This window comes from Corynebacterium sp. HMSC076G08 (genome assembly GCF_001811515.1).
In the GTDB taxonomy this organism is placed as follows: domain Bacteria; phylum Actinomycetota; class Actinomycetes; order Mycobacteriales; family Mycobacteriaceae; genus Corynebacterium; species Corynebacterium hiratae.
Map to the genome: position 1 here is coordinate 1 of NZ_KV805086.1, position 113,483 is coordinate 113,483.

The 113,483-nt window shown below is 62.1% G+C and carries 101 protein-coding genes, 1 tRNA gene and 1 pseudogene; 54 read left to right on the plus strand and 49 right to left on the minus strand.

Annotated elements, in window-relative coordinates:
• The coding region (locus HMPREF2806_RS13245) for an integrase core domain-containing protein (protein WP_232745460.1) at window positions 1-320 on the plus strand (320 nt) is incomplete at its 5' end.
• Window positions 321-336: 16 nt separating this feature from the next.
• On the opposite strand, the gene HMPREF2806_RS11830 is transcribed toward HMPREF2806_RS13245, so the two are convergent.
• From HMPREF2806_RS11830 to HMPREF2806_RS11845, 4 genes are all read right to left on the minus strand, one after another.
• Complete coding sequence (locus tag HMPREF2806_RS11830) at window positions 337-915, minus strand: transposase (RefSeq protein WP_232745461.1); 579 nt, start codon at window positions 913-915, stop codon at window positions 337-339.
• 387 nt (window positions 916-1,302) lie between these two features.
• Complete coding sequence (locus tag HMPREF2806_RS11835; RefSeq protein ID WP_049155947.1) at window positions 1,303-1,797, minus strand: DUF4411 family protein; 495 nt, start codon at window positions 1,795-1,797, stop codon at window positions 1,303-1,305.
• Window positions 1,794-2,462, minus strand: a complete 669-nt coding sequence (locus HMPREF2806_RS13940) for an ImmA/IrrE family metallo-endopeptidase (protein ID WP_158013225.1) — start codon at window positions 2,460-2,462, stop codon at window positions 1,794-1,796. Before HMPREF2806_RS13940 ends, HMPREF2806_RS11835 begins: the two co-directional genes overlap by 4 nt.
• A gap of 723 nt (window positions 2,463-3,185) precedes the next feature.
• Entirely contained in the window at window positions 3,186-3,740 is a 555-nt protein-coding gene (locus HMPREF2806_RS11845) for a CAP domain-containing protein (protein WP_046647690.1), read from the minus strand.
• A gap of 508 nt (window positions 3,741-4,248) precedes the next feature.
• Between HMPREF2806_RS11845 and mmuM the strand changes: the two genes are divergently transcribed.
• The 3 genes from mmuM (at window position 4,249) to HMPREF2806_RS11860 (ending at window position 6,182) form a co-directional block, all read left to right on the plus strand.
• On the plus strand, window positions 4,249-5,187 hold the full coding sequence (gene mmuM, locus HMPREF2806_RS11850) for a homocysteine S-methyltransferase (protein ID WP_232745463.1): 939 nt from the start codon (window positions 4,249-4,251) through the stop codon (window positions 5,185-5,187).
• A 48-nt stretch (window positions 5,188-5,235) separates the two neighbouring features.
• Window positions 5,236-5,622, plus strand: coding sequence for a hypothetical protein (locus tag HMPREF2806_RS11855; protein ID WP_070517806.1), 387 nt, complete (start codon window positions 5,236-5,238; stop codon window positions 5,620-5,622).
• 68 nt (window positions 5,623-5,690) lie between these two features.
• Window positions 5,691-6,182, plus strand: a complete 492-nt coding sequence (locus HMPREF2806_RS11860) for a gluconokinase (RefSeq protein ID WP_070517807.1) — start codon at window positions 5,691-5,693, stop codon at window positions 6,180-6,182.
• Here HMPREF2806_RS11860 and HMPREF2806_RS11865 read toward each other — a convergent pair.
• The 5 genes from HMPREF2806_RS11865 to HMPREF2806_RS11885 form a co-directional block, all read right to left on the minus strand.
• Window positions 6,179-7,573, minus strand: a complete 1,395-nt coding sequence (locus HMPREF2806_RS11865) for a GntP family permease (protein ID WP_046647750.1) — start codon at window positions 7,571-7,573, stop codon at window positions 6,179-6,181. The genes HMPREF2806_RS11860 and HMPREF2806_RS11865 overlap by 4 nt on opposite strands.
• Before the next feature lie 50 nt (window positions 7,574-7,623).
• Entirely contained in the window at window positions 7,624-8,799 is a 1,176-nt protein-coding gene (locus HMPREF2806_RS11870; protein ID WP_070517808.1) for an alpha/beta hydrolase, read from the minus strand.
• Window positions 8,800-9,007: 208 nt separating this feature from the next.
• Window positions 9,008-10,390, minus strand: a complete 1,383-nt coding sequence (locus HMPREF2806_RS11875) for a hypothetical protein (protein ID WP_070510822.1) — start codon at window positions 10,388-10,390, stop codon at window positions 9,008-9,010.
• Window positions 10,391-10,801: 411 nt separating this feature from the next.
• Window positions 10,802-11,410 carry a cation efflux transmembrane domain-containing protein gene (locus HMPREF2806_RS11880; protein ID WP_070510824.1) on the minus strand — a complete coding sequence of 203 codons (609 nt, stop codon included), beginning with the start codon at window positions 11,408-11,410 and terminating at the stop codon, window positions 10,802-10,804.
• Between the two features lie 44 nt (window positions 11,411-11,454).
• Entirely contained in the window at window positions 11,455-12,591 is a 1,137-nt protein-coding gene (locus HMPREF2806_RS11885; protein ID WP_070517809.1) for a PucR family transcriptional regulator, read from the minus strand.
• Window positions 12,592-12,722: 131 nt separating this feature from the next.
• On the opposite strand from HMPREF2806_RS11885, the gene HMPREF2806_RS11890 reads away from it, so the two are divergent.
• Together HMPREF2806_RS11890 and HMPREF2806_RS11895 are read left to right on the plus strand one after the other, a co-directional pair.
• Window positions 12,723-14,315 carry an amidohydrolase gene (locus tag HMPREF2806_RS11890; RefSeq protein WP_070517810.1) on the plus strand — a complete coding sequence of 531 codons (1,593 nt, stop codon included), beginning with the start codon at window positions 12,723-12,725 and terminating at the stop codon, window positions 14,313-14,315.
• A gap of 9 nt (window positions 14,316-14,324) precedes the next feature.
• Complete coding sequence (locus tag HMPREF2806_RS11895) at window positions 14,325-15,560, plus strand: M20 family metallo-hydrolase (protein WP_070517811.1); 1,236 nt, start codon at window positions 14,325-14,327, stop codon at window positions 15,558-15,560.
• Window positions 15,561-15,606: 46 nt separating this feature from the next.
• On the opposite strand, the gene HMPREF2806_RS11900 is transcribed toward HMPREF2806_RS11895, so the two are convergent.
• Window positions 15,607-16,053, minus strand: a complete 447-nt coding sequence (locus HMPREF2806_RS11900; protein WP_049156188.1) for a MarR family winged helix-turn-helix transcriptional regulator — start codon at window positions 16,051-16,053, stop codon at window positions 15,607-15,609.
• A gap of 325 nt (window positions 16,054-16,378) precedes the next feature.
• On the opposite strand from HMPREF2806_RS11900, the gene HMPREF2806_RS11905 reads away from it, so the two are divergent.
• Window positions 16,379-17,059, plus strand: a complete 681-nt coding sequence (locus HMPREF2806_RS11905) for a hypothetical protein (protein WP_046647699.1) — start codon at window positions 16,379-16,381, stop codon at window positions 17,057-17,059.
• Window positions 17,060-17,401: 342 nt separating this feature from the next.
• On the opposite strand, the gene HMPREF2806_RS11910 is transcribed toward HMPREF2806_RS11905, so the two are convergent.
• The 4 genes and pseudogenes from HMPREF2806_RS11910 to HMPREF2806_RS11925 form a co-directional block, all read right to left on the minus strand.
• Entirely contained in the window at window positions 17,402-17,791 is a 390-nt protein-coding gene (locus HMPREF2806_RS11910; RefSeq protein ID WP_070510834.1) for an MmcQ/YjbR family DNA-binding protein, read from the minus strand.
• Between the two features lie 231 nt (window positions 17,792-18,022).
• Window positions 18,023-18,823, minus strand: a complete 801-nt coding sequence (locus tag HMPREF2806_RS11915) for an enoyl-CoA hydratase-related protein (protein WP_070517812.1) — start codon at window positions 18,821-18,823, stop codon at window positions 18,023-18,025.
• 3 nt (window positions 18,824-18,826) lie between these two features.
• Window positions 18,827-19,843: pseudogene (locus HMPREF2806_RS11920) on the minus strand (NAD(P)H-dependent flavin oxidoreductase); the annotation flags it as partial.
• Between the two features lie 18 nt (window positions 19,844-19,861).
• Window positions 19,862-20,272, minus strand: a complete 411-nt coding sequence (locus HMPREF2806_RS11925; RefSeq protein WP_070517814.1) for an acyl-CoA thioesterase — start codon at window positions 20,270-20,272, stop codon at window positions 19,862-19,864.
• A gap of 87 nt (window positions 20,273-20,359) precedes the next feature.
• Here HMPREF2806_RS11925 and HMPREF2806_RS11930 point away from each other — a divergent pair, with 87 nt between their 5' ends.
• Window positions 20,360-21,541: an acyl-CoA dehydrogenase family protein gene (locus tag HMPREF2806_RS11930; RefSeq protein ID WP_070517815.1), complete on the plus strand. Its 1,182-nt coding sequence runs from the start codon at window positions 20,360-20,362 to the stop codon at window positions 21,539-21,541.
• 279 nt (window positions 21,542-21,820) lie between these two features.
• On the opposite strand, the gene HMPREF2806_RS11935 is transcribed toward HMPREF2806_RS11930, so the two are convergent.
• The 5 genes from HMPREF2806_RS11935 to HMPREF2806_RS11955 all read right to left on the minus strand — a co-directional run bounded on the left by HMPREF2806_RS11935 (window position 21,821) and on the right by HMPREF2806_RS11955 (window position 30,555).
• Window positions 21,821-23,335, minus strand: coding sequence for a permease family protein (locus tag HMPREF2806_RS11935; protein WP_070517816.1), 1,515 nt, complete (start codon window positions 23,333-23,335; stop codon window positions 21,821-21,823).
• Window positions 23,336-23,453: 118 nt separating this feature from the next.
• Complete coding sequence (locus HMPREF2806_RS11940; RefSeq protein WP_070517817.1) at window positions 23,454-24,572, minus strand: alcohol dehydrogenase catalytic domain-containing protein; 1,119 nt, start codon at window positions 24,570-24,572, stop codon at window positions 23,454-23,456.
• 118 nt (window positions 24,573-24,690) lie between these two features.
• On the minus strand, window positions 24,691-26,409 hold the full coding sequence (locus HMPREF2806_RS11945) for a helix-turn-helix domain-containing protein (RefSeq protein ID WP_070517818.1): 1,719 nt from the start codon (window positions 26,407-26,409) through the stop codon (window positions 24,691-24,693).
• Between the two features lie 34 nt (window positions 26,410-26,443).
• Window positions 26,444-28,459: a hydantoinase B/oxoprolinase family protein gene (locus tag HMPREF2806_RS11950; RefSeq protein WP_049156019.1), complete on the minus strand. Its 2,016-nt coding sequence runs from the start codon at window positions 28,457-28,459 to the stop codon at window positions 26,444-26,446.
• A 38-nt stretch (window positions 28,460-28,497) separates the two neighbouring features.
• Complete coding sequence (locus HMPREF2806_RS11955; RefSeq protein WP_070517819.1) at window positions 28,498-30,555, minus strand: hydantoinase/oxoprolinase family protein; 2,058 nt, start codon at window positions 30,553-30,555, stop codon at window positions 28,498-28,500.
• Window positions 30,556-30,746: 191 nt separating this feature from the next.
• On the opposite strand from HMPREF2806_RS11955, the gene HMPREF2806_RS11960 reads away from it, so the two are divergent.
• The gene (locus HMPREF2806_RS11960) at window positions 30,747-32,213 is read left to right on the plus strand and encodes a helix-turn-helix domain-containing protein (protein WP_070517820.1); all 1,467 of its coding nucleotides are present in this window, start codon (window positions 30,747-30,749) and stop codon (window positions 32,211-32,213) included.
• Window positions 32,214-32,277: 64 nt separating this feature from the next.
• Here the strand turns inward: HMPREF2806_RS11960 and HMPREF2806_RS11965 are convergent, their stop codons facing one another.
• The 4 genes from HMPREF2806_RS11965 to gabT (HMPREF2806_RS11980) form a co-directional block, all read right to left on the minus strand.
• Complete coding sequence (locus HMPREF2806_RS11965) at window positions 32,278-33,588, minus strand: YkvI family membrane protein (RefSeq protein WP_070517821.1); 1,311 nt, start codon at window positions 33,586-33,588, stop codon at window positions 32,278-32,280.
• A gap of 99 nt (window positions 33,589-33,687) precedes the next feature.
• Complete coding sequence (locus tag HMPREF2806_RS11970; RefSeq protein WP_046647717.1) at window positions 33,688-34,665, minus strand: alpha/beta hydrolase; 978 nt, start codon at window positions 34,663-34,665, stop codon at window positions 33,688-33,690.
• 14 nt (window positions 34,666-34,679) lie between these two features.
• Window positions 34,680-36,128, minus strand: coding sequence for a flavin-containing monooxygenase (locus HMPREF2806_RS11975; RefSeq protein WP_046647718.1), 1,449 nt, complete (start codon window positions 36,126-36,128; stop codon window positions 34,680-34,682).
• Window positions 36,129-36,164: 36 nt separating this feature from the next.
• Entirely contained in the window at window positions 36,165-37,490 is a 1,326-nt protein-coding gene (gene gabT / locus HMPREF2806_RS11980) for a 4-aminobutyrate--2-oxoglutarate transaminase (protein ID WP_046647719.1), read from the minus strand.
• Between the two features lie 165 nt (window positions 37,491-37,655).
• On the opposite strand from gabT (HMPREF2806_RS11980), the gene HMPREF2806_RS11985 reads away from it, so the two are divergent.
• On the plus strand, window positions 37,656-39,128 hold the full coding sequence (locus tag HMPREF2806_RS11985; protein ID WP_232745465.1) for a helix-turn-helix domain-containing protein: 1,473 nt from the start codon (window positions 37,656-37,658) through the stop codon (window positions 39,126-39,128).
• A gap of 4 nt (window positions 39,129-39,132) precedes the next feature.
• Here the strand turns inward: HMPREF2806_RS11985 and HMPREF2806_RS11990 are convergent, their stop codons facing one another.
• Window positions 39,133-40,578 (minus strand): PucR family transcriptional regulator, encoded by a 1,446-nt coding sequence (locus HMPREF2806_RS11990; RefSeq protein ID WP_070517822.1) that lies wholly within the window; start codon window positions 40,576-40,578, stop codon window positions 39,133-39,135.
• A gap of 117 nt (window positions 40,579-40,695) precedes the next feature.
• On the opposite strand from HMPREF2806_RS11990, the gene gabT (HMPREF2806_RS11995) reads away from it, so the two are divergent.
• Both gabT (HMPREF2806_RS11995) and HMPREF2806_RS12000 read left to right on the plus strand, forming a co-directional pair.
• Complete coding sequence (gene gabT / locus HMPREF2806_RS11995; RefSeq protein WP_046647721.1) at window positions 40,696-42,024, plus strand: 4-aminobutyrate--2-oxoglutarate transaminase; 1,329 nt, start codon at window positions 40,696-40,698, stop codon at window positions 42,022-42,024.
• 78 nt (window positions 42,025-42,102) lie between these two features.
• On the plus strand, window positions 42,103-43,332 hold the full coding sequence (locus HMPREF2806_RS12000) for an aromatic amino acid transport family protein (RefSeq protein ID WP_070517823.1): 1,230 nt from the start codon (window positions 42,103-42,105) through the stop codon (window positions 43,330-43,332).
• Between the two features lie 224 nt (window positions 43,333-43,556).
• Here the strand turns inward: HMPREF2806_RS12000 and HMPREF2806_RS12005 are convergent, their stop codons facing one another.
• The 5 genes from HMPREF2806_RS12005 to HMPREF2806_RS12025 form a co-directional block, all read right to left on the minus strand.
• Entirely contained in the window at window positions 43,557-44,330 is a 774-nt protein-coding gene (locus tag HMPREF2806_RS12005; protein WP_070517824.1) for a nuclear transport factor 2 family protein, read from the minus strand.
• 9 nt (window positions 44,331-44,339) lie between these two features.
• Entirely contained in the window at window positions 44,340-45,716 is a 1,377-nt protein-coding gene (locus HMPREF2806_RS12010; RefSeq protein WP_049156035.1) for an NAD-dependent succinate-semialdehyde dehydrogenase, read from the minus strand.
• 150 nt (window positions 45,717-45,866) lie between these two features.
• A complete protein-coding gene (locus tag HMPREF2806_RS12015) occupies window positions 45,867-46,907 on the minus strand; it encodes a histidinol-phosphate transaminase (RefSeq protein ID WP_070517825.1) in 1,041 nt (346 codons plus the stop codon).
• Window positions 46,908-46,920: 13 nt separating this feature from the next.
• Window positions 46,921-48,258 carry an aromatic amino acid transport family protein gene (locus HMPREF2806_RS12020; protein WP_070517826.1) on the minus strand — a complete coding sequence of 446 codons (1,338 nt, stop codon included), beginning with the start codon at window positions 48,256-48,258 and terminating at the stop codon, window positions 46,921-46,923.
• Window positions 48,259-48,270: 12 nt separating this feature from the next.
• On the minus strand, window positions 48,271-49,956 hold the full coding sequence (locus HMPREF2806_RS12025; RefSeq protein ID WP_070517827.1) for a thiamine pyrophosphate-dependent enzyme: 1,686 nt from the start codon (window positions 49,954-49,956) through the stop codon (window positions 48,271-48,273).
• Between the two features lie 129 nt (window positions 49,957-50,085).
• Here HMPREF2806_RS12025 and HMPREF2806_RS12030 point away from each other — a divergent pair, with 129 nt between their 5' ends.
• Entirely contained in the window at window positions 50,086-50,967 is an 882-nt protein-coding gene (locus HMPREF2806_RS12030) for a LysR family transcriptional regulator (protein WP_232745467.1), read from the plus strand.
• 166 nt (window positions 50,968-51,133) lie between these two features.
• Window positions 51,134-52,084, plus strand: a complete 951-nt coding sequence (locus HMPREF2806_RS12035) for an endonuclease domain-containing protein (RefSeq protein WP_070517858.1) — start codon at window positions 51,134-51,136, stop codon at window positions 52,082-52,084.
• Between the two features lie 101 nt (window positions 52,085-52,185).
• On the opposite strand, the gene HMPREF2806_RS12040 is transcribed toward HMPREF2806_RS12035, so the two are convergent.
• Genes HMPREF2806_RS12040 through HMPREF2806_RS12050 form a run of 3 tightly spaced genes read right to left on the minus strand, consistent with a single transcriptional unit; the run spans window position 52,186 to window position 55,341 of the window.
• A complete protein-coding gene (locus HMPREF2806_RS12040) occupies window positions 52,186-52,908 on the minus strand; it encodes a sulfite exporter TauE/SafE family protein (protein WP_070517828.1) in 723 nt (240 codons plus the stop codon).
• 24 nt (window positions 52,909-52,932) lie between these two features.
• Window positions 52,933-53,643 (minus strand): TIGR03089 family protein, encoded by a 711-nt coding sequence (locus tag HMPREF2806_RS12045; RefSeq protein WP_070517829.1) that lies wholly within the window; start codon window positions 53,641-53,643, stop codon window positions 52,933-52,935.
• A gap of 45 nt (window positions 53,644-53,688) precedes the next feature.
• Window positions 53,689-55,341: an LCP family protein gene (locus HMPREF2806_RS12050; RefSeq protein WP_232745469.1), complete on the minus strand. Its 1,653-nt coding sequence runs from the start codon at window positions 55,339-55,341 to the stop codon at window positions 53,689-53,691.
• 53 nt (window positions 55,342-55,394) lie between these two features.
• Between HMPREF2806_RS12050 and HMPREF2806_RS12055 the strand changes: the two genes are divergently transcribed.
• The 3 genes from HMPREF2806_RS12055 (at window position 55,395) to HMPREF2806_RS12065 (ending at window position 58,206) form a co-directional block, all read left to right on the plus strand.
• Window positions 55,395-56,306 carry a glycosyltransferase family 2 protein gene (locus tag HMPREF2806_RS12055; protein ID WP_198531350.1) on the plus strand — a complete coding sequence of 304 codons (912 nt, stop codon included), beginning with the start codon at window positions 55,395-55,397 and terminating at the stop codon, window positions 56,304-56,306.
• Window positions 56,307-56,361: 55 nt separating this feature from the next.
• A complete protein-coding gene (locus HMPREF2806_RS12060; RefSeq protein ID WP_049156050.1) occupies window positions 56,362-57,456 on the plus strand; it encodes a mannose-1-phosphate guanylyltransferase in 1,095 nt (364 codons plus the stop codon).
• 501 nt (window positions 57,457-57,957) lie between these two features.
• Window positions 57,958-58,206: a WhiB family transcriptional regulator gene (locus HMPREF2806_RS12065; protein ID WP_005528147.1), complete on the plus strand. Its 249-nt coding sequence runs from the start codon at window positions 57,958-57,960 to the stop codon at window positions 58,204-58,206.
• 97 nt (window positions 58,207-58,303) lie between these two features.
• Here HMPREF2806_RS12065 and HMPREF2806_RS12070 read toward each other — a convergent pair whose 3' ends face one another.
• Complete coding sequence (locus HMPREF2806_RS12070; protein ID WP_070512251.1) at window positions 58,304-58,774, minus strand: metallopeptidase family protein; 471 nt, start codon at window positions 58,772-58,774, stop codon at window positions 58,304-58,306.
• A gap of 93 nt (window positions 58,775-58,867) precedes the next feature.
• On the opposite strand from HMPREF2806_RS12070, the gene HMPREF2806_RS12075 reads away from it, so the two are divergent.
• The gene (locus tag HMPREF2806_RS12075; RefSeq protein ID WP_080975101.1) at window positions 58,868-59,311 is read left to right on the plus strand and encodes a DUF3499 domain-containing protein; all 444 of its coding nucleotides are present in this window, start codon (window positions 58,868-58,870) and stop codon (window positions 59,309-59,311) included.
• 86 nt (window positions 59,312-59,397) lie between these two features.
• On the plus strand, window positions 59,398-60,765 hold the full coding sequence (locus tag HMPREF2806_RS12080; protein WP_070517831.1) for a phosphomannomutase/phosphoglucomutase: 1,368 nt from the start codon (window positions 59,398-59,400) through the stop codon (window positions 60,763-60,765).
• Window positions 60,766-60,897: 132 nt separating this feature from the next.
• Here HMPREF2806_RS12080 and HMPREF2806_RS12085 read toward each other — a convergent pair whose 3' ends face one another.
• Window positions 60,898-62,250, minus strand: a complete 1,353-nt coding sequence (locus HMPREF2806_RS12085) for an FAD-dependent oxidoreductase (RefSeq protein ID WP_070517832.1) — start codon at window positions 62,248-62,250, stop codon at window positions 60,898-60,900.
• Between the two features lie 229 nt (window positions 62,251-62,479).
• Here HMPREF2806_RS12085 and HMPREF2806_RS12090 point away from each other — a divergent pair, with 229 nt between their 5' ends.
• The 4 genes from HMPREF2806_RS12090 to HMPREF2806_RS12100 are packed head-to-tail and all read left to right on the plus strand — an operon-like array spanning window position 62,480 to window position 66,093.
• Window positions 62,480-64,150 carry a nitrite/sulfite reductase gene (locus HMPREF2806_RS12090; RefSeq protein ID WP_070517833.1) on the plus strand — a complete coding sequence of 557 codons (1,671 nt, stop codon included), beginning with the start codon at window positions 62,480-62,482 and terminating at the stop codon, window positions 64,148-64,150.
• Entirely contained in the window at window positions 64,147-64,401 is a 255-nt protein-coding gene (locus HMPREF2806_RS13255; RefSeq protein WP_010189207.1) for a hypothetical protein, read from the plus strand. Before HMPREF2806_RS12090 ends, HMPREF2806_RS13255 begins: the two co-directional genes overlap by 4 nt.
• Before the next feature lie 11 nt (window positions 64,402-64,412).
• Window positions 64,413-65,105, plus strand: a complete 693-nt coding sequence (locus HMPREF2806_RS12095) for a sirohydrochlorin chelatase (RefSeq protein WP_070517834.1) — start codon at window positions 64,413-64,415, stop codon at window positions 65,103-65,105.
• A complete protein-coding gene (locus HMPREF2806_RS12100; protein ID WP_070517835.1) occupies window positions 65,098-66,093 on the plus strand; it encodes a sulfite exporter TauE/SafE family protein in 996 nt (331 codons plus the stop codon). Before HMPREF2806_RS12095 ends, HMPREF2806_RS12100 begins: the two co-directional genes overlap by 8 nt.
• A 23-nt stretch (window positions 66,094-66,116) precedes the next feature.
• On the opposite strand, the gene cobA is transcribed toward HMPREF2806_RS12100, so the two are convergent.
• On the minus strand, window positions 66,117-66,845 hold the full coding sequence (cobA, locus tag HMPREF2806_RS12105; protein WP_070517836.1) for a uroporphyrinogen-III C-methyltransferase: 729 nt from the start codon (window positions 66,843-66,845) through the stop codon (window positions 66,117-66,119).
• 29 nt (window positions 66,846-66,874) lie between these two features.
• On the opposite strand from cobA, the gene HMPREF2806_RS12110 reads away from it, so the two are divergent.
• Window positions 66,875-67,828 (plus strand): exopolyphosphatase, encoded by a 954-nt coding sequence (locus HMPREF2806_RS12110; protein WP_232745471.1) that lies wholly within the window; start codon window positions 66,875-66,877, stop codon window positions 67,826-67,828.
• 15 nt (window positions 67,829-67,843) lie between these two features.
• On the plus strand, window positions 67,844-69,091 hold the full coding sequence (gene manA, locus HMPREF2806_RS12115; protein ID WP_070517838.1) for a mannose-6-phosphate isomerase, class I: 1,248 nt from the start codon (window positions 67,844-67,846) through the stop codon (window positions 69,089-69,091).
• 49 nt (window positions 69,092-69,140) lie between these two features.
• Here the strand turns inward: manA and HMPREF2806_RS12120 are convergent, their stop codons facing one another.
• Window positions 69,141-70,109, minus strand: a complete 969-nt coding sequence (locus HMPREF2806_RS12120) for a DNA-directed RNA polymerase II (RefSeq protein ID WP_070517839.1) — start codon at window positions 70,107-70,109, stop codon at window positions 69,141-69,143.
• A gap of 331 nt (window positions 70,110-70,440) precedes the next feature.
• Between HMPREF2806_RS12120 and HMPREF2806_RS12125 the strand changes: the two genes are divergently transcribed.
• The 7 genes from HMPREF2806_RS12125 to hpf all read left to right on the plus strand — a co-directional run bounded on the left by HMPREF2806_RS12125 (window position 70,441) and on the right by hpf (window position 77,087).
• Window positions 70,441-70,794: a DUF4259 domain-containing protein gene (locus tag HMPREF2806_RS12125; protein ID WP_046647442.1), complete on the plus strand. Its 354-nt coding sequence runs from the start codon at window positions 70,441-70,443 to the stop codon at window positions 70,792-70,794.
• A gap of 9 nt (window positions 70,795-70,803) precedes the next feature.
• Window positions 70,804-71,424 (plus strand): dTMP kinase, encoded by a 621-nt coding sequence (locus HMPREF2806_RS12130; protein ID WP_070512220.1) that lies wholly within the window; start codon window positions 70,804-70,806, stop codon window positions 71,422-71,424.
• 1 nt (window position 71,425) lies between these two features.
• A complete protein-coding gene (gene mtrA, locus HMPREF2806_RS12135) occupies window positions 71,426-72,112 on the plus strand; it encodes an MtrAB system response regulator MtrA (RefSeq protein ID WP_046647444.1) in 687 nt (228 codons plus the stop codon).
• A 69-nt stretch (window positions 72,113-72,181) separates the two neighbouring features.
• A complete protein-coding gene (mtrB, locus tag HMPREF2806_RS12140) occupies window positions 72,182-73,855 on the plus strand; it encodes an MtrAB system histidine kinase MtrB (protein WP_304440002.1) in 1,674 nt (557 codons plus the stop codon).
• Window positions 73,852-75,561: an MtrAB system accessory lipoprotein LpqB gene (gene lpqB / locus HMPREF2806_RS12145; protein WP_070517840.1), complete on the plus strand. Its 1,710-nt coding sequence runs from the start codon at window positions 73,852-73,854 to the stop codon at window positions 75,559-75,561. Before mtrB ends, lpqB begins: the two co-directional genes overlap by 4 nt.
• A 34-nt stretch (window positions 75,562-75,595) precedes the next feature.
• Window positions 75,596-76,276, plus strand: a complete 681-nt coding sequence (locus HMPREF2806_RS13945) for a ComF family protein (protein ID WP_046647446.1) — start codon at window positions 75,596-75,598, stop codon at window positions 76,274-76,276.
• 172 nt (window positions 76,277-76,448) lie between these two features.
• Window positions 76,449-77,087: a ribosome hibernation-promoting factor, HPF/YfiA family gene (gene hpf, locus HMPREF2806_RS12155; protein ID WP_046647448.1), complete on the plus strand. Its 639-nt coding sequence runs from the start codon at window positions 76,449-76,451 to the stop codon at window positions 77,085-77,087.
• Window positions 77,088-77,208: 121 nt separating this feature from the next.
• Here hpf and HMPREF2806_RS12160 read toward each other — a convergent pair whose 3' ends face one another.
• Window positions 77,209-77,514, minus strand: a complete 306-nt coding sequence (locus HMPREF2806_RS12160) for a hypothetical protein (RefSeq protein WP_070517841.1) — start codon at window positions 77,512-77,514, stop codon at window positions 77,209-77,211.
• A 327-nt stretch (window positions 77,515-77,841) separates the two neighbouring features.
• Here HMPREF2806_RS12160 and secA point away from each other — a divergent pair, with 327 nt between their 5' ends.
• A complete protein-coding gene (secA, locus tag HMPREF2806_RS12165; RefSeq protein WP_070517842.1) occupies window positions 77,842-80,406 on the plus strand; it encodes a preprotein translocase subunit SecA in 2,565 nt (854 codons plus the stop codon).
• Window positions 80,407-80,567: 161 nt separating this feature from the next.
• Window positions 80,568-80,927, plus strand: coding sequence for a hypothetical protein (locus tag HMPREF2806_RS12170; RefSeq protein ID WP_070512202.1), 360 nt, complete (start codon window positions 80,568-80,570; stop codon window positions 80,925-80,927).
• Between the two features lie 42 nt (window positions 80,928-80,969).
• On the opposite strand, the gene HMPREF2806_RS12175 is transcribed toward HMPREF2806_RS12170, so the two are convergent.
• Window positions 80,970-81,407, minus strand: a complete 438-nt coding sequence (locus HMPREF2806_RS12175; RefSeq protein WP_046647452.1) for a hypothetical protein — start codon at window positions 81,405-81,407, stop codon at window positions 80,970-80,972.
• A 217-nt stretch (window positions 81,408-81,624) separates the two neighbouring features.
• Here HMPREF2806_RS12175 and HMPREF2806_RS12180 point away from each other — a divergent pair, with 217 nt between their 5' ends.
• The 4 genes from HMPREF2806_RS12180 to HMPREF2806_RS12195 all read left to right on the plus strand — a co-directional run bounded on the left by HMPREF2806_RS12180 (window position 81,625) and on the right by HMPREF2806_RS12195 (window position 83,639).
• Window positions 81,625-82,035 (plus strand): HAD-IA family hydrolase, encoded by a 411-nt coding sequence (locus HMPREF2806_RS12180; protein ID WP_010189184.1) that lies wholly within the window; start codon window positions 81,625-81,627, stop codon window positions 82,033-82,035.
• 12 nt (window positions 82,036-82,047) lie between these two features.
• The gene (locus tag HMPREF2806_RS12185; protein ID WP_185963766.1) at window positions 82,048-82,554 is read left to right on the plus strand and encodes a DUF6912 family protein; all 507 of its coding nucleotides are present in this window, start codon (window positions 82,048-82,050) and stop codon (window positions 82,552-82,554) included.
• Between the two features lie 84 nt (window positions 82,555-82,638).
• A complete protein-coding gene (locus HMPREF2806_RS12190) occupies window positions 82,639-82,980 on the plus strand; it encodes a hypothetical protein (RefSeq protein WP_070517843.1) in 342 nt (113 codons plus the stop codon).
• A 53-nt stretch (window positions 82,981-83,033) separates the two neighbouring features.
• Complete coding sequence (locus HMPREF2806_RS12195) at window positions 83,034-83,639, plus strand: hypothetical protein (protein WP_070512186.1); 606 nt, start codon at window positions 83,034-83,036, stop codon at window positions 83,637-83,639.
• 17 nt (window positions 83,640-83,656) lie between these two features.
• On the opposite strand, the gene rsgA is transcribed toward HMPREF2806_RS12195, so the two are convergent.
• Together rsgA and aroA are read right to left on the minus strand one after the other, a co-directional pair.
• The gene (gene rsgA / locus HMPREF2806_RS12200; protein WP_070517844.1) at window positions 83,657-84,679 is read right to left on the minus strand and encodes a ribosome small subunit-dependent GTPase A; all 1,023 of its coding nucleotides are present in this window, start codon (window positions 84,677-84,679) and stop codon (window positions 83,657-83,659) included.
• Window positions 84,672-85,976: a 3-phosphoshikimate 1-carboxyvinyltransferase gene (gene aroA / locus HMPREF2806_RS12205; RefSeq protein ID WP_070517845.1), complete on the minus strand. Its 1,305-nt coding sequence runs from the start codon at window positions 85,974-85,976 to the stop codon at window positions 84,672-84,674. The genes rsgA and aroA overlap by 8 nt, the downstream gene beginning before the upstream one ends.
• Here aroA and HMPREF2806_RS12210 point away from each other — a divergent pair.
• Window positions 85,975-86,637 carry an SOS response-associated peptidase gene (locus HMPREF2806_RS12210; protein ID WP_070517846.1) on the plus strand — a complete coding sequence of 221 codons (663 nt, stop codon included), beginning with the start codon at window positions 85,975-85,977 and terminating at the stop codon, window positions 86,635-86,637. The genes aroA and HMPREF2806_RS12210 overlap by 2 nt on opposite strands.
• A gap of 23 nt (window positions 86,638-86,660) precedes the next feature.
• On the opposite strand, the gene ybaK is transcribed toward HMPREF2806_RS12210, so the two are convergent.
• Window positions 86,661-87,164 (minus strand): Cys-tRNA(Pro) deacylase, encoded by a 504-nt coding sequence (gene ybaK, locus HMPREF2806_RS12215; protein WP_049156088.1) that lies wholly within the window; start codon window positions 87,162-87,164, stop codon window positions 86,661-86,663.
• A gap of 37 nt (window positions 87,165-87,201) precedes the next feature.
• Between ybaK and HMPREF2806_RS12220 the strand changes: the two genes are divergently transcribed.
• Complete coding sequence (locus HMPREF2806_RS12220) at window positions 87,202-87,807, plus strand: sigma-70 family RNA polymerase sigma factor (protein WP_046647460.1); 606 nt, start codon at window positions 87,202-87,204, stop codon at window positions 87,805-87,807.
• Window positions 87,807-88,079 carry a mycothiol system anti-sigma-R factor gene (gene rsrA / locus HMPREF2806_RS13260; protein ID WP_080975102.1) on the plus strand — a complete coding sequence of 91 codons (273 nt, stop codon included), beginning with the start codon at window positions 87,807-87,809 and terminating at the stop codon, window positions 88,077-88,079. Before HMPREF2806_RS12220 ends, rsrA begins: the two co-directional genes overlap by 1 nt.
• 72 nt (window positions 88,080-88,151) lie before the next feature.
• On the opposite strand, the gene HMPREF2806_RS14080 is transcribed toward rsrA, so the two are convergent.
• On the minus strand, window positions 88,152-88,226 hold the full coding sequence (locus tag HMPREF2806_RS14080) for a 50S ribosomal protein bL37 (RefSeq protein ID WP_012714902.1): 75 nt from the start codon (window positions 88,224-88,226) through the stop codon (window positions 88,152-88,154).
• Between the two features lie 95 nt (window positions 88,227-88,321).
• Window positions 88,322-88,579 carry a WhiB family transcriptional regulator gene (locus tag HMPREF2806_RS12225; protein WP_042529827.1) on the minus strand — a complete coding sequence of 86 codons (258 nt, stop codon included), beginning with the start codon at window positions 88,577-88,579 and terminating at the stop codon, window positions 88,322-88,324.
• Window positions 88,580-89,141: 562 nt separating this feature from the next.
• Here HMPREF2806_RS12225 and HMPREF2806_RS12230 point away from each other — a divergent pair.
• On the plus strand, window positions 89,142-89,600 hold the full coding sequence (locus HMPREF2806_RS12230; protein ID WP_070517847.1) for a hypothetical protein: 459 nt from the start codon (window positions 89,142-89,144) through the stop codon (window positions 89,598-89,600).
• On the opposite strand, the gene HMPREF2806_RS12235 is transcribed toward HMPREF2806_RS12230, so the two are convergent.
• Window positions 89,597-90,883 carry an Rv3212 family protein gene (locus HMPREF2806_RS12235; protein WP_070517848.1) on the minus strand — a complete coding sequence of 429 codons (1,287 nt, stop codon included), beginning with the start codon at window positions 90,881-90,883 and terminating at the stop codon, window positions 89,597-89,599. The two genes, HMPREF2806_RS12230 and HMPREF2806_RS12235, sit on opposite strands and share 4 nt — an antisense overlap.
• Window positions 90,880-92,274 carry a DEAD/DEAH box helicase gene (locus HMPREF2806_RS12240; RefSeq protein WP_070517849.1) on the minus strand — a complete coding sequence of 465 codons (1,395 nt, stop codon included), beginning with the start codon at window positions 92,272-92,274 and terminating at the stop codon, window positions 90,880-90,882. The genes HMPREF2806_RS12235 and HMPREF2806_RS12240 overlap by 4 nt, the downstream gene beginning before the upstream one ends.
• A gap of 103 nt (window positions 92,275-92,377) precedes the next feature.
• Here HMPREF2806_RS12240 and HMPREF2806_RS12245 point away from each other — a divergent pair, with 103 nt between their 5' ends.
• Genes HMPREF2806_RS12245 through HMPREF2806_RS12280 form a run of 8 tightly spaced genes read left to right on the plus strand, consistent with a single transcriptional unit; the run spans window position 92,378 to window position 104,673 of the window.
• Window positions 92,378-92,599: a DUF3107 domain-containing protein gene (locus tag HMPREF2806_RS12245; RefSeq protein ID WP_046647465.1), complete on the plus strand. Its 222-nt coding sequence runs from the start codon at window positions 92,378-92,380 to the stop codon at window positions 92,597-92,599.
• A 32-nt stretch (window positions 92,600-92,631) separates the two neighbouring features.
• Window positions 92,632-93,573, plus strand: coding sequence for a DUF3152 domain-containing protein (locus tag HMPREF2806_RS12250; RefSeq protein ID WP_070517850.1), 942 nt, complete (start codon window positions 92,632-92,634; stop codon window positions 93,571-93,573).
• A 29-nt stretch (window positions 93,574-93,602) separates the two neighbouring features.
• Window positions 93,603-94,376, plus strand: coding sequence for a hypothetical protein (locus HMPREF2806_RS12255; RefSeq protein ID WP_070517851.1), 774 nt, complete (start codon window positions 93,603-93,605; stop codon window positions 94,374-94,376).
• Between the two features lie 3 nt (window positions 94,377-94,379).
• Complete coding sequence (locus tag HMPREF2806_RS12260) at window positions 94,380-97,556, plus strand: ATP-dependent DNA helicase (protein WP_232745474.1); 3,177 nt, start codon at window positions 94,380-94,382, stop codon at window positions 97,554-97,556.
• Entirely contained in the window at window positions 97,549-100,761 is a 3,213-nt protein-coding gene (locus HMPREF2806_RS12265) for an ATP-dependent helicase (RefSeq protein ID WP_070517852.1), read from the plus strand. Before HMPREF2806_RS12260 ends, HMPREF2806_RS12265 begins: the two co-directional genes overlap by 8 nt.
• 42 nt (window positions 100,762-100,803) lie before the next feature.
• Window positions 100,804-101,916 (plus strand): potassium channel family protein, encoded by a 1,113-nt coding sequence (locus HMPREF2806_RS12270; protein ID WP_049156104.1) that lies wholly within the window; start codon window positions 100,804-100,806, stop codon window positions 101,914-101,916.
• Complete coding sequence (locus HMPREF2806_RS12275) at window positions 101,916-102,650, plus strand: NAD(+) diphosphatase (protein WP_046647468.1); 735 nt, start codon at window positions 101,916-101,918, stop codon at window positions 102,648-102,650. The genes HMPREF2806_RS12270 and HMPREF2806_RS12275 overlap by 1 nt, the downstream gene beginning before the upstream one ends.
• Window positions 102,622-104,673: an ATP-dependent DNA helicase UvrD2 gene (locus tag HMPREF2806_RS12280; RefSeq protein ID WP_193394651.1), complete on the plus strand. Its 2,052-nt coding sequence runs from the start codon at window positions 102,622-102,624 to the stop codon at window positions 104,671-104,673. The genes HMPREF2806_RS12275 and HMPREF2806_RS12280 overlap by 29 nt, the downstream gene beginning before the upstream one ends.
• On the opposite strand, the gene HMPREF2806_RS12285 is transcribed toward HMPREF2806_RS12280, so the two are convergent.
• Window positions 104,670-105,500 (minus strand): hypothetical protein, encoded by an 831-nt coding sequence (locus HMPREF2806_RS12285; protein ID WP_049156110.1) that lies wholly within the window; start codon window positions 105,498-105,500, stop codon window positions 104,670-104,672. The genes HMPREF2806_RS12280 and HMPREF2806_RS12285 overlap by 4 nt on opposite strands.
• 72 nt (window positions 105,501-105,572) lie before the next feature.
• Here HMPREF2806_RS12285 and HMPREF2806_RS12290 point away from each other — a divergent pair, with 72 nt between their 5' ends.
• Window positions 105,573-106,070, plus strand: a complete 498-nt coding sequence (locus tag HMPREF2806_RS12290) for a M48 metallopeptidase family protein (protein WP_046647471.1) — start codon at window positions 105,573-105,575, stop codon at window positions 106,068-106,070.
• On the opposite strand, the gene HMPREF2806_RS12295 is transcribed toward HMPREF2806_RS12290, so the two are convergent.
• Entirely contained in the window at window positions 106,067-107,494 is a 1,428-nt protein-coding gene (locus HMPREF2806_RS12295; RefSeq protein ID WP_070517853.1) for a zinc-dependent metalloprotease, read from the minus strand. The two genes, HMPREF2806_RS12290 and HMPREF2806_RS12295, sit on opposite strands and share 4 nt — an antisense overlap.
• 93 nt (window positions 107,495-107,587) lie before the next feature.
• Here HMPREF2806_RS12295 and HMPREF2806_RS12300 point away from each other — a divergent pair, with 93 nt between their 5' ends.
• A complete protein-coding gene (locus HMPREF2806_RS12300; RefSeq protein WP_070517854.1) occupies window positions 107,588-108,664 on the plus strand; it encodes a YlbL family protein in 1,077 nt (358 codons plus the stop codon).
• 3 nt (window positions 108,665-108,667) lie between these two features.
• Here HMPREF2806_RS12300 and HMPREF2806_RS12305 read toward each other — a convergent pair whose 3' ends face one another.
• Together HMPREF2806_RS12305 and HMPREF2806_RS12310 are read right to left on the minus strand one after the other, a co-directional pair.
• On the minus strand, window positions 108,668-109,348 hold the full coding sequence (locus HMPREF2806_RS12305) for a beta-N-acetylglucosaminidase (protein ID WP_070517855.1): 681 nt from the start codon (window positions 109,346-109,348) through the stop codon (window positions 108,668-108,670).
• 77 nt (window positions 109,349-109,425) lie between these two features.
• Complete coding sequence (locus tag HMPREF2806_RS12310) at window positions 109,426-110,016, minus strand: PPA1309 family protein (protein ID WP_070517856.1); 591 nt, start codon at window positions 110,014-110,016, stop codon at window positions 109,426-109,428.
• Window positions 110,017-110,139: 123 nt separating this feature from the next.
• On the opposite strand from HMPREF2806_RS12310, the gene HMPREF2806_RS12315 reads away from it, so the two are divergent.
• Window positions 110,140-113,118, plus strand: a complete 2,979-nt coding sequence (locus HMPREF2806_RS12315; RefSeq protein WP_070517861.1) for a UPF0182 family protein — start codon at window positions 110,140-110,142, stop codon at window positions 113,116-113,118.
• 156 nt (window positions 113,119-113,274) lie between these two features.
• Window positions 113,275-113,351 (plus strand) — tRNA-Met (locus tag HMPREF2806_RS12320).
• The last annotated feature ends 132 nt before the right edge of the window (window positions 113,352-113,483 follow it).

The following is a 113,483-nucleotide window of genomic DNA, read 5'->3' on the forward strand; positions in this document are numbered from 1 at the left end:
TCACGACACTGCTACCAAATAGCCGGTCGCAACACACCTCACAGGCTTTTAGGGACCACTGCGCCCGGCTTGGCGTACGCCAATCCATGGGAGCAGTGGGTACAAGTGCCGATAATGCCCTGGCAGAATCATTTAACGCCACCTTAAAGCGTGAAGTCCTGCGTGATCGGAAAGTCTTTGACAATCCCATCGTCTGCCGCCAAGAAGTCTTTCGATGGTGCATGCGCTACAACACGCGCAGACGACACTCCTGGTGCAATCTTCTAGCCCCCGATGACTACGAAGCACTCACATCAGCTACACTGACCCAAGCAGCATAGCTAACCCCCGACGTGTCTACTTTCCGGGGGCCAGGCCCAGCTTCTCATTCGCAGCAGCAGTAACGTACATCAGCCCTGAGTACGGGCTGACCGCGACAAACAATGACGCCTTGAACGCGGTATCACCACTGGCCTGATCTACTACAGGCACTTTGTCACCGGCCCAGTCAACGTAAAGCTCTTGGCCTGGCTCATGGGTGACAACTTCGACGAGATCATTGGCACGCAGAAATTCATTGAGCCCACTGCAAAACTGGGAGTACTGGTACTTTGTCTTGTCCGTCGGACACGGCTGCGACACATAGTCCATCCACAGCTTATGCCTGGTCACGTGCTTCGTACTTTTCAGCTTGCGTGCGAGGGCTTGAAAATCAGGCTGGTCGTAGGACATCGTCCGTTTACTCCGGCCGTCGCTGAATCGATCATCGAACCATCCCGGTGGAAGTTGACGGAAACGCTCTGGAGTTAGTGCCTCATCGTTGATGACTTTCTTTGCGCGGGATACTTCTCGTCGTGAACATCCCAATGCGTGTGTGATCTGCGCGTAGCTAGCACCATCAAGGCACATCGCGATGATCTGTTTGAAGTTGGCCACAAGGACCAGCTCCTTCCAAGTAGATGTTGACGCGACACCACCGGATTGTGGGGTCGCCAGCATCAACTATGAAAGAAAACCCCTTGCAGTACCGGGTACGTGGAACACCGGTACCAACTACGCGGACTCGCGGTACCAACTACCCCAAATCGACAGGAGCCGCGGTAGAGGGTTTAAGAGCCAAATAGAAATAGGCTTATCCGTGGACTTGTGTTGCCCGCGAAGAAGCCAGTGGATTGATTTGATGCTTTCGACCTTTCAAGACCCGAATGCTCCGTGGAGGAGGACGAAGGCGGAAGACTAATTGGAGATTAGTGCGCTTGTTTCGATCTGCGTAGATGTGGAAATGCCGGAATCATGTAAATCCACCGAGAACGATAGTGTCCCTTAATATGTGATTCCCCGCGAGCGGAGGAAGTCTAAGTAGGTGGAGCACTGAACTCCTAATGCAGCAGCGGCGTCGGGGAGCTTGACTCTGTTGATTCTGCGCGGTTGGGATTTCTCATCGGTGATGATTGACATGTTCCGTGCATGAGCTGAGGCGACTAGCCATGAGTCGGCAGCATCATCGAGAAACTCTCGTACCGCCGCTTCATCAAAGCGAGGCACACGATCGAAGGCTACCCATGTGGAAAGGCGACGGTATGACTCAATTTCGTCGTTGTCCACGTGCAGAATTTGGTCTTGAGGTACGAAGCTCCGGAACCACGCTGAGACGGAGTCCTTTCTGCGCTCTAGTTCCTCTTGAACAGAATAATGGAAGAAAAACGTTTTGGCGGTCACGAAGTTCTCCAGAGAGGTCCAATAGCTTGGGAACACGTCACGAGGATAGAGCCGAACCGCATTGATGATGATGTTGGAATCGAGCAGATACCGAGTCATGGTAGTCCCTGATACTGGTCAACCAAAGCTTCAATAGCGCTGATCTTCTTGACACCGAGCTGACGGGATGCCTCGCGCTCGTCAATTCTTCCTTCGACGAGTGCTCCGGTCACGGCCTCTAGGAAAAGCCCACCCAAACGGGAACGCAGTCCAACTGTGAAGTCGCCACCTCGATTGCGCTGTGCCGTCGGAGGGGAGGAAGGGGCCTCTTGGAGGAAGCGCTGACCAGCTTCTCGGGGGAGTACACCGTTATCTACGAGGAGCCATACAGTGACGTCGCGGCTTACGCCGAAAGTTTTGAATGACCATTGGCAAACTGACTCTAGATCTCTAGTTTCGGACCAACGGTTGAGGATGTCCTTGGTGGAAACAAGTAGCGCAGTAGCGAACTGATTGCACCAGCGTTCAACGGCGCGCTGGTTAAGCGGGCCACCGGAAATCCCTTGCTCGCCGATGAGAATGTGTCCGAACTCGTGGGCCAAGCTGAATAGCTTTCCCACTCCAGAATCAGCACTGTTTATGAAGATAAGACCGAAAGAATGCCGAATCAACGTAAAACCTCGGAATTCATCAGGGTCAAGCTTGTTTTGAGTGTTATTGCCCACGACGGAGCTACGCATGACCAGAATTCCTGTGTGCTCAATGGCATCGGCGAGGGTTGCCACGCGGTCTCGGCTACGTTCTCGCTTACCTGGAACCCAGTCCAATAAGGCGCATGCCCAGTCAGTAGCTTTTCCCACGGACGTATCCGTAGAGAACCGGCCGATAAAACTAGGCCCTGCAATACCGCTAGCTAGTGCATCTTCGGCATACCACTCTAAGCGCCGTTCACAGGCATAAATCGTCTGCTCGAGCGCAGGGCTGTAGTCGGATAACGGGGTGCTTCCCGGAGTCCTGAAATCAGGAAGGTGAGGGGTTCGTTGTACGGGCTCTTCGAGGAGCAGGTATCCAAAAGGTATTCCAGCCAGCTTGGCCAGCTTCTGAGCTTGTCGGAACGTTGGCGTGCTTTCGCCGCCTAACCAAGAGCGCAAACAATGGAAGTCAGACTTCTTCTCCAATTCGTCGACAGGCAGCCGGGTCCTCTTAACCGCCCATTCGAGGACAGGAGGGGACATCGGGACACGTACGGTCATAGCCTTTCCTATCGTTGCGCTCCATGTTGGTTATCGAATGCTAAAGGCAATTTTAGAGGACCAGATACGAGTAGGTACAGCATAGTTTTGATCTGCTCAACGATGAGTGGTTCCTAAAGGTTTGGTCGCTCCTTTGATTGGTTCTGGGGCTATGCGGACATGCAAAGAATGCCCTTGGGACTCACAACGGTAGATGCGCTCGTGAGAAGGAGTAGCAACCTCACAGACGCATCTTAATGGCAGAAAGCGCGACGCTTAGCGTCCAAAGTTCTGGACGGCATATAGCTTGCCGTCTGCGCCGATGGCCATGCCAATGCCCACGGACTTGGCGCGCGGGTCAAGCAGGTTCTTGCGGTGGCCGGGGGAGTCCATCCATAGCTGTACGATGCGGGCGTCAGAGTAGTCGCTCCATGCCTGGAGGACGTTCTCGCCACCCGCTGGCAAGCCGGCAGGGTAGTGCGTCCAGTAGTTCGGGCGGTGACGGGTGTTACCGTCGCGGCTCAAAGTGTTGGCCCAGTCCTGCGCCAGGTTGGTCAGGTTCGGGTCAACGCGCAGCGGTGCGAGGCCATTAGCCACGCGCTGGGCATTGGTTTGATTAATGATCCCCTGGACGCTGGCGGAGGTCTGCGGTGCCGGGGTAACCGGACCTGCCGCTGCGGGGACGGTGAAGCCGAACGCGGCTGGGTTGAACGTGCCGAAGGAACTTACAGCCTGAGCAGGGGCGTTAACGGAGCCAGCGAAGAGTGCTGCGGCGGCAGCAACGGGGGCAATAATCTTTGTGGCGGTGTGTCCAAACTGGAGGCGGAACATGGCGGGCACCTCTTTCTGCTTCAGGGTTAAGTGGCGGCTTTCTTGCCGCGTACCGAGCGGTACTTTCACTTAAAATTAAAGCTCTCTTTGGTGCAGAAAAGCCAGCTGACCAGCAGTTTTAAGTTTTAGACTTATGTTTGAAGTTATTTATGGCCCGTCCCTTAAGCTTCTTTAGATTTCCCCTACTTTTGGCCCGGCTTTGCAAAGCTTGGGCCTTTAGTTTCGCGCAGTGGGGGTGATGTTCGGGGGTGGTCGTTCAGAATTGCATTCCTATATCCAGGGATTTTAGGGGAAAGGGGGCTAAATATAGCTGAAACCTTGGCTATTTCTTGGCAAAAGCATGGGTAGCTTCTGTGAATGCATAGCTTGTGCTAATGGGCGCTGTTGTGGCGCGGTGCGTGGAACTGGTGATGACGAGCGTGAATAGATCCCGGGGAGAAGGATCGGACCGCCTAAAGATTAAGAAAACTAATACTTCTATTGGGGTAGCTTATCGTGATGGTGCGGGGTGACTGCGGAAGCCATTGCTAAGCTCATGCGCATGGTCCTTCATGCCGCACCGCTGCTTCTCGATGGCGGCCTGGGAACCTACCTCGAAGCCCAAGGACACGATATCTCCGGCCCGTTGTGGTCGGCGCGAGTGCTGCGTGAGAACCCAGCGCTCATCGAATCTGCCCACGCTGACTTCTTCGCCGCTGGTGCCCAAGTGGCCACCACGGCGTCCTACCAAGTCACCTTCGACGTCCTTGGCGAGGAGGCGGAAACACTTCTGCGCCGCAGCGTTGCGGTGGCACGTGATGCGGCGAGCGGGGCCGTCGACAAGCACGGCGCCCTAGAGGAATACTTGGTTGCCGCGTCCATCGGCCCTTATGGCGCAGGCCCAGGTGAGGGCACCGACTACGACGGAGCCTACGGCCTTAGCCGCGAAGAACTGTACCGCTGGCATGCCCGCAGGGTAGCGGTGCTCGCGGATACGGACGCTGACTTTTTGCTTGCTGAGACCATCCCCAACGTCGATGAGGCTGCGGTACTGCTGGAGCTCCTGTCGGCTCAGCCCAAGCCCTTTGCGCTGAGCATTACCGGGGCCATTGCCGCTGACCCGGTCAAGCTCATGCGTGTTATCGACCTGGTCAACCAGGCACCACGGCTGGGTGCCGTGGGCGTGAACTGCGTGAGCGCGCCCCACGCGCTTGGTGTGGTGAAGACGCTGCGCGCAGCCACCGATAAGCCGTTGCTGGCTTGCCCCAACAGCGGCGAACTCTGGGACTACGGCGCCCATGAGTGGCGGCCAGCCCCCGCTGGCGCGGCGAGCCTGGCTGATGCGGCAACGGATCTCGTGGCTGCCGGCGCTAGCCTGCTGGGCGGGTGCTGCCGCGTGGGGCCCACTGAGATACGCCAGCTGCGCACTTCCATCCTTCGCGCAACAAGCGACTCATCTGGGCACTAACGAAGGAATACCAGGACAACCCCACGGCACGGGGGATACAGTATTGCTATGAAAAAATCTTCTTTCCTCGCAGCATGCGCTGCGCTCCTCGTTGCATCACTGTCCGTCCCCGCCGCCAACGCCGAACTGACCCAAACTGAGCGGGACCAATTCCGTACCGACCCCGTTGGCGCGATTGCCTGGCAGGCCATCAAGGGCTCTTCGGAATATGTTCGCGCCGATGGTAACACCATGATGGCCGCGTCCTTCTTCTCCATGACGATGCCGGGGCAGAGCATCGGCCTGCCTGCACTGGAGAACTGTGCTGAGCGCGTCGGTTCCTCCGCGCCGGAGGGCGGCGTTCGCTACGTAGCGGCCGCCCTGTGCGCCACCTTCGATCCGAATGCCCGCGGCGAGGTGCAGCGCGGGGACTTTGGCTACGGGCCGCTGCGCTAAGCCGCACTGTGTTGAACCGCGCTACGTTACGTAGCGCGTAGGATCGGGTGCTGTCTTAAGGAGGATTGATGCGCAAGCACGTGGTGATCATGGGAGTCTCGAGCTGCGGTAAGTCCACGGTGGGGGAGTTGCTGGCGCAGCGCACCGGCCTGCCTTTTCGGGATGGGGACGATATGCATCCGAAGGCGAACATCGAGAAGATGTCCTCGGGGCAGGCGCTTGACGACGCCGACCGCAAGCCCTGGCTCGAGTTCATCGGCCGCTTTCTCGCGGACCAGGACGCCGGGGCCATCGTGGGCTGCTCCGCGCTCAAGCGCTCCTACCGCGACATCATCCGTGCCGCGGCACCGGATACGGTCTTCGTGCACCTGCACGGCTCCTACGAGCTGCTCAAGGAGCGCATGAGCCAGCGCTCTGGGCACTTCATGCCGGTCTCCCTGCTGGATTCACAGTTCGAGACGCTCGAGGAACTGCAGCCGGGGGAAGCAGGCATCGTGCTGGATGTCAGCGCTGCCCCGGAGGACCTTGCCGCCGCGGCGGCCGAGTACCTGCAGGTCTAGAGCAGCGCGGCGGCGCCGTAGAAGATAAGGACGACGCCGAAGCCGATCGCGGAAATCAGCGCCTGGTTGACGGTCCATGTCCGCAGGGTGGTGGCTACGTCCATGCCCATGAGTCGGCCGACCAACCAGAAGCCGGAGTCATTGACGTGGCTGCCAAAGACGGAGCCCGCCGCGGTGGCGAGCGTGATGAGGACCAGCTGGATTTCCGTGAAGCCGCCTGCCTCCACGGCGGGCACCATGAGCGCTGCGGCCGTGGTGAGGGCAACGGTGGCTGAGCCCTGTGCCAGGCGCAGTGCTACCGCGATGAGGTAGCAGGCCAGGATGACGGGGATGCCGAGTCCGGACATGGAATCCGCCAGCGCGTCACCGATGCCGCTGGTGCGCAGCACCCCACCGAACATGCCGCCGGCGCCGGTGATGAGGATGACGGAACAAATCGGACCGAGCGAAGACTCCACGGTCTTTTCGATGGCGCTCTTGCTTTCCCCACGGCGCAGGCCCAGCACGGCCATCGCCGCAAGAGTGGTGATCAGCAGGGCGATCGGGGTCTGGCCTAAGAAAATGAAGAAGCGCACCCATGAAGCAGCGGGGTCGACGAGGCCAGCGGTGCCCAGCGTGGTCAGCCCGGTATTGCCAAAGATAAGTACCATGGGGATGAACAGGATGCTGAGAACTGCGAACGGGGAGGCCGGGCGCGCCGGCAGTTCCGCTTCGCTCACCAGCGCGCCGGTGACCGCTTCCTCGAGGCGGTAGGGGTACTTCTTTCCTAGGTGGAGCCCGAAGCGGTAGCCGGAGAGATACCACGTGGGCAGCGCGACGAGGAGACCGAAGATAAGGATGAGACCGATGTTCGCGCCGAAGAACTCACCAGCTGCGACAGGTCCCGGGTGCGGTGGGACGAAGACGTGCATGACGGAAAAGGCGCCGGCGGCGGGGATACCGTAGGCCAACACTGGGCCATCGAGGCGCCGGGCGACGGCGAAGATGACCGGCAGCATCACCATGAGGCCCGCGTCGAAGAAGATGGGAAAACCCATGATGAGGGAGGCCACGCCCAGAGCCAGGGGCGCTTTGTCCTCGCCGAAGAGTTTCACGAGGGCGTCGGCAAGCGTCTTGGCACCGCCGGAGGTCTCCGCCAACCGCCCGATCATGGCGCCCAGGCCCACCAGCAAGGCCACGGAACCCAACGTCGATCCGAAGCCGCTCGTCATGGTGGGCACCACGCCATCCAACGGGATGCCGGCGGCCAACGCAGTCAGCGCGGAGACCGTGACGAGGGTGACGAAGGCGTGCACCTTGAAGTAGATGACAAGGACCAAGATGACCGCAATTGCAGCCGCGGCGATGCCGAGAAGGGGTCCTGTCGTAAGTGTGGGTTCCCACGTATCCATGACATTCATGGATGCTGATTTTACTAATGCAACGTGCGGTGATCTAGGGACTACACCCCGAGGGCCGGGCCCACCGTGGCCCAACTGATGGCCAGCTCACGTCGGAACAGCCCCCACGTGTGGCGCCCTTCCGGAAGCTCGTAGTAATCGAGATCCACGCCAGCTGCGGTGGCTTGCTTGGCGTAGTAGGAACTGCACCAATAATCCAAGCGCTCATTGAGGCCTAGTGCCGGCAGCGGTGAGTCCTCAATGTCGACATCAAAGTCCGCCGGGCCACCGCGTGAGACGATGACAAACGTCTTCCTGCCGTGCTGCTTATCGAGGTTGAGAACCGGCGAATGCCGAGCCCACGCCGGATCCCACGGCGCACCAAAGGAGCGCGCCGGGTCAGTGCCGTAGAACGCCGCGCTGACCCACGCGAAGCCTTGCGCGACAACACCCGTGGTCGAGGGGCAACCGGAGATGGAACCGGCCACCTTGAACCGCGGATCATAGGTGGCAAGTTCGAGCGCTGGGCCGCCAGAGTTGCTCACGCCCGCGATGCCGTCGGTACCGTTGCCGTGAAACTCGGCGTCGATAAGCTGCGGGAGCTCCTTGGTCAGGTAGGTGGCCCACTTGTACTTTCCGTGCGTGTCGTGCGGCTGGGCCCAATCGGACATCATTGAGCCATAAGCACCGCGCGGCGAGACAACATTGACCTGCTTGTCCTGGAAGAACTCGGAGGCTCCTCCGCCGTCCCACCACAGTGCGTCCTCGCCTCCTCCGGCACCACCGAGCAAGTAATAGGTCGGGCGGGGCTGAGTATTCTCCAATCCACCCGGCGGGAGAATAATGTCGTTGGTGATGACGCGGTCCATGGATGGTGAGTAGGCCTTGAACTGCCACACGTTGTCCTGGATGTGCTGCAGCTCGCGCAGCTGTGCCGGCGCGGCGGTGGCTGGCGGGCGCGTGGCTTCTGGCGCCACGACGGGAATCTTTAACAGCTGGAGCAGCGGTCCCCATACGGCAAAGATGTTCTCCGCGAAGAGCACCGGCGCCAACGGACCCAGCGCGATGGGATCGAGAGCAGAGGAGTGCTGATCAATGTCTGAGACCTCGCTGCTCAGCCAGTCTGCTGAGTGTGCGGAATCAACTGAAGACTGCGCGTGTGCGAGATGAGTGTGGGGAGGAGAAAGAATCAGCCCCACCGAAAGAAGGCCCGCGAGTGCGGTGCGAGAGGAAAGCATTATCTCAGAATATCCAACGAGCATTGCATCGACTGCATTAGTGCATTAGTACATAACAGCGCTAGTGGGGCTGGGCGCGGAAAACTCCAAACCGGAGAAACGTAAACCCCCGACCGCATGGGGGCGGTCGGGGGTTTATGCACTCTCTCGCAGCCAGACTAAGCGCCGGCGGGCTGCACACTCGTTATGTAGAGGAGGGGGCTGTTATTTAGAACAGGCCCTCAGCCTTCTTGCCGGTGTCCTTCACGGTGATCTCGCGGGAATCAACGTTCTGGTCGTTGTGGGTGGACTTGTCACCGTCGAGGCGGGAAATCTGGGTGACCTCGATGTAGTTCTTCAGGCGGCCTTCCTTGGTGTTGCCGTCGCCGAAGTCCAGGTTGGCAACGCGAGCGCTCTCGCCAGCGTTAATCGGGTTAGCCAGGGTGACCTCGAAGGAGCGGGTGGAGGTCTTCTCATCGAAGCCCAGGTCGCGGATGTGCGCACCGTTGGAGGAACGCGGGGTGATGAGGCGGTCAACGCCCTTCGGGCCCTCGGCGGTCTTAACGTCGACGCGGTACTGAACTGCCGGGTAGTCGCCGTAGTAGCGCTCGGTGCCGACGTTCTCCAAGCGGAGAGCAACGGTGCCTGCGAAACCTGCGTGCTTAGCGCCAGAGGTGGTCAGAACCGGCTTCAGGTCCAGCTTCTGCTTAGCCTCATCGGTCTTGCCGTTCTCGACGTCCTCCTGGACCTTCTTGTCGGCTTCCTCTTCCTTCTTGCCTTCGGCCTCGGAGACAACCTTCTCCTCCGGAGCAACCTCGTTGTCCTTGATGACCTCAGCGTCAGCCTCCGGGGACTTCTCCTCCTCAACAACCTTCGGGTCGTTGACGTCGGTGGTGTTCTGAGCGTCCTTGTTCGGAGCGTAGGAATCCGCGATGTCGTCGTACAGCTTGACGCGAACCTCGTTCTTCATCGGCTGCATTGCGGACCAGAAGGTCGGGGTGGACCAGGTGCCGTTCGGCTTGCAGTACTGCTGGGTACCGGTCATGTTCAGAACGCGGAAGCCGTAGGTGGCCTCACCGGTGTGGTTCGGCGGAACATCGTACGGGCCGATGGACTGGCCGGCTTCCCAAGACAGGGAGTAGGAAGCGGAGGCGCCGAGCTTGGTGGCGATCTGGTGGGAGATGCCGAAGGAACCCTCGGAGTTCTTGCCGGAGCCCTTGCCGCCCGCGTTCATGGAGGTGGTCTCGGTGCGGTCACCGTTGACGGACAGGGTGATGGACTGGGACTTGGACAGGTCCTGCTGCAGCGGGATGTCCTTCTTGGTCTGGTTGGTGGTGGAGATGGTGCCTGCCGGCATGAAGTTATCGGTCACCTTGTAGACCACGGTGCGGTGGTCCTCCCACGGGTTGCACACCGGGCGCGGGTTGAGCACGTTGGCCTTCATGTGGTCGGAGCCGTGGCTGGTGTGGACGATGGGGAGCTTGGCGTTAACGGCCGGGGTCTCCGGGTAGGACTCGGTGTGGGTTGCTGCGGATGCAGCCGGTGCGATGAGGGCGGTGCCTGCAATCGCGAGGCCGGCGATGAGGCCGGCGGTACGACGACGCTTGGTCATGGTTGTTCTCCTGGATGAAAAAGTTTGGGGCAATGTGGTGACGCACTGTGGTGGCGCTGCGTATGCGCTGTAGCGCTCAGTGCGTGACGTGAAGCAACGATAAGGTGACTTTCAGGATCGCGCACCCTAAGGATTGTTTATATTTTTGGATAGCGAAGTATATTTCGATAGGGTGACGCGAAGGTGAACAATTGGCTAAGAAATTTGCGCCGACCTTGGTTTTGTCCAACTAGACCGTATTCTGGGAAAACGTCTCTTTGACCGTTCGGTCACAAACTAAAGAATGACCCCATATGGGGTAGGAAAAAGTTGCGCGCAGCGCTTTTTGCCAGGCCATTTTTAGCCCCAGGGGTGCGCGCGGGATTGCGCGCAGGCCCGCGGGTTACTTAAAAAATTCTTAAGGATGGCGCGTTAATCTTCTTCAATTTCCGGATCTTCGGCGCGCGCTTGCTCGAACACCTCAGCCGCTGCGCGCAGGTTAATGGTGCCGATGATGAGGCCTACCACGATGTCCGGCCACGGGCTTGCCCACACCAGCATGAGTAGGCCGGCGCCGAGAATGAGGATATTGGCGGCGACATCATTGCGTGCCGCCAGCCATGCGCCGCGCGTGAGCGCGCTGCCGTGGCGTAGCTGCACGAGCAACACCGCGCAGAGCAGGTTGATGAGCATCGCTGCCACGGCCGTGCCTGACAACGTAAGTGGCTCAGGTACGGCGCCGGTGATGATCTTCCATATTGCCATGCCATAGGACGCCAACGCCGGAATCAGGATCAGCCCGGCTAGTCCATAGCTTGCTTTGCGACGCCCCTCCGCCGACCAGCGCAGCGCGAGCAGGACGAGCGCATTGATGAGAAAATCCTCGAGGAAGTCGGCGGCGTCAGCAAACAGTGCCGCCGAGCCGATGAAGGCGGCGATGATGAACTCGCCGAAGAATCCGAGGAGGTTCAGTGCGGCAACCCAGGCGACGATGCGCCGGGCGCGCGCGTTCAGGGTAGAGGAGGAGAGTTCTTGAGACACGGCACCTGAGCCTAGTGGGCGGCAGTGTCGAGGCCCAACTTCTTTTACTTTGAAACTATTCCTCCTGTGCGGTGCAGTGCGAGGAGCACTCGGGCCGCGTCCTTCGGGCGAGTGATATCAAGACCGGTGAGCTCCGTGACTTGTCGAAGGCGGTTGAGCACCGTATTGCGGTGGCAGTTCAGCGCTTCAGCGGAGTCCTTGATGGAGCCGCAGTCCAGGTAGGTGGTGATGGTTCGGTACAGCGGCGCGTTCTTAAGGCGCATCTCGGCGATGGTCTGCGTCAGCTCCGTCATGCCGCTGGCGGTGAAGTCTGCGAGGACATCGCCCGCGACGGCCCAGAGCGCATCGGCCGCTTCGGTGAGTTGGCTCAGCGGGCCGGTGGCATCGAAGATGCGCGGTGCCTGGTGCGCTGCCGCGCGTACTCCAGCCAGGCCGGCGACGTCACGGAAGAGCACGCCAGAGATCTGTTCAAAGTCCGCGGTAGTGAAGCTGGCGGGATGGCCGCTCGGCCAGAAGGCCACGAACATCCCGCGCACAGGGTGGCCGAAGGCCTCGCCGGAGGAGATGGGGTCGTCGAGAAGCGCGCGCAACTCTACCGCCGCGGTGGGGTGGGACACCACGACGTCGAAGTGGGTGTCAGCATCGATGTTGAGTGCGCGGGCGATCTCCGCGATGCCGAGCGTGCCCAGGGACTCGGCAGCGAAGAGCCGTTCCAGGTGTCGGGCGTGAGCGCGGTGCACGTTGTGCTGCCCGCGCGCCTCCTCCAAGCGGTAAGCATCGCGGACCACGAGGTTGTACATCGTCACAACCGAATGCACCTGTGCCACATGGTCGATGAGGATCTCTTGGTCCGCGCCGGCGGCACGGCGGAGGTGTTCCCAGAGGACCGTGAAGTCGAGCTGGATGGCGTCGATCAGTGTGGCTAGTTCCACCCCCTGGTGCGCGCGCCGGCGGCCCAGGCTTTGCGCATGGGCGCGAAGCTCCTCCTCATCCATCGCGCCGACCAGCACGTCAGTGATGCGCGCGAAGACCTCGAAGGCGGTCAGGCGCAGCTCATCCTCGCTCACTAGGGAGTCACCGTAGCGGCCGGAACGAGAAAAGGCGGCGAGGAAATCCTCAACCAAGCGGGGGATGGTGCCATGGACCTTCGCGACGATGTCGCGCCAGCGTTTTTCGTGCATATGCACAACGTTACACGCTCAGCGGTGGTGGATTGCCCTGCAGGTAGCGAGGTGGCTCACCGATCTGGCTAGCATGTGGTGACAAACACAGCACGGTCCCCGTGCAGTTCGTCAGAGAAGCAGGAGGACGCATGATCACGCGCATCGACAACGCCCACATCCTGACCCAGGATCCCGCGCGGCCGGTTGCGGACTCGGTGGCTTTTGCCAACGGGCGCATCCTCGCGGTGGGGGAGGCTGCCCGAGCCCTGCCTGCTGATGAGGCATGGGATGCCGGCGGCCGCACGCTCACCCCGGGCTTTAATGACGCGCATTCCCACACCGTGTGGTTTGGCCAAACGCTGCTGGAGGTGGATCTATCCCAGGCCACAACGCCAGAGGAGGTCTACGCCGCCGTGCGAGCCGCCGAGCCGAACCCCGACGGTTGGGTAGTGGCCGCAGGGTTTCGCCCCTCCGGGCTGGATGCGCCGGTGGAGATTGCGCAGCTTGACCACGCCACCGGCGGGGCTCCGCTGCTGATCAAGCACAACTCGGGCCACGCTTACACGGTCAACACTGCGGCCCTGCGCGCGGCGGGCGTCGATCCCGCCAACCCACCCGAGGTCGAAGGCGGCGAGTTCGTTCGCGATGCCGACGGGCACTGCACCGGGCTGCTCGATGAAAACGCCATGCGCGCCATCCAAGAGGTAACCCTGCCGGAATCCGGCGAGGAGATCGCCCGCGCCCTTGAGCTGGCCACACGCCGTTACCTGGAGCGCGGACTGACCTCCGTCACGGATGCCGGGGTGGCCGGCGGCTGGATCGGGCACAGTCCGCGCGAGATTGCTGCCTATCAAAACGCCACCCTGCACACCCGCATGCAGGTGATGGTGACCATGGACGTGCTCCACGAGATTTCCGGACACGCCTCCGACGGCCCCGGCTGGGGCCTGGATGGTGGCCTGCGCACCGGCTTCGGCGATGAGCGGCTGCAGATCGGCCCCGTCAAGATCTTCAGCGATGGCTCCCTGCTAGGTACCACCGCCGCACTGACGGAGAATTACGCCTGCTGCTCCCATCACGGATACTTCCAGGATGACCCGGAACAGATGCGCACCCGTGCGCTGCAGGCGGCGAATTCCGGCTGGTCCTTGGCTATCCACGCCATCGGCGATGCGGCGGTGGATTTTGCGATAGAGACGCTGGAGGAGGCCGTCGACAAGCATGGCGTGCCCGCCATGCCGCACCGCATCGAACACGGCGGCGTGGTGCGCCCCGACCAAATTGAGCGCCTGCGCGGCAAGCCCATCGTGGTGGTTCCGCAGCCGCTGTTCATCCGGGCTTTCGGCGACGCGATGGCGGATGCCCTCGGCCCGGAGCGCACCGCGTGGAGCTACCCAGGCAAGCGGCTTCTCGACGCCTCCCTCATCCTCCCCGGCAGTTCCGATCAGCCCGTGGCACCCGGGGTGCCCCTGGAGGTCATGCAGGCCTTCGTGGAGCGGCGCACCGCCTCGGGCCGGGACTATGGGCCGGAGGACCGTTTGACCCCAGCCGAGGCTCTCTACGCCTACACCGCAGGTTCGGCTGCGGCGACGGGCTGGGCCGGGCGCAAGGGGCAGGTGATGCCGGGGCAGCTGGCGGATTTCGTGCTGCTTTCACAGGACCCGCTGAATACTGACGATCTATCCACCATCGACGTGGCCGCCACCATCGTGGGCGGCGAGCTGCGCTACGGAAGCTTTTAAGGAGTAGAAATGCGAGCAACCACCAACGAACAATTCCTGTCAGATTTCCAGGCCATGTCCGCCAACGGCGCCACACCGGGCGGCGGCGTGGAGCGCCAAGCCGCCAGTGCCGGCGATAACCTCAACCGCGCCTGGTTCCATGAGGTCCTGGAGTCGCTTGGGGCGCGCGTCATCTACGACGAGATTGGCAACCAGTACGGACTTTTTGAACTCGCCCCGGGCGCCGAGTACGTGGGCGTGGGCTCGCACCTGGATTCGCAGCCCTTGGCCGGCCGTTTTGACGGTGCTTATGGCGTGCTGGCTGCAGCTCATGCCGCCGGGCGCGTGGCGCAATCGGGTGCCAAGGCGCGCTATAACCTGGCGGTTATCAACTGGTTCAACGAGGAGGGCTCGCGCTTTGCACCCTCCATGATGGGCAGCTCCGTGTTCGTAGGGACGCTGGCGCTTGACGACGCCCACTCCGCCACCGACCTCAGCGGCGTCACCGTCGCGCAGGCTCAAGAAGAGGCCGGCTGGGCCCCGCGCGGTGAAGCCCCGAAGCTCGCGGCCTATGCGGAGATCCACGTCGAGCAAGGCAAGGAGCTTGAAGCCGCCGGCAACACGATTGGTCTGGTCACTGCCACGTGGGGCGCGAAGAAATTCCAGGCGATTGTTTCCGGTGAACAGGGCCATACCGGCTCTACTCTGATGGCCGATAGGAAGGACGCACTTTTCGGTGCCTCCCTCATCATCTCTTCCGTGGAGCGCCTCACCCACGAATTTGCCGAAGGCCAGCTGCAGGCCTCGGTCTCGCAGCTGACGTTGGAGCCGAATTCGCCGGTAACCATCGCGCGCGAGGTGCGCTTCAACGTGGATGTGCGCTCGCCGTCTACGGAGGTGCTGGACAAGGCCCAAGCACGCCTGCAGGAGATCATCACCGAAGCAGAGGAGGAGTCCCGCACTTCTGTCGAGCTCACCCCGACGCACGAGTGGGCGCTCAACCCCTACCCGGCCGCCGGCGTCGCGCTGGCCCGGGAGGTGGTAGAGGAACTGGGCTACTCGCACCAGGAGATCTATACGGTGGCCGGCCATGACTCGACCAACCTCAAGGAGGTGGTGCCGACGGTCATGCTCTTCATCCCGTCCGTCGACGGCATCTCACACAACGAAAAGGAGTTCACCACGGCGGAGGACTGCGTGGCGGGTCTGGACGTGCTGACGCACGTGGCGCAGCGCCTCGTGGAATCCGGGTGCGGGGAGGGCTAGGTGCCCCTGCGCGCCGCCGCGCAAGACGCGCTAGTTGCTGTAGATCCTAGTCGTTATCGCTCCACGGCTCGTAGCCAAAGGCCTGTAGCGCAACCTCGAATCCGCGCTTCATCGCGGTGAGCTCTTCCTCGCTGAACTCGTAGGTGCGTAAGCGCACTGGGCCGGTAAGCGGGACGTGGAGCAGGAAGCGACGGCCTTCTTCGGTGATGTCGCACAAACGGCGGCGCAGGTCCTCCGGATCGTCGTTGAGCGCAATGAGATCATCACGCACTAAGCGCTTGACGGCCTGCCCGATGGTGGCGGGTTGCCAGCCCAGTTCCTTGCGCAGCTGAAGGATCGGGATGGGGCCCTTCTTATCGATGAGCCGCAGAAGCGAAAGATGGGAACCGGTGATTCCGTACTCGCGGCGCGCTTCTGTGTCGAACCTAGCCCGGGCGCGTTCGAAGCGGCGGTACTCCGCGATGGTCTCAGCGATTGGATCAATATCTGTCACGTAATCAAGCGTAAAAGTTCGGGGAGGGAATCTGCAACCGAGTTCCAAGAACACACTTTTAGCCACCTTATTGGTGTTAGGCGGGGGTAATATAAAGGAAATTTATGCCGCTAGTCGAAAGAGTTTGATCCATCCAGCGGAAGCGGCGGTAAATAGCAGATGAAAAGGACTTTTATCGGGTTCGGAATGCAAGAGGCGGCTGTATTCTTTGCCCGTCCGCGGGGGTGAGTTTAAAAACTGGTGACACGAGACGCAAATGTGACTATTGTTAACGTGCAGTCAATCTTTGGCTCCCTACATTTTGTATGACTCCTAAGGAGAATCCATGAAGATTTCCCGTTCCCTTGCTGCAGTAGCCCTGTCCGGTACCCTCCTCCTCGGCGGCACCACCGTTGCAATCGCCCAGATTCCGGACGCAGCAGACAGCACCGAAGGTATTGGGCTGCCGGCGACCATTGTGGTTGATGGCGTCACCTACTTCAAGGACACGACCGCCGAAGAAGGTAAGGGCGGTTACAAGTCCGCAGACGGCAAGAAGACTCTGACCTACTTGGAAGCAAAGGCCATCGTCGATCGTCAAAAGGATGCGGAAAAGGGTTCTGAGTCCGAGACCTCCACCTCTGAGACGACGAGCGCCGAGGCTTCCGCGTCGGACACGACCACCACTACCAAGGCCACTGACCCGGCGGGAAGCGAGACCTCTAAGACCTCCGAGCCGAAGGAATCTCCCACGAGCTCGAGCGAGACCTCGTCCTCCAAGCCTGCTGACAATTCCGAGAAGTCCTCTACCTCCGCCACCACGACTAAGACTGCAGAGCCGTCTACTTCCAAGACCGCGGAACCAGGCGACAAGAAGAGCTCCGCTGAGGGTGTACTGTCCTCCAAGGACGGCAAGCCGACTCCGCTGGCTATCTTCGGCATCGTTGCCGGCGTTCTCGCTGCCGTTGCTGCTGCCTTCCCGGCTATCGCGAAGGCCCTGAACCTCAACATCAAGCTGCCTTTCTAAGGCTAAGTAGCTTCTAGGTTCTTTTTGCCCCTGCCTCGTTGAGGCAGGGGCTTTTGTCTTGGGTTAAACCGGCGTGGTTTCCTGTAATAAGAACTTCAGCGCCCGGGCCGCTCACACTGAGGGCCACAGGGCGCTGAAGTCTCTCTATCTCTCTCTGTGTGCGTTCTCTCCAACGCACGACATACAGTATGCAACTGATCGGCAGACAATGTGAAGCTTAGACTCGCCTAAAAGGCAGAGGAGAGCTGTGAGTTTGCTGTGCTGGTTGAATTCCGCTGGTTATCGCCACCAAGACGCAATGGAATCTGTGCGGGGAGTTGCCCCCGGGGTTAATAATCGGGGTTATGGAGAGCCAAAATCGGACGGATTAATGGGGCGTTGTGAGCGGGGGAGCTTTTCCACCACAAGGCGGTAGGAGTCCGTCACAAGTTCGTTGAGTAGCTGCGGGGTGAGGCGGGGATCTGGGTGAACAGAAACCCAGTGTCGCTTGTTCATGTGGTAGCCGGGTGTGATGAAGGCGTGCTCGCTGCGCAGTGCTTCGGCGTCCAGGGGCTCAGCTTTGAGGATGGCCTGCGGGCGGCCAGTTGCCGCGGTGAGAAGGAGGAAGACCTTGCCGCGTACCTTGAACACGTCCCAGTCAGAGCCGAAAGGGTGCGTCAACATAGCGCCGGGGAGTTCGGCAGCGCGGGCGCTAGCGCAGGCGTGGAGATCCAGTGGAGAAGAAGAATCCATGTGAACCAGGCTAGGTGAAAAACACCGCTGGGCCCCTCCCACGATTCCTCGGGGAAGGGCCCAGCAGCGTCTCTATCAAGTTCCTCCGATTATCGGCCACTGGCCGCCCTCCGGAGGATGAGGGGTTCTCTCTCTCGCATGCGCTCTCTCAAACGCACAACACAGAGTATGGCGGCCAGTGCTGGCATCGCCATGAACTCCGCCTGGCAGTTTTCTGCTAGTCGATTTTTGCTAATCAAAGCGCGCGGGGCGCTTCTCGAGAAAGGCCGTGACGCCCTCCTTGTGGCCAGCTGAGGCCATCTGCGTGTACTGCGTCGGCTCTTCCCAGGTGAGCTGTTCATCGAGCTGGCCAAGGGCGGTGCGGTTGATGGCCGCTTTGGCTTTGGCCAGGGCATCGCGCGGTGCGATGTGCAGGCGCTGTGCTACCTCCAGTGCAGTGGCCAGTGCGTGGCCCTGGGGCGCGCGTGTGGCTACGAGACCTGCAGCCTCGGCCTCGGCAACGCCGAGCTTGTCTTGTAGCAGTGCCAAGGCGAGCGCGCGGTGGCGCCCCACGGAGGCCAGCGCAGTGAGGCTCACCCCGCCATCAGGGATAAGTCCAATCTTGCCGAAGGGCAGCGTGAAGTAGGACTCTTCGCCGGCCACGATGAGATCGCAGGCAAAAGCCAGCGAAGCACCCGCGCCAGCGGCCGCACCTTCGACTGCGGCGATGACGGGAATTTCGGCGGCCTGAATCTCAGTCACCAGTGCGTTGAGCTGGGGAAGCATGGTGGACTCGGCCGGGTTGGGAGTCTCGCCCGCAGCTTGCGCGGCGGCTGCCTCTTGCGCGGCGGCGACGAGATCCGCTCCGGCACAGAAGGCGGTCTCATCGCCGGTGATGATGAGGGCGCGGATGACGGGGTCGGAGGAGGCGTCGGCAAGCGCGGCAGAGAGAGCCAGGCAATGGTTCTTGGCAATGGCGTTGCGGCGCGCGGAGTTATTGATGCGCGCGACGAGGACGGAGCCTTCGCGGCGGGTGAGGATGGCATCGGTCATGGCTTAGTCCTTAACAAGCTCGGTGAGGGAGGAAATGATGCGCTCGGCCTCAGCGGAGATGCGGGAGACGATTTCGGAACAGGGTGCCACATCGTGGATTAGACCCTGCGACGTTCCGCAGGTCCACACGCCTGCATCCAAATCACCGGTTTCGTAGACTGCACGGCCGCGCTTGCCGGCAACGAGGTGGCGGATATCCCCAAACTCAGCGCCTTGGGCGAGGCGCTCGGCCACCTCATCGCTTACAGCGTTCTTGGCCACGCGAGTGGAATTGCGCAGCTCGCGAAGGATGAGCTGGGTATCCAGCTCGCTGCGCTCCACAATGGCTTGTTTGACGTTCTCGTGCACCGGGGCCTCGGCGGAAGCCACGAAGCGGGTTCCCATGTTGATGCCCTCGGCACCTAGCGCCAGGGCGGCGGCTAGCCCGCGGCCATCCGCGAAGCCGCCTGAGGCCACGATGGGGATGTCCAGCTGGTCCGCGGCGGCGGGAATGAGCACGAGTCCCGGAATGTCATCTTCGCCGGGGTGGCCGGCGCACTCAAAGCCGTCGATGCTCACGATGTCAACGCCAACCTTCTGTGCGCTCAGCGCATGCCGCACGGAGGTGCACTTGTGGATGACAGTGATGCCGGCATCCTTGAAAGCCGGCATGTGGTCCTTGGGATTATTTCCAGCGGTTTCTGCAATCTTCACGCCTTCCTCAATGATGACGTCGCGGTATTCCGCATAGGGCGGTGGGGTAATTGCCGGGAGCATGGTGAGGTTGACGCCGAAGGGCTTATCGGTCAGCTCGCGCGTGCGGCGAATCTCGTGGCGCAAGTCTTCCGGGGTGGGCTGCGTAAGCGCGGTAACGACGCCGAGGCCGCCGGCGTTGGATACCGCGGCGGCGAGTTCGGCGCGGCCGACCCATTGCATGCCGCCTTGGATGATGGGGTGAGTGATGCCGAGCATCTCGGTAACGCGGGTGGAAATCATGAGTGTTGTGCTCCTTGGTGGTGCGAAATTATGGGGGAGGAGGGTGAATGAAAAGGTGAATGGCTATTCGGAAAAATGGGCTTGCAGGCGGCCCCTGAGGTCATCGGGCAGGGCGATGGGGCGGCGCGCGGAGACGTCGATAAGCACCAGCGTCGCCGTCGCGAACACGCATGAGGCGCCGTCCTGGATGAGTTCGTGGGAAACCTGGTAGGAGGTGGTTCCGATGCGCGAGATCCACACCCGCGCCTCGATGGAATCGGTGTAGGTGAGCTCGGCGTCATACTGGACTTCGAGGGATCGCACCACGTGAGCATAGGAATTGGTGGCAATTGGGCCGCTCAGTTTGGCGGCCGCACGGACGCGCGCTTCCTCTAAAAGCGTGACCATCGTGGCGTTATTGACGTGGGCGTTCGCGTCCTGGTCGGACCACCGCAAGGCAAGGGTTATCGGGATGGCGTTGGCGGGCGCGCGCATTGTTCCTCCTGGGGCGAGCGGGTAGAGTGATGCGTATTACTATACATACGAATTGTGGTTCGTTGCTCGAATCGTGAGGAGAATGCCATGACAGATCTTCTGGGGATCGATGCTCTGCTGAGCGAAGAAGAAAAAGCTACCCGTGACCGCGTCGCCGCACTGGTGGATGAGCACATCCGCCTGCACGTGGGGCAGTGGTATGAGGACGCGGTGCTGCCGGAGTCCATCTTCCCGGTGCTGGCGGAGGCTGGCCTGTTCGGGATGCATCTGGAAGGCTATGGCTGCGCCGGGCGTTCCGCGGTGGAATACGGGCTGGCCATGCAGGAGCTGGAAGCAGGAGACTCCGGTATCCGTACGGTGGTGTCAGTACAGGGCTCGCTGGCGATGTCGGCGATTTATAAGCACGGCTCGGAGGAACAGAAACAGGAGTGGCTGCCCAAGATGGCAGCCGGTGAGGTCATTGGCTGCTTCGGCTTGACAGAGCCGACCGCCGGTTCGGACCCGGCAAGCATGGTGACGGTGGCGCGCTACTGCTCCGGTGAATGGGTGCTGGACGGTGCGAAGCGCTGGATTGGCCTGGCGAGTGTGGCCGGGGTGGCCATCATCTGGGCCAAGGTTTCTGAGGAGGACGCGGCGGCTGCCGGGGCGGAGGCGGGTGTGCGCGGGTTCATCGTGCCGACGTCCACGCCGGGGTTTAGGGCGACGCCGATTACCCGCAAGCTGTCCATGCGGGCGTCCATTCAGTGCGATATTGAACTGGAAGGCGTTACTTTGCCCGCTGACGCTCTGCTGCCCAAGCATCCGGGACTCAAGGGGCCGTTTATGTGTTTGAACGAGGCTCGCTTCGGCATTAGCTTCGGCGCTTTGGGCGCGGCCCGTGATTCTTTGGAGGCGGCGCTGGCCTACGCGAAGGAGCGCAAGCAGTTCGACCGCTCGCTGGCGTCCTTCCAGCTCACCCAGCAGAAGCTGGTGGATATGGCGGTGGAGCTGAACAAGGGGCAGCTGCTGGCGCTCAACCTGGGCCGCGCCAAGGATGCGGGCACGCTGGAGCCCCACCAAATCTCGGTGGGCAAGCTAGCCAACTGCCGCACTGCGATCGACATTTGCCGCCAGGCCCGCACCATCCTGGGCGGCAACGGTATCACCGCGGACTACTCACCGCTGCGCCACGCCGCCAATCTGGAATCAGTGCGCACCTACGAGGGCACCGATGAGATCCACACGCTGATTCTGGGGCGGGTGCTGACGGGGGAGCAGGCGTTTAGCTAACCGCGTGGCGTCGTACCGGTGAGGCCATACGGGCTCCACTGCGCAGATGGTCTTATTCGTTTGGTCCCTCTACTTTGGTCCCTCATCTGGGATGAGGGACCATCTGTGTGCTGAAAACCAGAGAAAGATGGTCCCTTCACTCTGCTAAGAGACCAGAGTAAAGGGACCATCTAAAGAGGAGAGGCTAAGCAGTGCGGGCGCCGTGTTCGGGGCCCGCGCACTGTCTTGCACTCAGGCCTGTTCACAGGCACTGAGTCGCGCTGTTTAGTTTCTGGGTGTCTAGCTTCTGGTGTCCTTCGGCTTCGGGGCGTTCGGATCGATCGGGCGGCCGTCAGCATCCAGATCGTTGAGCTCGGCCAGCTCGGTGAAGTCGGCCTGGGCGTCGGCGAAGCCCTCCTCCGGATCGATTTCATCGAAGTTGCGGATGGTGCCGTCGCGCTCGTCCTTGAACATGTCCTTGCCATAGACAACGAGCACCATGATGATGCCGGCGGCGAAGCCCCACGCGGCACCCTGGGTGGCCAGCACGCCGGCGGTGACACCTGCGATGCCAAGATCCTTCTGGTTCTTGGACTCCATGATGCCCACGCGCACCGACACGAAGCCCTGGATGATGAGAGTCAGCGCCAGACCCACCGGCAGGATGGGCTCGACGAAAGAAGTAATCGGCAGCAGCAGGAGACCCACGTTGGTACCCCAACGGAAGGAGCCCGCGCCGCCAAAGATGGTACGCATGGCGCGCTTGCCCTGCTTGTAGCGCTCGACGATGACCACGTGCATCGCCGCCCACAGCGGGCCACACATAGCGACGTCTGGGCCGATGATGGACATCAGCATGTTGCGGCCACCGAAGAGCAGGTGTGCGCGCGACGGGCTGTACACCACGGCCTCGTCCGTGCGGACGTGATCGGCTTCCTTAAGCACTGCGTTGGCCTGCAAGACGTCACCGAAGACGACGATGTAGGCGGCCAGCACCGTGGGGATGGCGGTGAGGAACATGTGTGCCGGCGGAAGACCGATCCCGAAGACGGTGTACTCAGACCACAGGGTCATGAAATCTGGTTTGGAGAAACCCCACTCCACGTCCGGCCAGGGAGCCTCGCCAGCTAGTGGTGCGACGAAGACCGCGACGAAGATAGCAGGCAGGATGCCTAGCGAAGCCAGGAAGCGCCAACCGGCGGCCTTCTGTCGTAGGGCTTGGAAGCCACGGGAGTACATGAGGAAGAAGGCCACAGCCACCGCGATGGTGATCGTAATGGGGAAGGAGTGGAAACGCCCGCCTTCCTGGAACACCGAGATGATGGCGGCGATACCGGCGCCAAGGACGATGCCGGAGCGCAAGCCCGAGGGGATGAGGCGGACGACCTTCGATGCCCATCCCGTTATGCCTAGCGTTAATGAGAATATGCCCAGCAAGAGCTGGAAGCTGATGAGCGCCCACACACGCTGCTCACCCTCCGGGAAGGTCTGGATGTAGACCGTCAGCAACGGAATCGCCGGGGTAATCCAGCCTGGGACAACCGGGTCACCCAAGAGGTGGTGGGTGAGGTAGAGCAGGCCGTTGAGCATAACGACGGCCAGCGCCGCTTCGTAGGGCATGCCGAGGGCCTCGGTCATCAGGGGGATAGCGCCCAAGTCCACCACACACATGAACAAGCCTTGAGCGAAGTCCGGCCACTCCATGCGGTAATGCACGAAGGGGAGGCGAACATCGAAGGGGCCCATCTTCCAGTGGGGTGAAGCTTGACCGATGCCCTGGTCTTCGGGTTCGGTGGCTTCGGTGGTTTCGGCCATGACGGCCTCCTTTCAAAGAAAAGGGACCAAGCCCGGCGGGCGTGAAGCGCGCGGGGCTTGGTGAGGAAAGGTGAGAGGTTCGTTGAGGTTTAGTGCTTGAGGTTTAGTCGAACCTTGGTTAGTCGAACTCGATGATCTGGCGCAGTGCTACACCGTCGGACAGGCGGTCCATGGCGGTGTTGATGTCCTCGAGCTTGATGTGGTCGGAGATGAGGGCCTCAGCGTTGAGCTTGCCCTCGCGCCACAGCTGCTCGTACTTCGGGATGTCCTTCGACGGGACGGAGGAGCCCAGGTAGCAGCCGTGGACGCGGCGTGCCTCGGCAGTCATCACCAGCGGGTCGATGGTGATGGTGGAGCCCGGTGCCGGCAGGCCGACGGTGACGGTCAGGCCGCCCGGTGCGGTGACCTTGTAGGCGGTTTCCAGTGCCTTCGGATGGCCGGCGGCCTCTACGACAGCGGTGAACTTCTTGCCGGACTCCTCAGCTTCCTGAGGGGTCATCGCGGAGGTGGCACCGATTTCGATGGCCTTCTCGCACTTATCCTTCTGCATGTCGATGCCCACGATCTCCTTCACGCCGAGCGCAGCGGCGGTAATGATGGCGGCCATGCCCACGCCACCGAGGCCGACGACGGCGATGCTGTCCTCCGGCTTTGGATCGATCTCGTTGAGCACGGCGCCGCCACCAGTGAGGATGGCGCAGCCGAGGATGGCGGCGATATCGGCCGGGACATCGGAGCCCACCGGTACGACGGAGAGCTCGGAGACCACGGCGTGGGTGGCGAAGCCGGAGACACCGAGGTGGTGCTGGATCGTCTCACCGTTGCGGGTGAGGTGGCGGGTGCCGCGGATGAGGGTGCCCTCGTTGTTGGTCTTGGAGCCGACCTCACAGGGCATCTTGCCGTCGGTCTTGCAGCCGGCGCACTCGCCGCAGCGCGGGAGGAAGGTCATGACCACGTGGTCGCCGACCTTGACGTTGGTAACACCCGGGCCGATCTCTTCGACGATGCCGGCGGACTCGTGGCCCAGCAGCATCGGCAGCGGACGTGGGCGGTTGTTGTTGACCACGGAGAGGTCGGAGTGGCAGAGGCCAGCGGCGGTGATCTTGACCAGGATCTCGCCCTCGCCGGGAGCGCTGAGCTCGAGCTCGCTTACGGTGATGGGCTGAGAATCGGCGTAGGGGCGCTCGTCGCCGGAGCGCTCCAGAACGGCGCCGCGAATGGTAATCGTGTCAGACATAGATACCTCCAGACATGAGATGGGGTTAATGCATCGCAATGTACGCCACCGGGCGTTAAGGAGGGCCGGAACGGTATGGGAAAAACTACACCGGGCCGTTATGTGGATGGGGAATTCTCTACCCGCTGAGGGCGTGGGCGCGCAGCGCTACGAAGACATCGAGCCCGCGCTGGCCCACGGCCCACTCCTCACCCATGAGCTCAGCGATCCGATCGAGGCGTTGGCGCACTGTGTTGGGGTGGATGAACATGGAGCGGGCGGTCTGCGGAATGCTGTGCCCGGAGAGCAAGTAGTGGTGCGCGGTAGCGGTCAGCTCCGTGGAGTGCTCCTCGTCGTAGCGCACCAGCGGGCCGATGGTGCGCGTGGACAGTGCGTTCAGCGCCTGCGGGTCCGCACCCAGGATGAGACCCACCGTGCCTAGGGAGTCCTCGGTGACGAGCTGGCCGCGCAAGCCCAAAGCGAGTGCTGAATCCAGGTAGGCCATGGCGGAATCGTGGGCGCTGCGCGCTTCGCTCAGGCCGCCGAAGCCGATGGCAGAGACCGTCAACTCAGGGAATTCAGACAGCAGTGGGGCCAGCGCCTTATCGATATCCCGATCCGGTTGGTACAGCACGCACACGTGTTGGTCGTGGTGCGTAATGGCGGCGTTACCTGGCAGGAGGTGCTCCAGCTGGGGGCGGGTGGGCAGGTTCTTGGCTGAGTGCAGGCCTACGAAGTACAGCTGTGCCGAAGAGTTCAGGCTAATCCCCGTCAGGTGGCGCAGGCGGGCGATCTCCTCGCGCCCGGCGTTGCCTAGTGCTACGGCGTAGACGAGGTCGTCGACTTTGCGCGCGGTGGCGTCGACAAGCGCTTCGGCAAAGAGCGCAATCGCGGTAAAGGCCGCAGAAGCGTGGCTGATGACGCGCAGTTCGGCGTCGCTGAGCTCCTTGTCCACACCAATCGTGCCCAGCGCCCGCCCGTTAAACTCCACGGGGAACGTGCTGGTTGGGGGAGTGTCCGGGGCATCCTCCGCTGTCCACAGCGTGACCGGCGCATCGAGGCTCTTAGCCAGCACGCGTTCGAGCTCTTCGAAGCTGGGATTGTTCATCAGCACGTGGAGCAACTGCGTGTTGACGTCATTGAGCCACTGCAATTCGTCCACGTGGCGGCTGAGCGCAATTTGGGAGCGGGTCAATTCGGCCACGGATTCGCCCTGACTCTCAATGACTTGGGCATTCTCCAGCGCCACGGAGGTAATAGAGCCGAGCACCTCGAGCGCGGCGATCTCCTCGTGCGTGTAGTGACGCGGGTGGCGATCCCCCACGAGAAGCGCGCCGATGGTGCGCCCAGAAATGCGGATCGGGGCGCCGAGGATCCCGCGGATTCCTTCGGCTTCTACCGCACGGTCCACGTAATCCACGTGCGTGACGTTGGGATCCACAGAATGGTCATAGGTCCACGCCGGGCGGTTAGTGGCGGCCACGATGCCGAGGATTCCGGAGCCCATGGGCATGTTGATGGTGCGGAATTCCTCGGTGACCACGCCGCTGGTGGCCAGCACCTTGGTAAAGCCGGTGTCCTCATCGTTGAGGCTGAGGTAGCCCACCTCCGTGCCGATGGTGGAGCGTGCGTGGCGCACAATCGCCTGGAGGATGTCGGTGGATTCGCGGCCCGAGTTGAGCATCTGGGAGACGTCGAGCAGTTTCGTCGACATCACCCGCCACGTGTGGTTGGCGCGCATGGTTTCCTCAACGGCCCGAAGCGCGCCAAGCTCCTCGGCCGCCAGTTGCTCGCGCAGCTCGTCGGGGACGCGGGTGCCGCTGGCGAGGTGGGAGAGTACGGGGCCGAGGAGAGACATGCCCCCTAGCTTAGGGGGCTAGCCGGGGCGCTACCTACTTCCAGTGGGAAGAGGAACGCTTGGCCATCTGCTCGCGGTACTGCTGGGTGGTGGTGGGCAGGAGCTCACCGGTGGCCCAGTCGAGGATGACGCCGTAGTGGCGGACCAGGTCGAGCTGGTCCAACTCGCCGGCGTTGTAGCGCTCAGCCACGGACTCTGGGGACTCCGCCAGCTTGTCCAGGCGGGTAGAGCGCAGCTCCTCACGCAGCTTCGCGGTTTCCTCCTCGTCGAGCTCGTACTCGTCGATCTCTGGGTCAACGGGGCGGATGACAACGCCGTAGTCCTTGGCGGCACGGCCCACGGAGACGTAGCCATCGATGACGTCCTCCAGCACTGCCTCCGGGTCGCGCTCCAGGGCATCGCCGAAGCCGCCGCCACCGGCAGAGGGGCGCTCGAAGGTATCGCCCGGGCCCACCGGAACGTTGGAGAACAGCGCGCCGAGGTACTGCTCATCCGGGGTGCCGCGGTTGAGCCACACGCCCTGCGGGATGGAGGGCAGACCACCCTCGATGCCCCAGGTCACGGAACGCGAGCGGTCACAGCAGTAGCTCATGACGGTCTTGTTCGCATCCGTGAGCACACCGCCCTTGGTTACACCCACACCGCCGCGGAACTTGCCGGGGCCCGCCGAGTCAGTCACCAGTGCGTGGTGGCTGGTGATGACAGGGGAGAGACGCTCCTGGCCTTCGACCGGCTGGACCGCCAGGCCCGGGCCGAAGACCGGTGCGGTGGCGGAGGAACCGTCGCGGTCGACGCGGCCGCCCCAGCCGCCAGCCATCCAGTCGTACCACATGAAGAACTCGCCCTTGTCCTCTGGTTTCTTCGCGTCACGCGTATCCCAACCACCGATGAGCAGGTACTCCAGGTTGAAAGCGCAGGCCATGGCGCGCTCCTGCATGAGCTGGGACCACAGCTCGAAGACCGCGTTCATGATCTTCTCGAAGGGGCCGGAACAGAAGCCGGTCACCGCGTGCGGCATTCCGGCGTTGACCACGGTTCCCTCCGGGCCGAGGTCGATGTCCATAGCGCGGTAGAGTCCGGAGTTTAGTGGCACGTCGGGGAAGAAGGTTTTGGTACCGGCGACGATTCCGGAGAACGCGGAGCCATAGCCCGCGTTGAGGAAGCTGGCCACCGCCGGCGCGGAACCGTCCAGCGAGTAGGAGAGGCGTCCGCCCTTGATGCGCATCGTTACCTTGATGGGAACGAGGCCCTCTTCCTTGGCCGGGTCGAGGTCGATGTAGTCGATGGTGGACCACTCGCCGTCGTCAAGCGCGGCCACACGGGAGGTGACGATGTCTTCCACGTAGTCCTGGACCTCCCGCAGCGCGGTGCGCACGGTGTCGAAGGAGTACTTGTCCACGAGGCGGTGGATTTCGCGCTCACAGACCGCGGTGGCCTCGGCCTGGGCCTTGAGGTCGCCCATGACGATCTCGGGGCTGCGGGTGTTGCCAGCCAGGAGCTTGGCGACGTCCTTGAGGAACACGCCCTTGGACCACACGCGCACCGGGGTGATGCGCAGGCCCTCGGTGTAGTAGTCGGTCGCGGAGACGTCGAAGGAGCCCGGGACGGAGCCTCCGGCATCGGCCCAGTGGCCCTTGTTCTGCGCGAAGGCCAGCAGGGTGCCCTCGTGGAAGATGGGGCGCAGGAAGGACACGTCATTCATGTGCGTGCCGCCCTGGTAGGGGTCGTTGATGGCGAAGACGTCACCTTCGTGGATGTCATCGCCGAATTCCTTGAGCACGGCTTGGCACTGGAAGTGCAGGGTGCCGACGTGTACGGCGATGTCCTGGTTTCCCTGCATCACGGTGTTGCCCTCGGCGTCACACAGCGCGGAGGAGAAGTCACGCGAGTAAATGACGAAGGAGTAGCAGGTGCGCAGAATCTGCTCGGACATGAGGTTGACCGAGGTGGCAAAAGCGTTCTTGAGAACCTCGAAGGTCACCGGGTCGAGCGTGCGGCGGCCGGAAGAGGACGGCGACGGTTTCTGTGGCTGTGTATGAGTCGTAGTCATGTCGATTCCTTTCAAAGGAGAGTCTGAAGGCGAGGGTCTTAGGCGTTGGTGGCCTTGCCGATGTGGATACGGATGTTGGACCACTCATCAATTTCTGCACGGTCTCCAGGCGGAATGACGGTGGTGGCATCGAACTGGTCGATGATGGCCGGGCCGTTGAGCTTGGCACCGGCCTTCAGGTCGGGGCGGTGATAAATCGGGACATCGGCCCAGCCGCCGTGCGCGGAGAAGTAGACGGGGCGGGTGGTCTCCGGGAGCTCTGCCTCGTGCTCTTCGACCTCGTAGTGCTTGAAGGGCGGGTTCTCAAGCTCGCCGATGGCGATGAGGCCAATCTGGTAGAACTCCACCGCGCCGTCGCGGTCGGCGAAGGAGTACTCGCGCTCGTGCTCATCGTGGAACATGGCGACGGCATCATCGAGCGGGTTATCGGACTCGGGGATTTCCACCGTCAGGGAACGCCACTGGCCGCGGTAGCGCATGGAGGCGGTCAGCTTGAACTTCATGCGCTCCTCCGGAACGTGCTCCTTCTCCAGGCGCTCGCGGGCCTCGGAGATCAGCGCCTGGAATTCCTTGCGCAGTTCGGTGGTGTCCACCTCGTCCACCGGTGCTTGGTACATCTTGGTGATGTCGTGTCGGATGTCCACGAGCAAGCAGCCCTGGGCGGAGGTCACGCCTGGGTGCGGCGGGACCACGACGGTGGGGATGGACAGATCGCGGGCGACCTCAGCGCCGTGCAGGGCGCCGGCGCCGCCGCCGACGACAAGGACGAAGTCACGCGGGTCGTAGCCACGGCGGATGGACAGCAGGCGAACCGCATCGGCCATGTTGGCGTTGGCCACCTGGATGATGTTCTCGGCTGCGGCTTCGAGCTCAAGGTTGAGCGGCTCTGCAACGGTCTTGTTGACGGCCTCGCGCGCAGCATCGGGGTTCAGCTTCAGTGCACCGCCGATGAGCTCGGTGCCGAGGCGGCCGAGGGTGACGTTGGCATCGGTGTTGGTGGCATCGGTGCCGCCGCGCTCGTAGCAGACCGGTCCCGGATCCGCGCCCGCGGACTGCGGGCCGTTGCGCAGGGAACCTGCCTCATCGATCCAGGCCAGCGAGCCGCCGCCAGCGCCGATGGTGCCGACCTCGATGGACGGGAAGCAGATGGGGAAGCCGTATTCGACCTGCCACTGCTTGGTGATGCGGATGTCACCTTCGTAGACCAGCGCGATATCGGTGGAGGTACCGCCCATTTCCAGGCCAATCGCGTTGGAGTAGCCACAGCGGGTGGCGATGTCTTGCACCGCGATGGCGCCGGCCGCAATGCCGGAGGCAGCCAGGCGGACCGGGTAGCGGGTCACCATCTCCGGGGTCATGGAACCGCCGCCGGAGTGGAGAAGGAGCAGGTCTCCGTCGTAGCCGCCTTCCTCCAGCTGGCGGGACAGACGGTTGACGTAGCCGGAGACGAGCGGGGCCAGGACCGCATTGGCGACGGTCGTGGAGAAGCGGTCGTGCTCGAAGATCTCCGGGAGGATTTCGGAGGAGGTGGAGACGGTGGCGTCGGGAAGCTCCTCGCGCAGGATCTCCGCCATGCGCTCCTCGTGGGAGGCATTGGCATGGGAGTTGATGAAGCAGACCGCGACGGTCTCAATCTTCTTGCGGCGCAGGATCCCGGCGATGCGGCGAGCCTCTGTCTCATCCAACGGGGTGATCTCGGCGCCATCGAAGTCGATGCGCTCTTCTACTTCGTAGCGATCACGGCGGCGGATGTAGGGATCCGGAACGTCCTTGTAGGCATCCCACAACTCATCCTTGGTGCCGTCGCGGATTTCCAGAACATCGCGGAAGCCCTTCGTGGTGATGAGCGCTGCCGGTGGGAAGCGGCGCTGGATCAGCGCGTTGGTGGCCACCGTGGTGCCGTGGGAGAACACCTCGACCTGGTTGAGCTGGACGTCGGCCGACTTGAGGCCGTTCATCACCGCTTTCATCGGGTCATCCGGGGTGGAGGGAACCTTGGCCACCGACAACTCGTGGGTCTCGGTGTTAACAATCGCGACATCGGTGAACGTTCCTCCGACGTCGACGGATACGCGAAAAGGTTTATTTCCCGTCATGGTGGGAACCTCTCTTTCAAAGGCTGGTGAATTCGGTTGAGAGGAATCTTGATATGGCACGAGGAGGGGAGCAATGGAGAAACGGTGAATTAAGAGCGAAGAAGGTGGAGGAAACTCCAAACAAGCAGGTTGGGGCATACTAGAATTAGCCGGAGAAAAGTAAGATAGGACACTATTTTCCGGAGGGATAAGTGGCGTCACAAGATAATCCGGTGCTCCGGATCGCCGATCTCGTCGTGATGGAGCCGCGGCTGCGCCGCTTGAGCAGGGCGCTCGAGGATGAGAGTTTTGTGGGGCTGTGCGCCGAGGGCGATGGGGACGTGGCGGACTGGCTAGTCCTTCCCCGGCCGGAGGGAAACCCGCGCGCTATCCAGCGCCGGCTGGTCGACGCCGCCGGGGTCATCTTCCTCGACTCCGAGTTCGATGAGCAGGAAGTCCTGGACTCGGTGGAGGGAACCGGCGCCGTCCTGTACGGCACCGACGGGATCACGCGCCAAGATATCCGGCGCGCGGTGGATGAGCTTTTGCGGCGCCAGCCAAACCTGGCATCCTGGCGCAAGCTCAGCACCATCGGGCAATTAAGCCCCGGGTTGGTCAACCCGGCGCCGGAATCCGAGATCCTTGCGCGGTTTGCCAGGTTTAGTGGAGATTCCTTGCTGCTGTTGACCGTTGATGGCCGGGTTATTGCCGCCGCCGGCGAGTTGCCCGCGCGGAGTATCGCGCGTTCCCTGTCGGTGGTGATAAACCACAGCACCACGACCATGCACGTGGGGCGTTGGAAGGTCTTTGCCCGGTGGCTCGACATTGCTGGCGAAAGCCCCTCCTTCGACCACGGCTATTGGCTGATCCGCGGGCGGCAGACCAGTCAGGATGCAGACTTCGACGACCCCGCTTTCGCGGCGCTGGAGGAGCTGCTCACCGCTTCTCTGATGGCGCAGAGAAACATCCAGCGCAACCACGTCGCCGAATCGAGCGCGCTGATGGTGGCGTTGTGCGATGAGAATTCGAATAGAGAAGAAGTAGCCACCACGTTGCGCAGGCGAGGCTTTTCGGAGCATGCCAAGATGCGGCTCATTGTCTCCGATTCCGTCAAGGATTCCTACCGCAGCGATGTGCGCGACAAGGCCTTCGCCTTGGCCCAGGATGCGGGCGTGCCGCTGGTGCTGGGCTATGTGTCCGGCCGCACCTGCGTGTTGACTACCCACTCGGGAGCGGAGGGGAAGATCGCGGACGTGCTCTTCGGCTCCGTCGGGCTCTCTGCTCCCTTCGACACCGTCGAGGAAGGTCCGGCAGCGTGGCTCCAGGCCCTGCTTGCCGCCGTGGTGGTGGAACGCACGCATTCCTTGCACCTGCAGAGCCTGGAGTTTGCTCACTGCAGTGCCATCGAGAAGGCAGCGGCCTACCTGGGCCAGCGCGGCTTGGAGGACGCAGTGGGGGAGCTCGACCGCGCGATTGAGGGGATTAAGGATGGCGAAGAGATCTTTCGCGCCTATGAAGCTGAAAGCTTCTCCGTGGCCCGGGCCGCGAAGGCCGTGGGCGTGCACGCCAATACGGTCCGGCACCGGCTGGAAGCTCTGGAGGAACGGATCCGGTTCTCCGATGCGGATCTGGTTTTGTGGGCGCTGTGGAAAGCGCTGCGCCCCCGCATGCAGCGCTAGGCGGCTGGATGCGGGGGCACGGAGAAGGTGTGAGAGTAGAGAGTGAGAGGGGGAGTGGAGAGAACTACACCTTCTTCTTGCTGCGCGGGATGGGCTTGCCGGTGATCAGCGCGTGGAGCTTGCCGTCACCGATCTGCAGCTCTTCCGGAATGTCCTCGGAATCAACCTCGGTCATGATCTCCTTGATGAAGTCAGATTCCGGGATGGAGGAGTTGCGAGCGATGGCCACTAGCTCACGAGCCTCCTCATCGGAGAGGTGGTTGTCATTCTCAAAGCGCTTCTTGAGTAGCTCACGCGCGCGGCGGCGCAGATCGGCCTCAGATTGCAGGTCCTTGCGGTTCTTCAACCATGCGAAGCCGATGATGAACATGATGGCAATGCCCATGTATCCAAGAATCGGGTAGACCCAGCCGATGAGGTTGGAGAAGCCGATGAAGGAAAGCACGAAGCCGATGAGCACGGAGATGACATAGACCTTGTAGAAGTTCTGCGGCTTGCCGCGGGTGAGGCGCTTGGCAAAGGCATAGAACATACCAATCGCGGTGTTATAAATCATGCCGTAGATGGCGACGGACATGGCGATACCGAGCGTCGGGTGAATCTGCTCAATCATGGCCAGCGTTGGCATCTCGGCCTCGGTGATCGGGCCTACGGAGACGTAGAGACCGCCGACCAGGACCGCCAGCAGGAAGAGGAAGCATGCGCCGCCGAGAATGCCGCCGTAGCCCACCTCCTTGGCGTCGAGGAAGTTGCCGCCGATGACGATCATCATGGAGACCACCACGATGACGTTCAGTCCCAGGTTATTGATGGCGGAGACCCACCAGTTGGGCAGCGTCGTAGGAAGCTGCTGCGCCTGCTCATTGAGGTGTGACCAATCTGGGTTGGAGGTGAGCACGGTGTAGACCGTGCCGATGGTCAGCAAGACGATGATGAACGGGGTAATGGCGCCAATGGCGATGGTCACCTTGTCCACGTCGAGCAAACCCGTCAGCAGGGTGAGGACGAGCATGAGGACGGCGCCGATCCACACTGGCCAGCCCCATTGCTGGTTGAGGTTGGCGCCGGCACCGGCAAACATGGCGAAGCCGATGCAGAACAGACAGGTTAGCGTGGCGAAGTCGAGGATTTTCGACACGATGGGCGTGGACACGGCGTTAAAAACGGAGGTGTGCTCCTTGGCGCGGTGGTAAGAGCCCAACTGGAGGATCGTGATGCCGGAGATGGTCATGGCTAGCGCGGTAACGATGGCGCCGACGACGCCCATGTTGCCGAAAGCAACGAAGTATTGGAGGGCCTCGCGGCCCGAAGCGAAGGAGGCACCCGCGAGCACGCCGATGAAGGCCATCGCGATGCCGAATGAGCGTTTAAGCATGGTGAACCTAACTTTAGGTGGATAGAAATAGCTACTTATGCAAACGGGGCAGGCGGCCTGGGAAAGGTGCCTGCCCCGTGTGTGATGGAGCGGAAGCTTTTAGTTCGCTGCCGCCTTGATGAACTCGGCGATGCCAGCGAGCTCCTCCTCGCCGCGGTCAATGATCGCAGCAGAGGTAAACAGCCCGTGGTGGTAGCCCAGAAGGTGCTTGTGCGTGACGTCGACGCCTGCCTTGGCCAGCTTCCCGGCATACTCGATGCCCTCGTCCGCCAGCGGATCGTTGTCCACCGTGATGACGAGTGACGGGGGCAGGCCCTCCGGCAGCTCGTGCAGCAGCGGGGAGAGGTCCTTCGCCGTGCGCTGCGATTCCTCCGTAACGAAGGTATCGATGAACCAGCGCATGGTGTCAGAGGCCAGCGGGAAGCCCTCCTCCAGGCGCTTGTAGGAGGCACCGTTCTCGGTTCGCTCGCGGGAGCAATCCGTGATCGGGTAGAGCAGGATCTGGGAGCTGAGCTTGGCGACGCCCTCCTCACCCACGAACTCGTTCGCCATCACGGCGGCGAGCTGGCCGCCGGCCGAGTCGCCGGCTACCGAGATGGAGCTGACGGTCAGGCCATGCTCAGCCGAGGAGTCGGACAACCAGCGGTAGGCGGCGCGGCAATCGTCGATAGCCGCCGGGTAGGTGTGCTCCGGGGCAAGACGGTAGTCCACCGCCACAACCGGGAACCCGGTGAGCACCGCGATACGGCGTACCGAGGAGTCGTGGGTCTCCAGGTTGCCCATGAGCCAGCCACCGCCGTGCATGTAGAGCACCGCCGGGGTCTCCTGGCCGCGCTCCGCCTCCGGGCGGGGGTCGTAGAGGCGAACCTGAAACTCCTCGACCTGGAAGTCAGTAGTTGTCGGTTCCTTCTCTTCGTGGAGCGGGTTGGCGTGGGCCGAGGCTACGTAGTTCTCACGCACCTGCGGGATGGGGAAGTTATGGAAGGACTTCGCCCCACCATCGCGGAAAGGCTTCAGCGCCTTCCACGCATCCTCAGCGACGGGACGCCCGGAAAATTCGTCGTGCAGAGTGTGCATTGTGAAACTGCCTCCTAGACCAGCTCGTAGTCGTTGAGCTCGAGCTTGTCGGTGAGCTCGTAGTACTCAGCAACGTTGCCGGACCAGTTGTTGATGACGCGGCCTTCCTCGTTCTTGTACCAGGAGGAGCAGTCAGCGGAGAACGCAGATTCCTCAAGCTCCTTCTGGATGCGGGTGTTGAACTCGTCGATGACGTTCTTCTTCACATCCAGGGCTGCCTCCGGGTTCTCGCGCAGGTACGCAACGGCCTGGGAGATGTAGCGGTCCTGTGCCTCGAGCATGGCCACCACGGAGTGGTGGTTGAGGTTGGTGTTCGGGCCGTAGAGCATGAAGAAGTTCGGGAAGCCGTCCACGGTCATGCCCAGGTAAGCCTCCGGGGAGTTGCCCCAGCGCTCGCGCAGGTCGATGCCGTCGCGGCCAGCAATCGGCAGGTCACCCTGGAACTCCTGGGAGTAGAAGCCGGTGGCGTAGATGACGACGTCGAAGTCGTGCTCGGCACCGTCATCGGTGCGGATGCCGGTCTCGGTGAACTTCTCGATGCCAGCGGTGATGAGCTCTACGTTGTCGCGGTTGAAGGTGGGGTAGAAGTTATCGGAGCGCAGGATGCGCTTGCAGCCGAAGGCGAAGTTCGGGGTGAGCTTCTCCACCAGCTCCGGGTCGTTGACCTGGGAGCGCAGGTGCTCCATGGCCTGCTCGACACCCTCGGCAGCGGAATCGGTGCCCTTACGGGTGCGGTCGAAGCCTTCCTCGCGAACCTCGTGGATCTCCTGGCGGATAGCGCGGTAGGAATCCGGGTTCTCCTTGAACTCCTTGAGCTCTTCCTCGGTGAAGATGACCTGGTTGCGCGGCAGGATGTAGTTAGCGGAGCGCTGGAACACGGAGAGCTTCTCCGCAACCTCGGCGACCTCCGGAACCAGCTGAACTGCAGAAGCAGCGTTGCCGATGACGGCAACCTTCTTGCCGGCTAGGTCAACGTCGTGGTTCCACTCAGCGGAGTGGAACTGCACGCCCTGGAAAGCCTCGCGGTTCGGGAAGTTCGGGATCTTCGGCTTGGAGAGCTGGCCCCACGCGCCAACGAAGACGCGGCCGTAGTAGGTCTCGCCGTTAGCCTCGATCTCCCATGCCTTGAGGTCTTCCTTCCACTCGGCGCGGGTGATGCGGTGGTTGAACTTGATGTGGTCGTAGAGGTTGAATTCCTCGGCGAGAGCCTTGAGGTAGCCCTGCATCTCGTCCTGGCCGGCGAACATGCGGGAGACGCCGAGGTTGAGGAAGTAGGAGTAGCAGTAGATCAGAGCCTGGGTATCGCAAGCAGCGCCCGGGTAGGTGTTGTCGCGCCAGACGCCGCCGACCTCATCGGCAGCTTCGAGGATGAGGAAGTCCTTCTGCTCGTCGCGGACCAGCTGGGCGCCCATGCCCAGTCCGCCGTAGCCGGTGCCGAGGATGATGCAATCGTAGATCTTCATGGTGATGTGTCTCCTTTAAGACAGTGGTGGTTCGGATTAGTTTGCGCGGATGGCTTCGGCCAGGACCTGGAGGCCGTCGCGCAGGGTGGACTCGTTGATGACCAGCGGCGGCAGGAGGCGGATGACGTTGCCGTCCAGGCCGCAGGTGAGGATGAGCACGCCCTGCTCGCGGCAGGTCTTGGCCACCTTGGCGGTGAGGTCAGCGTTCGGCTGGTTGTTGTCATCGACCAGCTCGATGGCGATCATGGCGCCGCGGCCGCGGACCTCGGCGACGGTGGTGAGCTCAAGCAGCGGCTCCAGCTCCTCGCGGATGATGGCCTCGATCTCGCGGGCGCGGGAAGCCAGATCCAACTCCTCCATCTCCTCGAAGGCTGCCAGGGAAGCAGCACAGGCCACCGGGTTACCGGCGTAGGTGCCGCCCAGGGAGCCCGGGTCCGGGGCATCCATGATCTCGGCGCGGCCGGTCACAGCGGACAGCGGCATGCCGCCGCCCACGCCCTTGGCGGTGGTGATGAGGTCCGGGATGATGCCCTCGTCATCGCAGGCGAACCAGGAACCAGTGCGGCAGATGCCGGCCTGGATCTCATCGGCAATGAAGACGACGCCATTGTCGGTGCACCATTCCTGCAGTGCCGGGAGGAAGCCCTTGGCCGGCTCGACGAAGCCGCCCTCGCCCTGCACCGGCTCGATGATGACGGCAGCCAGCTCCTCGGTGCCGACGTACTGCTCGATGTAGCGCAGGGTGCGCGCTGCAGCCTGCTTGCCGTCGAGGCCGTCGCGCAGCGGGTAGGACATCGGCGCGCGGTAGATATCAGCGGCCAGGGTGCCAAAGCCCTGCTTGTAGGGCTTGTTCTTGGCGGTCATGGTCATGGTGAGGTTGGTGCGGCCGTGGAAGGCGCCGTCGAAGACCACGACGCGGTTCTTGCCGGTGTAGCGGCGAGCGATCTTGATGGCGTTCTCCACTGCCTCAGCGCCGGTGGAGAAGAGGCAGGTCTTCTTCTCGTGGGTGCCCGGGGTCAGCTCGTTGAGCTTCTTGCAGACATCAATGAAGCCCTGGTACGGAGCGTTGAGGAAGCAGGTGTGGGTGAGGTGGCTGGCGGCCTCGGCGACGGCCTTGGCAACGCGCTGGTTGGAAGCGCCGACGGAGGTCACGGCGATGCCGGATGCGAAGTCGACGATGGTGTTGCCGTCGACGTCGACAAGCACGCCACCGTCACCGTCGGTGATGTAGGAGGGGTAGCCCGGGATGACGCCAGCGGCGACGTCTGCTTCACGGGCGGCATTCAGCTCCTGGCTGCGGGGGCCAGGGATTGCGGTGGAGACATTCCGCTCCTGGGGGAGGCGGTGCTTGAGATCCTGCATGCTGTCTGCTCCTTAATACTCGGAATTTTTTATGACGTGGGTCATTCTGGCGGCTAGACTTCAGAAGGGCCATAGACAATCTGGTGAAAGAATGGTGAGAAATTGTCCACATTGGATAAGGGGGTAGCTGCCGGACTAGAAGAAGGAAACGTTTCTCTCAGATGGTTGGCTAGCCAACCCGATCTGGGGATTGACGTGCTGCACGATTGCGGGCGGCCGTTTTCCGTGATGCACCCCTGTGAACTGCGCGATCCCCGCGAGTTTGTGGGCTCGGGGGCTGTCATCCTGCTCACTGGTATGGCCTTTGAGGGGCAACCCGATCAGCTGGTGGAGTACGTTCGCAGGGTGGCCGCGGGGGGAGTGACGGGGGTGGGCTTCGGCGTTGGTTTAGCCTTCGCTGAGGTTCCACCCGGCATGGTGGAGGCCGCCCGGGACTGCGATATTTCACTCTTCACGGTGGCGCGGCGCGTGCCTTTCGTATCCGTGCTCGCGCGTTTGCACGACGAGTTGCAGCGCCAGCGGGAGGAAGGCTTGGAGCTCTTCATTGCCCAGCAGGGCGCGCTCAACGACGCCGCCGTGTCCGGCCTCGACGCCCTCGTGGACAAAACCAGCCGCCTGTTGGGCGCGCATACCTGCCTTGTAGATAAGGATGGGCGGGTCTTCGCGCAGTCGAGCCACCCCGGGCTCCCGCCGGTGGAGTGGGGCCCGGTGATTGCCGATACCCGCGCCCAGAACTTCTATGCCGCTCGCCGCGTGGGCGGGTGGAATGTCTTGGCCCAGCGCTTGGCCGACCACGGTGCGCGCTCCTTCGGGCTGCTGGCGGTGGCGCGTGAGAGTTTCGGTGTGAACGAGCGTGCGCTGCTCAAACAGGCCGCCGGCCTGGCGGAGCTCACCGTGAAGCGCCCGCAGGAGCTGCGGCGCACCCAAAACGAACTCAACTCCATGGCGATGGCCATTCAGTTGGGTATGGACCAGCCGGAGGATCCCATGCGCCGCATCTTCCGGCTCGTGGGCGATGCTCAGGGCCGCGTGCGTCCGGTCTTGGTGAAATCGGAGGGCGAGCGCGCCCACCAGCGCTTCCTCCACGCCTTGGACGCCCGCCTGCAGGATCACGGGCGCTTGCTTTTCGAATACACGCTGGATAAATCCTCTAGCCTCCTGCTTTTCAGAGGAAGCCGCACGATGAAGAACCTGCAGGATTTGTTGCGCGATATCCGCGGTAGCAAGCGCATCGTCGTGGGCCAGCCCATGCCGTGGGCCGAGCTGGGCGTGGGCATTGTCCGCGAACTAGAGTCCTTCGCTTTCGGGCTTCAGCCCGGGATGTTGGCGGGGCCAGAATCGCGGACGTTGAGCTGGACTAGGGATCCCAGGGTCAAGGGCGCGGTGCACAACCGCGCCGAAGAAACCTGGGGCAAGGTACGCGCTCACGACGCGGAGCACGGCACCGAGTTGGCGGAAACCCTGGAGGTCTACCTGCGTGCGGGCGGGCATGTGAGCCGAACCGCTGAGGAGCTTCAATCACACCGGCACACCGTGCGCAAGCGCATCGCGGACTTGGAGGATCTCCTCGAGGTAGATCTCAAGGACCCGCTCGTGGCGGCGGAGCTACTGATTCTCGGAGTGAGTGTTACGGACTGAAGCTCTAAGAGTCGATGCTGAGTAGGAGGAGTTCCGCGCGGGTGACGGGGTTGTTCAAGTCCACGCCGCAGAGTTGCTCGATCTTGTCCAAGCGGGCGCGCACGGTGTGGCGGTGAACCCCCAGCTCCGCCGCGGCGGTGGCCAGGTTGGCGTTACCCACGAGGAAGGCACGCAAGGTGGCGAGTAGCTCGGTGTTGTGCTGCGCATCGTGGGCGGCCAAGCGGCTGACCGTGGCCGCGCGCCGGGCGCCGAGGGCCTCCGAGACGCCGGGTTCCGCCAGCCAGGTAGGGGCAGCCGAATCGAAGGTCGCCACAGTACCGAGGGGCAGGCTGCGCGCGTGGCTCTGGAGGGAAGACAGCAGTGCTGGGTTCAGCTCCTGCCACGCAACACCCCGAAGGGCGGAGACGCGAAGGTAGCGCGACTGTTTCTTGAACAGGTGTGAGGTTGCGGTTCCCGGAGGAAGCATGAGAAGTGCAGAATCCTGTTCCGGGCGGACGAAGCTGTGCGGCTCGGCCTTGCCGATCTCACTCACTGTGCGCGCGAGGCGCGACGGGGTCGAGGCCGTGACATAGAGAACATCCACGAGATCGTGGCTATCAATCAAGTGAAAGGCCGCGTGCAGGGCGGGGGAGTCAACGCCGGCGAGCTGGGCATCAAGCGCTAGCGCCCCGAGAATAGCGTGGTTATTGCCATCGGGGTGATCAAGCAGCAGGCTGGCCAGACCCGAAAGATGCCGGATGAGCGCGCGCGAATAAGAATCGAACTTCTCCGAGCGCCTGGCAGCGACGGCCCAACGCCGGCCCGCGGAGCCGAAGGTGTTGGTGATGGTGGCGCCCGTGCTTGTCGACGTCCCCGTACCCCGCCCTGCCTGTTCCGCGGCCTCCACCGCGGCGTCGGCCGCACTGAGCCGGCCGCGATCGCTGCGGCTGAGCACCGCTCCGGAGGAACTAGCTACCGCTACAGCGGCGCTGAGTTGATTGCTCGCTTCATCGATGAGCGCTTGGATGCCCGACACAGCTGCGTGATTGAGGCGCTCTTGTTGGCGGTGGAAGGTGAAGTGCGCATTGTTTTCGAGGCGCGCTTGTTCCTGGGCTACCGCAGTAGTGATGGACACGAAGCGGGTGGCGCGCGGAATCTCAAAAAGGGTGAGGTGGTGCTGGGAACAAGCACGGGTCAGCACGGGTGGTACCTCGGCGAAGGCGAGTCCGGTACCGAAACCAATGCCGTGTACCCCGGCTGCGGCGAGGGCGGCGGCATAGTGCTCGAAGCCTTCCGGGTCGTCGCGGAAAACGAGCCCCAGAGTGAGCATGAGCGCGCCGGGGGAAGTGAACTCGGTGGGGTCCGCGAGCTCTGAAGCGTGGATGGTGCTGAACGCGGGTTTGCCCTCAACGAGCGGGCGCAGGTTCAGCGAGTGCTGGTTGGTGAGCCAGCGGAAGGAAATCTCACTCATGGTGGACAGGCTACACAGTTGTGGGCTCAAAATTTATACACCCTGTCGATAGTGCCGCAAGGGTGGTAGGGGCCACACTAAGTGGCATCCTATTCATCCCAACACAAAAGGAAGACCATGCAGGAACTTCAGTACCACATTGAGCAGTCCCGCCACCTGGGCCAGCAGGTCCCGGGTCCGAAGAGCGCCGCCCTGGATGAGCGTCGCAAGAATGCCCTTCCCGCGGGCATGGCGCCCTCGCTTCCGGGCTACGTGGTGGACGCGGATGGCGGCATTCTTGCCGATGCTGACGGCAACCGCTTCATCGACCTTGCCTCCGGCATCGCCGTGACTTCTGCCGGCGCTTCTAACCCGGCCGTCGTGGCCGCGGTGCAGGAAGCTGTTGCACACTTCACCCACACCTCCTTCACCATTTCCCCGTACGAGTCCTACGTGGCCGTGGCAGAAAAACTCAACGAGGTCACCCCGGGTGATCACCCGAAAAAGACCGCGCTGTTCAACTCCGGCGCAGAGGCCGTTGAGAACGCCGTGAAGATTGCCCGTAACTACACCGGCAAGCGCGGCGTTGTCGTCATGGACCGCGCCTTCCATGGACGCACCAACCTGACCATGGCGATGACCGCCAAGCAGTCGCCCTACAAGAATGGCTTCGGTCCCTTCGCGCCGGAGATCTACCGCGCCCCGATGTCCTACCCGCTGCGTGACGGCCTGAGCGGCGCCGAGGCTGCCAAGAAGACCATCACCATGATTGAGCAGGAAGTCGGCGCAGCCAACCTGGCCTGCGTTGTCGCTGAGCCGATCCAGGGCGAGGGCGGTTTCGTCGTCCCTGCCGAGGGCTACCTCACAGCAATCCAGAAGTGGTGCAACGACAACGACGTGGTCTTCATCGTCGACGAGATCCAGGCAGGCATGATGCGCACCGGTACCTGGTTCGCCTCCGATCATGAGGGCATCGTTCCGGACATGGTGACCATTGCGAAGGGCATTGCCTCCGGCATGCCGCTGTCCGCAGTGACCGGCCGTGCGGAGATCATGGATGCTCCGCAGCCGGGCGGCCTGGGCGGTACCTACACGGGTAACCCGGTGGCTTGTGCTGCTGCGCTGGCAACCTTCAAGGAGTTCGAGGAGAAGGACTTCGGTGCACGTGCCCAGAACCTGGAGAAGATTGCCCGCGAGGAGCTGGAACCCATCCTGGGCGATGAGCGCGTAGCAGAGTTCCGCGGCCGCGGCGCCATGCTCGCCCTCGAATTCGTTACCGCTGAGGGTGAGCCGGATGCTGAGCTGGTGCACAAGATTGTCGACGCCGCCAAGGCCGAGGGCGTGCTCATGCTCACCTGCGGCCTCGACCACAACGTCATCCGCTTCCTGCCCTCCCTGGCTATCCCGGAAGACCTGTGGCGTGAGGCGCTGCAGGTCGTCGTCAAGCAGTTCAACGAGTACAAGTAAGGCGACTGTAGTTCTCACCCGGCGATGGCCGGGTGAGTTCACGTTTTAATAGCCATTTAAAAGTCATCGGAGAAGTCTTTGTCCAACAACATTTCTGTGCCGCAGAAGGATGAATCCACGAAGGAATTCAAGCCCGCGCTGTCCTTCGTGCAGGGCATCGCCCTCATCTTCGGCACCAACATCGGTGCTGGAGTCCTCTCTATTCCTTATGCCGCCCGCAACGGAGGGTTCCTCGCACTCGTTATCGCTTTGCTGATAGCAGGCACCCTCACGACCATTTCCATGCTGTACGTGGCGGAGACAGCCATGCGCACCAAGGCGCCGCTGCAGGTTTCCGGATTGGCGGAGCATTACCTAGGGCAGTGGGGCCGCTGGTTGGTTTTCGTGGCCATCATCGTCAACGGCATCGGCGCGCTGATTGCCTATGCTGCTGGTTCGGGTGACTTGATCAACAACATCTTCGGGTTGCCGCCGCTACTCGGCACGCTGATCTTCTTCGGCTTCGGTTCGTGGGTGATGTACCGCGGCCTGCACACCACGGGTGCAGCTGAGGGAGCCATCACTGCCGGTATGGCGATCATTATCGCGGTGCTGTGTGGATGGACAATCCTGGGACCGGGTATCAAGGCTGAGAACCTGCTGGTTCTTCATCCCTTCTTCATCGTCCCGATTCTGAACCTCGCGGTGTTCTCCTTCCTGGCGCAGTATGTGGTTCCGGAGCTGGTACAAGGAATGGACCCGGCTAAGCCGCAGCAGACCGCGCGGGCAATTGTGCTCGGCATGGTGGTGACGGGCTTTACCTTGGCGTTGGTTCCTTTTGCCGCCCTTGGTCTGCTTGGCATGGAGGTCACCGAGGTGGTGACCATTGCCTGGGGTGAGGCACTGGGTCCGGTGGCCTACTACTTGGCCAATATCTTTGCGCTGGCGGCCATGCTGACGTCGTTCTTGGCGATTGGTTTTACCACCATGCGCAACGTCCTCGACATCTTCCACTGGGAAGGCGTGAAGGGACAGCGCATCGTGGCAGTGGCGCTGACGGTTGTTCCGCCATTGGTGATTTCCATTGCTGGCCTCGGCGGTTTCGTTGCGGCATTGTCCTATGCCGGTGGCTTCGCAGGCGCCATCATGTCCGTCATCCCGGTGATGCTGCTGCACGCCTCCCGTAAGAAGGGCGACCGCGACCCGGGCTGGAACGTGGGCGGACTCGCACACCCGGTAATCCAAGGAACCATCATCGTGGTTTATGTCTTGGCCTTCATCTACTCGATCATTTCCATCCTCGGGTTGGTGCCGGCAGGCTGGGCTTAGAGCCAGCTTTAGATGCGGCACTTTTAGACGCGACGAACTCGCCTAGTTGCCAAAGTTCGGGCCAGATCTTGAGTCAGGAGCGAGGGTTTTGGCAGAACGGGCAGTTTCGGCCCGGACCTGGTTCCAGATCGCGCCGAAAACACGAAAAGGCTGGGCTGCTCCCCGTATCAAGGAGCGGCCCAGCCTTTCGGCGTGCGGCCTAGGTTTGCAACCTAGGTTATGGCCTAGAAGATGCCGTGCTTATGAAGCGCCTCGTCATCGGAGGGGACCTCAGAAATGGCATCCCACATTTCGACGAGCTTGCCGTCCTCGACGCGCCACAGCTCGCAATAGGAATGGCGCGCACCAGCGATGCTGCCTTCGGAATGGGTCAGAACGAACTGTCCTTGTGCAACTGTGCGGTGGATGCGCTCATACTCCAGACCTTCGCCATCTTCCTGCAGCTTGGTGAGGAAATCGACGCAGTTTTGGGCGCCGTCGGCGATATCAGGGGAATGCTGGGCAAATTGATCATCGCGGGTGTTGTCGATGAAACCGGAGTAGTCACCGCCGATGAGAGAGCGGGTGAAGAACTCGATGACGAACTCTCGGTTCTGCTCGGTGAGGCTCTCATCACCGATCTCGGTAGCGCCATCGAGCTGCGTGCGGCCGCTTGCGTTCGGTTCCGCAAGGGGAACGAGGTTGTCCCAGTGCTCGACAATCTTGTCGCCCTCGACGCGGTAGATATCGAAACCAACGAACGGCTCATCCTCGATGCCGTCGAAGCGACCATGTAAAGCGACGAGGCCGTTGGCTTCGTCGGCAATCACCCGGGCGTTGGTGTACTTCAGACCCTCGCCCAGATCCGTGACAAACTTCTTGAGACCTTCTGCATCATTAGCGATGAGGGGAGAGTGCTCCACGAAGTTGTCGGCGAAGTGCTTGTCCAGGACGGAGGTATCGTGGCCGTCGAAAAGCGCGGTGTGGACCTCGAGAACGAAGTTTCCTAGTGACGTCATGGGATCTCCTTAGTTGGCCACGAAGTAGGTGCGCTTGTTGACAAACTCATCCATGCCGTAGGGGCCCAGCTCGCGGCCGTAACCGGAGTTCTTCACACCACCGAAGGGGACCTCGGCGCCCTCCGCCGCGTAGGTGTTGACGTTGGACATGCCGACCTCCAGGCGCTGGGCAATCTTCTCAGCGCGCTCGACGTCCTTGGAGAAGACGCAACCGCCCAGGCCGTACTGGGTGTCGTTGGCCAGCTCGAGAGCCTCGTCGTCGCTGCTGACCTTGAACACGGTCGCCACGGGGCCGAAGAGTTCTTCGTAGTAGACATCAGAGCCAACCGGGACATCGGTCAGCACGGCGGGGCTGAAGTAGGAAGACTTCTCATCCGCCAGCTCACCGCCGACGTGCAGGGTGGCGCCGGCGGCCACGATGCGGTCGATCTGATCCTTGAGGTTTTCTGCCGCGCTGCGCGAAGACAACGGGGTGTAGACGGTTTCGGAAGCCTCCTGCGGGGTACCAGGCTTCATAGCCTTTGCGAGCTCGACCAGCTCAGCGACGAACTCGTCGTAGATATCGTCCATCACGATCAGGCGCTTGTTGGAGTTACACGCCTGGCCGGTGTTGTACATGCGGGTCTCCCACGCGTCCTTGGCTGCCTGCTTGACGTCATCGGTGTCGAGGATGACGTACGGGTCGGAGCCACCGAGCTCGAGAACTGCCTTCTTGAGGTTCTTCGCAGCCAGAGAGCCCACCGCAGCACCAGCGCGCTCGGAGCCGGTGAGGGACACACCGCGCAGCTCCTTGTGCTCGATGATCTTCTCTGCCTGCTCGTGGGTAGCGAAGACGTTGGTGTAGACGCCCTTGGGAACACCGGCATCATCCATGATCTTTTGGATGGCAAGCGCGGAGCGCGGGCAGATGGTGGCGTGCTTCAAGACGATGGTGTTGCCCAGCATCAGATTCGGGGCGGCGAAGCGCGCGACCTGGTAGTAGGGGAAGTTCCACGGCATGATGCCCAGCAGAGCGCCGATGGGGCGGCGCTGAATGTAGCCCTTGCCGTCCATCTCGACGGGGATTTCCTCGTCGGCGGCGAACTTGGGGCCGTTGTCGGCGTAGTAGCTAAAGATAGCGCCGCTGAACTCAGCCTCCTCGACGCCCTCGGAGATCGGCTTGCCCATTTCGGTAGCGATGATCTCTGCGAGCTCATCCTTGCGCTCTTCGAAGAGCTCGGCAACGCGTGTGACTACCTTGGCGCGCTCCTCGATCGGGGTCTCGCGCCAGCTGAGGAATGCCTCGTGCGCGGAGTCGACAGCGGCCAGGACCTCCTGGTCAGTAGCGTGATCAAAAGTCTCGAGAACCTCACCGGTAGCGGGGTTTTCTACGCGAAATCCGGACATTGCTTCATCCTCCAATGATTGAAGTGTGTATGGTTGCGTCCCATTATGGGGTTGTATGTGACTTATTGCAAGGTCCTTGCGTTTTATGTCATTTGTCTCAGTATGGGCTTATGGGGCACTTGGGCTGAGGGGGTGAAAGGAGGAGGCCACCTAGCCCCGCCAAGGTTGAATCCCCGCGCGGCGCCAGGCTTCCAAGAACTGGGTGGTTTCTGCTTCATCGGTGATGGACACGCGCACACCCTCATCGAGGTAGCGGCGGATGACCACGCCTTCATCGAGCATTTTCGTCTCCACCTCTTCGGCATCTGGGCGCGGCAGCCAGACGAAATTGCCATAGGACTTCTCGGCTCCCAGTTCTGCGCAGACGCGGTCGCGTTGTGCTTTGGTGATCTCGACGGCGTCGTCAAGCTCGTCGTGGCGCTTGAGCACCTCCACGGCGGCAGTTTCTGCCATGGCGGTCACCGTCAGCGGTAGGGAGAGCAGCCGCAGCGCGTTGATGATCTCTTCGCCTGCCACCGCGTAGCCCACGCGCATGCCGGCCAAACCCCAGGCCTTGGAGAAGGTGCGCACGCCCAGCAGGTTGGGGTAGCGCTGGTATTCCTCCACCGAATCCGGGGTATCGGGTGCGTCGTTGTATTCCCAGTAAGCCTCATCCAACAGCACGACGACGTCCTTGGGTACCTGGTCCATGAAGGCGCGGAATTCACCGCGCGTGATGACGGTGCCCGTCGGGTTGTTGGGGTTGCACAGGATGATGAGCTTGGTCTTCTCCGTCAGGGCGGCAAGGACTGCCTCCAAATCGACGCGGTAATCCTCCGTGAGCGGGACCAGAATCGGTTCCGCGCCGGCCATGCGCACGTAGAGGGGGTAAGCCTCAAAGCTGCGCCAAGGCACGATGACCTCATCGCCGGTGTGGCAGGACGCCAAGATGGTGGCCTGCAGGATGGGCGTGGAGCCCGCAGAGACGAAGATGTGATCCGCCGGAACCCCCAGGTAATTGCACAAGGCGTTGGTGAGCTCCAGGCTGCCGGGCTGCTGGTAGCGGTTGGTGGTGCGGGCGGCGTCGGCAACCGCGGCAATGATGTCCTCGGCAGGCGGGAAGGGGACCTCATTGGAGGAGAGTTTCAAGGCATTGGGGAAATCCTTGCCTACCTTGTACTCGGGGAAGCTTGAGAGATCACTACGAAGCATAATCACGTCCTTTCTAAATCATGTCCCAGATGGTCACGGCCATAATCAGCAGGCCCATGCCGAAGACGAAGTAGTTCCACGGGTCATTGCGGAATTTCTTGTACACGTCCAGTTTCTTGAACATATACACCGGAACCAGGTAGACGATGAACGCCACGAAGACACCGGAGACAACCGAAATCATGGAAATGATGGAGGGGTTAAAGATCGCCACGAGCGTGGTGCACACGAAGGCGATGAGATAAATGATGTTGAGCAGCGTGCGGTGCGAGACCTTCTCCGCCAGCTTCGGCGCAGCGTTCTTCAACAGGTACTCCGTGCCTTCTTCGGTACCGAGCATGTGGCCGAAGTAGGAGGAGACGATGGCGCAGATGACCACGATGGGGGCCATGTAAGCCATGAACGGAGTGCCAGTGACGTTGGCGAAGTAGGAGAGCACCGGGATGTTTTGCTCGAGGGCCTCATTCATGCCGTCGGCGCCGAGTGCGAGGACGCAGGACCACACGAAGAACATAGTGAAGACGACGAGCAGGATAGCGGTGTAGAACTCCGTGCGGGAAACGCGCTTCTCGGTCTTCTCGCCGTACTGCGGCTGCATGTCGATGGCGAACTGCGACAGCGCCGCCATGTGGGAGAAGGAGAAGACCAGCACCGGCAGGATGAGGAAGATGCCCTTGATGATGCCGCCGTAGCCATTCGAGCCGTCATCGAAATGGATGAAGCTCTGGAGGTCCCAGCGCGGGATGAGGTAGATGGAGGTGACGGCCAGGGCGATAATCAGCGGGTAGACCAACACCTGGGCCAGCCAGATCATCGGCTTGCGGCCGATGGCGAAGGCACCGGTCATCACGCCCACGCAGAGCATGGCCAGCAGCCACCGGTCGAGCGACGGCCCGCCCAGCTGGTTGACAATGAAGCTATCCACCGCGTTGGTGATGGAGACACCGTAGATGAGGACGGTGGAAAAGACCGTGATCCAGTACAGCACCGCGAAGACGATTCCTTGGCCCTTGCCCAGATACTGGGAGACCAACTCGAGGATGTCCTTGCCGTGGTCCTTTGTGGGCGCGCCCGCAACAATCCGCGCGTAGGTGCGGTGCGAAAAGTACACCAAGGGGAAGATGAAGACCGTGGCAAAGACCAGCGGCCAGAACCCGAAACCGCCGGCATTCAGCGGTAGGAAGAGGATGCCAGCACCCACGGCGGTGCCGAAGAGCGTAATGATCCACGATGCGGTGGAGGCAGCGGGGCGCTGCTTGGCGACGACCCCATCGCCCACAATGTGCTCGCCTTCCTTCAGCTGGCTAGCGGGTACGGCATTTGAAGTTGGAGGAGTATGTGTCGTGCTCATGGTGAGCCTCCTTTAGCTGGTGGACGTTTCGCTGGTGTGCACAACAGCGGAGGGTGGGATAGGCAGGGAATGGGCCTGGTCGGTGATGACGTTGAGGAGCGCTGGTACGCCGTCCTCGGTGATGGCGCGTAGGGCGCGGGCCACGGCCTCCGGTACTTGGGTGTCATCTGTGATGAGTTCGCCGTGGGCGCCGAAGCCGCGGGCAACCGCCGCGAAATCCGGGTTGACAAGCTGCGTGCCGGAAACGCGGTCGGGGAAGTGCTTCTTCTGGTGATCGCGGATGGTTCCGAACTCGCCATTGGACATGACGATGATGAGAAAAGGCGCACCGTATTGCAGCGCGGTGGCCAGCTCTTGGCCGTTCATGAGGTATTCGCCGTCCCCGGCAACGGTGACAACGGTGCGCTCCGGGAACTGCAGCTTGGTGGCTACTGCGGCCGGGATGGAATAGCCCATCGAGCCGTTGCGCACGCTGAACTGGGAGGGGTAGACCTGCGAGCGCAGGAACTGCTGGGCCCAGATGCAGTGGTTGCCGGCGCCGAAGGTATAGATGGAATCCGTTGGCAGCTGCTCGTGGAGTGCTGCGAAGACGGCCTCCATGTGGGCGGTGCCTTCTTTACCGGGACGGTAGTCCGCGGGCTCGGGGAGGGTGGCGAAGTCGAGGTGGTTCGCGTGCGTGGCGTCGAACCATTCGCCGCGCTTGTCCTTGCCCTCGACGCTTAAGCGGTCCAGGGTGTGAGCGAAGGCCACAGGGCTCGCCACGATGTGCTCTACCAGCGCCACCGAGTGGCCGCGCAGGCTGGTATCGGGGTTGATGGCGATGTTGCGTGCCTGCGGTGACTGGCGCAAGGTGTAACCGTCGGTAGGAACATCACCGAGAACGGCACCGATTTCGATGACGAGGGAGGCTGCTTCCAAAAGTTGCGCCGCGCGTGGGTCGCGCCCATAGCCGAGCCAGCCGGCGTTGGCGGGGGAGTCGAAAGGTACACGGTCAGCGGCGCGGAAGTCTTGAATGATCGGGATGCGGTGCTCTTCGGCGAAGCGAGTGATCTTTTCAGCGGCCTCCGGGGTCCAGCGCGGACCGCCGGCAAAAATGAGTGGGCGCTCTGCGCGGCTTAGTTCGCGGGAGAGGAGGTCCAGGTGATCGTCGGAAAGCGCGCCTTCCGACACCGGGATGGGTGGGTGGATGCTGCCGGTGAACTCCTGGTGGAGAACATCCTCCGGAAGCCCCACGATGACGGGGCCGGGGCGGCCCTGTTGGGCCTGGAAGAAGGCTTCGGCCACGACACGGGAGGCGCGCTCCGGATCATCGAGGACGAAGACCTGCTTGGCCTGGGTGCCGAACCACGCCTTGGGGTCGAACTCCTGGAAGGACTCGCGGTCACGATCCGAGATGGGGATAAGGCCAACGAAGAGAACGAGCGGGGTGGCATCCTGCCAGGCGGTGTGGATGCCCACGTAGGCGTTGGCCGCGCCGGGGCCGCGGGTGACCATGGCTACGCCGGGCTGGCCGGTGGCTTTGCCATGTGCTTCGGCCATGTAGGTGGCACCGCCTTCGTGGCGGGTGACGATGGCCTTCACGGGGGAATCGTAGAGGCCGTCGAGCACGGGCAGGAAGCTTTCGCCGGGCACGAGGAAAGCGCGGGTGACGTTGTGCGCGGCGAGGGATTCGGCAATGGCGGCGCCGACGTGTGACATGGAAACCTCCCTGGGGTTGTTGTGGTAGTGGTCTCATTATTCTTTGGTGATGCCATGTTGTCTAATGTCGAAAAAGCTGGAAAGCCATACCCTCAAGGCATTGGTAGTGGTAGAAGTAAGGGAATGGACATGGTGAAGGCCAAATATTTCCTTGCGGTTGCCGAAGCTGGCACGGTGACTGCCGCCGCGGAGCGCCTGGGCATTACCCAGCCGGCGCTGAGCCGGCAGCTGCGGCGCTTTGAAAAGGAGCTGGACCTGGAGCTTTTCGTGCGGGCCGGTTCCGCACTGGCGCTCAGCGACGCGGCACACGCTCTCATTCCGACGTGCCGCCGCCTCCTCGCCGAATCCGCGCGCGCCGGGCAGGCGGTGGAGGCACTCCGCGCGGGCAGTATCCCGGCGCTGCGCGTGGCTGCTACGCCGACGACGATTTCGACTCTGCTTGCGCCCTTTATCGAGGCCGCTGGCTCGACTATCCCACTGCTCACCACGACCCCGGTTACGCACTACGACGTCTTCGACGCGCTGGAAGGCTCCGCCGACGTGGTGATTGCCACCATCCCGCCGGGCAATGACGTGGCCTCATTGGCGTTGGGCACGATTCCGGTGCGCGCCTGGGTGCTGCCGACGCACCCATTGGCGCTGGAGTGCGCGGGTTCGACCAGCGTGGAGGTTAAAAGGTTATTGCAAGAAAAGATGGCTCTGCCTTCGCGGCGCAGCGTGTCCCGTGGGGTGGTGGATTCCTTCGTGGGCACGGCTGGCTGCGCCTTGGGCTCGCATGTCGAGTGCGATGACACCGCAACCTTGAGCGCCTTGGCCCGCTCGGGCCGAGCCGTGGCCTTGATGACAGAACTGCAGCCGGCGCGGCTGGTGGGTTTCGACGTGGTCGATGGTGAACGGACTCTGGGCGGTGTGCCGCTGGTGGCGGCGTGGTCCCCGGGGCACTTCGCGGGGCAGGAAATTGCGCAGATTGCTGAGCGCTTCCGTAGTTTTATTGCGGGGTCGCTTCGCTGAGATGGTTTTCTTAGTGCTGGGCGCTTCGTTTCGCAGTGGATAACTGCCCCAGTTGCCAAACTTCTGGGCAGATCCTGAATCAGAAGCGATAACTTTGGCAGCAATGGCAGTTGCTCAGCACTCAGTGGTGAACCGTGTTACCTTGGAGCTTAACGGGGGAAATGACATGAAACACGGCATTGTGCGCGATCTGTCTAAAGGTGCGCTTGCAACTCGCGTGCGCCGAGGAGAGGTAACGCGACTGGCCAAGGGGCTCTATGTCTGGGGCAGGCCCGAGCCATTAGAACTATTGAAGCTGTTACAGGAGCACCGGCCATTCCTTAAGACGACAGGAACAACGGCTGCCCAGGTGCTCCTTGGCGAGCCTGTCACTTTTCCGCTGAGGCTAGCCAGCGTGGAGAGAATGCCGGCATCAACTTTCTATGTGCACTCGCGGGTGAGCATCGAAAGTTTTGTTACCTCGTCTGGGATCCGGATTCTTAATCCTCTTGTCGCTATGAAGTCAGTTAGTCCTGAACTGGGGATTCGCGTGTTTGAGTCCATCTATTCCTCGAAGGCAGGACGTGCTCGCTTGGATAGTCACCGCGAAGCGCTCAAAGTTGTCCCCGTTGCCAGTCAGCGCATGCTGGAGCAAGCTGCGTTGTTCACAGATTCTGGTGCGGAGGTCAAGGTGGCAAGAGGCTTGAAAAGGCGCGGGCTCAAGGTCGAGTGCAACGTTGTTATCGGTCACTACACTTGGGACATCGTGCTCCCAGAGCTCAAGGTCGCGGTAGAAATCAACGGGATGAAATTCCATTCCCAGCAAGCGTCATGGTTGCGGGACCATTGGAAGAACAACGAGGGCGCACTGATTGGGTGGTTAACGCTGCGCTACACAGGTCATTGCGTGGCTCATCATCTGGACTATGTCATCGACCAGATAGCTAATGCCAGGAATCCGGACTTTGAGAAGCGCTACTTCAAATTCATCGGCTTCTGGCATGAGGGCGTGCTGCCTCCTAAACCAAAACCATGGGAATACAGCGAGCACTTGGGGTATTTACCGCCCGACTTGCCTGAGCCGCCCGATTACCCGCAACCGCCAGACTTTCCGGAGCCACCCAACTGCCCTAGGTGACGAAGTTATTGCCAGATCTTGAGGCGTAGGCGAGAACTTTGTCAGGACGGGCAGTGTGAAGCGTGAGCCCGGCAGTTGAACCCGAAAGCGGGTCGCGGGCGCTAGGCAGCAACCAGCCCCTCAACAATGAGCGCTAAGGCCGCGCTGATAGCCACGACGAGGACGATGCGGTTGAGCACCTTGGCGTTGATGAAACGGTTGAGGTAGCCGGCGGCGATGAGGCCCACGATGGCTACCGGTAGGTAGGCCGCGGCCGCGGTGAGCTGTACGCTAGTGATTTGCCCGCTCAAGCCCAAGATTGCCAGCGAGATGGTGCAACCGATGATGAAGGTGCCCGACAGCGTGCCGCGAATGCGGGCGGGGTCGTAGCCCTTGAGTACCAACGCCATGGGCGGGCCGCCGATGGACGTCGACGTGCCCAGAAACCCGGAAGCAGCGCCCGCGACAGCAATGTTGGCGGTGGTGCGCTTGGGAGACCAGCCGAGGCTGGACAAGGTCATGGCAAAGATGACGGCGCAGCCGATGAAAAGGGAGAGCCCGCGGTGGGAGAGGGAAGCAATCGCCCACGCACCCGCGAGCGAGCCGGGAATACGCGCGATGGAAGAAATGGCCACGATGTCCCAGGATACCGCCGAGCGTGCCTTGAGCATCGTGGTCGTTGAGATGACGAATGCCAGCAGGAGGATGAGCGTGGGAACCAGCTCCGGCTTAATGAGCGCCAAGATGGGGGTGGCGATGGTACCCAGCCCAAATCCGATGGTTCCCTGGCAGATCGTGCCCACGAGGATGAGCACGCCGATGAAGATATACAGCCAGCTGAACATTGCTCTACTATCTCATGACGGCGTTTAGGAGCGGACGGTGACCTTCTCGTTGTCTGCGATGTCCTCCAAGCGGTCGGCCGAGCACAGGCCCGCCACAATGACGGCGGAGCCGCCCGCAGCCAGTGGTTCGAGGACGGCCCGCTGGAAGGAAGCGCTGTCCGTCCAGCCCTGTGAAAGCACGCGCTCAGCGCCCAACTCGGTGGGGAAAAGCTCCGGTAGTGGGGTAGTGGTGCCGTAGAAGTGATCGCCGTAGAAGCGCACCGTGGGGCCGAAGTCGATGGTACCCAGTGGCAGTTCGCCGCCGCTTTCGACAACGCCGCGGCCAAAAGGATCCTGCGTGACCAGAACCGTGTCGACCAGTGGGGCCGATGCAGAGCCGGAGCCCGCATCCGCCGCAGCCTTGAGGTAGGCCTCCGGAGAGGTGAAAACCACGGCGAAATCGTCGGGGTGCTGCTGCGAGGCAGCCGCACCGTCGGTTATGTCGAAGGGGATACCCGCGGCTAGCGCCCCAAGCGCAATGACGGCAGCCTGCCAGGACACCGGAAGGTCGATGAGGATGCGGGAATCCGTGTCTGGTTCGAGGTCGAGCTCTTCCAGCAGCATGTTGGCGATCTTGGAGGTCCAGTTCTCCAGTGTTTGCGCCGAGAAGTCCATGCGGGTGCCGTCAGATTCGTTATAAACACTGAGGCGGGGAGCGGAGGCATCGGCGGACAGGAGATGCTGTAGGAGTTCCATGTCCGCCCATCGTAGGTGGCGGGCGCCAAGCCCGCCACGGTGTCTTTAGTTCACGCAGCGCGGGCCATCGCCGCCCGCGTCGATCTCAGGCGAAACCTCCGCGGTACCGAAGTCATCGCCTGGGGTACCAACCTGCTGAGTATCGCCGCCTTGGTCGGGCTCCGCAGCAGCCTCTTCTTCCTGCGCGGAGTCATCCTTCGGGCCGGAGTAGTCATCCGTAGCCACCACGATGAAGGTATCCGGCTCGAGCTCTTCGTTAGCCGTGACTGGCAGGCCGCCGAGCTGCTCAGCCAAGGCGTGGGCGCGCTCGTCGTTGGCATCTGCGGCAACAATCTGCGATTCGGTGTATAGACCCGACTGCGCATTGGCCGTGCGCTCCACGGTGTAGCCCACGTTCTTCAACCAGGCGCCGATTCCACCGGCCATGCCGTCGACGGTGCCGGCGTTGAGGACGTGGAGGTTGAGGTCCTCCGCCACGGGCTTTTCGCCGTCTTCACCTTCCTGGTCGGCTGGGGCATCCTCAGACTTCTTTTCTTCCTCAGCCTTCTCCTGGGACTTGGCCAAATCATCCATGAAGCGGTGTACCTCCGCGGTATCGATGGTCACCACCGATTCGCCGTAGTCACCCACGCCGGTAATGGAGGTCACCGGGATCGTCGTAAACGTCACGTTGCCGCCGGCTAGCCCGGCCAGCTGGGTCACAAAGCCCATGATGTCCCAACCGTCATCGATGACTACGGAGCGCTCCACGGCATCAGCAATCTTGTTGAGCTTGCCCGGAGAGGTCAGGGTTCCCGAGTCCAGAACCTTTGACGTCAGCGATGCCATGTAGGCCTGCTGGCGCACGATGCGGTCAAGGTCACCGCGCGGTAGCTCATAGCGCTGGCGCACGAAGGACAGACCCTCGGAGCCCTGCAAGGTTTGGCGCCCAGCCGGGAATTTGGCGCCCGACATCGGATCATCGACGGCGTCGTTGAGGCAGACGTCGACGCCCCCGACGGCGTCGGTAAGCAGCACGAAGCCCAAGAGACCCACCTCAGCGTAGTGGTCGACGTTGACATCAGTGAGCTTGTGCACCATCGAAATGAGACCAGCGCGGCCGGCCTCGGTGCTCTCCTTCTCCATCTCCTTTTCGGTATGGGGCGGCTTCTCACCAGCTGCTTCGGCTTCCGCGTTTTCCTGCTGCAGCTGTTCCATCTTGTCTGCTTTGTGCAGGGCAAAGACGGCGTTGATTTTGGTGTTTCCGAAGTCCTCGTCGTGGACATAAGTGTCGCGCGGGATGGATACTGCAGTAGCTCGCGAGCCATCATTCGGGATGCGGATCACCATGATGGTGTCGGTGTTTTCCTCGCCCTCATCCACACCGGCATGCAGGTCCGCCAGCTCCTGTTCGGAAAGCGGATTCCCCTTGGCATCCGTGCGAGAGTCCTTGCCCACGAGCAAGATATCTACCGCGCCATCGAGACCGTTGTCCTTGAAACCACCCTGGTTGCCCAGCGCTAGGTTGGAGGCAGAGGAGATGTCATTTCCTAGTTTTCCCACGGTGAAGTAGCCCACGCCGGAGAGCACCAGGACGACAGCAGACAGGAACGCGACGACGGCTTTCACCGGCGTCGATCCTCGTTGGGCGGTGGGCGCGGACTGCGAGGGCGCGGCCTGGATATGGCGGGCGGCGCGCGGGGAGTTCGGGGAAGTCACGGGACTAGTTTAGGTGAGCTCGCTGCAAAAACGTGAAGCAGTGTCGCGGGCGCGTGCGCACGCTGGCGTTGGGTACGCTCAAATTCATCGTGAAGAATATACAGAAACCCCTGGCCGTGGTCACCGTGACCTTTTCCCCTGGCCGTTACCTCAGCGATTTCTTGTCATCGCTGCGCTTGGCGACGTCCCTGCCTACCCTCACCATCCTCGCCGATAACGGCTCGACCGATGGGGTGCCGGAAGCTGCCGCGCGGGAGCACGCGGACGTGGAATTCCTCGATACTGGGGGAAACCTTGGCTATGGCGCCGGAATGAATGCCGGCGCGCGTTTCGCTAGAGCGAAAGGCGTCGATGAAGAGTTCTTTCTCATTGCTAACCCGGATGTGACGTTTAGCGAAGGCTCCCTGGATGAGCTGATCGCGTGCGCGCGCCGCCACCCGGATGCCGCGGCGGTAGGCCCGCGCATCGTGGAGCCGGATGGCAGTAACTACCCCTCGGCGCGCGCCGTACCGACGCTGCTCACGGGTATCGGCCACGCGCTGTTCGGAACTATTTGGCCGTCCAATCCGTGGTCGCGCGCCTATCGCGATGACGCCGATATGGACAGCGAGCGCCCGGCAGGTTGGCTGTCTGGTTCCTGCCTTCTGGTGCGGTGGGAGGCCTTCGAGCAGATTGGTGGCTTTGATGAGCGCTACTTCATGTACTTGGAGGACGTGGACTTAGGGGACCGCTTCACTCGCGCCGGCTGGCGCAACATCCTGTGCCCGACGGCGGTGATTACCCACGCCAAAGGCCACTCGACGAAAGCGCATCGCGGCGCGATGCTGCGCGCCCACCACGATTCGGCTTACCGCTTCCAAGCGGATAGGCACCCGCACTGGTACCAGGCGCCGCTGCGCGCGGCCTTGTGGTTGGGGCTGCGGGTGCGCGGGCTGATTTTAAGCGCGTGCCGCGACGGCTCCTGAGTCAGGCGCGCCTATACACTAACGGTGACTTATCTGAAAGAGATTAAGGAACGATATGACTGAATCAGCGCCCCAGTGGGGATCGACGGCCGATGCCGTCATTCTAGTGGGAGGTCGCGGCACCCGCCTGCGCCCGCTGACGATTGGCACGCCGAAGCCGATGTTGCCCACGGCCAACTACCCATTCCTCCAGCACCTGCTCGCCCGTATCAAGGAAGCCGGGATTGAGCACGTGGTGCTCTCCACTTCTTATAAGGCGGAGGTCTTTGAGGAGTACTTCGGGGATGGCTCCGATCTGGGCCTGGAAATTGAGTACGTGGTGGAGGAGACCGCGCTGGGTACCGGCGGCGGTATCCGCAACGTCTATGACAAGCTGCGCCAGGACACGGTCATGGTGTTCAACGGCGACGTTTTGTCCGGCATGGATCTCAACGGCATCCTCGATACGCATCATTCCAAGGACGCCGACGTGACGATGCACCTGCTCAACGTCGCTGATCCCCGTGCCTTTGGCTGCGTTCCTACCGATTCCGAGGGCCGAGTAACGGCCTTCTTGGAAAAGACCGAGGATCCGCCGACGAACCAGATCAACGCCGGTTGCTACGTGTTCAAGAAGGATGTCATCGAGACGATTCCGGCTGGCCGCGTGGTCTCCGTGGAGCGCGAGACCTTCCCGCAGCTGCTGGAGTCCGGCCGCCTGGTGGTAGGCCACGTGGATAACTCCTACTGGCGCGATATGGGCCGCCCGGATGATTTCGTCCGCGGCTCCTCCGACTTGGTGCGCGGTATCGCGCATTCGCCGCTGCTGGTGGGGCGCACGGGTGAGTCCGTGGTGGATGAGTCTGCGGGTATCGCCGGTGGCGTCCTGCTGCTGTCCGGCACGGCCGTGGGCCGCGGTTCCGTAATTGGGGCGGGCTGCCGCTTGGACGGCACGGTGGTCTTCGATGGCGTCACTATCGAGCCGGGCGCCATCATTAACAACTCCATCATTGCCTCGGGCGCGCACATTGGTGCCAACGCACACATCGACAACTGCGTCATCGGCGAAGGCGCCACCATCGGCGCGCGTTGCGAACTGCAGGGCGGCATGCGCGTCTTCCCAGGTGTCAGCATTCCGGACGCCGGCGTGCGTTTTAGCTCGGATGCCTAAACACCTCAGCTAGCTGGGGCAAAGCCAGGGGATAGGCACAGGTCTTGGCGCTGGGAAGTTATCTTCCCGGCGCCTCTTTTCATGCCGTGACGCATGGTTTTTATGGTGCGAATGAGATCCATGTGTTTTGCCCGACTGGGTGGCGACACGCCGAAGAAACCTTGGAATTGTTCACAGGGTCGGGGGTGGCCACTACATGTAGTACCCCCAATGATCACCCCTTAACTAGGAGATCTGTGACTGATGTGAAAGTTGGGGATGCTGTACAGCGTTTTCGCTGGAGCCCAACAAAAATCTTCCGCGACAGGTTGACGATATTTAGTGATCCGGTGTGAAATGACATCAGTGTAATCAACGGCACGGCGGGCGCGGCACCGAGAAATTGTTTCGGTGTAGGGTCGGTGCCACTGAATCAAGAGAGAAACGACCTCGGAGAAAGGAAGCGGCGTGGACAATACAACGAATAACAGCGCTATTCTCCGTGGCGGTGCTGCTGCAGAGATGTCGCTCGATGAACTCTTTGGTGCCGTCGAGCAGGAGTGGCAAGACCAGGCGCTGTGCGCCCAGACGGACCCGGAAGCTTTCTTCCCAGAAAAGGGAGGATCGACGCGCGAGGCTAAGCGCATTTGCCAGGCCTGTGCAGTGCGGGATGAATGCCTCGAATATGCCTTGGAGCACGATGAGCGCTTTGGAATTTGGGGCGGCTTGTCAGACCGTGAGCGCCGCCGATTAAAGCGTGAGATCGGTTAAGCGCAGCGGATCTAGTAGTGCAGCGTCATCGCTCCCCCTTATCGTTTGGGCCCTCAGTCCCAGCGGTGAGGGGGAGCGATGGGTTTTCAGGAGTGGTTTACCAGGTAAAGCGCGGATCGATGTCTCCGGGATCGACGTTCAGGTAATTGGCCACTAGTGCGGTAAGCACGGTCGATAGCAGTTCCTCGCGCTCCTGTGCCGACTGCACGCGCTCCTCAATGGGCATGCGGAAAATGACCAGGCGGGCGCGCGTAGGCTGACCGGCGGAATCCACGCCCGCAGGCACGATGCGCCCCAATGGAACGGGGCCGTCGGCGATGATCTCATCCGGCATGACTGTCATGTCTACCGACAGGCGCATCCGGGGCACGGTATCAACGGCAAGGTCGAGCCCGGTGAGCTGTTCAGCAAAAGCGTTATGGATGGGGGCGTAGGCCTCGAGCACCGCCATATCGAAGCGCTCGGCGCTGCTGCGATAGCGCGGCGTGTTGTGTGGCAGCAGCGGCCCACGTGCACCGCGGCCGTGGCGGTGGCGGGCCGGGCGGATATGCGGGCGGGGCGTGCTCATGCGGCTTAGTTTAGGCCGGGCTGAAGGAGGGTTGTGGCGAGGCGCGCCGCGTTGGACTATCTAAATCTCAAGTTAGGGTTTAGACTTGGGCGCGTGACTAGCTCTCGCCATTGCTCCCGCCCCGGCTGCGGCCGTCCCGCCGTGGCGACGTTGACCTATGCCTACGCGCAGCAAACCGCCGTCGTGGGTCCGCTCTCCGAAGAAACCGATCCCCACGCTTGGGACCTGTGTGAAAAGCACAGCGCCCGCATCACGGCCCCGCAAGGCTGGGAGATGGTGCGTGTTGACCGCATCGAGCTTGATGAGGATGATGACCTCACAGCGCTCGCCGAAGCCGTCCGGGAGGCCGGGCGAGTGACCACTGGCTTGGTGGATGATTCCACAGCCGGCTCCGGTGCCGATCCCATTGACTACTCCGCCACCTTCGACGGCGCCGATCCGCGGAACTCGAATCACCCCGTGTTCCGCACACGCCGCGTCCACGACGCCCGCCAGCGCCGCCGCGCACACCTGACGGTGGTGCCGGACGCCGAGTAGCCCGTCGGACATTGACTGGCCCGTTAGTTGAGTTTTAGCCCGTCGGACGCGGGTTACCGCGTCCGACGCGGGTATGCTTGTGGGCTATGCGAACTCGTGAACAGCTCAATGCAGTGATCAAGGCCTATGACGTCCGTGGCGTCGTGGGCGAGGACATCGATGACAGCCTCGTGCGTGATACTGGTGCGGCCTTTGCCGCCATTCTCCGCGGGGAAGGGGAGACCACCGTGGCGGTGGGCCACGATATGCGTCCGTCCTCCCCGCAGCTGGCCGCCGCTTTTGCGGAGGGCGCTGCCGCGCAGGGCCTCAATGTCATCCAGCTCGGCCTGACATCGACTGATGAGCTGTACTTCGCCGCCGGCCACCTCAATTGCGCGGGCGCAATGTTCACCGCCTCCCACAACCCGGCGAAGTACAACGGCATCAAGCTGTGTCGCGCGGGTGCTGTTCCGGTGGGCCAGGAGACCGGCCTGGAGCAGATTAAGGACATGCTGATCGACGGCACCCCGGCCTTCGACGGCGAGCCAGGCACCGTGACTGAGCGCGAGGTGCTCGGTGATTATGCCGCCTTCCTGCGCGGCTTGGTGCCGTTGGAGAATTCTCGCCCGCTCGTCGTCGCAGTGGATGCCGCGAACGGCATGGGCGGCCACACCGTCCCGGCGGTCTTTGAAGGCCTGCCTTTCGACGTGCGTGACCTCTACTTTGAGCTGGACGGCACCTTCCCCAACCACGAGGCGAACCCGCTGGATCCGAAGAATCTGGTGGATCTGCAGAAGTTCACCGTTGAGCAGAAGGCGGACATCGGCCTTGCTTTCGACGGTGATGCCGACCGCTGCTTCGTGGTGGATGAGAAGGGCCAGCCGGTGCCGCCTTCTGCCATCTGTGCGCTGGTGGCGGAGCGCTACCTGGACAAGTTCCCCGGTGCCACCGTCATCCATAACCTGATTACTTCGAAGACGGTTCCGGAGCTCATCGCTGAGAAGGGCGGCAAGGCCGTGCGCACCCGCGTGGGCCACTCCTTCATCAAGGCCCAGATGGCCAAGGAAAAGGCGGTCTTTGGTGGCGAGCACTCCGCTCACTACTACTTCCAGGAGTTCTGGAATGCGGACTCCGGCATGCTCGCGGCCATGCACGTATTGGCGGCCCTGGGTGAGCAGGACAAGCCACTGAGCGAACTGATGGCGCAGTACTCACGCTATGAGGCCTCGGGTGAGATTAACTCCACCGTGGAGGATCAGAAGGCTACGACCCAGCGCGTGCTCGATGAGTTGGCGGACAAGATTGAGTCCGTCGACGAGCTCGATGGCGTGACCGTACAGCTGAAGGGCACCGACGCGTGGTTCAACGTCCGCGCCTCCAACACTGAGCCGCTGCTGCGCCTCAACGTTGAGGCCAAGACCGCTGACGAGGTACAGGCCATCGTCGACGAGGTGCTCGCTATCATCCGCGCCTAGCGTGTGAAGGCACGTGCCTTCACACTAATTCCTTGAAGAAAAACTGCCCTATCTGACGATTTTCCCCGCGTTCATTGCGGCGGGAGCGATAACTTCGTCAGATAGGGCAGTTTTAATTTGGGTCGAGCCGGCTTAGTCGCGCGAGTGGTTGACCATCTCTTCCCACTCGACGAACTTCTTGCGCTCGCGGCCCTCGGCCTCACCCAGGGCGCGCTCGGCGGCGTCGAGCTTCTTCCAGCCCTCCCAGGTCAGGTGCTCCAGACCCTTGGACTCGAAGAGCTCGACGATGTCCTCGTCACGGGAGTGGGAGAGGTTGCCTGCTTCGGCGTCGGCAAGCAGCATGCCGATGGTCTCCGTGGCATCGGACTTGGTGTTGCCGATGAGCCCCACCGGGCCGCGCTTGATCCAGCCGGTGGTGTACAGGCCCGGCACGACCTCACCGTCGAGGTCAACCACGTGGCCGCCGTCGTTGTTGATGACGTTCTTCTGCTTATTGAAGGGGACACCCTCAATGGCATCGGAGCGGTAGCCCACAGCCAGGTAGACGGCCTGAGCCGGCCACTCGGTGAACTTGCCGGTGCCGGAGACGGAACCATCGCCGTTGAGTGCGGTGCGCTCGGTCTTCACGGCAGTCACCTTGCCGTTTTCGCCGATGAACTCCACCGGCTGCTCGAAGAGGTGGATCTGCAGGGTGTGCGGGGCGTCCTTCGGCTCGCGGATGGCGTAGCCTTCCAGGGTCTGGCACACCAGGTCGCAGGACTTGGCCTCTTCGCGGGCCTTGAGGGAGGCTTCGTCGTAGTCGATATCCTCCGGGTCCACCACCACGTTGATGGTCGGGGAGTGGTCGAGCTCCTTGAGCTCCAGCGGGGTGAACTTGGCCTGAGCCGGGCCGCGGCGGCCGAAGACTCGCACGGTGGTGGCCTGGTTCTTGGCCAGGGACTCGTAAACATTGTCCGGAATCTCGGTGGCTTCCTTCAGTTCATCGCCGGTCTTGGCCAGGATGCGGGCCACGTCGAGGCCCACGTTGCCCACGCCGATCACAGCGACGTCGGTGGCGGACAGGTCCCAGGAGCGCTCGAAGCGTGGGTTGCCGTCGTAGAAGCCAACGAATTCGCCGGCACCATGAATTCCTTCGAGATCGGAGCCGGGGATCTGCATGCCCAAGTCGCCGACGGCGCCGGTGGCGAAGACAATGGCGTCGTAGTACTCCTCGAGTTCGGAGACGGTGACATCGCGGCCCACGTTGATGTTGGACAGAAGGCGGATCTGTTCGGTGTCGAGCACTCGGTGCAGGGAGTTAACGATTCCCTTAATGCGCGGGTGGTCCGGAGCCACGCCGTAGCGGATGAGCCCGAAGGGGGCGGGCATCTGCTCGATGAGATCGATCTGAACGTTGCCGCCGGTTTTCTTCACCAGGATGTCGGAGGCGTAGATGCCGGCTGGGCCGGCGCCGATGACGGCTACTTTCAGGGGCTGCTGGGTCATGATGGCCTTTCGGAATGTTGTAGTAACTAACGAAAGCTTAGGTCTAAACAAGCGTGGGTTTCATTGAACCGGCTTGTCTGCTGTAGGGCAACTGGGCCTAATTACATTCGGAGAACATTGTGGCATAAACCCAGCGTGCTTTGCATATTCGGGAGAAAATAAAAAAGACTGCTTTGTCTGTTTTAGCTAGACCGGTAGGTTTTCACTAACCGACGAAAGGCAGCAGATTATGACCACCGCGACGAAGCGACCACCCCGCGCAAAGAAGCCAGAAGGCCAGTGGAAGATTGATGGCACCGCGCCGCTGAACTCCGACGAGGAGATTAAGCAGGCCGATGATGCCCTAGCAGTGCGCCAGCGCGTTATCGATATCTACTCCAAGCAAGGATTTTCCTCGATTCCCGCAGAGGACCTCGCCCCACGTTTCAAGTGGTTGGGCCTGTATACCCAGCGCAACCAGAACTTAGGCGGTGAGATGACCTCCAAGCTCAGCAACACCGAGCTACAGGATGAGTACTTCATGATGCGCGTGCGCTTCGATGGCGGCCACGCGGATCCCGCTAAGCTGCGCGCGGTGGGAGAGATTTCGCGCGATTATGCGCGCTCTACCGCGGACTTTACGGACCGCCAGAACATCCAGCTGCATTGGATTCAGATTGAAGATGTCCCCGCCATCTGGGAAAAGCTGCGCTCCGTGGGGCTAGATACTCTACTGGGCTGCGGCGACGTCCCCCGTGTCATCCTGGGCTCACCGGTAGCGGGAGTGGCTGCTGACGAAATTATCGACGCCACCCCGGCCATCGAGGAGATCAAGAATGACTACCTCCTGCGCGATGAATTCCATAACCTTCCGCGCAAGTTCAAGTCCGCCATCTCCGGCAATGTGCGTCAGGACGTGACCCACGAGATTCAGGATGTCGCCTTCGTTGGTACGGAGCATCCCGAGTATGGCCCGGGTTTCGATTGCTTCGTGGGCGGAGGTCTGTCCACCAACCCGATGCTCTCGCAATCCCTCGGCGCGTGGATCCCGCTCGAGCGCGTCCCAGAGGTGTGGGCTGGAGTCGCACGCATCTTCCGCGACTATGGCTTCCGCCGCAACCGCAACCGTGCGCGCCTGAAGTTCCTGGTGGCGCAGTGGGGCATTGAGAAATTCCGAAAGGTACTGGAAGAGGAATACCTCGACGCACCGCTTCTCGACGGCCTCCCGCTTCCCGTCGCTCCCGGCAACCGTGACCATCTCGGCGTGCACCGCCAGCAGGACGGAAAGTTTTACGTGGGCGTCAAGCCCACCGTCGGGCATGCCACCGGCGAGCAGCTCATCGCCATCGCGGACGTGGCCGAGAAGTTCGGCATCAGCCGCATCCGCACGACGCCGATGAAGGAGCTGCTCTTCCTCGACGTGGAAGAAGAGGACATCCCTGCGCTGTCGCGCGCCCTGGATGAGACGGGCCTGTACTCCCAGCCCTCGGAATTCCGTCGCGGCGTCATCTCCTGCACCGGCCTGGAATTTTGTAAGCTCGCGCACGTGACCACCAAGGCCCGCGCCATCGAGCTCGTCGACATCTTGGAAGATACCCTCGGTGACCTCGACGTCCCGATTTCTATCGCCCTCAACGGTTGCCCCAATGCCTGCGCGCGCTCGCAGGTATCAGATATCGGCCTTAAAGGGCAGATCGTGACCGATGCTGATGGCAACCGCGTCGAGGGTTTCCAGGTCCACCTTGGCGGCGCCCTTGGCCTCTCCCCGGACTGGGGCCGCAAGCTGCGCGGACACAAGGTGGTGGCGGATGAGGTCCCGGACTATGTCATTCGCTTGGTCAACAAGTACAAGGAGCAGCGCGAAGACGGCGAGCAGTTCCGCCACTGGGTCCTGCGCGCGGACGAGGAGGACCTGCAGTGAATTTTCGTCGTCAGCCTAACCCGAACCGTAACCACCCAGCCTTTTGCCCCTACTGCGCCGGAACAAACCTATTTCCAGATGAGGAAGATGATTTTGCCTGGAAGTGCGAAGAATGCCTCCGCATCTTTTCCGTACGCTTCCACGGCCAAGACGATGCCCCCGTAGCGCCCGCGCCGGCGGTCTCCTCCGCGGAGGCGCTGCAGCGCTCTCTCGCTCGCCGCGGCCATTCCACCGCGAAAACTCAGGATTAAGGAAACCCACCATGACCGCCCCGACCGCTACCACTGCATTACTAACCCTGTCACACGGCTCACGCCACCCCGAAGCTGCAGCAAACGTTATGGCGCTGACCCATGCCGCTGGTGAGCTTGCTGGTGTGCCGGCCACCGCCGCACACTTAGAATTCAATGACCCGCCACTCGATGAGGCGGCGCGCTGCCTAGCAGTGCAAGGAATACGCGAGGCGGTCGTTGTGCCTTTGCTCTTTACCGAGGGCTACCACCAGCGCATCGACGTTCCTGAAGCTTTGGCCCAGGCTTCTGCGGCGTCGGGAGTGCGCCTTCACCAAGCCCGTGGACTCGGTACCGGCGAGGACATGGCGCGTCTGCTGGCAGAGCGAGTTCCCGAGGGAACAGATACCGTTGTCCTCTATTCTGTCGGCTCCTCCGATGAGCGTGCCAACGCCGCTGTCGCTGATCTAGCGCGACGCGTCGGCGAGCTGGCCGGTTGCACGGCGAAGGTTGCCTACGCCACGCGCGGTGAGCGCCAGCCCGTTGAGCCAGATGGCAATCAGGAGGTCGTCGTGCCACTCTTTGTGAGCCCCGGCCTGCTTTTAGATCGCCTCGACGAGGAGGCGGAGCACGGCGGCGGGGAGCCCCGGCAGGTTCTCCCTCCGCTGGGTGAGGCGCTCGCCGGCATTGTTTCCCACCGTTATACGGAGGTGGCCCATGCGTAGCCTCATCCTCATCGCGATTGCGGGTGCCGCCGCGCAGCTTGTCGACGGCGGCATCGGCATGGGCTTCGGCGTTACCTCCACCACCATCCTGCTACTGGCGGGATTGGGGCCCGCGACGGCCTCCGCCGTGGTGCACACATCGGAGCTAGGCACCACCTTGGTCTCCGGAATTAGCCACTGGCGTTTTGGCAATGTGCATTGGCCCACGGTGCTCAAGCTCGGTGTGCCGGGAGGCCTGTCGGCCTTCATCGGAGCGACGATTCTGTCTAACCTCTCGCTCGAGGCCGCCGAACCCGTGACCTCCGCGATTCTCTTAGTCCTAGGCATCAACCTCGTCTGGCGCTTCTCGCGCCCACGGAGCAGCACATCGCAGGAGACTCGACAGCACTCCACTCCCTTCCTCGCGGGGCTTGGCGTGGTGGGAGGCTTTGTCGATGCTTCGGGCGGCGGTGGCTGGGGGCCGATTTCCACCTCGACGCTCATGGCGGTCGGCCGCGAGCAGCCGCGGCGCATCGTCGGCACTGTTAACACCGCAGAATTCCTCGTTACTTTTGGAGCCACGGCAGGCTTCATCGTTGGCCTCTGGGAAGAGATCGTGGCTAACGCTGCCGCGGTTGTAGCGTTGCTTATCGGCGGAGTCATCACCGCACCGATTGCAGCGTGGCTCATCTCGCGCATCAACCCCACGCTCCTTGGCGGCTTCGTGGGCACGGCTATCGTGACGCTCAACATTCCTAAGGCCCTAGGGTGGGCGCTGGCGCATCAGCAGATCCTTCTTCTGCAGGTCGCTGCGCTGGTCCTCGGAGTTGCTCTCACGGTATGGGCGAACCAACGCCGGGCTCGATCCGCACAGGGCGAGGAGGGGGATAGCACTTCGCAGCAGCGCACTGGCAGCCGTGTCGTCGAAACGACGGAGCCGACTGGCCGCGAGGGCGCCCATGCAGGCAGCTCCGCGGAATCCGAGGAAGAGCGCGTCAGAGTTGATTAGAAGGAGTTGACTAGAACTCGGGGCTAGAGCCCGGCAACCTCACCGATGACGATGACCGCAGGGGGAGCCACCGAGTTTTCTTCCATCGTGGCCCCTAGCTCAGCCAACTCGCACTGGAATGCTCGCTCGCCATCGAGGGAGCCTTCCTGAATGATGCGCACGGGGGTGTGGGGGGAGAGGGAGGCGTCGATCAGCGCGGCGGCGATAGCGGCCGCGTTCTTGACACCCATGATGACGGACAAGGTAGCCCCGGAACGTGCCAGTGCTGCCCAATCCACCAAAGACTTGGGATGGCCTGGCGGCAGGTGTCCGGAGACCACCGTGAAGGCATGGACGACGCCGCGGTGCGTCACCGGCGTCCCCGCCAGTGCGGGCACCGCGACCGCCGAAGTCACCCCGGGGACGACTTCCACCGGGATGCCTGCCGCAGTGAGCGCAGTGAGTTCTTCGAAACCACGCCCAAACACATAAGGGTCCCCACCTTTGAGGCGGACCACGCGGCGCCCCTGGCGGGCGTTGTCAACCAAAATCTCGTTGATGCGCTCCTGGGCCACCTGGGCGCGGTAGGGGATCTTGGAGACGTCGATAAGCTCCTTGGCGTCAATATCGCACAGCTTATCCAGCTGGGCGGTGGGGCCGAGGTGATCTGCCACGATGACCTCAGCATCCTGCAGCGCCCGCATGCCACGCACGGTGATCAGATCCCACGCGCCAGGGCCGCCGCCGACAAGGACTACCGGATGAATGCTCATGGCCACTAATCCTAGCTATGCTCGGGCCTATGACTTCCTATGACCCCGAAACCGTGGGCTTCTTTGACATCGCCCACGAAGGCGCCCAAGCGCGCGTGGTGGCTGCATCCGTGCCGGAGCTGGCCCGGCTCCTGGGGGGGCTGCGCCCGCGCAGCCTCGTCATCTTGGCCGCGGATCAGATTTCGCGCGCCGCCGCGCATGTTGCTGTGGGCCTAGCCGAGCCCGCTGAAGTCCCCATCATGGTCAGCGAATCACTGCCGCGCTTTACTGGTGCACTCGATGTCGTGGTGGTGGCGGGGGATAGCCCGTGGGCGGAGCGTGCGCTGCATACTGCTGCGCGCCGGGGTGCCACGACAGTCCTTCTCAATGAGATCGAGGATGCTCCCGAGGACACCATCGTCATCGACACCTTGCCCACCGCCGAAGGGATTTCCCCGGTGCGCGTGATTACAGCTGTGCACGCCGTGTACGCGGTGCTGAGTGAGGACCCAGTTCTCGTTTCCCGCCGCGTGGAGGACATCGCCGATGCCGTGGACCGTGAGCTGGAAGCACTATCCCCGCAACGTGACTCCACGACGAACCCTGGGCGCGCGTTGCGTGAATTCGTAGAGGGCGGGCGAGTCATCCACAGCAGCGGGCCCGATCCCTATGCGCTGTCAGAAGAGCGCACGCGCGTACACCTCGGCGCGCTTGTTGCCCGCATGGCCGGCGCGTTGTGGGCGGCCCACGGTCTGGGTGGGACCGTTGTTGATGCGGAAGGCTTAGGGCCAATCTTGCAGACCGCTCCGACGGATATCTTTTATGACCCGTTTGAATCGGAAGACCCTTTGGTACCCTTGAGAGTTGTTTTATGGGGACAGGAAGAGGCGAACCTTCCCCATTCTTTCGCAGCGGCGAGCGCCGACACCTCCTGTGGGGAATTGGCCCGCGCGCTGCAGCTGATTACGCGCAGTTATGCCGCGACCGCCTACGACGTGAAATAGAAACAGAGGAAGTCAATGAAGTTGCTCACCAGCGCTGCCCGCAACTACTCGTGGGGTTCGCGCACGCTGATTCCGACGCTACTCGGCGAGCCGGAAGCTACTAGCCCGGTGGCTGAGCTGTGGTTCGGCGCGCACCCGGCTGATCCCTCGACGGTGGATGGCGAGAAGCTGGATGAGATCATCGCCGCGGATCCACAAGGACAACTGGGGAAGCGGGTAGCGGATACATACGGCGCCAGCCTGCCCTTCCTGTTGAAGATCCTGGCGGCGGCCGAGCCGCTGTCGTTGCAGGCGCACCCGTCCAAGCAACAGGCCGAGGAAGGCTTTGCTCGCGAGAACGCGGAGGGCATCGAACTCACAGCGGCCAATCGCAACTACAAGGATGACAACCACAAGCCGGAGCTCATCGTGGCACTCACAGAGTTTTACGCCATGGCGGGCTTCCGCCCCCTCTCGCAGACCCGCAGCCTCTTCGCGGCTTTGGACTGCGAAGAGCTCGCGCACTACGAGGGCATGCTCGATCCGGACCCCGCTGCCGAAGGCGACAGCCTCCGCGCGCTGTTTACCACGTGGATCACTATCCCCAGCGCTAAGCGCAAGGAGCTTATCAGCGCGGTGGTAGCCGCGGGTGAGCACCTGCGCGAAAGCCAAGCTGGTGAACCGTGGATGTCTACCGTGATGGGGACCGTATCGAAGATCAACGAGCAATACCCGGGGGACATCGGCGTGCTGGGCGCGCTGCTGCTGAACCACATCGTCCTGCAGCCGGGTGAGGCGATCTACCTCGACGCCGGACAGCTGCATGCCTATGTGTCTGGTCTGGGCGTGGAGATCATGGCCAACTCCGATAACGTGCTGCGCGGCGGCCTGACCCCGAAGTTCGTTGACGTTCCTGAGCTGGTCAAGGTCCTGACGTACCAGGCGGCGGAGGATCCGCGAGTGGAGCAAATAGCGCACGCAGACGCAGCTGGAAAGGAAGCAACGGGCAGTATTACGGGGGCCACGGCGTGGGCCTACCCGGTGCCGATTGAGGAATTCTTGCTGGACCGCGTGGAGCTTTCCGCTGCGGACTCCGCCGAGGTAGACAGCGACGGCCCGATGATCCTGCTGTGCACCGCTGGCGCGGCCACGGTGAGCAACGACGAGGGGGAGAGCGTGGACTTCAGCGCTGGCCACGCGGCATGGATTCCAGCCAGCGACCCGGCTGCCACGATTCGTGCCGCGAAGGCCGAAGGCGCGGAGGTATTTGTCGCTCGCGTCTAGAGCTTAAAGGTGCACCTTTTAAGGTGCACCGCTTCTAGAATGCAACGCTTTAAGGATGCACCGCTGCTGGATCGGCGGCGGGTTCCATGGGGTTCTCGCCCGGCTTAACGGCGGTGGGGGTTTCTGCGGACGGTTCCTCCGCGGCGGGGACGTCATCCGTTGGGGCTGCCGGGGTGGGGGCCTCATTGGTTCGGTGCGCCTCGGATTCACGCGCCAGCGACTCTAGCGCCTCGTTGCCGTGCTGAGCAGACTCGTCCCACTGCTTTTGCTCGGCTTCGGTCGGCTCACGGTGTTCCGTAACGGAGTCAGGCTCGGCCTCAGGCTTCGGGGCTTCTTGGGCGAGCCCGGCCGGCTGCGGGATGAAGGAATCAGAAGCCTTAGGGGAGTCCTCGCCCTGCGGGGATATAGGGGCCTCGGTGGGTTGCTGCTCGGTCAACTGGGGGTTGTGCTCGCGTTCCCCGCGGGATTCCTGTGGGCCCGAATCCTGCGGTGCGGCAGTCTGCGGCTCCAGGGTGGCCGGCGGCGGCGTTGGCTCGGTGTGCTGCGGGGTAGAGCCAGGTGCCACGGATTCGGAGGCCGTCGACGAGTCAGTCGAGGGAGCAGTCGCTGGGGTGGTAGCAACCGGTGCCGGCGGGTTCTGCGGGTTCTGTGCGTTCTGTGTCGCCTGCGGTTGCTGGTTCTGCAATGAGGAGACGTTATCCGGACGGTAGACGGCCGTGGGGCCAGCGGGCTCCGTGTTGTTGACAACGGCGTTCGGCGCTAAGTACGGATCCTCTGCCGGTGCAGCAACCGGCGTGTGCGAGTCCTTCGACTGGGTGGTCGTCGGAGAAGCCGTGGTGGTGTAGGAGTGCGTCGCTGATGAGGACGTGGTGGCTGTGCTGGACACCGCGGTGGCGGCCGAGGGCTTAGCCACGACGGATTCGGGTGCGCTCATGCGCCACACCGCGACGCCCACGGCGACGGCACACAGGAGGCCGGCCGCCACGAAGGCGAGGATGCGGCGTGAACTGCTCGTCATGCGGGGCGCTCTCCTAACTGCACAAAGGTCACAAGTCGGTAACAACGATAGCACGAATATAGGGATAGTAAATGGCCTGGGCAATAATCCCTGTTCATAATTCTTTCTACGATGCAGGCAGGTCGGCGTTACGGAGAACTGTGGCGCAGCTGTAATAAACGGGCTCATTGGCCGAAGCCTTGCATAAGGGCGCCTAAAGAATGGTAGAAATTGGATTAGATAGCGGCTTGGCGGTGGGCGCGCCCCACGACGCCACACTGACCCACCGTGGACACAAGAAAATAGACCCCAACATAAACCCCCTATTCGCGTAAAAGATGAAGGAGAAACAATGAGCTCATGGGATGAGGACATCTTCGCCGACGAAGTCAACGTCGACTTCTTGGATGAACTGGCAGACCTTGAGGACGAAGAGATCGTTGCCGCGGTCGATGATGCCTGCGCCCTGGCGGTCTCCGGTGAGGATCAGACCGAGGACGAGCAACGCAACGCGCTGGCGGCGGCCACGATCGCCGCGATTTGGGCGGGCGCCCCGTTCAGCGCCGGGGAGGTGGTTGAGGACTACCCATTCATTCGTGATCTGGCCGGTTCCGGGAGCGAGAACCTCAACGAGCACGCCCTCGAGCTGCTCGAAGGCGTCGAGGAGGACTACGACCTCGAGCCCTTCATCGAGGCGCTTTCCTAGTACGCCAGCATGCTGATCAGTATTGAAGGAATCGATGGTGCGGGAAAGAACACCATCACCCAGCGTCTGCGGGAAGAGCTCGACTGCGAGGTCTCGGTCTTAAGCTTCCCGCGCTACGAAGACTCCGTGCACGCGCAGCTCGCGCAGGAAGCGCTCTACGGGCGCATGGGAGATCTCACCGATTCGGCCTACGGGATGGCCACGCTCTTTGCCCTAGATCGGTGGGGTGCTAAGGAACAGCTGCTCGCTGCCGCCGAATCCGCAGACTCCTTGCTCATCCTGGATCGCTACGTGGCGTCGAACGCGGCCTACTCCGCCGCAAGGGTGGGCGGGGAGCTCATCGTTGACTGGGTCTACGAGCTCGAATTCGAGCGTTTTGGCCTTCCCGTTCCACAGTTGCAGATCTTCTTGGACACTGACGTCGAAGTCGCCGGCCAGCGCGCCGTAGCCCGGGCGGCGGAGGATGAGGGGCGCCATCGCGATCGCTATGAGCGGGATGCGGGGCTGCAGGCCCGCACGGCCGCTGCTTACCGTCGTCTAGCGCAGCAGCAGTGGGCTGGGCAGTGGATCGCCACCGCGGATGCCGATATGATTATCCAAGCTGTCAAGGAGCTTGTAGGAGAACAATAACGTGGCACCGAAAATCTTGGTCGTGGATGATGACCCGGCAATCGCCGAAATGCTCACCATCGTGCTCGAGGCAGAGGGGCTGGAACCTATTGCCGTCAACGATGGTAACGAGGCCATCCCGGCCTTCCGCGAGCACGACCCAGATCTGATCCTGTTGGATCTCATGCTTCCGGGCATGAACGGCGTCGATATTTGCCGTGCCATCCGCACCGAGTCTTCTGTGCCCATCGTCATGCTCACCGCGAAGACGGACACCGTTGATGTGGTTCTCGGCCTCGAATCGGGGGCGGATGACTACATCACCAAGCCCTTCAAGCCCAAGGAACTCATCGCCCGCATCCGTGCGCGCCTGCGTCGGATCGACGGGGGCTCCGGAGAGATCATCGAGGTAGGGGACCTGCTGATCGACGTTCCTGAGCACACCGTCACCCGCAAGGGCGGCGAGGAAATCTCGTTGACCCCGCTGGAGTTCGACCTCCTTTTGGAAATGGCCCGCAAGCCCGGGCAGGTCCACACCCGTGAGGCGTTGCTCGAATCCGTTTGGGGTTACCGCCATGCCTCGGATACTCGCCTCGTCAACGTGCACGTTCAGCGCTTGCGCGCCAAGATTGAGCACGATCCGGAGGATCCACACATCGTCCTCACCGTGCGCGGTGTGGGGTACAAGACTGGAAAAACCGCCGAGTAAAGGACTGCCGCTATTTTTGGTTGGTTAGCGCGAGCCCGGGATGGCATCGTCGAGCGCTGGCGTACGTCCCTGCAGACACGCGTGCTGGGCATGATGCTGGTGGCCTCCACGGTGGTCATGATCATCCTGGCCTACGCCCTGGTGTCGGTGCTCACGCAGCAGCTGGTGAGCCAGAAAGAGGACACCGCGCTGCAAGAGCTCGACCGCGCCCGCGTAGCCGTGGAGCAACAGATTGACGCGACAGGAACGGCTAACTCAACGCAGGTACGCATCAACTCCGCACGCGCTGCACTGGGGCAGATGTCGGCACAGCAACCCGATGCCCAGGCCGTGTACGAGCCGGTCATCCTTGTGGAGAACTCCGACGGCACAGCCACCACCTCACCGGAGGGCTACCGCATCCCCGATGGCATGCGGGAGCTCGTCGGTCAGGGCCAAGTCGTGCAGCAGTACGCCACGGTGGACCAGCAATCGGGGGCTACCTACAACGCACTGATGGTGGGCACGCCCATTGAAAGCGACATCCCGAATACCCAGGTCTACCTCGTGTTGTCCATGGAATCTGAGGAATCCACGATGGCGCTCATGCGTGGTTTGCTCTCCGCTGCTGGAGTGGTCGTCGTGGTTCTCCTCGTGGGCATCGCGTGGCTGGCTACCCAGCAGGTGATCGTGCCGATTCGCTCTGCCTCGCGTATCGCGCAGCGCTTTGCCGCCGGTCACCTGCGTGAGCGCATGGTGGTCAACTCGGATGATGAGATGGGCCGCCTTGCCTCCTCCTTCAACGACATGGCGGATAAGCTCTCCAAGCAAATCGCCCAGCTGGAGGAGTATGGCGATCTCCAGCGGCAGTTCACCTCCGACGTGTCGCACGAGTTGCGCACGCCGCTAACCACGGTGCGCATGGCGGCGGATGTCATCGCGGAGGACGCGGATGAGTTCAACCCTTATACCAAGCGCTCGGCGGAGCTGCTTATCAAGGAGCTGGATCGCTTCGAGGACTTGCTGGCGGATCTGCTGGAGATCTCTCGCCACGATGCGGGCGTGGCGGATCTGTCCACGGCCTCCATCGATATTCGCTCCTGCGTAGACTCCGCACTGAGTCAGGTAGAACACCTCGCCGCCGAGCTCGACGTGGACGTCATCGTTCATATTCCGGAGGAACCCGTGGCCGTCGAATGCGATTCACGGCGTGTCGAGCGCATCCTGCGCAACCTGCTCGCGAATGCCATCGACCATTCTGAGGGAAACCCCGTCACCGTGGATATCGGGGCGACGGAGGACGCCGTCGGTATCGCAGTCACCGACTCCGGTGTTGGCCTCAAGGAGGGCCAGGAGGAGTTGGTGTTCAACCGATTCTGGCGTGCGGACTCTTCCCGTAAACGCCATTCTGGCGGAACCGGTCTGGGCCTTGCCATCGCCCGCGAGGATGCGGTGCTGCACGGCGGTACGTTGGACGCTATTGGCTACTTTGGCGTGGGCTCGCGCTTCCGCCTTATCCTGCCCCGCACACCAGACCAGAAGGTAGAGTCCGAGCCCATCGCTTTGGAGGTCCCAGGTGCACCGGGGCAGGTCGAGGCAGAAGAACAATCCGCGCTCGAGTTGACCTCGGAGCCGGACATGCCCGTGTTGAAAGGTGATTCGGACACAGGAATCGTGTGGCCTTCAGAGCGCGAATCCCGTGGCGTGGACACGCCTTTCAATCACAACACCGTTCCTGATTTCGAGGAGGAGGCCCAGCGATGATGCCGGCCCGCCGCCCACTCGCAGTGTTCAGCTGCGTTGCGCTCATAGCCCTCGTCGGGTGCTCGACCTTGCCGAACAACACGGATCCGCAAGTGATCGGGACTTTCGAACCGCATGACCGGGCAGACGATGCTGTCGTCGAACCGCGTACAGATAGCGAGCCTGATCTCCTCGTGCGTGACTTCTATTCGGCGGTGGCGATTCCCACCGGTAACTACGCCGCCGCCCGCACCTTCCTTTCGACGAATATAGCTAATTCCTGGGACCCCACGGATACCGTTCTGGTGGTGGATTCCATCGATCTCGTGACGTCCAATATGGAAGACGGCGACCTGGAATACTCGGTCCGCGGCAATATTATTGGCCGTTTGGCCAATGGCGGGGCTTATGTCCCCGATAATTCGCGCATCGAAGCAACCGTCCGACTGCGCCAGTTCAATGGGCAATGGCGCATCACGGATTTGCCCACTGGTGCTGTGATTGAGCGCACCGAACTGCGCAACCGCTACCGGCCGCAGTCGCTGTACTTTTTCGATACAACCCAACGCCTGCTGGTGGCGGACCGTCGTTGGCTCTATTCGGGGAAGGAGTCAATCGCCTCGGAGCTAGTGACCCTGCTGCTGCAGGGGCCGTCCTCCGATATCGCGCCGGCGACGTCCACCTTAAGCCCCAAGGACGCTACCTTCTTGGGAATCAACGATGGCGTCTACGAGTTCAGCGGGATGGCAGGAATGACCCAGGAGGAGCGCCTCAAGTTCGCCGCCCAGTTGGTCTGGACCCTCAACAACGCAGAGATCACGAAATCAGTGCGCGCCACCATCGATGGCAGCCCGCTTGTCGACGGCATGGAGGAAATGACCATCGATGACTTTGCTGAGTTCAACCCAGAGGTGGCTGCCCAGTCCGTGCCTAAGCTCTACGCGGTCAATGACGGCTCACTCCTCGAGGTTAAAGGTGAAGGCAGCACCGAGGTGCAGGGAATGGCCGGGCAGATTCACGATATCCAGTCCGCGGACGTCTCCGATGAGGGCATGGTCGCCGCGGTACGCAAGCGCTCTGAGAAGGAGTCACAGCTGGCGATGGGCGAGCTCGGCCACGAGCTCAAGGATTCGGTCAAGGGTGAAACTTTAGCCCGCCCCACCTTCGAGGTGGGAGGACAGGTGGCGTGGACCGTCGTCGACGGCAAGCACGTGGTCCGCGTGACACGCTCGCCGGCCACCGGCGAGCTGAGCACCGCGGAGGTGGACACCTCCGCATTAGAGAACGTGGAAGGCGAAATCTCCGTCATCCGGCTGTCCCTGACGGGAGCGCGTATCGCCATGATTATCGATGGCAGCATTTATACCGGTGTGGTTGCCCGCGCGACGTCGGGTGAGCGGCGCATCGTCAACGTTCACCAGGTGGGCCCAGAGCTGGCCGGCTCTGCTTTGTCGGTGGAGTGGCAGACAGACGGCTCCCTGCTCGTGGGTACCTCGGCGTCGAGCTCTCCGGTGTGGCGCATCGAGCAAGACGGATCTTCGGCCACCACACTGCCCACCGGAAATATCACCGCACCCGTGGTCGCGGTGGCCTCTTCGCCGTCGACGCTTTATGTCACCGATGCGCATGCGCTGCTGCAGCTTCCCGCGGGTGGATCCGAGCGTTCTTATTGGCGTGAGGTCGAAGGCCTGCAGGGAGTGCGTTCCTCTCCGATCATCGCGCGCTAGAGGACAGCTCAGGAGTCAGGCTAGAGTAGGGCGCATGCCGAAACATCGGGGGATAGGGGAGGCCACCGCCGCGCTCGTGGAGCTGTTCCTACCGCGCCCGTGCGCCGGGTGCGGGGGCGAGACCTCTGCGGGTGGGGTGCTGTGCGCAGCCTGCCAGCACCACCTGCGGCAGATACCGCGCCGCGTGGAACGTCCCCAGCCATTAGGTTTTCCGGCGTGGGCGCTCGGACCGTATTCCGATACCCGCCGCGGGGTCATCATCGCGATGAAGGAACGCGGACACCAGGCGGTGCGCGCGCATTTGGGCGCGGTGCTTGCCGCTGGCATCGACTACCTGCGTGCTCGCGGCGACATTCCGGAGACCGCGCTGTTGGTTCCCGCCCCGACACGAGCATCGTCGGCCCGCAAGCGTGGTGGTGATCCGGTGGCCGCGCTGTGCCGGGCGGCGTCTGCTCGGCTTCCTGGTTGGGACGTGGTTAATGCCTTGATGACGGTCGAAGGCAGTGCGGATCAGTCGCAGCTCAACGCCGCGGAGCGCACAGACAATATGCGCAGTGCCGTGCGCTTGCTGCCGTCCGCCCGGATGTTGGCGGGGCGCAGCGTGCTGCTTGTCGACGACGTCATCACGACCGGCGCGACACTCCGCGCCAGCGCCGCTCGCGTGTGGGCCGTCGGGGGTGACGTGGCGGGGGCGATTGCCCTGGCAGACGCGTAGGGTGGAGCGACATCAAGCCTCTGTAGAGGGGGCCAGTGAACCCGTTGGTTATGACCAGTGGTAGCATGAGGGGTGTCACAGGGAAGCGGACACTAAGCCTCGAATCACAGGCTTGAATAAGGTCCGCAGAATGTGCAGTCATTCAGTCCCCACGAGTAAAGGGAGGCATTACATGTCCCAGCAGACCAACGCTCAGGTCACCATCACCGGTCGTAACGTGGAGGTTCCGGAGCACTTCCAGGAACGTGTCACTGAAAAGCTAGCCAAGATCGAGCGCCTTGATCCGACCCTGACCTTCTTCCACGTGGAGCTGCAGCACGAGCCGAACCCGCGCCGCGAGTCTGAGGCAGAGCGTCTGCAGATTACCGCTACCGGTAAGGGGCACATCGCCCGCGCTGAGGCTAAGGAAGATTCGTTCTACGCGGCACTCGAGACCGCTCTGGGCAAGATGGAGCGCTCCCTGCGCAAGGTAAAGGTGCGCCGCGAGAACGTGAAGTCCGGCCACCGCGCTCAGAAGGGTACCGGTCAGATTGCTGCCGAGCTGGTCGCCGAGGCTGAAGCGGCTAAGCCCGGTAAGGAAGAACGCTACATCGACCCGTACGCAGAGACGGTCGAGGACGTTCGCCCGGGCCAGGTTGTGCGCTTCAAGGAGCACCCGGCCACCCCGATGTCCGTGGATGATGCACTCAGCGAGATGGAGCTGGTCGGCCACGACTTCTACCTCTTCATCAACGAAGAGAACAACAAGCCGTCTGTGGTCTACCGCCGCCACGCCTTTGACTACGGCCTTATCTCCCTGACGGACGCTTAAGGGCTAAGCGTCCTAAGGACTAAGTCTTAAGCCCTTCGGGAAAATTATCCCGGCTACAACACGTTTCCCCGCGCTGAACATGCAGCGCGGGGAAACGTGTTTTCCGTTTATCGCGACGGATCTATACCCCGAATTGGCTGGACAGGTGTACTTCGGCCTCAGCTAGCTTTTGCAGTGGCAGCATGAGCAAGGCCACCGGGGTGACCAGAATCAGATCCAGTCCGAAGTTTTCGGTGGGATGCGACCCCGGGCGGTGGGAAGTGGCGACGGCATCCATGGTTCCGGTCATGATCGCGTTATAGGTCCACATGGCGCTACCACCGCGCGGCGCTTCGGAATCATCAGCCACGGCGGCGGGGGCGGTTATGGTGCTCAAAGCTAGGGCTGCGGAGGTAGCGGTAGCTACGGCAATCTTGGAGAACTGCATAGTCATTCCTTTTCTGTCTCGCTCTGCGTCCGGGTGAGTTAGGGAACTTCGGGTTGGGGAAGTGGGCGCCCTTGTCGCGCCCTTACATAAACCTTCGTTGTGAGGCGCGCAACTGTTAGCAGTTGGTTGTTAGCGGTTGGGTGTTGGTGGTTCGTTGCGGTGCCTCGCTCTGTGGTTCTGAGAAAACACAGGATGGGCGCACGAGTGGGCGCGGGCTAAGTATCGGATTTTGCGTTTTGGGTTGGGTGGCGAATCGATACGGAAAAGCTAGTGAGTACAATGGCGACGAGTTAACTTTATTGTCGCGACCAGAAGGACTATCTAGACGTGTTTGGACTTTCCAAGCTGCTCCGTGCCGGTGAGGGACGCACCGTCAAGCGCCTGGCTAAAATTGCTGATGATGTTATTGCCCTAGAAGATAAATTCGCGGCGCTGTCGGATGATGAGCTTAAGGCTAAGACAGACGAGTTTAAGAAGCGTCTGGCGGATGGCGAAAAGATGAATGACATGCTTCTCGAAGCATTCGCCACCGTGCGTGAAGCCGCCTGGCGCGTGCTCGACCAGAAGCACTACAAGGTACAGATCATGGGTGGTGCCGCCCTGCACTTTGGCAACGTTGCCGAGATGCGCACGGGTGAAGGTAAGACCCTGACCTCGCTGCTGCCGGCCTACCTCAACGCCCTCGAAGGCAAAGGCGTCCACATCGTGACCGTCAACGACTACCTGGCTAAGCGTGACGCCGAGATGATGGGCCGTGTTCACCGCTGGCTGGGACTGTCCGTCGGTGTCATCCTCTCCGAGATGCGCCCTGCAGAGCGCAAGGAAGCCTATGCCTGCGACGTTACGTATGGCACGAACAACGAGCTGGGCTTTGACTACCTGCGCGACAACATGGTCCGCTCACTCGATGAAACTGTCCAGCGCGGCCACAACTACTGCATCGTGGATGAGGTTGACTCCATTCTGATCGATGAGGCGCGTACCCCGCTCATCATTTCCGGCCCGGTCGATGGGTCCTCTCAATTCTACGGAGTCTTTTCCAAGCTGGCCCCGAAGATGCGCGAGGGCATCCACTACGAGGTGGACCACAAGAAGCGCACCATTGGTGTGCTTGAGGAAGGCGTGGAATTCGTCGAAGACCAGCTGGGCATTGAAAACCTCTACGCACCTGAGCACTCCCAGCTGGTGTCCTACCTCAATAACGCTTTGAAGGCGAAGGAGCTCTTCACCCGCGATAAGGACTACATCGTCCGCAATGGCGAGGTCCTCATCGTGGATGGATTCACCGGCCGCGTGCTGGCTGGTCGCCGTTACAACGAAGGTATGCACCAGGCTATTGAGGCGAAGGAAGAGGTGGAGATCAAGAACGAGAACCAGACGCTGGCGACCGTTACCCTCCAGAACTACTTCCGCCTTTACGACAAGATTTCCGGCATGACCGGTACCGCAGAAACTGAGGCGGCCGAGCTGCACTCCATTTACGGTCTCGACGTGGTGCCGATTCCGACCAACAAGCCGAACCAGCGTACCGACCACTCCGACCGCATCTACAAGACCCAGGAAGCGAAGTTCGCTGCGGTGGTCGATGACATCGAGGAGCACGTGGCTGCCGGTCAGCCGGTGCTCGTTGGTACCACCTCCGTGGAACGCTCCGAGTACCTCTCCCAGCTGCTGAGCAAGCGCGGCGTCAAGCACTCGGTGCTCAACGCCAAGCACCACGAGGAAGAGGGCCAGATCGTCGCCCGTGCTGGCCGCCCTGGCACCGTCACCGTGGCCACCAACATGGCCGGTCGTGGTACCGATATCGTGCTCGGTGGCAACCCCGAGGTCATCCTGGATGAGAAGCTGCGGGACCGCGGCCTCGATCCCTTTGAGGACGAGGAGAAGTACCAGGAAGCCTGGGACGCTGAGATCGAACAGGAGAGGGAACGCTCCAAGAAGATGGGCGATGAGGTCCGTGAGGCCGGCGGCCTGTACGTGCTGGGCACCGAGCGCCACGAGTCGCGCCGTATTGATAACCAGCTGCGTGGCCGTTCCGGACGTCAGGGTGACCCGGGCGAGACCCGCTTCTACCTGTCCATGCGCGATGAGCTCATGGTGCGCTTCGTGGGCCAGTCCATGGAGAACATGATGAACCGCCTCAACGTGCCGGATGACGTGCCGATTGAGGCCAAGATGGTGTCGAACTCTATCAAGGGTGCGCAGGCACAGGTGGAGAACCAGAACTTCGAGATGCGTAAGAACGTGCTCAAGTACGACGAAGTTCTTAACGAGCAGCGCAAGGTGGTGTACGCCACCCGCCACGACATCCTTGAGGCCAACGACATCAAGGACAACATCCGGACGATGATCAATGACACCGTGTCTGCCTACGTGGCAGGGGCTACTGCCACCGGTTACGTGGAGGACTGGAATCTCGATGAGCTGTGGAATGCGTTGGATTCCCTGTACGGGCCGACCATGACACATGAGGAGCTCGTTGACGGCACCGAATACGGCGCTGCCGGCGAACTGACCGCGGAGCAGCTGCGCGATGCCCTCCTAGCTGATGCCAACTCCGAGTACGACAAGCTCGAAGACGCTGTGACTGCCATCGGCGGAGAGAACCAGATGCGCAATACCGAGCGCATGATCATTCTGCCGATCATCGACCAGAAGTGGCGCGAGCACCTCTATGAAATGGATTACCTCAAGGAAGGTATTGGCCTGCGTGCTATGGCGCAGCGCGATCCCCTGGTGGAATACCAGAAGGAGGGCGGCGACATGTTTAACGCCATGAACGACGCAGTGAAGGAAGAAACCGTCCGCCAGCTGTTCATGTTGCGCAAGCAGTTCAAGGCCCAGGAAGAGGCGAGCGCAGCGGGTGAAGCAAACGCGGAAGCGGAAGCTTAATCTGCCGCGGCTTGAAACTGCGCTGACGCGCGGGCGCTAGAAAGCGCGGAAAGTGATGAGGCGCCGTGTGGGAAGAACTCCCCACGGCGCCTTTTTATTGGAAGCAGTTAGGTATATACTGTCAAATTATTAATTGTTCTGCTTCGGAAGGTTGAGTTAGTATGCGCCGCTTGTCTCTGCGAGTAGGTCTCTCCGTGTTCGCATCTGCCACCCTGTTGGGCGGCGGCGCAGCTGCGTCAGCTATCGAGCTTGCTCCCGAGGAGCAGTGCCAGCTCTCTTCCGTCTTGAGCTCGCAGGACGATGAGTCCTCCAAGGACGCCGTGCTCAGCTCCCAGGACACCGTGGCCACTCAGTGCGGCGCTGCGTCTGCTCCGGAAACCTCCGAGGAAGCTGCAAAGAACCTGCCTGTGGTCGGAGCCACCATGTTTGGCGGTATCAGCTTGGCCCTGGTGAGTGCGTCCGCGGCGTTCGCCGGCATCGATTGGACGCCCATCTTGATCAAGCTCGGTTCGCTTTTTTAATCTCCCGCAGTTTCCAGCCAAGGTTATCCCTTGGCTTTTTGTTTAGCCTCCCGTAGCTTGCCGGTCGCTTCCAGCGATACTGGGGCTGGGGCCGACTGAGAGTAACCGGAAGGAACGTATGTGCCGCCCGGCTGCGGAGCCGGTGAAAGCACGCTGGTGCGAACCTATCAGCACTGAACCGAAGAACTCGCCGTTTGCGCGCGCATGCAAGCTGGTGAGTGCCATGCCCCCGCGGAGCTCTGCCGCTGCATGGGCCTTCCGCCACGCGCGTACATGGGTGATGATTTCTGGAGCAAAGCGCGGGTTGTTGAGATGGCTCATCGGCCGCAAAGCGGCGGCAACTTCTAAAACAATGACGACGAGCCCGTGGATCTCGTCACGCGTGGCGAGGTCACCAGCGGTAGGCTCGCGCTCATAGCGGATACGCTGTGGAGCAACATAGAGCTGCAGATGGCTCATGCCGGGGATGGGGGTATACATGCGGAATCCGGTCCTTATCCGCGATGAGCAGCGCGGAGAAAGGCGCTCAGGCAGGCGAAGGCGAGCGGAGGGAAGGAAGCTGGACGCACGTTCATTGTGCCATGCTGGAGCCATCCGCGGCTAGAAGGCGCTGCGCCTTGGCCTTTGGGAGCAGGCGAGCGGTATGTTCGCTATACTTTCGGACGATAAACACAGCTCAATGCGAAGGGTAGATAATATGCGTGGACTCATCGTCGATTTTGTAGGCGTGCTTGACGGCACCGAAGAAGACGTCAAGCGCTGGCGGGAGCTGTTCGCCGCCGCGAAATCTAACGGAGTCGCCACCGCTATTCTCTCTAACGATCCGGGCGGCCCAGGCGCGGAGCATATTCGCGAGTGGGAATACCGGGGCATCGTTGATGCCGTCGTGCTTTCCGGTGAGGTCGGTGCGGAAAAGCCGGATCGTGCTGCCTTCCAGGCTGCAGCGGACGCTATCGACCTGCCGATTAATGACTGCGTCATGGTAGATGATTCCATCGTCAACGTCCGCGCCGCGGTGGAAAATGGCATGGTGGGCATGCTCTACACGGTCTTTGACCGCACCAGCGTGGAAGTCCAGGCAGTCTTCGACATTGAAGGTGAGTTCTAAGTGTCGAAGGATGTGCGCGTCTTCCTGCCAGCTACTTTTGCCATGCTGACAGAGCTGGAAGAAACCGGCCAGCTTGCTGCCCGCAGTGGTTGGGGATTTACAGTAACCCCGGCGCTGCGCGAGTTCTACACTGAGGGCGACGAAGAAGAGATCGAATACTCTGCCTTCCTCGAAGCTTCCATGGCCTCCCTGCGGCTCTTGGCCATCGGCGACGAGGAGAAGTTCCCGCACCGCCGAGTGGTGATCTCCGTCGATGTTGATGATTCAGTAGTGACCCCGAAGCCGGACATGGGTGAACCAGTCGTGGCGCTCAACCCGGCCACCATCACGAAGGACAACCTGCAAGCCATCCACGTGGACATCGAGGAATCCGAGGCTGCCACCGCCAAGGCTATCGCCGCCATCGACAATGCTGACCTCGGCGACGAAGACGCCGAGCTTGCCGTCGGTGATGCCCTGGATAACTTCATGGCCTTCTATGATCCCACTGAGCTGCCCATCCTCGTAGAACTGCTCTAGGATCACCAGCGTTAACAGCCCTAACGCGAGTGGTGGTGCTACTCTAAGCCCTTATTGCCATTGCTTGAGAAAAGGAGCACCATCATGAAGGCAACTCGCCTTGCTAGCCTTATCACCGCTGCAGCCCTGAGCGTCACAACCCTCGTTTCAGCACCAATTGCCGGGGCAGAGGAAGCAGTAGCGCCGGCAGCGCAGAAAAATCAGACCGCGCAGGGGAGCTCTGCTCAGGAAGCGGCTCCCAGCGAACCTGACCCCAACAATCCGGACCCCAACATGGCCGTGATGCCTAAGACTCCGTGGCTGCGCATCGTTGAGGGCTCCTCGCAAGGACCGATGGGGGTTATCGTCGCCATTCTCTTCGGAATTATCAGCATCGGCTTCGCTGTGTACAAGGAGTTCGGTGATTACCTGCCCAAGTTGGGCTAAATGCTGATAGTCTGCTGGAGTAAAACTCAGCTCGATCGAAAGGTCCCCTCAGCATGACTTCCTCTCGTCTTCGCCGCGTAGTTGCTACCTCCACCTTGTCCGTCGCACTTGTTGCTGGCGGAATCGCTGCCCCCACTGCGGGTGCGGTGACCACCTCCATCAAGAATGACAAGTGCACCATCACGTTGAGCGAGGACGAAGCCAGCGACCTCAAGAACGCGGAGTCCAAGGACAACGACGTCGACAGCAGCCTGCTGAAGGATGGCCTTAAGATTTCGCCCAAGGACGCGGAGAAGCGTGCTCGCGACGTAGAGAACCAATCGGACGAGCTCTACCGTGCTCTGGCTGGCTATGAGGCAGAGGTCGAGCTCGGTGACGAGGACGCCGTCAAGCGCGCTAAGAACAACATCAAGGTAGCCGAGACTTTCCGCGACATCGCGCCGGAGTACGTCAAGGCTCTCGATGCGTGTGCCAAGAAGGAAGAGTTCAACAAGAAGGCACCGAGCGGTGATAACACCTCCTCCAACATCGACAAGGGTGGCGCCATCATCCTCGGTGTATCCGGCGCCCTGACGGTGTTCTTTATGGCTCTCCGCGCTGCCAGCCCCTTCCTGAAGACCGTCCTGCCGCCGCAGCTGGCGGCTATGCTTCCGGCCTAAGCTTGAGGGCTTAAGGCCTAAGCCCAATCGACGTTGGTGCGCAGGGAGGCCAAAAGGCCCCGCACTGCGTCGCGACGGCGCGCAGAAGCAGTGCCTTCCTCGATGTTTAAGTCCAGGCCGCACTCAGGGTCCGCGGGCGGCCCAGCATGCGTGCAGCCGCGCGGGCAGTCCTCGATGGCTTCGGCCAGATCATCGAAGACCTCGATGACGTTCTCCGCGTCAATGTGGGCTAAGCCAAAGGAGCGGATGCCGGGGGTATCAATGATCCACCCGCCATTCGGCGTGCTTCCTTCCGCCGGCAGGCGCAATGCCACCGACTGCGTCGAGGTGTGGCGGCCCTTGCCCACGGCGGAAACCTCGCCGGTCTCTCGGTTGGCGTCCGGGACAAGCCGGTTCACCAGGGTGGACTTTCCCACGCCCGAGTGGCCTATGAGGGCCGTGACATGTCCATCAATTGCGGCACAGACCTGCTCCAGCCCATCGTCGACGCCGGCCTCCACCACCGTGACATCCAAGTCCGCAAACTCTTGGGCAAACGGAGTGGGGTCGGTGAGGTCGGTCTTCGTTAGACATAGGACCGGCTGGATATTGCCGGCAAAGGCCGCGATGAGGGCACGCTCCACGAATCCAGAGCGCGGCGGTGGATCCGCCACGGCGCTGACGATGAGCAGGCGGTCCGCATTCGCCACCACGATGCGCTCATAAGGGTCAGTGTCATCCGCGGTGCGCCGGAGGACGGAACGGCGTTCCTCCAGCTTGACGATGCGTGCCAAGGTGTCCTTGCGCCCGGAGGTATCGCCCACGACGCCGACGCGGTCGCCGACCTCGACGGGCGTGCGGCCCATCTCGCGGGCGCGCATCGCGGTGACGACTGGGCCATCGTTATCAAGGGCAACCCCCCAGCGCCCGCGGTCCTTGGTGATCACCATGCCGAACTTGGCATCCTTGTGCTTTGGGCGGTCCTTCGTGCGCGGGCGCGAGCCTTTGCCGGGCCGGATGCGGACATCGGATTCGTCATAGCTGCTCGCGCGCCTAGCCACGGATCATGGCCTCCCACATCCCGGCGAAGCCGGGCAGAGTCTTGGACGTGGTATCGATGTCCTCGACCTCGACCCCTTCGACTGTTAAGCCGATGATGGCGCCGGCGGTGGCCATTCGGTGGTCGGCGTAGGAGTGCCACTGCCCTCCGTGGAGTGGGGCAGGGGTGATGCGGAGGCCGTCGTCAAGCTCGGTGACGTTGCCTCCCAAGCCGTTGATCTCGGTAGCGAGGGCCGCCAGACGGTCCGTCTCGTGACCGCGCAGGTGCGCGATGCCGGTCAACGTCGAAGGCGTGGAGGCCAGCGCGCACAGCGCAGCCACGGTCGGGGTGAGTTCACCGATATCGCCCATGTCGAGATCGATACCGCGCAGACCTGCTAGGCCCTCCTCTGGGCCGGTGACCTTCAGGTACGGATCCTGGCGAGGTGCCTGCGGGACGTACTCAACCTGAGCTCCCATCTGTTCCAAGATGCTGCGGAAAGCGTCACCAGGCTGGTCCGTTTCCTCCGGCCAGTTCGGGATGCTTACGCTGCCGCCACAGGTGGCAGCAGCGGCAAGGAAAGGAGTGGCGTTGGAGAGGTCCGGCTCGATATACCACTCGCGGCCTTCAATCTTTCCAGGGCGCACGACCCAATTATCTTCGCCCGCGACTACATGCACGCCGGCATCACGCAGCATGCCGATGGTCATCAGGATGTGGGGCTGGGAAGGTACGGTGCCGCCTTCGTGGCGCACGCTGAGCCCGTAGCGGTAGCGCGCACCGGCCAGGAGCAGGCCAGAGACGAACTGGGAGGAGGCGGAAGCGTCAATGGTGACCTCGGCGCCCTCTGGGACACCATGGGGCGTGATGGTCAGCGGCAGGCTATCGCCCTTGATGTCAACGCCCAGCTCACGCAGGGCCTTCGTCATGGTGGACATGGGGCGCTTGCGCGCATACGGGTCGCCATCGATGATGACGGGGCCATCCGCCAATGCGGCTACCGGTGGCAAAAAGCGCATAATCGTGCCGGCCAAGCCGCAATCGACGGTCGCCCCATGCAGCTGGCCCGGGGTCACACGCAGGTGCGGGCCCCAGTCGGAGATACCTACGCCCATGGCCTTCAAGGCTTCTTTCATCAGGTCAGTATCGCGGGAGATCAGTGGGTTGTAGATGATAGAGGGGGAGTCAGCCAGCGCGGCGAGGATGAGGGCGCGGTTGGTCATCGACTTCGATCCGGGGACTTCTTGAGTCCAGGACAGCGGGCCGGTGGGTTGGGGAGCACTCCAGTAAGCAGACATGTAGTCCATAATAAAGGGCATGTGCGGAAGATTTGTTCTGTTCACCGAGTCCCTACTGGAGGAAATCGGAGCGTGGGAGTCCATTACGGAAGTTCATGCGCCGGAAGGCCTGCCGCCGGCACGCTATAACATTGCTCCGACCCAGCCCATCGCCATCGTGCGGGTTGCGGAGGAGACCGCCCGTGTGGAGCCAGCGCGCTGGGGACTTATTCCGCATTGGAAGAAAGACCTCGACGGCCCGCCCCTGTTTAATGCCCGCGCGGAGACTGTGGCGCAGAAACCTTCCTTTCGCGATGCCTTCAAGGCGCAGCGCTGCGTCATCCCGCTGGATGGCTACTACGAGTGGAAAGCCGGGGAAGATAAGAAGGCCAAGAAACAGCCCTACTATGTGACCGGACCCGATGGCCTGTTGTGGGCGGCTGGTTTGTGGGCCACGGGGATGGAGAGGCTCTCAGCCACGATGGTGACCACGGATGCCACGGAGGAGATGGCGTGGCTGCATCACCGGCTACCCAAGTTTCTGACTACAGATGAGATCGCACCTTGGCTGGCGGGGGAGGCTCTGTTGGAGCCGAGCTCCGTGCGCGGCTTCCAGGCACACCCGGCGGACCCCGCGGTGGGTAACGTCCGCAACGACTACGCAGAGCTTATCGACGAACCACCGGCCGCCACCCTGTTCTAGTACGCGAGCTCTAGACGGCAGAACTAGTCGGCGAGCACGTCGGCGAAGGAGAGCTCCAGGACGCGGGGGAGATCCTCCGGGTTCATCTCGATGTCGAGGCCACGCTTGCCGCCGGAGAAAAAGATGGTGTCGAAGAGTAGCGCCGTCTCGTCAACAACGGTGGGCAGGACATGCTTGTGCCCTAACGGGGAGATGCCGCCGGGGATGTAGCCGGAGGACTTGGAGGCGTCGGCAGGCGCGGCCATTGTGGCCTTGGACGCACCGAAAGCGGCGGCGGCCTTCTTGAGGCTGAGCTGGTGGGTGACCGGAAGGACGCAGACGGCAAGTTGGCGTTTGGGGCCTTTGCCGGCGCTCAGATCAATGACGAGGGTTTTGAAGATGCGTTCAGGCGCAACATCGAGGGCCGCAGCGGCTGCCTCGCCGAAGTTTTCGCGACCGCCGTCGAAGGTGGAGACGCGGTGGTCAATACCTGCCTCTTCGAGGAGTTTGAGAGCGGGGGTAGCGGCACGCGGGGTCTTCTTAGACATATAAACCACCCTAGTCCGGAGCGCTAGGATGGTCGGTATGGCCACAGAAACGACGAGCGAGACGCTTCAGAAACAGCGGTTGTTTGAGGAGCAAGCCTTGCCCTTGCTGGACCAGCTCTACGGCGGAGCGATGCGTCTGACGCGCAACCCGCAAGATGCAGAGGATTTGATCCAAGAGACCTACCTCAAGGCCTTTAGCAACTTCGATTCCTTCAAACAGGGCACGAACTTGAAGGCGTGGCTGTACCGCATCATGACGAATGCCTACATCAATTCTTACCGGAAGGCCAAGCGCCGCCCGGTGGAATCCTCAGCGGATGAGCTGAGTGACTTTCAGCTGTATACCACGTCCGGGCATGATTCCACGGGCCTGGAATCAGCGGAGGTCGAAGCACTCAAGCAGATGCCGGATTCGGAGATTTCCGAGGCCATGAATGACCTGCCGGAGGACTACCGCATGGTGGTGTACTACTCGGATGTGGTGGGTTTGGCTTATAAGGAAATCGCAGAAGTGATGGGCACCCCGTTGGGGACGGTCATGAGCCGCCTCCACCGCGGAAGAAAACTACTCCGCGCGGCGTTGAAGGACGTAGCACGAGAAAAAGGCATTGGTCGCAACCACCCAGAGATGGAGGAGAAGTAATGGAACGCGCAACAGGACGCAATTGCGGTGCGTGTAACTCTCCCGAGGTTGAAGCGCTCTTTCGGGAGCTGTTCGATGAATCAACGAGCTATGCGCGAGCACTGGAAATCCGCGAGCACCTCGCGCAGTGCGATGCCTGTCAGCAACGCGTCGAGAGTGAAGAAGTAGTCCGAGCGCTTGTGCGCAAATGTTGCGGGGGACAGGCTGCACCGCAGTCACTGCGCCAGCGCATTTGCGTGGAGATTACGCGGACTGAAATCACCTGGGGTTAGGCCTCGGCGTATAAGCAAAGGGCTCGTTCCCGTCCTCGGAATGAGGAAGGAAACGAGCCCTGAATGCTGACGTTATGCGTTAGGACGCTTGCCGTGGTTAGCGGACTTCTTACGGCGATCCTTGCGCTTACGGCCACGCTTGCTCATCGCGTACTCCTTCTGTTAAGGGTAAATGAACTTATTTAACTGTAGCGGCAGGGTATGCCGGAGTGTTAATCGGGGGTGTGCCTTCTGAGGGTTCTTTAGGCAGAAACGCGGGCGCGGGCGCGGCTGCGGTTGCGGCGCTTGATGGCGCGGCGCTCTTCCTCAGAGAGACCGCCCCAGACACCGGCGTCCTGGCCGGATTCCAGGGCCCACTTGAGGCAGGAAGAGGCAACTGGGCAGCGGTTGCAGACCAGCTTGGCCTTAGCGATCTGGGTGAGTGCAGGGCCGGAATTACCGACGGGGAAGAAGAGCTCCGGGTCTTCGTCGCGGCAAACAGCTTCGTGGCGCCAATCCATGATTGAAATCTCCTAACAAATTTTTGACAGCAGTGGGTGAAAGTAGGCGCACCTAGGGCAGTTCACAGCTGTGAACTGTTCCGAGTGCTACGGGGTGAAGTGGACTGGTCTGCGGTCAGTGGGGCCCTGTCTCGAGTTGGGGCCAGCGTCGACGCCGCCGTGGTTCACTTTCTGTTAACTCGAAGTTTGCTCCGAGTTATGAACTGATTTAACAGCTCGTTGTTTTTGCTACCTGAGAATAATGACACGTTTACTCAAAGTCCGCTAGGGGTAAAGGCTAAAAAGTGTCCAAAGTCACTAAAGAAATGTGGTCGCTTTAGGGTTTGCTAATGGATTGAAGGCTGTAAGAAGACTGTCAATAATCCGCCTACCAGCGCTGATAGGGGTAAAACTGTGAGTGTGGTGACCTGGATCGCGTCAAATCCATATTCAGTCCTCTGCCCCCGAAAACCCTGTGTGAGGGAAGGCCTAGCTGAATGCCGAGGACTGTGTCTGCGGGGCGGGGGAGTCTGCGGTGTGGAGATGGCCTAAACCGAAGGGGTAAGAAGTAGACTAAGCGGCCGTGAACAAGAAGAAGAAACAGTCCTCGACTACGTCACCTCGTACCAGTGGGAATGGCGCGCCGGCTTCAGTCATCGCGGCTGCGGGAATCGCGGTGGTTCAGTCCATCGCCGTAATCATCTTTGGCATTTTCCTCATCGTCCGTGAGGTATCTGGTGCTGAAAACGACTCGATGGTTTCGGACTCAGGCGCGACAGGCTTCGTCGGCCTGGGCACGGCTATCTTCATTTTTATCGTCTTCGGCTTTGTCATCGTTGGCTCCTGGGCCTTCGTCAAAGGCAAACGCTGGGGCCGCGGAGCCATCGTGCTGGTGGAATTCATCCTGGGCGCCATGGCTTTTCAGATGTTTAGCGGTGGCTCAGTGCTGCTAGGCATCGTGACCTTGGCAAGCGCCGGGCTTGTCCTATACCTGCTTATGGCGCGGCCCGAGGCGGCGCAGTGGGCTGAAAGCCACTTCTAGGATGCCTTGAGCGCTACGGCAGTATCCCCGCGCTGCTCAACGATGACCGAACCGGACAAGGTCAGCGAAATCGGGCCGGAATAGCCATCGCGGTCGACGGGGATGGTGCGCTCAGTCTTACCGGACGACCAATCCACCACGTCGATTCCTTCTTCAGTGGGCACGAGAACGCGTTCGTCAACGGCAATGCCGGTGCCCAGCGCTTGCTCTAGTACGTGGTCAACCTTGAGCTGAGTTGGCGTAAAGAGGTAGAGGCGCTCGCCATCGAACCACGTCATGTGGTGGGGCAGATCGGCTACGGCAGGGGCAAAGGGGGAGGCGGAGTCGGTGATGGATGTCGAAGGTTCCACGTCCGTGGACGACAGCGCTTCACCCTCAAAATTATAGGACACGATGCGAGGCGTATCGCCCGGCAAGAAGACTGCGGCCGCCTCCTGTCCGTAGGCGACGAGGCGCGCGCCCGGATCCTCGATCTCGATGTCCTTGGAAACCTCCGGGGAGCGGGAATCCTCCGGTGTGGCCGTCTGGATACGCAACCACGTGGCATCCGGAGAATCCGGGCAGGATTCGGTCACCGCCATCGTCTCGGTACGGGTCAGCGCTGATGTGATGGCGCAGTCCTCGTGGGGCTGCATGTTGGGTTCCTGCTTGGCATCGACATCGCCGTACTCCACCGTGCGCACGAGGTCGGAGCGCCACAGCTCTACCCGCTCGGCGGAGACAGTTCCCACGCGGTCGTTCGAGACGATGGGGACCACCTCGTCAGAATTGCGGGCGCTGCGGGTATCGGAATACTGGCCGGAAGCAGCATCGATCGCCACCACATCACCGCAGCCGTTGCCCGCATCATAGGAAGCCACAATCTTGTTCCACGCTGTGCCGAGCGAACACAGGTCGGCATCGCGGCGCTGATAGGTCCACACCTCATCGCCGGCAGCATTCGTGGCGCTCAGGGTGTCGCCGTCATGGGTCACCAGCAGGCCCTTCGACGACACAGCCCGGGCTTGGCCTGACACCAAGGCGTTGGGGAGGCTGAAGGATTCGGTGAGGGAGTTCGGGACGGCGGTGAGGAGCGCTGGCTCGGCGTTGGCCGCAGCGTCGACTGCCGGGGTGAGCTCAGCCTTGTGAATCGGTGCGGTGATAACCGCACCACCGATGGCGATGGCGCATACCGCGCTGATCGCGCCCACGGCAATCCAGTCCGCCTTCGTGGAACGCAAAATGGGTGCCTTCTTTGCAGCGGCGTCGTTGACCGGGGATTCTTGGGCGTGCTCGGTGCTCATCGGCGTCCTCCTTGGCGGGGATTGCGTTTACGGGAACGAGTGCGGCGCGAAGCGCGAGCAGAGCGCGTGGATTCACCACGCGGTGAGCCTCCACGCGGTGAGCCTCCACGCGGTGAGCCCGTGCGCCGGGGTCCACCCAACACCTTGGTGGGCGGGCCGACCGTATCGGCAACCCCCTCCGGAACATCAAGTGCTTCCGCGAGCTCCGGGGACGTACTGAACCACTGCGGCGGCTCCGGCTGGCCCAAGTCGAGCTCGTCGTTGATGACTTGCCACTTTCCCAGTTCGTCATAACCGACGAGGGTCACCGCCGTGCCCGTATGGCCGGCGCGGCCAGTACGGCCGATGCGGTGAACAAACGTCATCGGATCGTCCGGAACCTGATAGTTGATGACGTGGGTGACATCTTCAATGTCGATGCCGCGGGCGGCGACATCCGTGGCTACGAGAATCTCCACGGTGCCGTCACGGAAGGCATCGAGCGAGCGCTCGCGTGCTTTTTGATCCATGTCGCCATGAACCGCGCCCACGCTAAAACCGCGCTGTGCTAGCTCGTCTGCGACGGCAGCCGCCGAGCGCTTCGTGCGCGTGAAAATGATGGTGCGCCCGCGACCGTGGGCCTGCAGGATCTTTCCCAGTACCGCAATCTTGTCCATGCGGTGCGCTTGGAAGGTGACCTTGCGTGTGGAGGCATGGGTCTGCTGGGCGTCAGCAGATTCGGCACGGATGTGTACTGGCTGGTCCAAGAAGGTGCGAGCCAGCGTCACGATGGGGCCAGGCATGGTGGCGGAAAAGAGCATGGTCTGGTGCGGGTTGCCGTGCAGCAGGGAGAGAATCTTCTCGATGTCCGGAAGGAAGCCCAAATCCAGCATCTCGTCGGCCTCATCCAATACAAGAACGCTGACCTGATCGAAGGATAAGTGCTTCTTCTGGCAGAGATCGAGGAGGCGGCCCGGGGTGCCCACGACGACGTCCGCGCCTGCCGTGATCTGCTTGATTTGTTCCTCATAGGGGCGACCGCCACACAAGGTGATGACGCTGAGCGGCAGATTCGCGGCAGCGGCCTGCAAGTCCCCGCTGACCTGGATGGCGAGCTCGCGCGTTGGCGCAATGACCAGCGCGCGGGGAGTTCCGTCGAGCTCCGGAATATCGGCATCATCGAAGACGCGATCGAGAAGCGGTACACCGAAGCCGTAGGTCTTTCCCATGCCGGTGCGGGCTTGACCAATGAGGTCCTGGCCATTGAGAGCGATGGGGAGCGTGAGCTCCTGGATGGCGAAGGTGTGCGTAATCCCGTTGTCAGCGAGGGCATCGCAGATCTCTACAGCGACGCCGAGTTCGGCAAAGGTAGGGGATTCGCGGGAATCGCGGGAAGATTTCGGGGCAAGCACACCTTGATAGTAGAGGACGTGGCTATAGTGGGGCCATTAGAGCGCCGGGGGCGCAGGCCTCACGGCACCGATTAATGACAACGATCTAAGGGAGACACACCACATGGACATCAAGTTTGGTTTTGCCGATACCGCCCGCGAACTGGTGATTCACGCCGAAGGCGAGCGTGAGGAACTGACCCAGACCATTAACAACGCCTTGGCGGAGAACTCTACCCTCGAATTGAAAGACACCAAGGGCCGCTCCTACATTGTGCGCACCGAGCGAGTCGTCTACGTAGAAATCGGCACCGCACGCGCCCACACCGTCGGTTTCGCGGGCTAAGTACGCGCGCGCCGTCTCAGCGGGTAGCCTAAATGGCCATGGAGAATCCCGCGGATCTTGGACAGCACCCACAGCGCCTTTCAGCGGTGGAGCGTTTCGCTCGCGAGTATGGCTGGTGGCGCGTGGTGGCGATCCCTGTCATGGTCGTCATCACCGTGTGGGTGCTCGTTGACGTTTTCCGCTCCCCAGCCCAGGAGGCAGAAGTGACGGCGGCAGGGGAGACGTCGACAAGCAGCGCCACCGCAACCCCGTCCCTGCCCAAGGGGCCCGATCCTGCCAACGCCAGTGCGATCGCTGCCGCCAAGGATGGCTTGCCCGCCGGCGGTGCCTTCACGGAGCAAGGTGATGAAACCTACCGCGATGCTGGCCCTTCCACCATGCACGCGGGCAAGGGCGGAAAACAGACCATCCGTTTCTCTGTGGAGATCGAAAACGGCGTGGACACCTCCACCTACGGTGGGGATGCTGCGGTGGTCGCTCTGGTCGACGCCACCCTGTCCGACCCCCGCGGGTGGACCGCCAACGGAGACTTCGAATTCATCCACGTCAAGGCCGAGGACAACCCGGATACGCACATCCGTCTGACCTCACTGGGGACCACGGCGAAGCTGTGTGGTGCGCAGCTGGAATCGGAAACCTCGTGTCACACGACGATTACCGGTGAATCCGCGGTCAACCTCAACGAGTCTCGCTGGGTGCGGGGCGCTGCACCGTTTGAGGGGGATTTGGGCAACTACCGCCAGTACCTGATCAACCATGAGTTCGGCCACGCCATTGGTTACGCGGCCCACCAGCCCTGTGGTGGCGAGGGTAATCTCGCGCCCGTCATGATGCAGCAGACGCTGAGCCTCAACAACGGGAAGCTCTTTGAGAAAGAACCAAACGAGGTGTATCCGGACGAGGACGTCACCTGCGAGCCGAACCCGTGGCCCTACCCGAATCCGGCTAATTCTGATCACGCCAAGCCCGAGTAAGCCGCTCGAAATTTAAGGACTATTTCCCCATGCCACTGCCACCTGAGCCCGTTCTTGCCGCCTTCAACGCCGAGTTCCACCCGCGCCGCACACAGGGAGAGCTCGTGGGGCCTGCCTGGGATAACGGGATTCGCGTCGGGGATATCGTCTTTGCCGAGGCGCGGCCGTGGACTGGTTGGTCCGCCAAGGTACGCGAGAAACTCAGCGTGCCGGGAGCGCGTATCGCCCGCCCGGTTCTGACCGCCGATGGGCGCTACACAGCCGCTGGGTGGAAGGCCACGCAATTCGTGGAGGGCCAGCTGCGAGGTCGCATCGATGAAACCGTGCAGTTGGCGCTGCGCCTTGATGACGCCCTCGATGTGGCCCCGCTGCCCACCATGGACCGACTCGAGGACGTATTTGCGCGGGCGGAGCGGGCCGCGTGGGAGGAGAGCGGCGAAGCTTATTCTGATGCTGAGCTTGCGCACCTCCCGTTGGTCACCGCTCACATGGATCTTCTGGGAACCACCATTTTTTCCGGCGCCAATCCGCCGGCGCTGATTGATGTCGTGCCTTCTGCCGCTCCGCGTCCGGCGGGCTGGACTGCAGCGATAGTCATGGTGGATGGTCTGATTGCGGGGGCGGTGGATGGTGATATTTGCACCCGCTTTGCAGCGGTGCCCGGAATGCAGCAGCTCTTGCTGCGTGCGGTGGCGTATCGCCGTTACGTCAATATCCTGCACCCGCGCTCCAAGGCGACCGTGCGTTCGAACATTGAAAGGGTGGAAGAGGCCCTCGTGTCCGCGGCATCTGACAGACTGTAGGACGTGAAGTACAGCAGCGAATCCCCCACACGTTCCGGCGTCACGCTTCCTCCCTCGCCGGATGTCCGCCTTGTTCCCCGGAACCGCCGGGCCACGTCTCGCACATGGGATGTACCGGTGCCCGCGGAGGGCACGTGGCGGGTGCTCGGCGCGGCCGGGTCTGGAGTATCGAGCCTGCTGATCGACGTGGTCTTGGGCCAGCTCAACGCCGGGGCCGATGCCTCCGGCATCCTCGTCGTCGCCCCGTCCAAGGAATCCGGTTCGCTGCTGCGCCGGGAATTAGCAGAAAACCTCGATGATTATGCGGCGCAAACATCGATGGTGCGCTCGGTGCACTCGTTGGCCTTTGCATTGCTGCGCCAGAGCAGCGAGGAAGAGCTGCGCCTGATTACCGGCGCAGAGCAGGATGCGGTCATCCGCGAGCTGCTCCAAGGCCATGCTGCGGATGGTAGGGGCGCGTGGCCGGAGGAGATGCGGCCGGCCCTGGAGTACGTGGGTTTTGCGCGCCAGTTGCGTGACTTGTTGTTGCGTGCCATCGAACGGGGGCTGGGCCCGACAGAGCTCGAGGAGCTCGGGGAGCGTCATGCTCGGCCCATGTGGACTGCCGCCGGCGAGTTCCTGCGCGAATATGAGCGGACTCAGGCGCTGGCGGGTTCGCATTCCTATTCCGCTGCGGAGCTGGTCAGCCAGGTGCTTTTGCGCCCAGAGCTGTTGCGCCAGCACCCCTGGCACACCATCGTGGTTGATGACGCCCAGCTGCTGGATCCGACCTCCGGCCAGCTTATCGCGGAGTTGGCGAAGACCGCCCGTCTCACCGTGATTGGTGGTGACCCCGACCAAGCAGTCTTTGCCTTCCGCGGTGCTAATTCGGAATTCCTCACCACGTGGGAGGCGGAGAACGAGCTGCGCTTAGACTCGACGCACCGCACTCCCTCCCCGGCCTGCGTGAGCGTCGTGGATTCGCGCGGCACCTTGCGTGATGTCCTGGCCAACACGGTTCGTCGCCGGCACCTCGAGGACGGTGTGGACTGGCGTGATATCGCTGTCATCGTGCGCTCTACCGGGGATATCGGCCCCGCCCGGCGCACGCTGCTGTCTGCTGGCGTGCCGGTGCACATCAACCCCACGGACGTGGTGCTGGCGGAACAGCGCTTGGTCAAGGCGGTGCTTCTGGCTCTGCGTTCCTTGGAGAATGAGCTTGAGCCTGTGGAGCTCGAGGACCTGATTACTGGTCCCGTCGGCGGTGCTGATCCGGTGACGCTGCGGAGGCTCATTCGCGGCCTGCGCCGTTGGAAGCCGGAGCAGCGCGGTATGGATACGCTGCGAGAGCTGCTGGATGGTGAGTTGCCGGACTTCAACAACCTCCTGACAGAGCGCGAAGAAGCGATCCTGGCTCGTATTCGCGGGGTGCTATCCGCCGGGCGCGCGGCCCTGCACGCAGGCGCCGCAGTCGAGGAAGTCCTCTGGGAGGTGTGGCAGGCCACCGGTCTGGACACGCGCCTGCAGGCGGCAGCCCTGCGCGGCGGTGCCGCGGGTTCGCAGGCGGACCGAGACCTGGATGCCATGATGGCGCTGTTCGATGCCGCCGGTGACTATGCCGAGCGCCGCCCGGCGGCCTCCCTAGAGTCCTTCATCCTGCACATCACGGAGCAAGAATTGCCCACCGGCGTGCGAGATCGTCGCTCGGCGCTGCCTGATGCAGTTGAAATCCTCACCGCGCACGGCGCGGTGGGCCGCGAGTGGGACACCGTCATCGTGGCGGGCGTTCAAGAAGGAACGTGGCCCTCGGTAGGAGAGACCGGCTCTCTCTTCGGGCAAGAGGACCTCATCGATTTGCTGGATCGCGGCATCACACCCGGTACCCCAGTCAGCCATGTGTCGGGGCGCTTGGCGGAGGAGCGCCGCCTCTTCCACGTGGCTACCACGCGCCACCGGTGCCGCCTGCTCGTCCTCGCGGTGGATTCGCCGGAGAGCGATGTGGCTGAGGAGCCGTCGCGCTTCATCGATGAGTTCCTGTCCGCCCGCGGTGTCGATGTCCCAGGAGCACAAGCGCGCCGGGAAGCGGGTAAGCGGCTGGCGCGCCAGGCCTGGCCACGCGAGCTGGGCCTCGAGGTTCCGGAACCGAATCCAGTGACGTTGCCCAGTGCGGCTAGTGGGGAGGAAGAGCTCGATCCCCTTGACGTCTCCGTGCTCTCGGTTCCCGCCTTCGTGGCGCAGCTGCGGCGTTGCGCTACCGATCCGGAGACGGGTGAGGCCGAGCGCTCCCAAGCGGTGCGGCAGTTGGCCCGTCTGGCGGAGGCTGGGGTTCCGGGGGCGCACCCAGAGCAGTGGTGGGCCGCCCGCGGCGTCGCCTCGGAGCTGCCTCTGCATGGTTCCAATACCGTGTCGCCGTCCCGGGTCGATGCCCTGCTCACGTGTCCGCTCAACGCGGTGCTCGGGCAGCTCGTCGAGGATGACTCAGCGGATATCAACCTTCTGCGGGGAAATTTGGCGCATGCTTTCCTGGAGGCGCTGGGCCGGGGAGCTGCCGCTGAGCCTGCGAAGCAGCTCGTGGTTGATGCCTTCGCCGCGCTGCTTGATGGCCCCGCGTGGCGCCGCGAGGCTGAGCGCGCGGACTTTGAGCGCCTTATCGACCGCACCCACAGCTGGGTGCTCTCGAGCTCGACGTCACTCGAACCCGTCGGCGTTGAGGTTCCCGTCACCGTGGACATCGGCCTCGATGTCACCATTCGTGGGTTTATCGACCGGCTGGCGAAGGCCGGTGAGGACTATGTGGTAGTGGATCTCAAGACCGGAACAACGGTTCCCTCGAAGGCCAGCGCCCAGGACAATACCCAGCTCATGACGTATCAGCTGGCCCTGGCACACGGTGAACTCGTCACGGCACCAGCGGACTCTGACGGCGAGCCTCAGTCTGTATCCATCCGGACCGGTGCCGGCCTGCCGCGTGGCGGCGGCGTGCTGGTGTACCCGCGATCCAGCGCTGCCTCCGTGTCCACCCGGGAACAAGCGACCAAGCCCCCGGAGGAACTCGAGGAATTTGCGCAGGCGCTACCTGCACTCGTGGCCGAGCTGCGCGGACCGGGGCTGACCGCGCGTGAAAACGCCGATTGTGATCGGTGCCCGATCCGCCCTATTTGCCCTGTGATGAATGAAGGAGCTCTGGTGACCGATGCCTAAGAACACCACCCAACACTTCAGTCCTGAAGAGCTGGCCAGTGCGCTGGGGAAGCCTTTTCCTCCCACCGCAGAGCAAGCCGCAGTCATCGACGGTCCACTCGGGCCGAAACTTGTCGTGGCCGGCGCGGGCGCTGGTAAGACGGAGACGATGGCCTCGCGCGTGGTGTCGCTGGTCGCAAACGGGTTGGTGCGGCCCGAGCAAGTCCTGGGCCTGACCTTTACCCGCAAGGCAGCCCAGCAGCTGGAGCAGCGCATCCGCCGCCAGTTGCTGACCCTGCGCTCCTCAGGAATCCTTGCTCCGGGCAGCCCAGCGGCAGAGGCAGTGGAGAATATCGCGCCTAACGTCTCCACCTATGACTCCTACGCGGGTGATCTGGTCCGCGAGTATGGCTTGCTCATGCCGGTGGAGCCGAATGCCCGCATTATCACTGAGGCGGAGCGCTATGCCATCGCCCACGAGGTCGTCAGCAACTACACGGGCTCGCTGAGCACCGATAATGCAGTGGCCACGGTCACCGCCACCTTGCTCAAACTGGCAGAGACCATGGACGGGGAGCTCAAGGATCCCCATGATCTGTATGAGCACGAGGACATCTTCCGCAAGACCGCTGAGGACCTAGAGAAGAGCAAGAGGACCAGCAGTGAGTACAGCCAAAAGCTGCAGGGATACCTGGATACCCAACGCCTGCGCCTGGAGTACCTGCCCTTGGTGGAAGCACTGAAGAAGGAACAGGCGGAGCGGGGCGTCATCACCTTCGGCGAGCAGATGTCCATCGCTGCCACCCTGGCCAAAAACTTCCCCCTCTTGGGCGAGCAACAAAGCGCGCGGTATCGCGTGGTCATGCTGGATGAGTACCAGGACACTTCCCACGCGCAGCGCATCCTGCTGCGTTCCCTCTTCGGTGGTAAGCGCGAGGGGCTCTCGGTTACCGCGGTCGGTGACCCCATGCAGTCCATCTATGGCTGGCGCGGGGCGACGGCGGAAAACCTCGAGGCCTTCGTCACGGACTTCCCGCAGGCTGACGGCACCCCGGCGCCCAAAGACCAGCTGACCACCTCCTGGCGCAACCCCTCGACGGTGCTGGGAATGGCCAATGACGTGGCCTCGAAGCTCTTCTCCGAAAGCCCGGGTGAGCGGCCGGTGGATGAGCTATCGCCGAAGCCCACCGCGCCGGCAGGCACGGTGGAGCTGGGCTATTTCGCCTCCGAAGATGAGGAACGAGACTTCATCGCAGAGCACCTGCGTCAGCTCTATGAGTCCACGCCGGAGGGTGAGGACTTCAGCGCCGCAGTACTCGTGCGCACCAATAAACAGTCGCCGTTGATCGCCGCGGCCCTGGACAAGGCCGGGGTCCCCAACGAAATCTTTGGTCTCGGCGGGCTGCTCTGGCAGCCGGAGATCCAAGACCTCGTAGCGGTGGCCACCTTGCTGGTGCGTCCGCAGGACACCGCGGCGGCGCTGCGCGTGCTGACCGGGCCGATGTGCGGCCTAGGTATCGCCGACATCCAGGCGCTGCATTCGCGTCAGCGCAACCTTGCCGGTGCTGCGGAGGGGCGCACACGCTGGGAGGGCGGTGATCCCCTGGAGCACCTGGCTACCCAAATCGAGGACATCACCGCAGAGGGGCCTGACCAGGTGCTGGGGCTTGCCGACGCCCTCGCAGACCTCGGCGAACGCGAGCGCTACAGTGCCGAAGGCCTAGAGCGCATGGAAGAGGTTTCCTCCAAGCTGCGCTACCTCCGCACCTATTCCCTGGGAAAGTCGCTCAACGACATTGTCGCCGATATTGAGTTGCTCTTTGGTCTGCGTACCGAGGTCTTAGCCTCCGGGAAGCCAGGCGGGGCAACACACCTCGACGCCTTCGCCGACGTCGTCGCTGGTTTCCACGGGGAGGGCCTAGCCGGGCTCCTGGACTATCTTGAGCTGGCTAAGGAGAAGGAAGACGGCCTTGAGTTGGGAGAGGTCCCGCTCGTGCGCAACCGCGTCCACATCATGACGGTGCACAAGGCTAAGGGCTTGGAATGGGAACACCTCTGCGTGGCACACGCGGATTCCACAAGCTATAAGGCGCAGGCGGAGACTTTCCTGACCAAGATCGAAAAAGCACCGGGTGATGAGGATGTCATCGATGTCCCCGAGGACGCGGTGACACGCTCCGACTTCGACAAGGCGTGTGAGGCTTTCAAGGAACAAAACCGCGAGTTCCAAGCAGAGGAAGCAGCCCGCCTGTTCTACGTGGCAATGACCCGCACCGAGTCCACCCTGACGGTGACTGGCTCCGGAACCAATAAGGCGAAGGGCAAGAGCAAGAAGGGCCCGTATTCCTACCTGCAACTGCTGGCGGATAAGCACCCAGAGCTCGTCGTCCACTGGGAGGTCCCCGAGAACCCCGTGGAAGACGAAGAGCGTTCTGTTACGGAGGCCTCCTTCCCTGCACTAACCCCGCAACCGGAAGCGCTCAAGGCCGCAGACGCGGTGCGCGCGGCAATGGAGAACCTGCCACCGCTGCGCGATGGCGAGGTCTTTGGACTCTGGGAGCAGGAGGCGAGCGCGCTCATCGAGGAACACAAAGCCCTCCAAGCCCCGGTGGTCGATGTGGAGCTGCCTGGCGAGTTGACAGCCTCCGACATGGTGGCGATGTCAGCGGATCCCACTCAGTTTGCCCGCCGCCAGCGCCGCCCCATTCCCTTCAAACCTAACTCCTATGCCAAGCGCGGCACCGCCTTCCACGCCTGGCTGGAGGATCGGTTTGGGGCGCCCGCCTTGCTGGGGGAGGACGAGCTGCCCGGCTCCCACGATGAGCCGGACCACGACCTGGAATCACTCAAAGAGTCTTTCCTAGATTCGGAGTGGGCGCAGCGCACACCTGCCTATGTGGAAGCGCCTTTTGAGATCACCATTGGGGACTCGGTCGTCCGCGGCCGCATGGACGCGGTCTTCCAACAACCGGATGGTTCCTGGCTCATCGTGGACTGGAAGACTGGCCGCCGCCCGCAGGGCGCTGCACTGAACTCGGCGCAGATTCAGCTCGCCGTGTATGCGGAGGCATGGCGGCGTATTCACGGCGTGGAGACCGTCCGCGCGGCGTTCTTCTATGTGCATGAGAACTACCTTTTGGAGCCGGATGACTTGCCCACTGGAGCACGGCTGGCTGAGCTTTTAAGCTCTGCAGTTTCCACGCCACCAGGGTTGAGTCTAAGGTAGTCTCACGAGGAAATCCGCATCATCTAGGGAGGTTGGCGCTTCGTGCCCAAGCACTTAAGAAAACGCATTACGTCGCGTTTTTTATCGCAGGTTGAGCTGACCTCGCAGCCTGACCACGCGTTGCTCGATGTCATCACGATTCCGCGCACGCAAAGCACCAGCCCGTGGAAGCAACTGGCGCGCCGCGTGATATGGGCCATGGGGCTGATGGTCTTTGTCACCATCATCGTCTTTTTCGACGGTGACGGGTATAGCGAGGATTTGTCTTTCTTGGATGCGGCTTATTACTCGGCGGTGTCGCTGACCACTGTGGGCTACGGCGATATTGTCCCTGTGACTCCCACCGCGCGCTTCATTAACCTTATTATCGTTACCCCGGCCCGCCTGCTCTTCCTTGTTTTGTTGGTCGGTGCTACCTTGTCGGTTCTGACGGATCGAGCCCGTCGCACGTTTGAAATCCAGAATTGGAGAAAGCAATTGCGTAACCACACCGTCGTCATCGGCTATGGCACCAAGGGCGCCGGTGCGGTCGCCGCGCTGATCGCCGACGACGTCCCCGCCTCCCAGATCGTTGTTGTTGATAACAACCGTGCAGCCTTGGCCAGTGCCGAGCACCACGGCCTCGTCACCATCTATGGCTCCGGAACCAAGCAGGACGTCCTGCGCATCGCCGGCGCGCAGCATGCATCCTCCGTAGTGGTGACTCCGTCCACGGACGATACCGCGGTGCTGTGTACGTTGTCCGTGCGCGAGCTTAACCCTAAGGCCAAGGTGGTCGCGTCTGTGCGTGAATCTGAAAACCGCCACCTTCTCCTTCAATCCGGCGCTGATTCGGTGGTGACCTCGGCGGAGACGGCCGGCCGCCTCCTGGGCCTCGCTACCGTAACGCCAACCGTGGTGGAGATGATGGAGGATCTCCTCTCACCAAATGAGGGTTTCTCCGTGGCGGAGCGCGCGGTGCGCGAATTCGAGGTGGGCTCCAACCCGCGCCACCTCGCTGACATTGTCCTGGCCGTCTTGCGCAACAACGAGCTGCACCGCGTCGACACGGCAGATGCGTACGCGCTCAAGCCCGGTGACCGCCTGCTCTACATCAAGCACGAGATGCAGCAGGCCGCGGAAGATTCCGATGAAGACGAGGACGAAGGCAACTAATGTTCCTTCCTGTCACCGAGACCGGCCGCGTCCCGGTTACGCCACAGGGCCAGCCGGTCTTTCTGGCTGAGCCGGCGGGGGACATCGTGGTCACGGCCGGGGCCATCCATGCTTTCCTACTGGGCACCGAGGCCGCCGAGCGGCTCGGCTCGCTGCGTGATGCCACCTTCTTTAACGGTCAGCGCGACATCCTCAAAGCCCTGCACCTGATCCGTAACCGTCGGGAAGCGCGCTTTGATCCGCGCAGCGGCCGCGAGCTGTCTTATCCTGCGCCCGGGGCGGTGGGGCGCGACGGCGAGCGCCTCGTCTTCCCACGCCTTGATCCCGCCGTCATCGGTATTATCCGTCACGCAGACTCGGACCAAATCCTGTTGGCTCGTAACCGCCACCGTCCTAACTTCTTCTCCTTGATTGCCGGCTATGTGGATCCCGGTGAGACCCTCGAAGAAGCGATGATCCGGGAGGCACTGGAAGAGACCGGCCGCCGCGTGGAGTCAGTCAAGTACTGGGGTTCACAGCCGTGGCCGCCGAGCGGTTCGTTGATGGTGGGCTTTTCCGCGGTCACGGAGGATGTCCAGCCCGTGTGCGATACTGACGACGAGCTCGCTGAGGTGCGGTGGGTGTCCCGCGCCGAGCTTCCAACAATGACCATTGCCCGCCAGGGCTCAATTGCACACACGATGATTATGGAGTGGTTCCACGGTGATGAGACCGGATCTGTCCCTGCTCGATGAAGACCAACGGGCCGCCGCCACGGCGCCGCGCGGCCCGGTCTGCATCCTGGCCGGTGCCGGAACGGGCAAAACTCGCACGATCACCTATCGCATCGCCCACATGGTGGATCAGGGCTTCGTCAACCCGCAGCGTGTTCTGGCCGTCACTTTTACCTCTCGTGCCGCGAGTGAAATGCGCGAGCGTCTCAACCAGATGGGTGTCGGGGGAGTGCAGGCTCAAACCTTCCACGCCGCGGCGCGCCGCCAACTGAAGTACTTCTGGCCGCAGGTCGCCGGGGATCTGCCGTGGCAGCTCATCGATAATAAGTTCAGCCTGGTTGCACGTGCGGTGCGTTCGCTTGGTCTGGACAATAACAAGGACACCATCCGTGACTTCCTGGGGGAAATCGAATGGGCCAAGTCCTCACTGATCAGCCCCGAGGGTTATCCCGGCGTCATCGAATCCACGGACCGCGAGGCGCCGGGGGACCCGGCCAAGGTGGCGGAGGTCTTTCGCCGCTATGAGGACATGAAAGCTACCCCGGATCTCATGTACCTCGATTTCGATGATTTGCTCATGCATATCGCCGGCGCCATCGAGAACGTTCCTTCGGTGGCGGAGGTCTTCCGTGAGCAGTACCGCACCTTTGTCGTCGATGAGTACCAAGACGTGACGCCGCTGCAACAGCGCGTGCTGGAGGCCTGGCTGGGGCAGCGCGATGATCTGACGGTCGTGGGCGATGCTAACCAGACCATTTACTCCTTCAACGGGGCTTCCCCGGAGTACCTGCTGAATTTTTCTCGCACCTATCCGCAGGCCACGGTGGTAAAGCTGCAGCGAGATTACCGCTCCACTCCGCAGGTGACGGATTTGGCCAACGAGGTCATCTCGAAGGCCACGGGCCGCGCGGCGGGGACCCGCCTGGAGCTGCAAGGTATGCGCGAGCCTGGCCCCGAGCCCACTTTTAAGGCCTATGAGTCTGAGGAGATCGAAGCCAAGGAGGTCGCGGGCCAGGTTCTGACTTTGCTCAACCAGGGCGTGAAGGCTTCCGAAATCGCAATTCTCTACCGCATCAACGCGCAATCAGAGCAGTTTGAGCAGGCGCTTGCCGACGCCGGAGTGGTCTACCAAGTCCGCGGCGGCGAGGGATTCTTCCGCCGCCCAGAGATCTTGGAGGCCATCCGCGTGCTCATCGCTGCCACGCGCCGTGATGATCTGCCGAATGATCCTGTGGCCGTGGCACGTGCGGCCTTCGTGGAGCTGGGGCTGTCCGCCACGGAGCCGCAGGGCGCGCAGGCGCGTGAGCGCTGGCAGTCGCTCACGGCGTTAGTGGATCTCATCGCGCAGATCGTGGAGGACCACGAAGGGATCGACCTGCCTGGCGTGCTGGGGGAGCTGCACCGCCGATCCGAAAACAAGCACAACCCCACGATGGAGGGCGTGACCCTAGCGACCATCCACGCTGCCAAGGGCTTGGAGTGGGATGCGGTCTTCCTCGTTGGCCTCACCGAAAAACTCTTGCCCATTAACCACGCCATCAAGGCCGGCGATGAGCACGTGGAGGAGGAGCGCCGGCTGTTCTATGTCGGCATTACCCGTGCGCGCGAGCACCTGGCTTTGTCGTGGGCGTTAGCCAAGACGACCGGTTCGCGGGCTTCGCGTGAGCGAACTCGCTTCCTTGACGGCGTGGTGCCGGGAATCGAGGAGAGCCAGTCATCGAACCGTCGCTATCGCCCGCGCCGCTGCCGCGTGTGCTCGGGCCAGCTCAGCAGTCCCGCCGAAAAGGTTCTGGGGCGCCACGAGTGGTGCGAATATGAGGGCGATGAGGATGTCTTCAACGCGCTGCGCGCCTGGCGCGCGTCCGTTGCTAAGGACTCCCAGGTTCCTGCCTACGTCGTGTTTTCCGATGCCACCCTGCAAGCCATCTCGGAGGCGCTTCCCGCCAGCGAGGCCGAGTTGCTCGACATCTCCGGGGTAGGCCCCTCCAAGCTGGAGCGCTACGGCGCGGAGGTGTTGCAGATCATCGCCTCTACCCGGGGTTAGGCACCGGCGCAGAACGTACAGCGTGGGTGCTCCATCAACAGCCGGTGTTGCTCGATCCCGTAGGGGTCTATCTCCTTAAGCTCCCCGGCTAACGGCTTGCCGCCGGGAGCCCCGGGCGGGGCGGGCCTTCCCAAAAGGCGGCGGATGGTGACCACAGCATGCATCACTATTGCGGTGCGCACGATCGGATCCCCCGGCGGTTCTACCGCGGCGGCGCGGCGCGCCACCTCGTGCCACTGCTCGTCCGCATCGATGCGGTGCAGATGCGCGCACAGTGGGCAAGGCCCCGCGCCGGCTACGCGGACCGGACCGATGATGCCGCGGGCATCCAGCATCGATACCGGTAGCCACGTCGCCGAGGATTTGTGCAGGGCTTGTGCCCATTCCGTCGCGCCGTCCAACATGTCGACGGCCACGATCGGCAGGTACCCGGCCACGTTCGCGATGTACTCGGAGGGTGTTTCGCTGTGGAGAGGGGAGCGGGGCTGGAAGGAATCGTTAAGGAGGACATCGCGCAGCTCATTGGCGAGGGCCGACGTACCCAGCACGGCCACGCGCTGGGGCTGGGGCGCTGGCCATAGAACGCGGTAACTGATCAGATCATCAACCAGGCTGCGGGCAGCGGACGGGCTCGTGCCCGTATTCTCGATGGATTTTTCAATGGTTTGCCGGGTCAGCGGGGTGCGCAACCGGTTGAGCAGGCGTGCCAGTTGCGGGTGGGCCTCGAACACGCCGACGCGCGTGGCATCCATGCCACACTGGAGCATTCCGGGTTCGCGCTCCAGGATTGTGGTTTCCGGCGCCAGCATGTACGTCTGTGCAGACATGGTTTCCTCCCCGTTGATGACCCACCCCAGCTGTGCTTAGCCATCATTGCACCACAGGTAGAATGCCCTGTCATGTCGAGCAATCCCGAGGTCCGTGTCATCCGCTCCGCCCGGCGCCGTCGCACCGTTCAAGCCCGCGTTGTTGATGGCGTTCTCGAGGTGCGCATTCCTGCCTGGATGTCGGCAGCAGAAGAGCAGAAAGCGGTGGATGAGATCGTGGCGAAGGTGCGTAAGAAGCACACCTCGTCGCAGCGTTCCGATGCCTCTCTCGCTGCCCGCGCATGCACCTTGAACACTCGCTATTTGGAAGACCGCGCCACGGTGGGATCCATTCGGTGGGTCAGCAACCAAAAATCCCGTTGGGGTAGCTGCACTACCTCAACGGGCGATATTCGGATTTCTGACCGGCTGCAGGACGTCCCCGACTATGTGCTCGATGCGGTCATCATCCACGAGCTGACGCACACCTTCATCCCGGGTCATGGTCCGGACTTCTGGGAGTGGGCTGACCGCGCGCCCAAAGCAGAGCGCGCGAAAGGATACCTTGAGGCTTACCAGCGTTTCCGCTAGTTCTCTTCTTCCGGCCCGTCCTCTTTGTCCTCGCCGCCGTCGGCGTCTGTGTCCTCACCAGTGCTGTCGCTGGTGTTATCGCTGGCATTGTCACCGGAATCCTGTTGGCGGAGCATCTCCTCCAGCTTGGAGAATTCTGCCTCAAAGCCCTCATCAGGGGTGTCATCGAGCAAACCGTCGATGAAGGACGCCGGGTTCTCCAGGTGCTCGGCCGTGGGCAGAAGATCCGGGTGGTCCCAGGCGGAATCGCGCTTATCGGAGCCTACCGCGACGGTGGCGCGGCGCCAGAGTTCAGTGGCGGCCTCCACCTTCGGGGCGTTGAGCTCGATGCCGACAACTTGGGAGAAGGCCTTCTCCGCGGAGCCGCCAGTGGAGCGGCGGTGCGCCCACGCTTCAGTCATTGCTTTCGTGGACGGGATGCGCTCTCCGAGTGCTTCGGTCACGACGTGCTCTACCCAGCCCTCGACGAGTGCCAAGAGGGTCTCCAGGCGGGAAGCCGCGCCCGCGTTGCGAGAGGTGATCCGCGGGGACAGGTCCATGCCTTGTAGCTTGCTCATCGCGTCCTGGATGGCCTGCGGGTCGCCGGATTCCAGGTTGAGCTCGCGGGTAGCTTCCTCGATGTGGGAGGTATCAATAACCAAGCCCATGGCGTATTCCTCAACGGAGGAGACGAGGCGCTCGACCAGCCATGGCACATGCTTGAACAGGCGCTGGCGGGCAGCTTCACGGGCCCCAATGTAGACGAGCACCTCCTGGCCCGGAACGTTGAGATCACGCGCGATGGCCTGAATATTGTGCGGCAAGAGTGCGGTGGTGCTTGCTGGGGAGACCGGCAAGCCGAAATCAGAACCGGTCAATGCCTGCGCAGCCAGATCACCTAGGGCGTGGCCCAGCTTCATACCGAAGTTCATGCCGGACATCGAGTTCATCATCGAAGTCATCGGGCCCATCATCTCGCGGGCCTCCTCCGGCAAGGATTCCAGCTGCGCGGAGTTCATGTGCTCCGCCACCGGGGTGACCATGCGCTGCCACATCGGCAGGGTCGAATCCAGCCACTGCGCGGAATTCCAGGCAGTGACGGTGCCGGATGCGGTGGGGAGAATCGTGGCATCATCCAGCCACAGTTCCGCCAGCCTCACGGCTTCTTGCACGGCGGTGCGGTCCTGCTCGCTGACCTCTTTATCGCCGGAGATCTGCTGGTGCGCGATGCGCTTGGCCAAGTCATAGTTGACCGGGCCGGAACCCTCCGGGGAATTCATGGAGGAGCCCATGCCGGACAGCATCTGGCCGAACTGATTCAATAGGTCTCCTAGGCCACCGTTGCCCGCGCTGAAGCCGAAGGCGCCGAACGGGTTCTGGTCGCGACGATCGTTATCATCGTCATCGTCGTTATTGGGGAAGGAAAAACCGAATCCGTTGCTCATGGGGCCTAATCTACTAGGTTTCCTAGCGCGGATTCTAGGACCACGGCAACGCTGAGAGCGAACAAGCATCACGAGGCTGTAGGCTGATCCTCCGTGAAATCTTCGCAGAACCCCCGAACTCGCCGCCTGTCCACCCTGACGTGGGGAGCCATTCCGGTGGTGTTGACGGGAGCCCTGCTCAGCGTTGACCACATCCCCGGTACCGACATCACCCTGTCGGTGCCGTACGCCGCCGAAGGACCAGGTCCGACCGTGGACACCTTGGGTGAAGTGGAGGGAGAACCGGTGGTCAACGTCGAGGCCCCAGAAACGTTCCAGCCGCAGGGGCATCTCAACATGACGACGGTCTCCGTGCGCACCAATATGACGTTGGCTCAAGCTTTGGGGCGGTGGCTTTTCACCGATGACACCATCGTCCCCATCGACAGCGTCATCCCGCAAGGCAAGACGGATGAGGAAGTTCAGGAAGCCAATCAACAGGCTTTTACCCAGTCTGAGTCAGCGGCCACCGTCGCCGCCATGAACTACCTGCACAAGCCCGTGCGTATCGAGGTAGCACAGGTGCTCGACGACGGCCCCGCAGCGGGCGCGCTTGACGACGCCGACATCATCACCGCCGTCAACGGCGACAAGGTCACGGAGCCTGGCCAGGTACAGGAGAAGATCCGCGCTCTTAAGCCCGGCGATGAAGTGAAGCTGGGGATTATTCGCAAGGGCGAGGAAAAGACTGTCCGGGTCACCCTCGGCTCTCACCCCGAGCAGGAGGACGTGGCCCTGCTAGGCATCCTTATGACCTCGGTGCCCACCGAAGACATCACGGTGGATTACAACCTGCAGGACATCGGCGGCCCCTCGGCTGGCATGATGTTTACCTTGGCGGTGATTGACAAGCTCTCTAGTGAGGATCTCACCGGCGGCCGGTTTGTCGCCGGCACCGGCACTATTGGTGAGGACGGCGAAGTCGGCCCCATTGGCGGTATCGTCCACAAGGTCCACGCAGCGCAGGAAGCGGGCGCCGAACTATTCCTCGCCCCAGCCGACAACTGCGCGGAGGCGGTCAGCCGCGATACTGGGGACATGGTGGTGGCCAAGGTCCACACGCTGGACGATGCCATCGAGGCCATGCAGGACTTTGCGGAGGGCAAGCCCGTCGAGACCTGCGAAGGTTAGACCTTACACCAAGCCAAGCTCCTTGAGGCGCTCCTCCGGATCGTCCTGATCCGTGGAGATCATCTGCTGCATGATGAGGCCCTCATCGTTGTCAACGACGGTGAGGATGGCCGTGTTGCCCAGCATGGACCAGCCCACGACGCGGTTGCCGCTGTCCTCGATGACGCGGGAGCTGCGCAGCTCGGTGAGCACCTGGGTGGTCTGGGAAGCCTTGGTCTTGGACTTGAAGAACTGGAACTGTCCCACCTCGGAGCCGGAGCAGTTGAAAGAATCCGTCACGCCATTGGGATCGCAGCGGTCGAACTGCGCGAAGATCTCTTCCGGCACGAGGCCACCGAAGATCTTATAAGCCTGCTCCACAGAGTCGGTGAACTTGCCGCTGGGCTCCGCGGACTCGCTGGCGTCCTTGTCTTTGTCTTTGCGGTCGGCGTAGCTGCGGGTTGAGGATTCATCCTCCGCCTCCGAGCTGTCTGCAGACTCGGAGGTGGCGGGAGTAGTCGTCTCGGATTCCTCAGCGGAGGTTGCCGGGGCCGGGGCGCTGGTCTTCTCCGCGGCGGCGGTCGTTGCTTCGCTCGCAGGCGCTGGTTCAGGGGAGGGGGCATCGTCCTTCCCACATGCGGAGAGCAGGCAGCCGGTGGCAAGCACGGCCGATGCTGCGGCGGTGAAGCGGGATGTCAAGCGCACGAGAGACTCCTCTATCAATTGCGTGCCCAGCCCTGAGAGCTGAGCGCTAATGGCCACTGCAGTCTGAGTTTAGTCGATTAGAGCATTTCCTCCGGATCTTGCTCCAACCCGTAGCGCAGTGCAGCGATGACCCCAGGCGCCACATTCGGTCCGCCACGCAGTTGGATATCGTCCTCCGCGAAGGGGCCGGCCTCCGCCAGCTCTTCCTCGGTGGGGCGTAGCTGCAAAAGCGTGAGCTCGGCGCCATCGTCGTCGAAACTCTCCGCATCGGCTGTGGAGCTTCCGTCCAGGGCGGTGGCTCGCAGGACTCCGGAGAAGAGGCGGGCGGGACGGGCGTCGCCAAGCGCGGCGTCCGAGGTGTCCTTAAACATGATCTCCTGTGCCAGAATGACGCCGGCGATCTCTCGCGGCCATGCTAGCCGCGAGACGTAGTCCGCGAGGTGCTCCGAGCCCGGTTCGATGCCTTCCGGCAACTCTTGCACCACGAGGGTGAGGGAAGAGGAGTCATCGACGTCCCCAAGTTGGGCGGCCACCAGCTCAGTGGGGACGAGAGCGAAAAGGGTAGGAGGTGCATCCCAGCCTTCGGCGTGGATGAAATCCACGGCCTCGCGCATGGCCTTGTTGAGCGCGCGGTGTACAGCAGGCTGGGAGGAAGGTTGGGAACTCATAAGCGTCCTTGTTCGTTGACGGTCATAGTGCTTCTCTAGACTAGAAGCTTGATACCTCTATATTCGCACGACACTTGATTGGAGCTGGAGTTGGCTTCCGGACTCAACCGACCCACCGCCCCGATGAAACGTCCGCCCAAATTTCTCTCGTGGGTTGTCGCCATCATCGCGGTCCTCTTGTTCATTGGCCCCATGTTGGTGGGCTTCTATACGGATTGGAAGTGGTTCGGCGCGATTGAGTACCGCGGGGTCTTCACCAAGACCCTGATCACGCGCATCGTTCTCTTCGTCCTCTTCGGCCTCGTGGCAGCGGCTGTTACCTACGTAGCGGGCCTGATTGTGTGGCGGGGGCGCGGCGATTCGATGGACATGGCGGACTTCAATTCCCCTGTCTATCAGTACCGTAAGTCCATTGAGAGCACGATGAGTGTCTTCCTCAAGGTCATCCCGGTCCTCGTCGGCGTTGTCTCTGGACTGTTGGGGCAGGCAAATTGGCGCACCGTCATGCTCTTCCTCAATTCTCATGACTTTGGGGTGACGGACCCGCAGTTCAACCACGACCTTGGCTTCTACGCATTCCGCTTGCCGGTGTGGTCAATACTGGTCAACGCGGCTTCCATGCTGGTCGCAGTGTGCTTCCTCATTGCACTCGTGGGGCATTACATCCTTGGTGGCATTCGCTTGGGCAATCGCGCCGCCGGCGTGCGTGGTTCGCTGTCGAAAGCAGCGCGTACACAGCTCGCAGTAACCGGTGGTATTTGGATGCTGCTCCAGGTGGCCGGCTACTGGCTGGGGCGTTACGAGTTGCTGTATAACCAGCATTCGTTGTTTACGGGTGGTTCCTACACGGATATCAATGCCTACCTGCCGGCAAAGATTATTCTCATGATCATCGGCGTGTTCGTGGCCGTGGCCATTTTCTCTGCCGTCGTTATCAAGGACCTGCGCATTCCGGGCCTGGCCGTAGTTCTCATGGTGCTGTCCTCCTTGGTCATTGGCCAGGGCTGGCCGCTCATCATGGAGCGCTTCTCCGTGAACCCGAACCGTCAGGCTAAAGAGGCTGAGTCCATCTCCCGCAACATCGAGTCCACCCGTTTTGCCTATGGCCTCACCGATGACAAGGTGACCTACGAGGAGAACTGGGGCGCGGAGGACGTCGCCGATGACAAGGTCGCCTCGGATGACTCCACCATCTCTAACCTGCGCTTGCTGGACCCGGATATCTTGGCGCCGACGTTTACCCAGATGCAGCAGCTGAAGAACTTCTACGGTTTCCCAGAGACGCTGGCGATGGACCGCTATGAAATCGACGGCGAACTCCGTGACTTCGTGGTTGCTGCCCGCGAGCTGGATCCGAATGAGCTGCAAGAAAACCAGCAGAACTGGATCAATCGCCACACCGTCTATACGCACGGCAATGGCTTTATTGCGGCGCAGGCGAACACGGTCGATGAGGTGGCTCGTGACGCCGGTTCCGCCCGCGGTGGTTTCCCCATCTTCACGGTGGCTGACTTGCAGACCCAGGCGGGTAAGGACGCCGAGGGTGAGGGCGAAACCAAGAATGCTGAAGAATCCCTCGGCATCAAGGTCGACCAGCCGCGAACCTACTTCGGCCCGGTTATCGCTAGCGCGCAGGATGGCATGGACTACGCCATCGTGGGCAAGACTGGTGATGAGGCCGTCGAGTATGACACCGACACGTCCACCTATACCTATGACGGCAAGGGTGGCGTCGACATCGGCAACATCGTTGACCGCGCTGCCTTTGCTCTGAAGTATCAGGAGCTCAACTTCCTGCTGTCGGACCGCGTGGGGCCGGAGTCCAAGCTGCTTTATGACCGCGACCCGCGCGAGCGCGTGGAAAAGGTTGCTCCTTGGCTGACGACGGATTCCTCCACCTACCCGGCGGTTATCGACGGCCGCATCAAGTGGATCGTTGACGGCTACACCACCCTGGATTCCCTGCCGTATTCCCAGCGCACCTCCCTGACGGAGACCACCCAGGACGCGCAGAATCCGACGGGCACGACGCAGCGCCTGGTCAATGATCAGGTGGGCTATATCCGTAACTCGGTGAAGGCGACTGTCGACGCCTACGATGGCACCGTCGATCTCTATGAGTTCGACACCGAAGACCCCGTGCTTAAGGCATGGGAGGGGGTCTTCCCGGGCGTCGTCAAGCCCGAGTCGGAGATCTCCGATGAGCTGCGTCAGCACATGCGTTACCCGGAGGACATGTTCAAGGTGCAGCGCAACCTGCTGGCCAAGTACCACGTGGATGACCCGGGCGTCTTCTTCAACAACGATGCCTTCTGGTCCGTGCCGGAGGACCCGACCGCCGGCGAGTCCCAGGGCTTGAACCAGCCGCCGTACTACGTGCTGGCTTCCGACCCGGAGACCAACAAGCCGAGCTTCCAGCTCATCACCTCTTACCGCGGTCTGAACCGTCAGTTCCTCTCTGCGCACATGGCGGTGTCCTCGGACCCGGATACCTACGGTGATATCACCGTGCGCGTGCTGCCGACGAATACCCAGACCCAAGGTCCGAAGCAGGCGCAGGACGCCATGATGTCTTCTGACCAGGTGGCTCGTGACCGCACGCTGTGGCAGGGTTCGAATGATCTGAAGAACGGTAACCTGCTGGCCCTGCCGGTGGGTGGGGGAGAGATCCTCTACTTGGAGCCGATCTACTCGCAGCGTAAGGGCCAGGAATCTGCGTTCCCGAAGCTGCTGCGCGTGCTGGTGTCCTACAAGGGCCGCGTGGGCTATGCGCCGACGATTGGTGAGGCCCTAGAGCAGGTCGGCATCGACCCGAAGGCCGCCCAGGACATCACCGAGATTGAGGGTGACTCCGGCAAGCAGACGGAGAAGGATGACGAGGAGGCCAATGCCGCCGATAAGAAGGACGAAGAGAAGGACTCTGAGTCTTCCGCACCGGCCTCCGCTCCGAAGGCATCTGACGAGGGCGAGGCTATCGACGCCATCAACAAGGCTCTCGATGGTGTGGACAAGGCCAAGAACGGCTCCTTTGAGGAGTATGGCAAGGCCCTGGACGAGCTGGACAAGGCGGTAGAGGACTACCGCTCCCTGCAGTCTCAGTAAGTCCGGATAGGCGCCAGCGAAAAACTCGGCGCCTCACCTATGAAATGGCGCCTGCCCAGGGGATTTGGGTAGGCGCCAAGGTGTCTGTATAGTTACATCCGTCGCCAGCACACGGGACAGTGTGCAGAGCGCTTGATGTTTGGAAGTACATCTCGACGCGGGGTGGAGCAGCTCGGTAGCTCGCTGGGCTCATAACCCAGAGGTCGTAGGTTCGAATCCTGCCCCCGCTACCAACTTCCGACCCCTACCAGGGAATATCCTGGTAGGGGTCTTCTTCATTTTGTACTGAAATCGCCACTTGGTGCACTAGATGGTGCACTGGGCTCAAAATCCGGCTTAAGGGACATTTCGTGTGGATTTGCGGC

Bases quoted from the DNA above. Each gene is read 5' to 3' on its own strand.
- HMPREF2806_RS11875 (WP_070510822.1), bottom strand. From the start codon at position 10,390: ATGACCAAGCGTCGTCGTACCGCCGGCCTCATCGCCGGCCTCGCGATT.
- HMPREF2806_RS11945 (WP_070517818.1), bottom strand. From the start codon at position 26,409: ATGTCTCTCCTCGGCCCCGTACTCTCCCACCTCGCCAGCGGCACCCGC.
- HMPREF2806_RS12120 (WP_070517839.1), bottom strand. From the start codon at position 70,109: ATGACGAGCAGTTCACGCCGCATCCTCGCCTTCGTGGCGGCCGGCCTC.
- HMPREF2806_RS12065 (WP_005528147.1), top strand. From the start codon at position 57,958: ATGTCGCTCGATGAACTCTTTGGTGCCGTCGAGCAGGAGTGGCAAGAC.
- HMPREF2806_RS12125 (WP_046647442.1), top strand. From the start codon at position 70,441: ATGAGCTCATGGGATGAGGACATCTTCGCCGACGAAGTCAACGTCGAC.
- HMPREF2806_RS12255 (WP_070517851.1), top strand. From the start codon at position 93,603: ATGCCACTGCCACCTGAGCCCGTTCTTGCCGCCTTCAACGCCGAGTTC.
- HMPREF2806_RS12295 (WP_070517853.1), bottom strand. From the start codon at position 107,494: ATGAGCAACGGATTCGGTTTTTCCTTCCCCAATAACGACGATGACGAT.
- HMPREF2806_RS12160 (WP_070517841.1), bottom strand. From the start codon at position 77,514: ATGCAGTTCTCCAAGATTGCCGTAGCTACCGCTACCTCCGCAGCCCTA.
- HMPREF2806_RS12110 (WP_232745471.1), top strand. From the start codon at position 66,875: ATGACTTCCTATGACCCCGAAACCGTGGGCTTCTTTGACATCGCCCAC.
- aroA (WP_070517845.1), bottom strand. From the start codon at position 85,976: ATGCCCTTTATTATGGACTACATGTCTGCTTACTGGAGTGCTCCCCAA.
- HMPREF2806_RS12020 (WP_070517826.1), bottom strand. From the start codon at position 48,258: ATGAGCACGACACATACTCCTCCAACTTCAAATGCCGTACCCGCTAGC.
- HMPREF2806_RS11845 (WP_046647690.1), bottom strand. From the start codon at position 3,740: ATGTTCCGCCTCCAGTTTGGACACACCGCCACAAAGATTATTGCCCCC.
- HMPREF2806_RS12195 (WP_070512186.1), top strand. From the start codon at position 83,034: ATGACTTCCTCTCGTCTTCGCCGCGTAGTTGCTACCTCCACCTTGTCC.
- HMPREF2806_RS12045 (WP_070517829.1), bottom strand. From the start codon at position 53,643: ATGGAACTCCTACAGCATCTCCTGTCCGCCGATGCCTCCGCTCCCCGC.
- manA (WP_070517838.1), top strand. From the start codon at position 67,844: ATGAAGTTGCTCACCAGCGCTGCCCGCAACTACTCGTGGGGTTCGCGC.
- HMPREF2806_RS12090 (WP_070517833.1), top strand. From the start codon at position 62,480: ATGACCACCGCGACGAAGCGACCACCCCGCGCAAAGAAGCCAGAAGGC.
- gabT (WP_046647721.1), top strand. From the start codon at position 40,696: ATGCAGGAACTTCAGTACCACATTGAGCAGTCCCGCCACCTGGGCCAG.
- HMPREF2806_RS12010 (WP_049156035.1), bottom strand. From the start codon at position 45,716: ATGTCCGGATTTCGCGTAGAAAACCCCGCTACCGGTGAGGTTCTCGAG.
- HMPREF2806_RS12180 (WP_010189184.1), top strand. From the start codon at position 81,625: ATGCGTGGACTCATCGTCGATTTTGTAGGCGTGCTTGACGGCACCGAA.
- HMPREF2806_RS12190 (WP_070517843.1), top strand. From the start codon at position 82,639: ATGAAGGCAACTCGCCTTGCTAGCCTTATCACCGCTGCAGCCCTGAGC.
- HMPREF2806_RS12085 (WP_070517832.1), bottom strand. From the start codon at position 62,250: ATGACCCAGCAGCCCCTGAAAGTAGCCGTCATCGGCGCCGGCCCAGCC.
- rsrA (WP_080975102.1), top strand. From the start codon at position 87,807: ATGGAACGCGCAACAGGACGCAATTGCGGTGCGTGTAACTCTCCCGAG.
- HMPREF2806_RS11915 (WP_070517812.1), bottom strand. From the start codon at position 18,823: ATGACCGATGCCATCCTCACCCGCCGCGAAGGCTCCGTCCTCGTCGCG.
- HMPREF2806_RS12220 (WP_046647460.1), top strand. From the start codon at position 87,202: ATGGCCACAGAAACGACGAGCGAGACGCTTCAGAAACAGCGGTTGTTT.
- HMPREF2806_RS11970 (WP_046647717.1), bottom strand. From the start codon at position 34,665: ATGCACACTCTGCACGACGAATTTTCCGGGCGTCCCGTCGCTGAGGAT.
- HMPREF2806_RS11885 (WP_070517809.1), bottom strand. From the start codon at position 12,591: ATGCACGAAAAACGCTGGCGCGACATCGTCGCGAAGGTCCATGGCACC.
- HMPREF2806_RS12210 (WP_070517846.1), top strand. From the start codon at position 85,975: ATGTGCGGAAGATTTGTTCTGTTCACCGAGTCCCTACTGGAGGAAATC.
- HMPREF2806_RS11865 (WP_046647750.1), bottom strand. From the start codon at position 7,573: ATGGATACGTGGGAACCCACACTTACGACAGGACCCCTTCTCGGCATC.
- HMPREF2806_RS12265 (WP_070517852.1), top strand. From the start codon at position 97,549: ATGCCTAAGAACACCACCCAACACTTCAGTCCTGAAGAGCTGGCCAGT.
- HMPREF2806_RS12175 (WP_046647452.1), bottom strand. From the start codon at position 81,407: ATGTATACCCCCATCCCCGGCATGAGCCATCTGCAGCTCTATGTTGCT.
- HMPREF2806_RS12290 (WP_046647471.1), top strand. From the start codon at position 105,573: ATGTCGAGCAATCCCGAGGTCCGTGTCATCCGCTCCGCCCGGCGCCGT.
- HMPREF2806_RS12030 (WP_232745467.1), top strand. From the start codon at position 50,086: ATGGTGAAGGCCAAATATTTCCTTGCGGTTGCCGAAGCTGGCACGGTG.
- HMPREF2806_RS12275 (WP_046647468.1), top strand. From the start codon at position 101,916: ATGTTCCTTCCTGTCACCGAGACCGGCCGCGTCCCGGTTACGCCACAG.
- HMPREF2806_RS11975 (WP_046647718.1), bottom strand. From the start codon at position 36,128: ATGAAGATCTACGATTGCATCATCCTCGGCACCGGCTACGGCGGACTG.
- HMPREF2806_RS11955 (WP_070517819.1), bottom strand. From the start codon at position 30,555: ATGACGGGAAATAAACCTTTTCGCGTATCCGTCGACGTCGGAGGAACG.
- lpqB (WP_070517840.1), top strand. From the start codon at position 73,852: ATGATGCCGGCCCGCCGCCCACTCGCAGTGTTCAGCTGCGTTGCGCTC.
- HMPREF2806_RS12250 (WP_070517850.1), top strand. From the start codon at position 92,632: ATGGCCATGGAGAATCCCGCGGATCTTGGACAGCACCCACAGCGCCTT.
- HMPREF2806_RS12245 (WP_046647465.1), top strand. From the start codon at position 92,378: ATGGACATCAAGTTTGGTTTTGCCGATACCGCCCGCGAACTGGTGATT.
- HMPREF2806_RS12035 (WP_070517858.1), top strand. From the start codon at position 51,134: ATGAAACACGGCATTGTGCGCGATCTGTCTAAAGGTGCGCTTGCAACT.
- HMPREF2806_RS11950 (WP_049156019.1), bottom strand. From the start codon at position 28,459: ATGACTACGACTCATACACAGCCACAGAAACCGTCGCCGTCCTCTTCC.
- HMPREF2806_RS12060 (WP_049156050.1), top strand. From the start codon at position 56,362: ATGACTGAATCAGCGCCCCAGTGGGGATCGACGGCCGATGCCGTCATT.
- HMPREF2806_RS11910 (WP_070510834.1), bottom strand. From the start codon at position 17,791: ATGGATTCTTCTTCTCCACTGGATCTCCACGCCTGCGCTAGCGCCCGC.
- HMPREF2806_RS12040 (WP_070517828.1), bottom strand. From the start codon at position 52,908: ATGTTCAGCTGGCTGTATATCTTCATCGGCGTGCTCATCCTCGTGGGC.
- HMPREF2806_RS11965 (WP_070517821.1), bottom strand. From the start codon at position 33,588: ATGCTTAAACGCTCATTCGGCATCGCGATGGCCTTCATCGGCGTGCTC.
- HMPREF2806_RS12285 (WP_049156110.1), bottom strand. From the start codon at position 105,500: ATGTCTGCACAGACGTACATGCTGGCGCCGGAAACCACAATCCTGGAG.
- HMPREF2806_RS11930 (WP_070517815.1), top strand. From the start codon at position 20,360: ATGACAGATCTTCTGGGGATCGATGCTCTGCTGAGCGAAGAAGAAAAA.
- HMPREF2806_RS12015 (WP_070517825.1), bottom strand. From the start codon at position 46,907: ATGCTTCGTAGTGATCTCTCAAGCTTCCCCGAGTACAAGGTAGGCAAG.
- HMPREF2806_RS11925 (WP_070517814.1), bottom strand. From the start codon at position 20,272: ATGCGCGCGCCCGCCAACGCCATCCCGATAACCCTTGCCTTGCGGTGG.
- HMPREF2806_RS12235 (WP_070517848.1), bottom strand. From the start codon at position 90,883: ATGAGCACCGAGCACGCCCAAGAATCCCCGGTCAACGACGCCGCTGCA.
- HMPREF2806_RS11890 (WP_070517810.1), top strand. From the start codon at position 12,723: ATGATCACGCGCATCGACAACGCCCACATCCTGACCCAGGATCCCGCG.
- cobA (WP_070517836.1), bottom strand. From the start codon at position 66,845: ATGAGCATTCATCCGGTAGTCCTTGTCGGCGGCGGCCCTGGCGCGTGG.
- HMPREF2806_RS11990 (WP_070517822.1), bottom strand. From the start codon at position 40,578: ATGAGTGAGATTTCCTTCCGCTGGCTCACCAACCAGCACTCGCTGAAC.
- ybaK (WP_049156088.1), bottom strand. From the start codon at position 87,164: ATGTCTAAGAAGACCCCGCGTGCCGCTACCCCCGCTCTCAAACTCCTC.
- HMPREF2806_RS11870 (WP_070517808.1), bottom strand. From the start codon at position 8,799: ATGCTTTCCTCTCGCACCGCACTCGCGGGCCTTCTTTCGGTGGGGCTG.
- HMPREF2806_RS12225 (WP_042529827.1), bottom strand. From the start codon at position 88,579: ATGGATTGGCGCCACGAAGCTGTTTGCCGCGACGAAGACCCGGAGCTC.
- HMPREF2806_RS12025 (WP_070517827.1), bottom strand. From the start codon at position 49,956: ATGTCACACGTCGGCGCCGCCATTGCCGAATCCCTCGCCGCGCACAAC.
- hpf (WP_046647448.1), top strand. From the start codon at position 76,449: ATGTCCCAGCAGACCAACGCTCAGGTCACCATCACCGGTCGTAACGTG.
- HMPREF2806_RS11835 (WP_049155947.1), bottom strand. From the start codon at position 1,797: ATGACTCGGTATCTGCTCGATTCCAACATCATCATCAATGCGGTTCGG.
- HMPREF2806_RS13945 (WP_046647446.1), top strand. From the start codon at position 75,596: ATGCCGAAACATCGGGGGATAGGGGAGGCCACCGCCGCGCTCGTGGAG.
- HMPREF2806_RS12095 (WP_070517834.1), top strand. From the start codon at position 64,413: ATGACCGCCCCGACCGCTACCACTGCATTACTAACCCTGTCACACGGC.
- HMPREF2806_RS12005 (WP_070517824.1), bottom strand. From the start codon at position 44,330: ATGACGTCACTAGGAAACTTCGTTCTCGAGGTCCACACCGCGCTTTTC.
- HMPREF2806_RS12130 (WP_070512220.1), top strand. From the start codon at position 70,804: ATGCTGATCAGTATTGAAGGAATCGATGGTGCGGGAAAGAACACCATC.
- HMPREF2806_RS12100 (WP_070517835.1), top strand. From the start codon at position 65,098: ATGCGTAGCCTCATCCTCATCGCGATTGCGGGTGCCGCCGCGCAGCTT.
- HMPREF2806_RS11940 (WP_070517817.1), bottom strand. From the start codon at position 24,572: ATGTCTGACACGATTACCATTCGCGGCGCCGTTCTGGAGCGCTCCGGC.
- HMPREF2806_RS11895 (WP_070517811.1), top strand. From the start codon at position 14,325: ATGCGAGCAACCACCAACGAACAATTCCTGTCAGATTTCCAGGCCATG.
- HMPREF2806_RS12310 (WP_070517856.1), bottom strand. From the start codon at position 110,016: ATGAGTTCCCAACCTTCCTCCCAGCCTGCTGTACACCGCGCGCTCAAC.
- HMPREF2806_RS12315 (WP_070517861.1), top strand. From the start codon at position 110,140: ATGAAACGTCCGCCCAAATTTCTCTCGTGGGTTGTCGCCATCATCGCG.
- HMPREF2806_RS12280 (WP_193394651.1), top strand. From the start codon at position 102,622: ATGAGACCGGATCTGTCCCTGCTCGATGAAGACCAACGGGCCGCCGCC.
- HMPREF2806_RS12070 (WP_070512251.1), bottom strand. From the start codon at position 58,774: ATGAGCACGCCCCGCCCGCATATCCGCCCGGCCCGCCACCGCCACGGC.
- HMPREF2806_RS11935 (WP_070517816.1), bottom strand. From the start codon at position 23,335: ATGGCCGAAACCACCGAAGCCACCGAACCCGAAGACCAGGGCATCGGT.
- gabT (WP_046647719.1), bottom strand. From the start codon at position 37,490: ATGCAGGATCTCAAGCACCGCCTCCCCCAGGAGCGGAATGTCTCCACC.
- HMPREF2806_RS12170 (WP_070512202.1), top strand. From the start codon at position 80,568: ATGCGCCGCTTGTCTCTGCGAGTAGGTCTCTCCGTGTTCGCATCTGCC.
- HMPREF2806_RS11855 (WP_070517806.1), top strand. From the start codon at position 5,236: ATGAAAAAATCTTCTTTCCTCGCAGCATGCGCTGCGCTCCTCGTTGCA.
- HMPREF2806_RS11860 (WP_070517807.1), top strand. From the start codon at position 5,691: ATGCGCAAGCACGTGGTGATCATGGGAGTCTCGAGCTGCGGTAAGTCC.
- HMPREF2806_RS11905 (WP_046647699.1), top strand. From the start codon at position 16,379: ATGAAGATTTCCCGTTCCCTTGCTGCAGTAGCCCTGTCCGGTACCCTC.
- HMPREF2806_RS12080 (WP_070517831.1), top strand. From the start codon at position 59,398: ATGCGAACTCGTGAACAGCTCAATGCAGTGATCAAGGCCTATGACGTC.